Annotated in this window: 108 protein-coding genes, 1 other RNA gene and 1 riboswitch (2 of these 110 cut by a window edge); of the genes, 57 read left to right on the top strand and 52 right to left on the bottom strand. The window is 59.8% G+C overall.

Features of this window, described 5'->3' with window-relative positions:
- The 7 genes from AU182_RS14405 to AU182_RS14375 all read left to right on the top strand — a co-directional run.
- Positions 1-1,880, top strand: the 3' portion of a protein-coding gene (locus AU182_RS14405) for a marine proteobacterial sortase target protein (protein ID WP_082859456.1). 496 nt of this gene lie to the left of the window's left edge; the window shows 1,880 of its 2,376 coding nt (coding positions 497-2,376); its start codon lies off the left edge, out of view; its stop codon occupies positions 1,878-1,880.
- Positions 1,877-2,479: a class GN sortase gene (locus tag AU182_RS14400; RefSeq protein WP_082859455.1), complete on the top strand. Its 603-nt coding sequence runs from the start codon at positions 1,877-1,879 to the stop codon at positions 2,477-2,479. Before AU182_RS14405 ends, AU182_RS14400 begins: the two co-directional genes overlap by 4 nt.
- Positions 2,480-3,105: 626 nt before the next feature.
- Positions 3,106-5,775, top strand: coding sequence for a pyruvate dehydrogenase (acetyl-transferring), homodimeric type (gene aceE / locus AU182_RS14395; protein ID WP_066966671.1), 2,670 nt, complete (start codon positions 3,106-3,108; stop codon positions 5,773-5,775).
- Positions 5,776-5,805: 30 nt separating this feature from the next.
- Positions 5,806-7,452, top strand: a complete 1,647-nt coding sequence (aceF, locus tag AU182_RS14390) for a dihydrolipoyllysine-residue acetyltransferase (protein WP_066966667.1) — start codon at positions 5,806-5,808, stop codon at positions 7,450-7,452.
- 310 nt (positions 7,453-7,762) lie between these two features.
- Positions 7,763-8,032, top strand: a complete 270-nt coding sequence (locus AU182_RS14385) for a hypothetical protein (protein ID WP_153039237.1) — start codon at positions 7,763-7,765, stop codon at positions 8,030-8,032.
- 48 nt (positions 8,033-8,080) lie between these two features.
- The gene (locus tag AU182_RS14380) at positions 8,081-8,341 is read left to right on the top strand and encodes a hypothetical protein (protein WP_066966665.1); all 261 of its coding nucleotides are present in this window, start codon (positions 8,081-8,083) and stop codon (positions 8,339-8,341) included.
- Positions 8,342-8,395: 54 nt separating this feature from the next.
- Positions 8,396-8,803: a hypothetical protein gene (locus AU182_RS14375; RefSeq protein WP_066966664.1), complete on the top strand. Its 408-nt coding sequence runs from the start codon at positions 8,396-8,398 to the stop codon at positions 8,801-8,803.
- Between the two features lie 22 nt (positions 8,804-8,825).
- On the opposite strand, the gene AU182_RS14370 is transcribed toward AU182_RS14375, so the two are convergent.
- From AU182_RS14370 to AU182_RS14345, 6 genes are all read right to left on the bottom strand, one after another.
- Entirely contained in the window at positions 8,826-10,157 is a 1,332-nt protein-coding gene (locus tag AU182_RS14370; RefSeq protein ID WP_066966660.1) for a PAS domain-containing sensor histidine kinase, read from the bottom strand.
- The gene (locus AU182_RS14365) at positions 10,157-11,503 is read right to left on the bottom strand and encodes a sigma-54 dependent transcriptional regulator (protein WP_066966657.1); all 1,347 of its coding nucleotides are present in this window, start codon (positions 11,501-11,503) and stop codon (positions 10,157-10,159) included. The genes AU182_RS14370 and AU182_RS14365 overlap by 1 nt, the downstream gene beginning before the upstream one ends.
- Positions 11,504-11,576: 73 nt before the next feature.
- Positions 11,577-12,788 (bottom strand): ABC transporter permease, encoded by a 1,212-nt coding sequence (locus AU182_RS14360; RefSeq protein ID WP_066966654.1) that lies wholly within the window; start codon positions 12,786-12,788, stop codon positions 11,577-11,579.
- 27 nt (positions 12,789-12,815) lie between these two features.
- Complete coding sequence (locus tag AU182_RS14355; protein ID WP_066966651.1) at positions 12,816-14,129, bottom strand: ABC transporter permease; 1,314 nt, start codon at positions 14,127-14,129, stop codon at positions 12,816-12,818.
- Positions 14,130-14,140: 11 nt separating this feature from the next.
- Positions 14,141-14,842: an ABC transporter ATP-binding protein gene (locus AU182_RS14350; RefSeq protein WP_066966649.1), complete on the bottom strand. Its 702-nt coding sequence runs from the start codon at positions 14,840-14,842 to the stop codon at positions 14,141-14,143.
- A 195-nt stretch (positions 14,843-15,037) separates the two neighbouring features.
- A complete protein-coding gene (locus AU182_RS14345; RefSeq protein WP_066966645.1) occupies positions 15,038-16,315 on the bottom strand; it encodes an efflux RND transporter periplasmic adaptor subunit in 1,278 nt (425 codons plus the stop codon).
- 541 nt (positions 16,316-16,856) lie between these two features.
- Here AU182_RS14345 and AU182_RS14335 point away from each other — a divergent pair.
- Positions 16,857-18,365, top strand: coding sequence for a SulP family inorganic anion transporter (locus AU182_RS14335; protein WP_066966640.1), 1,509 nt, complete (start codon positions 16,857-16,859; stop codon positions 18,363-18,365).
- Between the two features lie 292 nt (positions 18,366-18,657).
- On the top strand, positions 18,658-19,515 hold the full coding sequence (locus AU182_RS14330; protein ID WP_066966636.1) for a universal stress protein: 858 nt from the start codon (positions 18,658-18,660) through the stop codon (positions 19,513-19,515).
- Positions 19,516-19,728: 213 nt separating this feature from the next.
- On the opposite strand, the gene AU182_RS14325 is transcribed toward AU182_RS14330, so the two are convergent.
- The gene (locus tag AU182_RS14325) at positions 19,729-20,754 is read right to left on the bottom strand and encodes an NADP-dependent oxidoreductase (RefSeq protein ID WP_066966633.1); all 1,026 of its coding nucleotides are present in this window, start codon (positions 20,752-20,754) and stop codon (positions 19,729-19,731) included.
- Positions 20,755-20,875: 121 nt separating this feature from the next.
- On the opposite strand from AU182_RS14325, the gene AU182_RS14320 reads away from it, so the two are divergent.
- Positions 20,876-21,769, top strand: a complete 894-nt coding sequence (locus AU182_RS14320) for a LysR family transcriptional regulator (protein WP_066966630.1) — start codon at positions 20,876-20,878, stop codon at positions 21,767-21,769.
- Between the two features lie 59 nt (positions 21,770-21,828).
- Here the strand turns inward: AU182_RS14320 and AU182_RS14315 are convergent, their stop codons facing one another.
- Positions 21,829-22,242, bottom strand: a complete 414-nt coding sequence (locus AU182_RS14315) for an acyl-CoA thioesterase (protein ID WP_066966628.1) — start codon at positions 22,240-22,242, stop codon at positions 21,829-21,831.
- A 526-nt stretch (positions 22,243-22,768) separates the two neighbouring features.
- On the opposite strand from AU182_RS14315, the gene fabV reads away from it, so the two are divergent.
- The 9 genes from fabV (at position 22,769) to zntB (ending at position 31,691) form a co-directional block, all read left to right on the top strand.
- Positions 22,769-23,947 carry an enoyl-ACP reductase FabV gene (fabV, locus tag AU182_RS14305; RefSeq protein WP_066966623.1) on the top strand — a complete coding sequence of 393 codons (1,179 nt, stop codon included), beginning with the start codon at positions 22,769-22,771 and terminating at the stop codon, positions 23,945-23,947.
- Between the two features lie 129 nt (positions 23,948-24,076).
- Entirely contained in the window at positions 24,077-25,120 is a 1,044-nt protein-coding gene (locus tag AU182_RS14300; protein WP_066966620.1) for an NADP(H)-dependent aldo-keto reductase, read from the top strand.
- A 159-nt stretch (positions 25,121-25,279) separates the two neighbouring features.
- Positions 25,280-25,510: a DUF2789 domain-containing protein gene (locus tag AU182_RS14295; RefSeq protein WP_066966618.1), complete on the top strand. Its 231-nt coding sequence runs from the start codon at positions 25,280-25,282 to the stop codon at positions 25,508-25,510.
- A gap of 177 nt (positions 25,511-25,687) precedes the next feature.
- Positions 25,688-26,656 (top strand): LpxL/LpxP family Kdo(2)-lipid IV(A) lauroyl/palmitoleoyl acyltransferase, encoded by a 969-nt coding sequence (gene lpxL / locus AU182_RS14290; RefSeq protein WP_066966615.1) that lies wholly within the window; start codon positions 25,688-25,690, stop codon positions 26,654-26,656.
- Positions 26,657-26,793: 137 nt separating this feature from the next.
- Positions 26,794-27,669, top strand: a complete 876-nt coding sequence (gene dapA / locus AU182_RS14285; protein ID WP_066966612.1) for a 4-hydroxy-tetrahydrodipicolinate synthase — start codon at positions 26,794-26,796, stop codon at positions 27,667-27,669.
- Positions 27,670-27,782: 113 nt separating this feature from the next.
- Positions 27,783-28,958, top strand: coding sequence for an outer membrane protein assembly factor BamC (gene bamC, locus AU182_RS14280; protein ID WP_066966609.1), 1,176 nt, complete (start codon positions 27,783-27,785; stop codon positions 28,956-28,958).
- A gap of 14 nt (positions 28,959-28,972) precedes the next feature.
- The gene (locus tag AU182_RS14275; RefSeq protein ID WP_066966606.1) at positions 28,973-29,746 is read left to right on the top strand and encodes an MBL fold metallo-hydrolase; all 774 of its coding nucleotides are present in this window, start codon (positions 28,973-28,975) and stop codon (positions 29,744-29,746) included.
- Between the two features lie 72 nt (positions 29,747-29,818).
- Positions 29,819-30,694 (top strand): D-hexose-6-phosphate mutarotase, encoded by an 876-nt coding sequence (locus AU182_RS14270; protein ID WP_066966603.1) that lies wholly within the window; start codon positions 29,819-29,821, stop codon positions 30,692-30,694.
- A gap of 4 nt (positions 30,695-30,698) precedes the next feature.
- A complete protein-coding gene (gene zntB / locus AU182_RS14265; protein WP_227718280.1) occupies positions 30,699-31,691 on the top strand; it encodes a zinc transporter ZntB in 993 nt (330 codons plus the stop codon).
- 45 nt (positions 31,692-31,736) lie between these two features.
- Here the strand turns inward: zntB and AU182_RS14260 are convergent, their stop codons facing one another.
- From AU182_RS14260 to dksA, 10 genes are all read right to left on the bottom strand, one after another.
- Positions 31,737-32,564, bottom strand: coding sequence for a thioesterase family protein (locus AU182_RS14260; RefSeq protein ID WP_066966598.1), 828 nt, complete (start codon positions 32,562-32,564; stop codon positions 31,737-31,739).
- A 57-nt stretch (positions 32,565-32,621) separates the two neighbouring features.
- Positions 32,622-33,437, bottom strand: a complete 816-nt coding sequence (panB, locus tag AU182_RS14255) for a 3-methyl-2-oxobutanoate hydroxymethyltransferase (protein WP_066966595.1) — start codon at positions 33,435-33,437, stop codon at positions 32,622-32,624.
- 64 nt (positions 33,438-33,501) lie between these two features.
- Entirely contained in the window at positions 33,502-34,164 is a 663-nt protein-coding gene (locus AU182_RS14250; protein WP_066968196.1) for a deoxynucleoside kinase, read from the bottom strand.
- A 91-nt stretch (positions 34,165-34,255) separates the two neighbouring features.
- On the bottom strand, positions 34,256-34,729 hold the full coding sequence (gene folK, locus AU182_RS14245; protein ID WP_227718319.1) for a 2-amino-4-hydroxy-6-hydroxymethyldihydropteridine diphosphokinase: 474 nt from the start codon (positions 34,727-34,729) through the stop codon (positions 34,256-34,258).
- A gap of 16 nt (positions 34,730-34,745) precedes the next feature.
- Entirely contained in the window at positions 34,746-36,206 is a 1,461-nt protein-coding gene (gene pcnB, locus AU182_RS14240; protein ID WP_066966588.1) for a polynucleotide adenylyltransferase PcnB, read from the bottom strand.
- 1,014 nt (positions 36,207-37,220) lie between these two features.
- A complete protein-coding gene (locus AU182_RS14235; protein ID WP_066966584.1) occupies positions 37,221-38,618 on the bottom strand; it encodes a sigma-54 dependent transcriptional regulator in 1,398 nt (465 codons plus the stop codon).
- Positions 38,619-38,746: 128 nt separating this feature from the next.
- Complete coding sequence (locus AU182_RS14230; protein WP_066966579.1) at positions 38,747-41,743, bottom strand: ATP-binding protein; 2,997 nt, start codon at positions 41,741-41,743, stop codon at positions 38,747-38,749.
- Positions 41,733-41,909, bottom strand: coding sequence for a hypothetical protein (locus AU182_RS16685; RefSeq protein WP_193754353.1), 177 nt, complete (start codon positions 41,907-41,909; stop codon positions 41,733-41,735). The genes AU182_RS14230 and AU182_RS16685 overlap by 11 nt, the downstream gene beginning before the upstream one ends.
- A 105-nt stretch (positions 41,910-42,014) precedes the next feature.
- Positions 42,015-42,872 carry a tRNA glutamyl-Q(34) synthetase GluQRS gene (gene gluQRS, locus AU182_RS14225; protein WP_066966575.1) on the bottom strand — a complete coding sequence of 286 codons (858 nt, stop codon included), beginning with the start codon at positions 42,870-42,872 and terminating at the stop codon, positions 42,015-42,017.
- A 79-nt stretch (positions 42,873-42,951) separates the two neighbouring features.
- Complete coding sequence (gene dksA, locus AU182_RS14220) at positions 42,952-43,389, bottom strand: RNA polymerase-binding protein DksA (RefSeq protein WP_066966573.1); 438 nt, start codon at positions 43,387-43,389, stop codon at positions 42,952-42,954.
- Between the two features lie 294 nt (positions 43,390-43,683).
- On the opposite strand from dksA, the gene sfsA reads away from it, so the two are divergent.
- Positions 43,684-44,394, top strand: a complete 711-nt coding sequence (gene sfsA, locus AU182_RS14215) for a DNA/RNA nuclease SfsA (protein ID WP_066966569.1) — start codon at positions 43,684-43,686, stop codon at positions 44,392-44,394.
- Between the two features lie 34 nt (positions 44,395-44,428).
- Here sfsA and AU182_RS14210 read toward each other — a convergent pair whose 3' ends face one another.
- The 4 genes from AU182_RS14210 to AU182_RS14195 form a co-directional block, all read right to left on the bottom strand.
- Positions 44,429-44,773, bottom strand: a complete 345-nt coding sequence (locus tag AU182_RS14210; RefSeq protein WP_066966566.1) for a Rieske (2Fe-2S) protein — start codon at positions 44,771-44,773, stop codon at positions 44,429-44,431.
- 148 nt (positions 44,774-44,921) lie between these two features.
- Entirely contained in the window at positions 44,922-45,983 is a 1,062-nt protein-coding gene (locus AU182_RS14205) for a S1C family serine protease (RefSeq protein WP_066966563.1), read from the bottom strand.
- Between the two features lie 69 nt (positions 45,984-46,052).
- Positions 46,053-46,940 (bottom strand): protease HtpX, encoded by an 888-nt coding sequence (htpX, locus tag AU182_RS14200; protein WP_066966560.1) that lies wholly within the window; start codon positions 46,938-46,940, stop codon positions 46,053-46,055.
- Between the two features lie 185 nt (positions 46,941-47,125).
- Positions 47,126-47,410 carry a TfoX/Sxy family protein gene (locus AU182_RS14195; protein ID WP_066966556.1) on the bottom strand — a complete coding sequence of 95 codons (285 nt, stop codon included), beginning with the start codon at positions 47,408-47,410 and terminating at the stop codon, positions 47,126-47,128.
- 304 nt (positions 47,411-47,714) lie between these two features.
- On the opposite strand from AU182_RS14195, the gene AU182_RS14190 reads away from it, so the two are divergent.
- The 3 genes from AU182_RS14190 to AU182_RS14180 all read left to right on the top strand — a co-directional run bounded on the left by AU182_RS14190 (position 47,715) and on the right by AU182_RS14180 (position 49,985).
- Positions 47,715-48,443: a M15 family metallopeptidase gene (locus AU182_RS14190; RefSeq protein WP_066966553.1), complete on the top strand. Its 729-nt coding sequence runs from the start codon at positions 47,715-47,717 to the stop codon at positions 48,441-48,443.
- A gap of 109 nt (positions 48,444-48,552) precedes the next feature.
- The gene (gene cysE, locus AU182_RS14185; protein ID WP_066968194.1) at positions 48,553-49,311 is read left to right on the top strand and encodes a serine O-acetyltransferase; all 759 of its coding nucleotides are present in this window, start codon (positions 48,553-48,555) and stop codon (positions 49,309-49,311) included.
- A gap of 83 nt (positions 49,312-49,394) precedes the next feature.
- Positions 49,395-49,985: a hypothetical protein gene (locus AU182_RS14180; protein ID WP_066966551.1), complete on the top strand. Its 591-nt coding sequence runs from the start codon at positions 49,395-49,397 to the stop codon at positions 49,983-49,985.
- Here AU182_RS14180 and AU182_RS14175 read toward each other — a convergent pair.
- Together AU182_RS14175 and ppa are read right to left on the bottom strand one after the other, a co-directional pair.
- Positions 49,974-50,588, bottom strand: a complete 615-nt coding sequence (locus AU182_RS14175) for a DNA-3-methyladenine glycosylase I (protein ID WP_066966548.1) — start codon at positions 50,586-50,588, stop codon at positions 49,974-49,976. The genes AU182_RS14180 and AU182_RS14175 overlap by 12 nt on opposite strands.
- Positions 50,589-50,701: 113 nt before the next feature.
- Positions 50,702-51,238 (bottom strand): inorganic diphosphatase, encoded by a 537-nt coding sequence (gene ppa / locus AU182_RS14170; protein WP_066966546.1) that lies wholly within the window; start codon positions 51,236-51,238, stop codon positions 50,702-50,704.
- A 211-nt stretch (positions 51,239-51,449) separates the two neighbouring features.
- Here ppa and AU182_RS14165 point away from each other — a divergent pair, with 211 nt between their 5' ends.
- From AU182_RS14165 to AU182_RS14150, 4 genes are all read left to right on the top strand, one after another.
- Complete coding sequence (locus AU182_RS14165; protein WP_227718279.1) at positions 51,450-52,916, top strand: glutamine synthetase family protein; 1,467 nt, start codon at positions 51,450-51,452, stop codon at positions 52,914-52,916.
- Positions 52,917-52,990: 74 nt separating this feature from the next.
- A complete protein-coding gene (locus tag AU182_RS14160; protein ID WP_066966543.1) occupies positions 52,991-54,388 on the top strand; it encodes an aldehyde dehydrogenase family protein in 1,398 nt (465 codons plus the stop codon).
- Positions 54,389-54,450: 62 nt separating this feature from the next.
- Entirely contained in the window at positions 54,451-54,831 is a 381-nt protein-coding gene (locus AU182_RS14155) for a hypothetical protein (protein ID WP_153039236.1), read from the top strand.
- A 45-nt stretch (positions 54,832-54,876) separates the two neighbouring features.
- A complete protein-coding gene (locus AU182_RS14150) occupies positions 54,877-56,043 on the top strand; it encodes an iron-containing alcohol dehydrogenase (RefSeq protein ID WP_066966537.1) in 1,167 nt (388 codons plus the stop codon).
- Here AU182_RS14150 and AU182_RS14145 read toward each other — a convergent pair.
- From AU182_RS14145 to AU182_RS14130, 4 genes are all read right to left on the bottom strand, one after another.
- Positions 56,032-56,925 (bottom strand): choline kinase family protein, encoded by an 894-nt coding sequence (locus tag AU182_RS14145; RefSeq protein ID WP_066966534.1) that lies wholly within the window; start codon positions 56,923-56,925, stop codon positions 56,032-56,034. The two genes, AU182_RS14150 and AU182_RS14145, sit on opposite strands and share 12 nt — an antisense overlap.
- On the bottom strand, positions 56,922-57,560 hold the full coding sequence (gene pnuC, locus AU182_RS14140; RefSeq protein ID WP_066966531.1) for a nicotinamide riboside transporter PnuC: 639 nt from the start codon (positions 57,558-57,560) through the stop codon (positions 56,922-56,924). The genes AU182_RS14145 and pnuC overlap by 4 nt, the downstream gene beginning before the upstream one ends.
- A 3-nt stretch (positions 57,561-57,563) precedes the next feature.
- Entirely contained in the window at positions 57,564-57,824 is a 261-nt protein-coding gene (locus tag AU182_RS14135; protein ID WP_066966529.1) for a YkoF family thiamine/hydroxymethylpyrimidine-binding protein, read from the bottom strand.
- An 83-nt stretch (positions 57,825-57,907) separates the two neighbouring features.
- The gene (locus AU182_RS14130) at positions 57,908-60,052 is read right to left on the bottom strand and encodes a TonB-dependent receptor (RefSeq protein ID WP_066966526.1); all 2,145 of its coding nucleotides are present in this window, start codon (positions 60,050-60,052) and stop codon (positions 57,908-57,910) included.
- Between the two features lie 60 nt (positions 60,053-60,112).
- Positions 60,113-60,229: riboswitch (TPP riboswitch) on the bottom strand.
- 223 nt (positions 60,230-60,452) lie between these two features.
- Between AU182_RS14130 and AU182_RS14125 the strand changes: the two genes are divergently transcribed.
- Positions 60,453-61,841, top strand: coding sequence for a glutamine synthetase family protein (locus AU182_RS14125; protein ID WP_066966522.1), 1,389 nt, complete (start codon positions 60,453-60,455; stop codon positions 61,839-61,841).
- A gap of 4 nt (positions 61,842-61,845) precedes the next feature.
- Here AU182_RS14125 and AU182_RS14120 read toward each other — a convergent pair whose 3' ends face one another.
- Both AU182_RS14120 and AU182_RS14115 read right to left on the bottom strand, forming a co-directional pair.
- A complete protein-coding gene (locus tag AU182_RS14120; RefSeq protein WP_193754352.1) occupies positions 61,846-63,924 on the bottom strand; it encodes an acyltransferase family protein in 2,079 nt (692 codons plus the stop codon).
- A 257-nt stretch (positions 63,925-64,181) separates the two neighbouring features.
- Positions 64,182-65,450, bottom strand: a complete 1,269-nt coding sequence (locus AU182_RS14115) for a 6-phosphofructokinase (protein ID WP_066966520.1) — start codon at positions 65,448-65,450, stop codon at positions 64,182-64,184.
- A 368-nt stretch (positions 65,451-65,818) separates the two neighbouring features.
- Here AU182_RS14115 and mpl point away from each other — a divergent pair, with 368 nt between their 5' ends.
- The 5 genes from mpl (at position 65,819) to AU182_RS14090 (ending at position 71,594) form a co-directional block, all read left to right on the top strand.
- On the top strand, positions 65,819-67,201 hold the full coding sequence (gene mpl, locus AU182_RS14110) for a UDP-N-acetylmuramate:L-alanyl-gamma-D-glutamyl-meso-diaminopimelate ligase (RefSeq protein ID WP_066968185.1): 1,383 nt from the start codon (positions 65,819-65,821) through the stop codon (positions 67,199-67,201).
- 31 nt (positions 67,202-67,232) lie between these two features.
- On the top strand, positions 67,233-67,853 hold the full coding sequence (locus AU182_RS14105; RefSeq protein WP_066966517.1) for a flavin prenyltransferase UbiX: 621 nt from the start codon (positions 67,233-67,235) through the stop codon (positions 67,851-67,853).
- 12 nt (positions 67,854-67,865) lie between these two features.
- Positions 67,866-68,144 (top strand): SelT/SelW/SelH family protein, encoded by a 279-nt coding sequence (locus AU182_RS14100; RefSeq protein WP_066966514.1) that lies wholly within the window; start codon positions 67,866-67,868, stop codon positions 68,142-68,144.
- Between the two features lie 62 nt (positions 68,145-68,206).
- On the top strand, positions 68,207-70,831 hold the full coding sequence (locus AU182_RS14095; RefSeq protein WP_066966513.1) for an RND family transporter: 2,625 nt from the start codon (positions 68,207-68,209) through the stop codon (positions 70,829-70,831).
- 124 nt (positions 70,832-70,955) lie between these two features.
- Entirely contained in the window at positions 70,956-71,594 is a 639-nt protein-coding gene (locus AU182_RS14090; protein WP_227718278.1) for an alpha/beta fold hydrolase, read from the top strand.
- Between the two features lie 9 nt (positions 71,595-71,603).
- On the opposite strand, the gene yjgA is transcribed toward AU182_RS14090, so the two are convergent.
- The 12 genes from yjgA to AU182_RS14030 all read right to left on the bottom strand — a co-directional run bounded on the left by yjgA (position 71,604) and on the right by AU182_RS14030 (position 81,156).
- Positions 71,604-72,134 carry a ribosome biogenesis factor YjgA gene (yjgA, locus tag AU182_RS14085; RefSeq protein WP_066966510.1) on the bottom strand — a complete coding sequence of 177 codons (531 nt, stop codon included), beginning with the start codon at positions 72,132-72,134 and terminating at the stop codon, positions 71,604-71,606.
- Between the two features lie 52 nt (positions 72,135-72,186).
- Positions 72,187-73,530 (bottom strand): magnesium transporter, encoded by a 1,344-nt coding sequence (gene mgtE, locus AU182_RS14080; RefSeq protein ID WP_369802086.1) that lies wholly within the window; start codon positions 73,528-73,530, stop codon positions 72,187-72,189.
- Between the two features lie 99 nt (positions 73,531-73,629).
- Positions 73,630-73,899 (bottom strand): HPr family phosphocarrier protein, encoded by a 270-nt coding sequence (locus AU182_RS14075; protein ID WP_066966504.1) that lies wholly within the window; start codon positions 73,897-73,899, stop codon positions 73,630-73,632.
- A 32-nt stretch (positions 73,900-73,931) separates the two neighbouring features.
- Positions 73,932-74,792: an RNase adapter RapZ gene (gene rapZ / locus AU182_RS14070; RefSeq protein ID WP_066966501.1), complete on the bottom strand. Its 861-nt coding sequence runs from the start codon at positions 74,790-74,792 to the stop codon at positions 73,932-73,934.
- A 97-nt stretch (positions 74,793-74,889) separates the two neighbouring features.
- A complete protein-coding gene (gene ptsN / locus AU182_RS14065) occupies positions 74,890-75,351 on the bottom strand; it encodes a PTS IIA-like nitrogen regulatory protein PtsN (RefSeq protein WP_066966498.1) in 462 nt (153 codons plus the stop codon).
- A gap of 54 nt (positions 75,352-75,405) precedes the next feature.
- Positions 75,406-75,699 carry a ribosome hibernation-promoting factor, HPF/YfiA family gene (hpf, locus tag AU182_RS14060; RefSeq protein ID WP_066966495.1) on the bottom strand — a complete coding sequence of 98 codons (294 nt, stop codon included), beginning with the start codon at positions 75,697-75,699 and terminating at the stop codon, positions 75,406-75,408.
- A gap of 169 nt (positions 75,700-75,868) precedes the next feature.
- Complete coding sequence (locus tag AU182_RS14055) at positions 75,869-77,344, bottom strand: RNA polymerase factor sigma-54 (protein WP_066966492.1); 1,476 nt, start codon at positions 77,342-77,344, stop codon at positions 75,869-75,871.
- Positions 77,345-77,577: 233 nt separating this feature from the next.
- Entirely contained in the window at positions 77,578-78,303 is a 726-nt protein-coding gene (lptB, locus tag AU182_RS14050; protein WP_066966489.1) for an LPS export ABC transporter ATP-binding protein, read from the bottom strand.
- Positions 78,304-78,387: 84 nt separating this feature from the next.
- Complete coding sequence (gene lptA, locus AU182_RS14045; protein ID WP_066966486.1) at positions 78,388-78,933, bottom strand: lipopolysaccharide transport periplasmic protein LptA; 546 nt, start codon at positions 78,931-78,933, stop codon at positions 78,388-78,390.
- Positions 78,920-79,483, bottom strand: coding sequence for an LPS export ABC transporter periplasmic protein LptC (gene lptC / locus AU182_RS14040; RefSeq protein ID WP_066966483.1), 564 nt, complete (start codon positions 79,481-79,483; stop codon positions 78,920-78,922). The genes lptA and lptC overlap by 14 nt, the downstream gene beginning before the upstream one ends.
- Positions 79,484-79,572: 89 nt before the next feature.
- On the bottom strand, positions 79,573-80,136 hold the full coding sequence (locus tag AU182_RS14035; protein ID WP_066966480.1) for an HAD family hydrolase: 564 nt from the start codon (positions 80,134-80,136) through the stop codon (positions 79,573-79,575).
- Positions 80,137-80,184: 48 nt separating this feature from the next.
- Positions 80,185-81,156 carry a KpsF/GutQ family sugar-phosphate isomerase gene (locus AU182_RS14030; protein WP_066966477.1) on the bottom strand — a complete coding sequence of 324 codons (972 nt, stop codon included), beginning with the start codon at positions 81,154-81,156 and terminating at the stop codon, positions 80,185-80,187.
- 502 nt (positions 81,157-81,658) lie between these two features.
- Between AU182_RS14030 and AU182_RS14025 the strand changes: the two genes are divergently transcribed.
- From AU182_RS14025 to hisD, 5 genes are all read left to right on the top strand, one after another.
- Positions 81,659-82,312 carry a phospholipid-binding protein MlaC gene (locus tag AU182_RS14025; RefSeq protein WP_227718277.1) on the top strand — a complete coding sequence of 218 codons (654 nt, stop codon included), beginning with the start codon at positions 81,659-81,661 and terminating at the stop codon, positions 82,310-82,312.
- Between the two features lie 104 nt (positions 82,313-82,416).
- Positions 82,417-82,650 carry a BolA family protein gene (locus AU182_RS14020; RefSeq protein WP_066966474.1) on the top strand — a complete coding sequence of 78 codons (234 nt, stop codon included), beginning with the start codon at positions 82,417-82,419 and terminating at the stop codon, positions 82,648-82,650.
- 101 nt (positions 82,651-82,751) lie between these two features.
- Complete coding sequence (murA, locus tag AU182_RS14015) at positions 82,752-84,014, top strand: UDP-N-acetylglucosamine 1-carboxyvinyltransferase (RefSeq protein ID WP_066966470.1); 1,263 nt, start codon at positions 82,752-82,754, stop codon at positions 84,012-84,014.
- 166 nt (positions 84,015-84,180) lie between these two features.
- Positions 84,181-84,819, top strand: a complete 639-nt coding sequence (gene hisG / locus AU182_RS14010) for an ATP phosphoribosyltransferase (protein ID WP_066966467.1) — start codon at positions 84,181-84,183, stop codon at positions 84,817-84,819.
- An 88-nt stretch (positions 84,820-84,907) separates the two neighbouring features.
- Positions 84,908-86,224: a histidinol dehydrogenase gene (gene hisD / locus AU182_RS14005; protein WP_066966464.1), complete on the top strand. Its 1,317-nt coding sequence runs from the start codon at positions 84,908-84,910 to the stop codon at positions 86,222-86,224.
- A gap of 62 nt (positions 86,225-86,286) precedes the next feature.
- Here hisD and AU182_RS14000 read toward each other — a convergent pair whose 3' ends face one another.
- Positions 86,287-86,778 (bottom strand): nuclear transport factor 2 family protein, encoded by a 492-nt coding sequence (locus AU182_RS14000; RefSeq protein WP_066966461.1) that lies wholly within the window; start codon positions 86,776-86,778, stop codon positions 86,287-86,289.
- 25 nt (positions 86,779-86,803) lie between these two features.
- Entirely contained in the window at positions 86,804-87,952 is a 1,149-nt protein-coding gene (locus AU182_RS13995) for a S1C family serine protease (protein WP_066966459.1), read from the bottom strand.
- A gap of 170 nt (positions 87,953-88,122) precedes the next feature.
- Between AU182_RS13995 and sat the strand changes: the two genes are divergently transcribed.
- Positions 88,123-89,313: a sulfate adenylyltransferase gene (sat, locus tag AU182_RS13990; RefSeq protein WP_193754351.1), complete on the top strand. Its 1,191-nt coding sequence runs from the start codon at positions 88,123-88,125 to the stop codon at positions 89,311-89,313.
- A 72-nt stretch (positions 89,314-89,385) separates the two neighbouring features.
- On the opposite strand, the gene AU182_RS13985 is transcribed toward sat, so the two are convergent.
- The gene (locus AU182_RS13985) at positions 89,386-89,862 is read right to left on the bottom strand and encodes a YhcB family protein (protein ID WP_066966456.1); all 477 of its coding nucleotides are present in this window, start codon (positions 89,860-89,862) and stop codon (positions 89,386-89,388) included.
- A 293-nt stretch (positions 89,863-90,155) separates the two neighbouring features.
- Between AU182_RS13985 and zapE the strand changes: the two genes are divergently transcribed.
- From zapE to AU182_RS13945, 8 genes are all read left to right on the top strand, one after another.
- Positions 90,156-91,259: a cell division protein ZapE gene (zapE, locus tag AU182_RS13980; RefSeq protein WP_369802085.1), complete on the top strand. Its 1,104-nt coding sequence runs from the start codon at positions 90,156-90,158 to the stop codon at positions 91,257-91,259.
- 136 nt (positions 91,260-91,395) lie between these two features.
- Positions 91,396-91,824, top strand: coding sequence for a 50S ribosomal protein L13 (gene rplM, locus AU182_RS13975; protein ID WP_010132512.1), 429 nt, complete (start codon positions 91,396-91,398; stop codon positions 91,822-91,824).
- 13 nt (positions 91,825-91,837) lie between these two features.
- Positions 91,838-92,230, top strand: coding sequence for a 30S ribosomal protein S9 (gene rpsI / locus AU182_RS13970; protein WP_010132513.1), 393 nt, complete (start codon positions 91,838-91,840; stop codon positions 92,228-92,230).
- A 509-nt stretch (positions 92,231-92,739) separates the two neighbouring features.
- Positions 92,740-93,339: a ubiquinol-cytochrome c reductase iron-sulfur subunit gene (petA, locus tag AU182_RS13965; RefSeq protein ID WP_066966450.1), complete on the top strand. Its 600-nt coding sequence runs from the start codon at positions 92,740-92,742 to the stop codon at positions 93,337-93,339.
- Positions 93,336-95,537, top strand: a complete 2,202-nt coding sequence (locus AU182_RS13960) for a ubiquinol-cytochrome c reductase (protein WP_066966447.1) — start codon at positions 93,336-93,338, stop codon at positions 95,535-95,537. The genes petA and AU182_RS13960 overlap by 4 nt, the downstream gene beginning before the upstream one ends.
- Positions 95,538-95,662: 125 nt before the next feature.
- Positions 95,663-96,292, top strand: a complete 630-nt coding sequence (locus AU182_RS13955) for a glutathione S-transferase N-terminal domain-containing protein (protein WP_066966445.1) — start codon at positions 95,663-95,665, stop codon at positions 96,290-96,292.
- Between the two features lie 23 nt (positions 96,293-96,315).
- On the top strand, positions 96,316-96,708 hold the full coding sequence (locus AU182_RS13950) for a ClpXP protease specificity-enhancing factor (RefSeq protein WP_066966442.1): 393 nt from the start codon (positions 96,316-96,318) through the stop codon (positions 96,706-96,708).
- Positions 96,709-96,902: 194 nt separating this feature from the next.
- Positions 96,903-97,520 (top strand): Yip1 family protein, encoded by a 618-nt coding sequence (locus AU182_RS13945; protein ID WP_066966438.1) that lies wholly within the window; start codon positions 96,903-96,905, stop codon positions 97,518-97,520.
- Between the two features lie 72 nt (positions 97,521-97,592).
- On the opposite strand, the gene AU182_RS13940 is transcribed toward AU182_RS13945, so the two are convergent.
- Positions 97,593-99,599 (bottom strand): M48 family metallopeptidase, encoded by a 2,007-nt coding sequence (locus AU182_RS13940; protein ID WP_066966435.1) that lies wholly within the window; start codon positions 99,597-99,599, stop codon positions 97,593-97,595.
- Between the two features lie 9 nt (positions 99,600-99,608).
- Entirely contained in the window at positions 99,609-100,205 is a 597-nt protein-coding gene (locus AU182_RS13935; protein ID WP_066966432.1) for a LemA family protein, read from the bottom strand.
- 214 nt (positions 100,206-100,419) lie between these two features.
- On the opposite strand from AU182_RS13935, the gene AU182_RS13930 reads away from it, so the two are divergent.
- Positions 100,420-101,610 carry an acetyl-CoA C-acyltransferase gene (locus tag AU182_RS13930; protein WP_082859449.1) on the top strand — a complete coding sequence of 397 codons (1,191 nt, stop codon included), beginning with the start codon at positions 100,420-100,422 and terminating at the stop codon, positions 101,608-101,610.
- 72 nt (positions 101,611-101,682) lie between these two features.
- On the opposite strand, the gene AU182_RS13925 is transcribed toward AU182_RS13930, so the two are convergent.
- The 4 genes from AU182_RS13925 to AU182_RS13910 all read right to left on the bottom strand — a co-directional run bounded on the left by AU182_RS13925 (position 101,683) and on the right by AU182_RS13910 (position 105,263).
- The gene (locus AU182_RS13925) at positions 101,683-102,282 is read right to left on the bottom strand and encodes a BON domain-containing protein (protein ID WP_082859448.1); all 600 of its coding nucleotides are present in this window, start codon (positions 102,280-102,282) and stop codon (positions 101,683-101,685) included.
- Positions 102,283-102,285: 3 nt separating this feature from the next.
- Positions 102,286-102,879, bottom strand: coding sequence for an SIS domain-containing protein (locus AU182_RS13920; RefSeq protein WP_066966427.1), 594 nt, complete (start codon positions 102,877-102,879; stop codon positions 102,286-102,288).
- A 28-nt stretch (positions 102,880-102,907) separates the two neighbouring features.
- Positions 102,908-103,267, bottom strand: coding sequence for a YraN family protein (locus AU182_RS13915; RefSeq protein WP_066966425.1), 360 nt, complete (start codon positions 103,265-103,267; stop codon positions 102,908-102,910).
- 85 nt (positions 103,268-103,352) lie between these two features.
- Positions 103,353-105,263, bottom strand: a complete 1,911-nt coding sequence (locus AU182_RS13910) for a penicillin-binding protein activator (RefSeq protein ID WP_066968170.1) — start codon at positions 105,261-105,263, stop codon at positions 103,353-103,355.
- A gap of 35 nt (positions 105,264-105,298) precedes the next feature.
- Here AU182_RS13910 and rsmI point away from each other — a divergent pair, with 35 nt between their 5' ends.
- Both rsmI and rnpB read left to right on the top strand, forming a co-directional pair.
- Entirely contained in the window at positions 105,299-106,141 is an 843-nt protein-coding gene (rsmI, locus tag AU182_RS13905; RefSeq protein ID WP_066966422.1) for a 16S rRNA (cytidine(1402)-2'-O)-methyltransferase, read from the top strand.
- A 56-nt stretch (positions 106,142-106,197) separates the two neighbouring features.
- Positions 106,198-106,575: RNase P RNA component class A (gene rnpB, locus AU182_RS13900), an RNA gene on the top strand.
- A 122-nt stretch (positions 106,576-106,697) separates the two neighbouring features.
- Here rnpB and AU182_RS13895 read toward each other — a convergent pair.
- A complete protein-coding gene (locus tag AU182_RS13895) occupies positions 106,698-107,375 on the bottom strand; it encodes a phosphoadenosine phosphosulfate reductase family protein (protein ID WP_066966420.1) in 678 nt (225 codons plus the stop codon).
- 566 nt (positions 107,376-107,941) lie between these two features.
- Here AU182_RS13895 and mraZ point away from each other — a divergent pair.
- From mraZ to mraY, 7 genes are all read left to right on the top strand, one after another.
- Complete coding sequence (gene mraZ / locus AU182_RS13890) at positions 107,942-108,385, top strand: division/cell wall cluster transcriptional repressor MraZ (protein WP_066966417.1); 444 nt, start codon at positions 107,942-107,944, stop codon at positions 108,383-108,385.
- Between the two features lie 53 nt (positions 108,386-108,438).
- Entirely contained in the window at positions 108,439-109,365 is a 927-nt protein-coding gene (gene rsmH, locus AU182_RS13885) for a 16S rRNA (cytosine(1402)-N(4))-methyltransferase RsmH (RefSeq protein ID WP_066966415.1), read from the top strand.
- Between the two features lie 19 nt (positions 109,366-109,384).
- Complete coding sequence (gene ftsL / locus AU182_RS13880) at positions 109,385-109,663, top strand: cell division protein FtsL (RefSeq protein WP_082859523.1); 279 nt, start codon at positions 109,385-109,387, stop codon at positions 109,661-109,663.
- Between the two features lie 98 nt (positions 109,664-109,761).
- Entirely contained in the window at positions 109,762-111,525 is a 1,764-nt protein-coding gene (locus AU182_RS13875) for a penicillin-binding protein 2 (protein ID WP_066966408.1), read from the top strand.
- Entirely contained in the window at positions 111,522-113,060 is a 1,539-nt protein-coding gene (locus AU182_RS13870) for a UDP-N-acetylmuramoyl-L-alanyl-D-glutamate--2,6-diaminopimelate ligase (RefSeq protein ID WP_227718275.1), read from the top strand. Before AU182_RS13875 ends, AU182_RS13870 begins: the two co-directional genes overlap by 4 nt.
- Positions 113,057-114,427: a UDP-N-acetylmuramoyl-tripeptide--D-alanyl-D-alanine ligase gene (gene murF, locus AU182_RS13865; RefSeq protein ID WP_066966402.1), complete on the top strand. Its 1,371-nt coding sequence runs from the start codon at positions 113,057-113,059 to the stop codon at positions 114,425-114,427. The genes AU182_RS13870 and murF overlap by 4 nt, the downstream gene beginning before the upstream one ends.
- An 11-nt stretch (positions 114,428-114,438) precedes the next feature.
- Positions 114,439-115,343: the 5' portion of a phospho-N-acetylmuramoyl-pentapeptide-transferase gene (mraY, locus tag AU182_RS13860; RefSeq protein ID WP_066966399.1), read on the top strand. The gene runs 181 nt beyond the window's last position; only the first 905 of its 1,086 coding nucleotides appear in the window; it begins with the start codon at positions 114,439-114,441; its stop codon lies off the right edge, out of view.

Genomic DNA, 115,343 nt, shown 5'->3' with positions numbered 1-115,343 from the left:
AAGCGCGCGAGGCAGGCCAGCGTGCGGCGTTGCTGGAACAGCAGCGCCCGAATCTGTTTACCAGTCGCGTCGCCAATATTGCGCCGGGAGAAACTGTCTCGGTGGAAGTGCACTATTTACAGAACCTGCGCTTTGACAGTGGCCAGTTCAGCCTGCGCCTGCCCAGTACCCTCACACCGCGCTTTATGCCCGGGTCGCCGGCGGCCTCGGTGCAAGCGGTTTCGTTAAACGCCCACGGCTGGTCGCTGCCCACGGATCAGGTGCCGGATGCGGATCAGATCTCGCCGGTGATGATGCCCGCGGCAGCGCTGGCCAGCCTTGGCAACAGTCATCAGATGAAAATCCGCATCGACCTGGGTATGGGGTTGCCGCTGGCAGATATTTACAGCCCGTACCACGAGGTGAGCTTGCGCCGTGAGGAAAATCAGCGCTATCGGGTCAGCCTGAAGCAGGGTGCGGTGCCGATGGATCGGGATTTTGTTCTTTTCTGGCGACCGCAATCCTCGGCAATGCCGTCCGCCGCCCTGTTTGCCGAGCAGTCGGCGATAGCGGCAGAACCGTCTGCGCAGTACCTGCAGCTTTTACTGTTGCCACCGCAGGAAGCACTTGCTGCGCGCAAGCTGCCCCGCGAGGTGGTGTACGTGGTGGACACGTCCGGATCCATGGGCGGCAACTCCATTCGCCAGGCCAAGGAAAGTCTGCTGCTGGCCCTGTCTCGCCTGACCGCCGCGGACCGTTTCAATATCATCGAGTTCAACAGCAGTCACCAGAATCTATTCCCGCGCCCCCTCGCGGCCACCCCCGCAAATATCCAGCACGCCCGTCACTGGGTTGAGGCGTTGCAGGCGACGGGCGGTACCCATATGGCCCCGGCACTGAGCGAGGCGTTGTCGCAGCAGCTCGACCCGCAGGCTGGCGAGCTGGTGCGGCAGGTGGTGTTTATTACCGATGGCGCGGTGGGTAACGAGGCGGCCCTGTTTGAGATTATCCGGCAGCGGCTTGGGGAAGCCCGACTGTTTACCGTAGGCATCGGTTCTGCCCCCAACAGTTTTTTTATGCGCAAGGCCGCACAGTATGGCCGCGGCAGCTTTGTGCACATCGGTGAACTTGCGCAAGTGCAGTCGAAAATGGGCGCGCTGTTTGAAAAACTGGAAAGCCCGCTGGTGACCGACCTGCAGGTGCAGTGGCCCGCCGGCGTCAAGGTGGCGGTCTATCCGCAGCGATTGCCCGACCTCTACCGCGGTGAGCCGGTGCGACTGGTTGCCCGGGTCGAGGGTAACGCACTGGGTAACGATGCCAGCGGTGAAGTGGTGGTGAGCGGGCGCCTTGCCGGCAAGCGCTTCTCGCGCACGCTCTCCCTCAGTCAGTTGACCGTGGAGGCTTCCGGCAAGGGCATCGGTAGCTTGTGGGCGCGGGAAAAGATTGCGGCGCTGCGCGATGCACAGCGCGAGCGCGGCCCGCTGAATGATCCCGAGGCAGTGGATCCGCTGCGCGAACAGATCCTCGGCCTGGCACTGGGCTATCAACTGACCAGTCCTTACACCAGCTTCGTTGCGGTCGAAGAAACACCGGTGCGTCCGCTTTCCGATTCCCTGCGCTCGAGCCCGGTGCCCAATGCCGTTGCCCACGGCCAGATACTGCAATCGTTTACTTACCCCGCGACCGCAACCGGCGTATATGGGCAAATGATGCTCGCCGCGGTGTTGCTGGCACTGGGTGGTTTGCTGCGCACACTGCGGCGGGGGCCACAGGTGGCCGGGCAGGTACTGGGCCACTGGCGGCCGTTGCGCAGGGCGAGTGCTGCGGTGGAGCGCAGGGTACGTCGCTGGCTGCGCAAGGTAATCCCCGATTTGCGTCGTGGCAAACGGGGGATGTCATGAGGCGCCCGCAAACGCTTACTCCCTATGCGTCTGTGTTGTGTCTCGCCCTTGGCCTGTGGCAGCTTGGGGGTGGGTTCTGGATACTGTTGAAGGCGGAGGCGGCGCAATACCTGATCAGCGATGCCTGGCAGCGCCAGCTCGCCGATGGCGAGATACAAAAGCCGTGGCCCTGGGCGGATACCTGGCCGGTGGCACAGTTGCAGCTGGGGGTGGAAAAGCCACTGGCAGTGTTGCAGGGCACCAGCGGTCAGGCGCTGGCCTTTGGTCCCGGCTTGCTCAACGGTTCCGGTGAGCCCGGCAACCTGGCTGAACCGCGCACCACCGTGATTGCCGGGCACCGGGATACCCATTTCCGCAATCTGGCAGCGCTGAAACCAGGTGCCCTGATTCAGTTGCAGGACAGGGCAGGGCGCTGGCACGGCTTTCGGGTGCGTGGCGCGAGGGTGGTCGACAGCGAAACGGAGGCACTGCCGGTGGTCGACACCCCTGGGTTACTACTGGTCACCTGCTATCCGTTCGATGCGGTCGGCGCGGGTGGGCCCCTGCGATACCTTGTTTATGCCGACTATCTGCGTCCGGAATCTACGGTGCAGCTGTGATGGGGCCGAGCCTTTGGACGCCGGCGGTGCCGCGGCCGGTTTTCGGCCTGGCACGGCCGTACTGTCCTGGTGCTCCGATAACCGCGGAACGGCTTCTGACCGTGACCAGAATTGCCAATCTGGACTCCATTTTGTAATAAAAAATAGCGCTTTGACCGCTATTTGTTTCGGCAAATACGTCAAATGGCAAATAATTGTTTTACAAATTGGTTTTATTTGTTACTAATCGTCCTGTCTGGAAAAACGTTTGTAGTAATACTACAATCGCCCCCGCTTAAGTACACGCAGCCGGTTAATTGAGGGCATCCCTGTGCGCCGCAAGGTGCTCGCTCTACAGTTGACGGGCCGAGAATTCAACGCCGAATTCAAAGTCGAGCCGGTATTAACGAGCCTCCGAGCAGGTTCGGATGGCCGGCGGTATTCAGGTCGCGCAGTCCCTCCCGTTTCTGCATTGCTGCTGAAACGTTGATCAATGTTCGTTGCTTTTCCGCCATTTCAGGCGGTGATCTGGCGAACCTGGTTGCAGGACCCGGGGGAAATCCCGGCGTTTTGGGGTACTGTTGCGCAGCAAAATTCTGACCATAAAAACACCGACTCGACGTCGTATATTCGCCGAGGAGCATTTGATGCACGAAGAAACCGACATTCAGGAAACGCAGGAATGGCTGGACGCGCTGCAGGCGGTTATCCGTCATAGCGGCAAGGAACGCGCTGCGTTCCTGATCAAGCAGCTGTCTGACCGCGCCACTAACACCGGCGTACAGCTGCCGGCTGCCATCACCACCCCTTACCGCAACACCATTCCGCCGGACGCGGAAAAGCGTATGCCGGGTGACCTGTTCATGGAGCGTCGAATCCGCTCCCTGATCCGCTGGAACGCACTGGCCATGGTGGTTCGTGCCAACTCCAACAGCGACAGCCTCGGCGGCCATATCGCCAGCTTCTCATCCGCTGCGACCCTGTACGACGTTGCCTTCAACTATTTCTTCCGCGGTAACGAAGGCGAAGAGCGCGGCGACCTGATTTTCTTCCAGGGCCACAGCGCGCCGGGCATCTACGCCCGCTCCTACCTGGAAGGCCGTTTCGACGAAGAGCAACTGGACAACTTCCGTCGCGAAGTCAACGGCAAGGGTCTTTCCTCTTACCCGCACCCCTGGTTGATGCCGGACTACTGGCAGTTCCCCACCGTTTCCATGGGCCTGGGCCCGATCCAGGCGATCTACCAGGCGCACATCATGCGCTACCTGTCTGCCCGCGACCTGTCGCCGCGCGGCGACCGCAAGGTGTGGGCATTCCTCGGTGACGGTGAGTGTGACGAGCCGGAATCCCTGGGCGCCATCGCCCTGGCGGGCCGCGAGAAGCTGGAAAACCTGGTATTCGTGGTCAACTGTAACCTGCAGCGCCTGGACGGCCCGGTGCGCGGCAACGGCAAGATCGTGCAGGAGCTGGAAGGCGTATTCCGCGGTGCCGGCTGGAACGTGATCAAGGTCCTGTGGGGCCGCCTGTGGGATCCGCTGTTCGAGAAAGACGAAAAAGGTCTGCTGCAGAAAGTCATGGACGAGACCGTCGATGGCGAGATGCAGAACTTCAAGGCCAACGGCGGCGCCTACACCCGCGAGCACTTCTTCGGTAAATATCCGGAGCTCGAGGAGATGGTCAAGGACTTCTCCGACGAAGAGATCATGAAGCTCAACCGCGGCGGCCACGACCCGTACAAGGTGTACGCGGCCTACGCCGAAGCCATGGCGAGCAAGGGCAAGCCTACCGTGATCCTGGCGCAGACCGTGAAAGGTTACGGCCTGGGTGCTGCCGGTGAAGCGGCCATGGACACCCACAACGTGAAGAAGATGGACACCGAGGCGCTGAAGCGCTTCCGCGACCGCTTCGCGATCCCGATTACCGACAAGGAAATCGAAGAAGTTCCTTACTACCGCCCGTCTCCGGACAGCCCGGAAATGAAGTACATGGCGGAGCGCCGCAAGGCACTGGGTGGCCCGGTACCGTCCCGCACCACCGAAGTGGCCAAGCTGGAAATTCCCGAGCTGGATGCCTTCAGTGCCCTGACCAAAGGCTCCGGTGACCGCGAAATTTCCACCACCATGGCGTTCGTGCGCGCACTGTCTGTGCTGGTGAAAGACAAGAAGATGGGCAAGAACGTGGCGCCCATCGTGCCGGACGAAGCCCGTACCTTCGGTATGGAAGGCCTGTTCCGTCAGCTGGGTATCTACTCCTCCCAGGGCCAGAAATACACCCCGGTCGACCACGGCCAGATCATGTATTACAAGGAAGACAAGAAAGGCCAGGTGCTGGAAGAGGGTATTAACGAAGCCGGCGCCATGTCCGCATGGATGGCCCTGGCGACCGCCTACAGCAACCACGGCGTGCCGATGGTGCCTTTCTACATCTATTACTCCATGTTCGGCTTCCAGCGCATTGGCGACCTGGCCTGGGCGGCAGGCGACATGCAGGCGCGCGGCTTCCTGATCGGTGCCACCGCTGGCCGTACCACCCTGAACGGTGAAGGCCTGCAACACCAGGACGGCCACAGCCACGTGCTGTCTGCCACCATTCCGAACTGTAAGAGCTACGACCCGGCCTACGGCTACGACCTGGCTGTGATCATGCGCCAGGGTCTCAAGGAAATGTACGAAGAACAGCAGAACCTGTTCTACTACATCACCATCGAGAACGAAAACTACCTGCAGCCGGAAATGCCGCAGGGCGTTGAAGAAGGCATCATCCGCGGTATCTACAAGCTGGAAAACGATTGTCGCAAGCCGGGCAAAGGCAAGGCGGCGAAGAAGCATGTACAGCTGATTGGCGCTGGCTCCATCCTGCGCGAAGTGCTGGCGGCAGCGGACATTCTTGCCGACCAGTTCGGCGTCACATCTGACGTGTGGAACCTGACCTCCGCCACCGAAGCGGCCCGTGAAGGCCAGGACGTGGCGCGCTGGAACATGCTGCACCCCACCGAAGCACCGCGCAAATCCTGGATTGGCGAGCAGTTCGAAGGTAACGAGACCCCCGTGGTGATCTCCACCGATTACATCCGCTCCTACGTTGAGCCGCTGCGCGAGTTTATCGACGGTGACGTGATTGCGCTGGGCACCGACGGCTTCGGCCGTTCCGACAGCCGCGAACAGCTGCGTCGCTTCTTCGAAGTGAACCGCAACTACGTGACCATTGCCGCGCTGAAAGGCCTGGCTGACCAGGGTGTGATCGAGGCGAGCGAAGTGGCCGATGCCATCAAGAAGCTGAACGTTGACCCGGAAAAAGTAAATCCGCGTCTGGTCTAAACCCGCTGACAAGGAATAAGGCAAAAAATTATGGCAAAACAAGTCATTAAAGTGCCTGATCTCGGCGGCGCCGATCAGGTAGATGTCATTGAAATCGCCGTTGCCGTGGGCGACACGGTGGCGGAAGAGGATGCGCTGATTGTGGTGGAGGGCGACAAGGCCTCCATGGACGTGCCCGCACCGTTTGCCGGCAAGATCCTGAGCCTCTCCGTCAAGGAAGGTGACAAGGTCTCCGAAGGCGACGTGATCGGTGAAATGGAAACCGACGCGGCGGGCGATGACGCTGATAGCGACGCGGCGGAAGCGCCCGCGCCCGCTCCGGCGGCAGAACCGGCACCCGCTGCCGCAGAAGCGCCGGCTCCGGCCGCAGCGGCAGGCGAAGAGAAGGAAGAAGAAATCAAGGTTCCCGACCTCGGCGGTGCCGATGCGGTGGACGTGATTGAAATCTCCGTCTCTGCTGGCGACAGCGTGGAAGAGGGCGACGCCCTGATCGTGGTGGAAGGCGACAAGGCGTCCATGGACGTGCCGTCTTCCGCAACCGGTACCATCGTGTCCATTTCTGTGAAGGAAGGCGACAAGGTGTCCACCGGTGACGTGATCGGCGTGATCAAGACAACTTCTGGCGGTGCTGCGGCTCCTGCACCGGCGCCTGCGGCAGAAGCATCCGCGCCCGCTCCGGCGGCAGCGCCGGTCAGTGAGGCCGAAGCGCCTCAGGAAGCACCGAAGCGCGATCCACACGTGGAGCGCGATCACACGCCGTCCGCCGAAGTTTACGCCGGCCCCGCGGTGCGCAAGCTGGCGCGGGAACTGGGTGTGACCCTGAACAAGGTCAAGCCCTCCGGCCCCCGCGGTCGTGTGACCAAGGATGACCTGCATGCCTATATCAAGGAGCAGGTGAAGAAAGCCGAGAGCGGCGCCGCCAGTGGCGTCGGTGGCAGTATTGGCATCGCGCCGATGCCGGAAATCGACTTCAGCCAGTTTGGCCCGGTCACCACCGAACCCATGAGCAAGATCCACAAGCTCACCGCGGCCAACATGTCCCGCAACTGGCTGAACGTGCCCCACGTGACCCAGTTCGACGACGCCGACATCACCGAGCTGGAAGATTTCCGCAAGGCGATGAAAGCGGAAGCCGAGAAGCGTGGCGTGAAGCTGACGCCGGTGCCATTCCTGCTGAAAGCAGCAGCGGCTGCCCTGCGCGAAGTGCCGAGCTTCAACGTATCCCTGCACAACGATGGCGAGCACATTGTTAAAAAGGATTACGTACACATCGGTATGGCGGTGGATACACCCAAGGGCCTGATGGTTCCGGTAATCCGCGACGTGGACAAGAAAGGCCTGTACGAACTGGCCGAAGAAGCGACCGCCATGGCCATCGCGGCCCGCGACGGCAAGCTGAAGCCCCGCGATATGCAGGGCGCCTGCTTCACCATCTCCAGCCTCGGCGCCATCGGCGGTACCGGTTTTACCCCGATCGTCAATGCGCCGGAAGTGGGCATCCTCGGTGTGTCCAAGCTGGCGATTCGCCCGGAGTGGAACGGCAAGGAATTTGTACCGCGCAAGATGCTGCCGCTGGCACTGTCTTACGATCACCGCGCCGTGAACGGTGGCGATGCCGGACGTTTCCTGACCTACCTGGCTGGCGTGCTGGCCGAAGTGCGCAAGCTGCTGCTGTAATCGTCGGATTCACAGCGACGAGCGAAGAAACGCCAAGGGCCTTGCCCCTTGGCGTTTTTTTTATGTCTGCTTTTTGCGTCAGAAAGTCTCGATGGGGTCGCATTTTTCGGGCAAAAAGAGCGCCCGCAGCCACTGCCTGTCGTCAAACTACCGGCAGCGTTGAATCTCGCGCATTTAATTCTGGTTAAATCATGATCAACGTCGTCGAACACTTCCTGCGCGCTAAACTGAAAATAGTAAAGAGTGGAAATCGGGAGATGGGATTTCCCGGTTGTGGTCGGCAGTGATCAAGTTGCGAGGTAGTTGAGCCATGAACCGCACAGGGATAGCAGCGGTGGCGATGTTCGCCACACTATGTTTGCAGGGTTGTATCTTCGTACCCTACGAAAACGAAAACAGTTACGATCCATTCTTTTTTAATCCCGATGACCAGTCCCAGAGTGCGGACTTCGTCGAGGTGGGCCACTATTTGCCCAACGCGGCGGCGCCCCCGGCCGCCAGCCGGCAGTGCTCAACGGATGTGGAAGGCAGCCAGGTGGGATCCGCCTGCTGGTTTTTCCCGATCATGCGGGTGTACTGAGCGGCGCCAAGCTGGTTTTTACCCGGTAGCAATTGTTAAGGAGGTCACATGCGCAAGCGCGTAACGATGTTTTCTGTGATGGCGGCAGCAGCACTGTTGTCGGCCTGTGGTACCAGTAGCGTGCGCGATCAGGTGGTCTACCCTAACAGTGCGCCCATCCCCCGGGCTCCGGTGCATGCGGAGCAAAAAACCAATTACGATGGTTGCCCGGGCGATGCGGAAGAACTGGCGCCGGGCTCAATCTGTCCGGCCACCGCACAGTGCTACGAAATCTCCGGCGGTCGCCGCTGTATCGTTTACGAAAAGTAAGCCCGGCAGTTTGGGCGCGGCGGCAATCACCGTCGGCATCACAGAGGAAGTGATATGAAGCTGCGCCTGTTTAGCGTGTTTGTGATTTCTATTGCCGCAGGGTTTGCCACGGGTTGCGCCCATACGGGCGACAGCCTGGAAAATGCCGCCAGCCTGGATGGCTTCTGGTGTGATCTTACCGGCACCCCGGCGACCTATTATCAGCGGCCGCTGCCCGCCAACCTGATGCCTGCCTACCCCCGCGAGTGTTTTGCGGGCGACAGGCAGGTGCCGACGGCCAACGCCTGTCTGGTGGACGATGCGGTGTGCTATCAGCTGGATAGTGGCCCCTGGTGCACGGCCGGGCGCGCGCCCCAGTGCCCGGCGGGTGCGGCGCCCATCACCATGGATGCGCCCTGCCCGGAAGGCGGCAAGTGCTGGATGTACAGCGAGGGGCTGCGTTGCCACACGGCGGGCGCCTAAACTCGCCGCGCGACGCTTTTCTTCAAGGTTTTTCAGGCCAGGGTAGCCACAGGTTGACCTGAAGGCCGCCCTCACTGCGGTTGTGCAGCCGGATCTGCCCGCCATGAGCATCGGCAATTTCCCGGCACAGAGCCAGCCCCAGGCCGACGCCCTGGGGCTTGGTGGAATAGAACGGCAGCAGCGCCTGCTGCAACACCTTGTCGTTCATACCACTGCCGCGGTCAGCGACGGTGAGCAGCTGGCCGTGGGCGTCGGTTTCAATTTTCAAGGTAATCTCCCCTTCCGCACTATCGGACTCGCTGGCATTTTTCAGCAGGTTTAACAGCGCCTGCTCGATTTGCGCCGGGTCGAAGTAACCCGGGCGCAGGGGGAGTTCACCCTCCAGCCGGAAGGGGTGCAGTGGCTGCAGCTGCTTGACCAGGGTGGACCACTCTACCTGCTCGCAGGCCGGCGGCGGCAGTTTGGCGAAGCGTGCATAGCCCTGGGTAAATTCGGTTAGGTGGCGACAGCGATCGGCAATCACATCGAACACACCGGCCAGTTGCTGCGAGTCGATTTTTTCCGATAACAGCTTGCCGCTGTGGGCCATGGAGGAGATGGGGGCCAGGGAGTTGTTCAGCTCGTGGCTGATCAGGCGAATCACCTTTTTCCACACCTGAACTTCCGCGCGCGTCAGTTCCCGGGTCATTTCCCGCAGCAGGATCAAGCGGTGCTTCTGCGAGTTGAGCACAAAGGTGCTGTTGCTGATGTGCAGGGTCTGGCTGACGTCGCCGTCCAGATAGCTGGTGAGCCCGTTCTGTTTTTGCTCAATGGCCTGCGCCAGTTCCGGAGGACAGCGGGGAAGAATCGTTTCCAGCCGATGCCCTTGCAGGGGCTTGCCCTGGTGCAGCAGGTGGCGCGCGCTAGTGTTGGCGTAAATGATGTGTTCGCTGTGATCGATCAGCAGCAGAGCCAGCGGCGAACTCTGGATGACTGTATCCAGCAGCAGTTCCCGCTGGTGAATGTGGGCGCGCTCACGTCGCAGTATCTCTCCCACCTCGTTGTAAAGTTCCGCTAGCTGGCCCAGCTGGTCGTTGCGGTTCAGTGCCAGGGAGATGGAAAAGTCACCGTCGCGAAAATTCAGCAGGCCGCCCTCAAGGGTTTCCAGTGCGCGGTTCAGATTGCGGGTGAACGGGCGCAACAGCAAAAACGACAGCACCAGCGCCAGCAGCAGCCCGGCACTCCACGCCAGTGCAGGGCCGGCGCCGAAGTGCAGCAGGCCGAAGGGGATACTGATGCCCAGGGTCACGGCGAGTATCACCACACCAAACAGTTTGCCCTCCAGGGAGGTTTTCGGGGTCGGGCTACGGGGCATCAGTAGGGAATTCCGTATTTATCCAGGCGGCGGTACAGTGCCTGGCGACTCAGACCCAGCTCACGTGCGGCCTGGGCAATGATGCCGTTGCAGTTGGCCAGTGTCTGCTCCAGCAGTTCCCGGCTGGGTTCAAAGTTGTGGTCCGGGACCTTCAGTTGTGCCTCTTCCGGCAGTGCCAGCGTCGACTCCTCGATGGTATCTCCGCGGGTGAGGACGGCGGCACGCTGCATGACATTCTGTAATTCGCGCACGTTGCCGGGCCAGCTGTAGCGCATCAGGCGTTGCTGCGCCTGCGGCGCGAGGTGTTTGCCGGTTGCCGCGAGGAAGCTGCGGGCCAGGGGCAGAATATCTTCCGGCCGTTCGCTCAATGCCGGCAGCTTCAGCTCTATCACGTTCAACCGGTAGAACAGGTCCTGCCGAAAACGGCCGTCACTGATCATTTGCTGCAGGTTGCTATTGGTCGCACTGATGACCCGCACGCATGCCTTACGGGTCTGGCTGCTACCGAGACGCTGGAATTCACCGGTTTGCAGAACACGCAGTAATTTCACCTGACCACTGGCCGAGAGTTCGCCGATTTCGTCGAGAAACAGGGTGCCACCATCGGCGGCTTCGAATCTTCCCTGGCGGACCTTGTTGCCGGACCCGGTATAGGCGCCGGCTTCCGCACCGAATAATTCCGCTTCCATCAACTCTTCTGGCAGGGCGCCTACATTGACCTTGATGTAGGGGCCTTCGCTGACACTGGAGTTGGCCTGCACGATGTCCGCAATTTTTTCCTTGCCCGCGCCATTGGGGCCAGTGATCAATACCGGCACGTCGGAGTGGGCCACCTGGGTGGCCATTTCCAGCAGGGTTTGCACGCTGTGGCTGCGGTAGACAATCTCCTGTAAATCAAACTGTTGGTGCAGTTTTTCCCGCGCCTGTTGTGCGCGGCTCTGGGACTGGCGCTGCTGCTGTTGCAGGTCGTGCAGCTCCATCAGGTTCTTGATGGTGGCAATCAGCTTGTTATCGTCCCAGGGTTTGCCCACGTAGTCCGCGGCCCCGGCCTTGACCAGCTCGACGGCCATTTCCAATTGGGTCCAGGCGGTAAGCAGTATCACGGGAATGTCGGGCTGCAGCTCGCGCAGGGCAAAAAACAGCGCGCGACCTTCTTCACCGGAGGTGGTGTCGGCGGTGAAGTTCATATCCTGAATGACAAGACTGATATCCGGGTTTTCCCGCAACAGTTGTAATCCCGCCTGGGGGGTGATGGCGGAAAGGGTCTGGATATCGTGAAGGGACAACAACAGGGAGAGCGCAGAGATGATGCTGGTGTTGTCGTCTATGACAAGGACTTTATCCATACTATTTTTCTTGGCTGCACGATGAAAACGGGCGCATGCGCCCGCTTCGGTAGTGGAACAAGTGTACCCTGCTTTACACGCTGCGTGTGGCCGTTGCCGGCGAGATGTTGGCGGCGCGCAGGGCAGGCACCAGGGTTGCCGTCAGGCTTACGACCAGCAGTGCCAGCGCGCAGCCGAGGGTGATCGCTACCGGCAGTGCCGGTTGCTCGAACTCTCGCACCAGCACGCCATTGAATATCTGTGCGGCAGCGATGCCCAGAGCGATCCCGGTGGCGGCGATCATCAGGTTTTCCAGCAGGAAATAGCGGCTGATGGCGGTGCGGGTGGCCCCCAGTGCACGGCGCACGCCAATCTGCTTCTGGCGCTGGGTAATCCAGAATACGGTGAGGCCAACAATACCGAGGGCAACGATAAAGGTCAGCAGGATGATCACGCCGCTCAAGACCTTGATCATCGTATTGTCACCCGCGTAATACTGGGCTTTTTCAGCTTCCAGGGTATTCGAATTGATGACCCGGTTGCCGTCCCGCTCCGCGAGCTTTTCTTCCACCAGTTTCAACACCTGATCGCGCTGTCCGGGTTCGGCGCGCACAATGTAATTGAACCAGCGGTCGGAGATTGCCGGATAGAAGGCACCGCGGCCGGCCAGGGAGGAATTGGGCCAGGGCCCCAGGTTGCGCTCCACAATGCCAACAATTTCAATCGGGTGATCGTCGCCGCCGAGGAAAAACGACTTGCCCAGTACGTTGCCATTACTTTCGGGAAACACGTCATCGGCAAATTTCTGGGTGACCACTGCCACGTTGGGACGCTCGCTACTGCTGGGGCTGATCTGCATGATTTCTTCCGGATAGAAATCGCGACCGGCAATCAGGTTCATCCCCAGTGCATCGACAAAATGCTCATCGACGGTGTAATAGTTGGCGCTCACCCCGCCGGTTTCCTTGTTCGGCTCGGTGTAGAAGCCGCTGGCGGAGCCGCTGCCAGAAAGCGGCACATGGTTACTGATAGTGGCACTGGCTACACCGGGCAGCGAGCGGATCATATCGAGATCCTGGCGGAAGGCATCGTACATGTCGTAGTCCTTCGCAATCGCCATAAAGCGGAAGGTGACGATCTCGTTCTCGGCAACACCGGTATCTCGGGAGATGCGCTCACTGCGCTCGTTGATGACCACCAGTGCATTGCTGACAATAGCGAGCGTCAGGCCCAGTTGCAGGGCAATCAGCAGCGCCGAGACTTTGTGGCGCCAAAGCGCGGATAAAATGGGTCGCAGTTCCAACATGGTAATTTCCTTTCTGTTTGCGCCGCGTTACTGGGTCTTGAGGTAGATGGACGGGTTGGTTCGGCTGATACGCCACGCGGGGTAGAAACCGGCGAGCAGGCTGGCCAGAACCGCGAGGCCGATGGCCGCCAGCATCATGGTCCAGTCCATCGACGCAATCCGATCCATGTAGCCCATCTGTAGCTGCCGAATCAGTGCCAGGCCGCCGAGCGTCAGCACAATGCCCACAAGTCCGCCCAGCAGGCCCACGCAGCCGCTTTCTACCAAGTGCTGGCTAAATACCGCATTGCGACTGGCACCGAGCGCGCGGCGCACTCCTGCCTCGGGGGCCTTGCGCAGGAATTTTGCCAACAGCAGGGCAACGGCATTGACCAGGCAGACCAGCAGGAAGGCCAGAGACAGCCAGCTGAGCATACGGTCATCGCCCCCGACCACTTCATTCAGTACCAGCCACTCCGAAGGTTTGCTCAGGCCGAACTTCAGTGGGCGCGGGAAGCGGCCCTGTTCCTTTTGTTGACGGATATAGCCGGTGAGGAATTCCCGGTAGGCTTCGACCTGTTGCGGGGTGTCCAGCTGCACCCAGTACTGCAGCCACACCATGTCGCTGTTGAGGCGGTCTTCGTAATTGTTGATCTCCTCGGATTTCCAGCCATTGGTGTTGCCCCAAGGGTAGATTTCAAATGCGCGGTGCAGGCCGAAGGGCAGGAATGCTTCTGCGGATTCATTAAAGTGGCCATTATTCAGGTCGTGCACCTTGGGGCTGGGCTGCCAGTGCTCGGTAACGCCCACCACCGTAAACGGCGCACCGTTGAAGTTTACCGTGCGGCCAACACTGTTCTCGCCACCGAACAGCTTGTCGTTGGTCTCTTTGGACAATACCAGCTGCTGTATGGGGGTCTGGTCTGCCTCCTGTGTCCAGGTTCCGCCGTACAGGAACTGGATATCGAAGAGGGCGAAAAAATCGCGGCTGGTTACGCGGGCGTCTGCATTGAACGGGCGCACATCGGAGTTTTCCAAGGAGATAGGGCCGCCCCAGCGGTGCATGGCCACATGATGTGTCGGAATGTCCGAGCGCAAAATATTGACCGCGTCCTGGTAAGTAAGCTGCCAGGGCATTTCGCTGGCATTATCTGCCGCACGGTGGGGATTCCATCCATCCAGCTGAACCGCATACAGCACGTCGTCCTTGGTCGAAAGTGCGTTGCGCGACATCATGTAGTTGAGTGTCAGGGTGGTCATGGCGGCGGCAACGCCCACGGCGATGGCCGCGACCATCAGTGCGCTGAGCACTGGAGTGCGCCGCAGGCTGCGAAGTGCGAGGGAAACATAGTATCCAAACATGTCGGCTCTCCTCAGGCGATGGCCACTTGTTCATGCTGCGCGGTCTGGCGCAGGTCGGAAACCTGGCCGTCGACAATCTGGATGTTGCGGTGTGCGCGGCGCGCCAGGTCCGGGTCGTGGGTGACCATAATGATGGTGGTGCCCCATTCGTTGATGAATTCCAGCAGCTCCATCACCTGGCGGGCCATCAGCGAGTCGAGGTTACCGGTGGGCTCATCCGCGAGCAGGAAGCGCGGTTCGCCGGCCAGTGCACGAGCGATGGCAACACGCTGCTGCTGACCACCGGACAGCTGAGCAGGCAGGTGTTTGGCGCGGGCGGCGAGGCCGACCTGCTCCAGGGATTTTTCGATACGGCGACGGCGTTCTTTGGCGTTGAACCCGCGGTATCGCAGCGGCACATCGATGTTGTCGAACAGGTTGAGGTCGGGAATCAGGTTGAACCCCTGAAAAATAAATCCGATTTTCTCATTGCGCAGGTGTGAACGGTCGCGGTCGGAAAGTCCACCCACTTCCTGTCCGTCCAACAGGTACTCGCCGCCGGTGGGTGTTTCCAGCAGGCCGGCGATATTCAGAAAGGTGGTTTTTCCGGAGCCACTGGGGCCGGTGACCGAAACAAATTCGCCTTCCTTGACCTCCAGGCTGAAATCCCTGAGTGCATGGGTTTCGATGGCGTCGGTGCGGTAGCTTTTGCGGATGTTGTGCATTTTCAGCATGGTAGATTTCCTTGTCTTCGCAGTTTTTGTCTGTTGGTAGTTCTAAGTCTTGTGGCGGTGCTGATGCCGATCGTTGTTTGCGAGACACGCCGTTAACCCATCCCTGGGGGCTCGGCTGCGGCCGTCGTGGCCGCAGACGGTCTCGCATACAACGATCGGCATCAGCACCTTCGCATTAAATTTCCGGATATTGGATTAGTCTCTCAGCGCAACGACCTGGGCATTTTCCAGTGCGTCCGCAGAGGAAGTGATGATCTGGTCGCCTTCCTGCAGGCCGGAAATAATTTCCACCTGGTTCAGTCCCAGTGCGCCAATAGTGATCGGCACTTTTACCGCCTGTTGCTGGTCGTTTAGCTTCCACGCAAAGCGGCCCCCGGTCTGATCCAGGAACGCGCCGCGCTTCACCAGAATCACGTCGTTGCGACTCTCCAGCAGAACGCGTGCGGTCATGCGCAAATTCTGGCGCAGGTTTTCAGGCTGCTGCAGGAAGCGCACACGGGCCACAACCTGGCCGTCGATGACCTCTGGAGCAATTGCGGTGATTTCGCCGGGCAGTTGCGTGCCGCCCATATTGATTACTACCTCCATGGCGAGCCCCAGGTCGTCGGCGTAGTTTTCCGGCACCGCGGCTTCCAGTTCAAAACTGGTGAGGTCGACCACCGTAAGCAGCGGCGCATTGGCGGCGACGGCTGAGCGCTGGGTGGCGGCGAGGCTGCCAATGGTGCCGTTGACGGGGGAGACGATTTGCAATTCGTTGACCTTGCGTTGCAGCTCTTCAACCTGAAGTTGCTGCTGGTCCACCTGCAGCTGCAGGGTCTGGGTCTCAAAGGTGAGGGCTTCGTTTTCCAGTTGGGAGTTCTGTACCGCCTGTTTGTACTCGAGTCTGGCACGGGCGAGGTCGTCGCTGGCTTTTTCGAAATCCAGCTGAGAGATGATCTGTTTTTCCATCGACAGCTCGGCACGCTTCAGTTCGCGCTCGGCGGCGGCCAGGTCGACTTTCGCCAGATCGGCTTTCTGGGTGTTCTCCAGGCGCTGGCGTTTGGCTTGGATCTTCTGCCGGGCCAGCTCCACGGCGAGCTTGCTGTACAGGGCGCTTTCCTGGGCGAGCTGATTCTGCAGCTGCGGGCTGTCCACTTCCGCCAGCAGCTGGCCTTTCTCCACAGCATCGCCGGCCTTTACCGCAAACTTGACGATGCCCTGGGCGGGACTGAACAGGGTAGGGCTGTTGGCGGCCACCACCTTGCCCTGAACCACCAGGTCGCGAATCAGATCCCCGCGCTCCACCGCCGCGATATTGACCCGCGCCAGTGACACGCTGGCATCCACCGCACTGGTGCTCTGCCAGCTCATCAGCCCCCACACCACAAACGCGGCCGCGCCAATACCGAGCCCGGTGCGCTTCAGCAGCCGCGGGTTTTTCCACGGGCTCTGTGGGGTGAGTTGGACGTCCTGCCCGGAGGTATCTCTGATCATGTTGTTCCCAAGTTCTTAGAATCTGTTCTTCTGCCACTTTGATGCGCGTCTTCCCGCGTCCGGATGCAAAGCGGAATTTGTAGATGCAGCGGCCTTATCGCAATTGCCGTGCCAAGGCGGTTTTTCGTCTTAAGTATTTGATATATATAAAAAATAAATTTTCAGAAAGTTTTTGGATGGCGGGTGAGGTGTCCGCAAAAAGTGTCCGGACAGGCTGTGTCCGTGGGGCCGGACAGGAGTGGGAAAGCGCGACATCGGCCGGAAAAGTGCAGGCGTTTGATGAGAAGATCCCGCTGTCGGGTACAGCTTTGCAAGACCTTCCGCGAGAGGGACCTCGCGGAAGAGCCCCCATGGATGGGTTCACGGCGTGTCTTGCAAAGCTGTACCCGGCAGCGGGATCGCCACAAAACCAGACCAAAGCACTGAGCGTTCTTTAGCCACAACCCCCAAGATGCTAGAATCCGCGCCCCTATTTACGGCCCCACAAAAGAGGGCTCGAAAAAGACCCTCAAGACAGAATCCCAGACAGGCTCACCTGATTATGCAGTTCTCCAACACCCTGTTGTCGTCCACCAGAAACGACTGGTTCGGCAATATCCGCCGCGACGTGCTCGCTGGCCTCGTCGTGGCCCTGGCCCTGATCCCCGAGGCCATCGCCTTCTCCATCATCGCCGGTGTCGACCCGCGTGTGGGCCTGTACGCCTCCTTCTGTATTGCCGTGGTGATCGCCTTCGTCGGTGGCCGCCCGGGCATGATCTCTGCCGCCACCGGCGCCATGGCCCTGCTGATGGTCACCCTGGTGAAAGAGCACGGCCTGCAATACCTGCTGGCCGCCACGTTACTCACCGGTGTGCTGCAGATCATCGCCGGCTATCTCAAGCTCGGCAGCCTGATGAGCTTTGTGTCGAGGGCCGTGGTCACGGGATTTGTGAATGCGCTGGCCATCCTCATTTTTATGGCGCAGCTGCCTGAGCTCACCGATGTTACCTGGCACGTGTACGCGATGACCGCCGCCGGCCTCGGTATCATCTACCTGTTCCCCTACGTGCCGGTGGTGGGCAAGGTTCTGCCGTCGCCGCTGGTGTGCATCCTGGTGTTGACCGCCGTAGCCCTGGTAATGGGTCTGGATATTCGCACCGTGGGCGACATGGGCGAGCTGCCGGACACCCTGCCGATCTTCCTGTGGCCGGATGTGCCGCTCAACTTTGAGACCCTGAAAATCATCTTCCCGTACTCCGCCGGTCTCGCTGTGGTGGGCCTGCTGGAATCCCTGATGACCGCCACCATCGTGGACGATCTGACCGATACCAACAGTGACAAGAACCGCGAATGCAAGGGCCAGGGTATTGCCAATATCGGCGCGGGCATGCTCGGCGGTATGGCGGGTTGCGCGATGATCGGCCAGTCGGTGATCAACGTGAAATCCGGTGGTCGCGGCCGTCTGTCCACGCTGGTGGCGGGTGTGGGCCTGCTGACCCTGGTGGTATTCCTGAGCGACTGGGTGGCGGTGATCCCCATGGCGGCGCTGGTGGCGGTGATGATCATGGTGTCTATCGGTACCTTCGACTGGGGCTCGATCCGCAACCTGAACAAGTTGCCGATGTCGACCAATCTGGTGATGCTGTCCACGGTGATTGTGGTAGTGTTTACCCACAATCTGGCATTTGGCGTGTTTGTGGGGGTGCTGCTGGCGTCGCTGTTCTTCGCCAACAAGGTGAGCCACTTTATGTATGTGAGATCGGAGCTGGATGAGGAGACGAATTGCCGGACCTACAAGGTGGTGGGGCAGGTGTTCTTCAATTCGGCGGACAAGTTTGTGGCAGCCTTTGATTTTAAAGAGGCGCTGGACAAGGTGGTGATTGACCTGAGCCGCGCCCACTTCTGGGATGTATCGGCGGTGTACTCGCTGGACAAGGCGGTGGTGAAGTTCCGCCGCGAGGGCGCCGAGGTTGTGCTGATTGGCCTGAACGAAGCCAGCTCGACCATCGTTGACCGCTTTGGGGTGCACGATAAGCCGGAAGAAATTGAGAAGGTGTTGGGGGGGCACTAAGCCCGGAGCTTCGCATCGGGAGCTCTGTTTTGGCGCCGGTGGCGCCGAAACACTAGGTGGAAGTTTTTGAAAGCGCACAAGTACATCCCTGGCAGAAAATTGCATCCATGCATTTTCTGCACTTCCGCCATCCATGGCGGTCGTATGGGATTCCGGCGGCGACGTCCATGTCGCCGACGGTTTCAAAAACTTCCACCCAGCATTTCGGCTTCTCCCTTGTCCCTTCACTCCGTAAGCGAGGACCGCACTTCGTAGTTTATTAAGTTGGATAGCGACAGAGAGAAAATAATAAATGACCGAACAAAAAGATCCGCTGGTACTCTCCTGCATCGATGGCTCCCGCTTCAGTGGTGCTGTCTGTGATTATTCCGCCTGGATCGCCAGTCGCGCTTCTGCCCCCATCAAGCTGCTGCACAATATCGAACGGGTCACCACGCCCGCGGTCGCCGATCTCTCTGGCAGTATCGGCCTTGGTAGCCAGGAAGAATTGCTGGAGGAGCTCACCAGTCTTGAGCAGCAGCGTTCCAGGCTGCTGCTGGAGCAGGGCAGGCAGATGCTGGAGGGCGCGCGGGAGCGTGCGCTGAAGGCGGGGGCGGAGCGGGTGGTTACCTGCCAGCGGCACGGTTCGCTGGTGGAGTCTCTGGTGGAGCTGGAGGATCACATTCGGGTGCTGGTGCTCGGTATCCGTGGTGAAGAGCATGAGGCTTCCAACAAGGGGCTGGGGGCGCAGCTGGAGTCGGTGGTGCGTTCGCTGCACAAGCCGATTCTGGTGGTGAACCGCGAGTTCAAGGCGCCGCGCTCAATCATGCTGGCGTACGACGGCAGTGAGTCGGCGCGCAAGGCCCTGGAGATGGTGGCCAGCAGTCCGGTATTTAAAGATGTTGAGTGCCACCTGGTGTACGTGGGGGATGGCGCTGAGTCTGTTCTGGCTGAGGGCGCCGAGGTGCTGAGTCATGGCGGGGTAGCGGTGGTTAGCGCCAATCTGCAGGGCAAGACGGTGGAATCCTTGATTGCCTATCAGCAGGAGCACGATATCGACCTCACCGTGATGGGCGCTTTCAGCCACAGTAAGTTGCGCGACCTGCTGTTGGGCAGCGTGACCGCCAAAATGCTGCTGGGTACCAATCAGCCATTGTTGCTGCTGCGCTGAGCACTTCCTGCCTACGGTATCGAAGAAGCCTGTGACGGTCCCTTGCAATTGAGGGGCGTCACAGGCTTTTTGTTTGCCTGCTTAAGCCGATTGCGTGGAAGAAGGCCACACTGCTCTGATCGGCGGAAAGGTAACTTCACTGGCAGGGTGATCACGGGGAAAGGAAGGCAATGAGTGAGTTGAAGTCCTTTAGTATTGCGTCTTCTTGGTTTGTTATTTGATTTTTACGATCATTTTGCCGGTATTGTGGCCGTGGAATAAACCATTGAGTGCTGTTGGCAACTGCTCGAATCCCTCAACTACTGTTTCCCGAAACTGAATCTCTCCTTTGCTGACCCAGGGCGCTACAACTGCCAACATTTCGTCCATACGGTGATTGAAGTCCCGTGCCAAAATGCCTTGTATTTGCGCGCGCTGATAAAGCATGTGATGGAGGAAGCGCGGACCACTGGCTACCTCATCCAGGTTGCCGCTGTACTGGCTGATCTGGCCGCAGATCACAATGCGCGCACGGCGGTTGATATTGGGGATCACCGCATCGGTAATGATGCCGCCCACATTATCGAAGTAGATGTCCGCGCGTATCCCCTCGGACTGAAAGTACTCGTCGAGCGCACGCGCGTCTGCAAAATGACGGTAGTTGATCGCTTGATCTGCACCCAGCTCGTCCGTCAGCCAGGCACATTTCTCGTCGCTACCGGCAAATGCGATTACGCGGCAGCCGGCTTTTTTTCCGAATTGCACGACCAGCGACCCTACGGCACCGGCGGCGCCGGACACCGACAGCGTTTCTCCCGGGCGCGGACGCCCGGCATCCATGAGACCGAACCAGGCTGTGCGGCCGGGCATACCCAGCACGCCGAGAGCGGTGGTTACCGGTGCCCGATCCGGGTCCAGCCTTGCGGCCTGAGAGCCGTGCACACGGGAGTAACGCTCCCAGCCCGTGTAGGCACTTACCCAGTCTCCCTCCGCCAACGTACTGTCACGGCTAGCCAGCACTCGGCCCACTACAGCGCCACGTTGCACGGTGTTCAGAGGGTGTGGTTCCTCCCAGTTGGGCCGTGCAGCCTGCTGAATGCGCATATAAGGGTCGACGCTAATGTAGTGGTTTTCTATCAATACCTCGCCACTGCCAAGTTCGGTATCCAATGGTGTGCGGTCCAGTCGGTAGTGGCTGGTATCAACTTCGGCAGTGGGGCGGGTGGTGTAGATCCAGCGCTGATTGGTCAGGGTGTTCATGAAATGGATTCTCGGGGTTGGAGCTTGTTACGGCGACAGTCTAGTCGTACATTAGTAACGAATCGATTCGTTTTGGCAGTTTATTAATTCCGTAATGGAAATAGCAGGTGAAAGAAGCGCTGTGGAAACAGAAGACCTGGAGAAGTTTCTCGTTATTGCCGCCACTCAGAATCTGCAAAGGGCCGCTGACCGGCTAGATGCCACCCCTGGGGGGCTGAGCAAGGTTCTGAGCCGACTGGAGCGGAGCCTGGATTGTCGTCTGTTTGACCGGGTCGGTAAAAAGATCTCGATCAATGACAGCGGTCGGCGACTGCAGCAACGGGCGGCAGAGATTGTGGCCTTGGCAAGGGCGACGCGGGCGGAATTTGGCAGCGTGGCTCAAGGACCGGAGTGCCGTGTCGCTGCGCCCGCCATGTTGCAGCTGCGGTGGGCGGGGCGTATGCAGCGACAACTGGCTGAGCAGTTGGGGCAGTCGTGCTTGTCTATGACCTCCGCATACGAATCGGTGGCGCTCAAGATGCTCGTCCGGGGTGAGGTGGATTGCGCTTTGGTGACGGATGCTGTTAGCAGCCAGATCGGTGCGGGGTTCAGCTCGCGTAATATCGGCACCATCACCATGGCCGTAGCAGCGTCGTCCGCACACCCGTTGGTAGTGGGACAGGCGGATCCAATGCATCGTCCGGTTTCAGTAACGACGCAGACATTACGAGCATACGCTTTTGCTGCTCCCCGTATATCTCCTTTTGGCGGCGATGAGCAGGGTATAGGCAGTGACGGTTGGCGCGAAGACAAGCTGCCGCGCAGGGTGTCCGTGGTGGTGAACGATTACGGGGCGCTGTGTAACCTGGTGCGAGAGGCGCAGGTGTTGGCCTACCTTCCCCTGGACCTGATCAATGAAATCGGTGCTGTGCGGATTGATGTGGTGGACTGCCCCTATGAATGCCAGCGGGATTTACTGGCAGTGTGGCGGGGCAGCAGGCACGGATGGCTGGACCAGTTGATGGAGTCTCTTTAATGTTGGTGAGTAATCCACAACTGGCCACATAAGATTACCTATTAGGCACAGCCTCTATTTTAGCTGGCGAGCTTGCGTGCCTCGCTGGTCGAGTTTGCTGCTTCTGCCAGGGTCATTCCCGCCTTCTTGTGTGGTGTCGGTTTGCCTTCGGCATCCAGTGCGACAAACACAATCCGCTCTACCCGCACAATCAGCTCACGGGTCTGTTTGTTGCGCATTTCGCAGTGCACGGTGAGCGAGGTGCGGCCAATGTCCGTCACCTCGAAGCCGAATTCCACAACGTCCCCGCAAACCGCGGAGCTGACAAAATCAATTTCGGACATCAGCTTGGTCACGATATTGGCGGTGCCCATCTGGCACCCGGCGAAGATGGCCGCCTCCTCATCCATCCACGCCAGTGCCTGGCCGCCGAACAGACGTTGGGCCGGATTCAGGTCGCCGGGTTTTACGAAATGACGTGAGTAGTACTTCATCGGAAATTACCTCGCTGCTTTTCCTTAAAAAATAAAAGGGCCCCGCGTTCCATCGCGCTGCCAAAGGAGGTTTTGCATTTAGTGTGCCAATGCATTGCGGGCCTTATACGGCGCGGTGCGGGCGTCTCGGTCGGGGGAAATAAGTGACTCCGCATGCTTGTCTTAGTCAAATGTGTTCAAAAAATGTGCGTTGCGCACAGGAAGAGGGCGTAAGAAAAGCGGCCTCTTTGGCTAAACTGGCCGCCACCCCCGAAGTTCTGGCCACCAAACTCCCCAACCGTGACCTGTCACTCTGGGCGTTGCCCGTAAACGCCATTAGAATGGGCGCCTTTATGGCCGGCCAGTCGGCCCTGGGACCTCTGAAAACCTACTGCGCGTGCGCCTGGCGGCGTCCAGCGGTGCTCGCAATCCTCACGTACTGAAGTACGCTCCGGTTGCTCTGCTCCGGTGGCCACCAACAGCCCCCCGCTCGCTACGGTTTTCAGCGGCCCCATCAATTCGGAATCACCAACGGAGAGAGCCCGGCATGATCATCAAGCCGAAAGTACGCGGATTCATCTGCACCAACGCCCACCCGCAGGGCTGTGCCGCCAACGTGCGCGAACAGATCGAATACATCAAGTCCCAGCCAGCCATTGGCGACGGCCCGAAAAACGTCCTCGTGGTCGGCGCCTCCACCGGTTATGGCCTCGCCTCCCGTATCACCGCTGCGTTTGGTTGTGGTGCTAACACACTGGGTGTCTTCTTCGAGAAGCCGCCCACGGAAAAGCGCACCGCCTCTGCTGGTTACTACAATTCCGCGGCGTTTGAGAAAGAAGCGCACAAAGCCGGCCTGTACGCGAAAAGCATCAACGGCGATGCCTTCTCCAATGAGATCAAGGCTCAGGCCATTGACCTGATCAAGCAGGATCTCGGCAAGGTCGACCTGGTTATCTACAGCCTTGCCTCTCCCCGTCGCACCGACCCGGAAACCGGCGAGCTGTACAGCTCCGTGCTGAAGCCTATTGGCAAGTCCTATACCGCCAAGAACCTCAACACCGACAAGCTGGAAATTTCCGATATCAGTGTCGACCCGGCGAACGAGGAAGAAATCGCCGCCACCGTCAAGGTGATGGGTGGCGAAGACTGGGAACTGTGGATGAAGGCACTGGGCGAGGCCGGTGTGCTGGCGGACGACTGCAAAACCGTGGCCTACACCTACATCGGCGAAAAACTCACCTGGCCGATCTACGGCCACGCCACTATCGGTAAAGCGAAAGAAGACCTGGATCGCGCGGCCAAGGCCATCAGCGACAGCGGCAGTGCCAGCGCCAACGTCGCCGTGCTGAAAGCCCTGGTTACCCAGTCCAGCTCGGCCATCCCGGTGATGCCGCTGTATATCTCCATTGTCTACAAGGTGATGAAGGAAGAGGGGACCCACGAAGGCTGTATCGAGCAGCTGTACCGCCTCTACACCGAAGGGCTGTACACCGATAGCCCGCGCCTGGACGACACCAACCGCTTCCGTATGGACGAGAAGGAACTGCACCCGGAAACCCAGGCCAAGATTGAAAAGCTGTGGCCGGAAGTGACCGAGGAAAACCTGTTCGAGCTGACCGATTACAAAGGCTACAGCGACGACTTCCTCAAGCTGTTTGGCTTTGGCGTAAAGGGTGTCGACTACGAGGCTGACACCAGCCCGCTGGTGGAAGCCGACTTCAAGTAAGCCGCTTGCATCGACGCTGCCCTGAAAACGCCGGCCTCACTCGCCGGCGTTTTTTGTTGTAGGCTGCGGCGTTTTCACCGCGACGATTACTCAACCTAAATTGTCACCGAACACCAACAGGAGAGCGCCATGGAACAGCGTCAGCTCGGGAAAACCGATATTCAAGTGAGTAAAATCTGCCTGGGCACCATGACCTTTGGCGAGCAGAATACCGAGCAGCAGGCGTTCGAGCAGCTGGACTATGCGGTAGCACAGGGCGTCAATTTTATTGACTGTGCGGAAATGTATCCGGTGCCGCCGAGGCCCGAAACCTATGGTCGCACCGAGGAGATTATCGGTAACTGGCTGCAGCAGCGCGGCAAGCGCGCGGACGTCATTCTGGCGAGCAAGGTCACCGGACGCGGCGCCGCCAACTCCGGGGTGGGGCATGTTCGCGGCGGCCCACGTCTCAATCGTGCACAGATCCTGCAAGCTTGTGACGACTCGCTGACGCGCCTGAAAACCGATTACATCGACCTGTATCAGGTACACTGGCCCGAGCGGCAGGCCAACTTCTTTGGCAAGCTGAGCTACCAGCACGGCGACGATGACGGCGTGGACATCAGTGAAACCCTGTCCGCCCTGCAAGAGCTGGTGGATGCGGGCAAGGTGCGCCACATCGGCCTTTCCAACGAGACTCCCTGGGGCATGCATCGCTACCTGCGTCTTGCGGCCCACGGTAACAAGCCGCGCGTGGCGTCGATCCAGAACCCCTACAGCCTGCTGAACCGCACCTTCGAAGTAGGGCTGGCGGAAATGGCGATTCGCGAGCAATGCGGATTGCTTGCCTACTCCCCGCTGGGGTTTGGCACCCTGAGCGGCAAATACCTGCACGGTGCCCGGCCGGAGGGCGCTCGCCTCACCCTGTTCGAGCGCTTCCAGCGCTACACCGGTGAGCGCGCGATCTCGGCGACGGAGCAGTATGTGCATCTGGCGCGCGAATTTGGCCTGGACCCGGCGCAGATGGCGCTGGCCTTCGTCACCCAGCAACCCTTCGTCACATCCAACATTATCGGTGCCACCACACAGGATCAGTTGCAGAGCAATATTGCCAGTGCGGAACTGGTGTTGAGCGCCGAGCAACTGGAGGCGATTGATGCCATTCACCAGCAGAATCCCAGCCCGGCCCCTTGAAATCGGCCGTCGGTGACGGCAGTCCTGTGGTAGTCGGCCCCTTGGCGAGCGAGACCCGCCTATCCTGCGGCGGTACCTAAAATCACGGGTAGCTATACTCACAGGTAGGATTCCGCGCCCAGGGGGGCCGGATGAGGCAACGTAAGAACGGGAGGTTGCATGGAAACCGGTCACCACACCCTGAACGACCTGTTTGCCCAGCTTGGCCTGGGCTCTGATGACGCCGCGATCGAAGACTTCCTGGGCCGGCACCATCTCGCTGGGGAAGAGAAACTGGCCAGGGCGGAGTTCTGGAGTGACAGCCAGCGCAAATTCCTGCACGACGCGATCGTGGAAGACTCCGATTGGTGTGAGGTCGTGGACGAGCTGGACGCCCTGTTGCGACATTGAGTTGCGGCGCTGACGGCGGTCCGGGCATGCGGCGGTCGCGGAGACTGTACGGTCGCCGGTTGAATCCGTGATCACGGTAGTACCCTCTGGAGGATGGGCGCGGCTATAATGCGCCGTTTTCTTCCGGTCGCCCCGGCGTCCGGTTGTCCATTCCCTTTTCGCCGCTGTCCGCTATCTATGGAAAAACCGCATTTTCGTGTCGCCCTGTTACATCCGCGTTACTGGCTGACCTGGTCGCTGTTCGGGCTCTGGTACCTGGTGGCGCAGCTGCCCTACCGCTGGCAAATGGCTCTGGGCCGGGGGCTGGGTAAAGTGATGCTGCGGTTCGCCAAAAGCCGCCGGTTCATCGCCGAGCGCAATCTGGCGCTGTGTTTCCCCGAGCTTCCCCCGCGCAAGCGCGAGCAACTGTTGCGTCGCAATTTTGCCTCCCACGGTATCGCCCTGATGGAAGCCGGCATGGCGTGGTTCCGTTCCAGCCACTGGCTGCGCAAGCGCTTTACCATCGAGGGACTGGAGTACCTGCAGGCGCCCTACGAGCGCGGCCAGGGTGTGGTGATGATGGCGATGCACTTCACCACCCTGGAGATTGGTGCCGCCTTTATGTCGATGAGTCACCCGGTGGATGGTATGTACCGGCCGCACAAAAACCCGGTGTACGACTACATGCAGCGCAAGGGGCGTGAGCGGCACGGGGAGAATTCCAATGTGTTGCAGCGCAAGGATGTGCGGGGAATGCTGCGCGCGCTGCAAAATGGGCGCGCGGTGTGGTACGCCCCCGATCAGGATTACGGCATCAAGCAGGGCGTATTTGCCCCTCTGTTTGGCGTGCCGGCCGCCACCGTCACCGGCACCTCGCGCTTTGCGCGGGTGGGCCGTGCACAGGTGGTGCCCTACACGGTCACCCGCCTCGAAGAGAAAGGCCTGTACCACGTGAAGGTGTTTCCGCCGCTCGCGGAAATTCCCTCCGGAGACGAACAGAAAGACGCGGTACTGGTGAATCAGTTTGTCGAGGCGCGTATGCGCGAGAACCCGTCCCAATATATGTGGGTGCACCGCCGCTTCAAGACCCGCCCGGAGGGGGAAGAACCCTTCTACCCGGCGCGCAAGCGGCGGCGTAAAAAGCGCAAGCCCCTCGCTTCGCGTTGATCAATAAATAGCCCGTTGGGCGCGCTCCGGTCGGATGACTTTTTTGCGCTGGCATCCAACTGGCACGCTCAGTAACATACCGCATTCATTTTTTGGCGGCACAGGCCGGCACCAGCCCGGCTGGAGAAGGAGTTGCAATGATTTCCGGCAGTATGGTGGCACTCGCCACACCGATGTATGCAGATGGCAGTCTCGATTGGGACAAGCTGCATGAGCTGGTGGAGTGGCACATCGAGCAGGGCACCCGTGCGCTGGTGGCCGTGGGTACCACCGGTGAGTCGGCGACCCTCGACGTGCATGAGCACCTTGAAGTGATCCGCCGCGTGGTCGACCAGGTGGCCGGGCGCATTCCGGTGATTGCCGGCACCGGTGCCAATTCCACCACCGAGGCGATCGAGCTCACCGCCACGGCGGCCAAGTGTGGGGCCGATGCCTGTCTGCTGGTGACTCCCTATTACAACAAGCCTACCCAGGAAGGGCTGTACCAGCACTTCAAAACGGTGGCCAAGACCGTCGATATCCCGCAGATCCTCTACAATGTGCCCGGGCGTACCGCGGTGGACATGCTGCCGGAAACCGTGCAGCGGTTGTCCGAGGTGAGTAACATCGTCGGGATCAAGGAAGCGACCGGGGACCTGGAGCGCGCGCGTCAGGTGATTGAGCGGGTGCCGGAAGACTTCGCCCTCTACTCCGGCGACGACGCCACGGCAGTGGAGTTGATGCTCCTCGGCGGCCACGGGAATATCAGCGTCACCGCGAATGTCGCCCCGGCGGCGGTGGCCCAGATGTGTGAGGCTGCACTGGCCGGCGATGCGGATACGGCCCGCGCCATCAATCAGCGCATCGAAATATTGCACAAAACGCTGTTTGTGGAGTCCAACCCCATACCGGTGAAGTGGGCACTGAAAGAAATGGGTCGCATCGAAGACGGTATTCGTCTGCCGCTCACCAGCCTGTCACCGGAGTTTCATGCGGTAGTGCGCGACGCCCTGCGCAGTGCGGGCGTGCTCTGACAGCTGATAGATTCTGTCGGCTTCTGTGGGTATTTCCGCGGAAGCCACCCCGGCGTTGCCTGAAGCCGCGACCGGATAATTGCGACCAGGACTGATTCGACAAGGTACCAATAATGACAAAACTTACCGCCGGAGCCCTGCTGTGCGCTGCGGTTACCACCCTGAGTGGCTGTGGCATCTTTGGCAAGGACGGTTATTTCCGCGACCGCGGTGACGACTACCAGCTGGCGGACAGCCTGCCGCCACTGCAGATGCCCGAAGGTGTTTCTTCCAAGAATCAGGAAGAACTTTATGAAATACCGCAGATCAGCGGCGAGGTGGAGCGCGGTGATTTTGTCGTGCCGCGCCCGCAGGCGCTGTCGGTCAATGTGGGCCTCGACCGGGTGAAAATCCAGAAGCTGGGTAGCCGCCGCTGGGTCCTGGTGAACCAGCCGCCGGATGAGGTGTGGCCGCAGCTGCATTACTTCCTGCGCACCACGGGTTTGCAGCTGGCCATGTCGGATGCCGGCGCTGGCACGATGGAAACCACCTGGCTCACGTTTGGCGATAACCCGGACACCAAAGATAAATACCGCCTGCAGGTGGAGTCCGGCGTGCAGCCGGATACCACCGAGATTCATGTACGCCACCTGTCTGCGCCACTGGAAACACCGGCGGGCGGAGCGGTGAACTGGCCCGCCCAATCCTCCAGCCCGGAGCGGGAAGGGTGGATGATCGACGAGATGTCCAGCGCCCTCGCCGCCGATGCGACCGGCGCTGCGGCCTCCCTGGTGGCGCAGGCCATTGGCGGTGGCAAGGTCAAGGTGCAGGTGATGGAGCCTGCGGGTAAGGAGCCCTACATCGCTCTGGGCCTGGCAATGAACCGCGCCTGGGCCACCGTGAGCCATGCGCTCAACACCGGAGCCTATCGCCTGCACAAAGAAGATTCGGATATCGGTATTTTCTATGTGACCTACGATTCGGAGCGCGAGCTGTCGGAGGATGATGAGGGCTGGTTCTCCCGCTGGGGCTCTGGCAGCAAAGAAGACAAGCTGGCCAAATCCGCAGAGGCCTACAGCCTGCAGCAGGTGCTGGCGAATATCGATATGACGTCTTCTGTTCAGCCTGCGCTGTTTGCGGGTATGCAGGGGTTGGGCGGTGCTGCCGACAGCAATATCCCCGGTTACCTGGTGGTACTGCGCGGCGTGGACGATGCGATTGAAGTGCGAATTCGCAGTACCCGCGGCCAGCCGCTGTCGCGGGCCAAAACCTCTGAACTGTTGATGGCCATTCGCCAGAACCTGATCTGACCTCGGGCGCAGTCATGGCGATCAGATTTGCCTCCCTGGGTAGTGGCAGTAAGGGCAATGGCACTCTGGTCGCCTCCGGCGACCACTGCCTGCTGGTGGACTGCGGATTTACCATCAAGGAAACCGAGCGGCGCCTGGCGCGGCTCGGTGTCTCTCCGGCAGACCTCACTGCCATTCTCGTCACCCACGAACACAGCGACCATATGGGCGGTGTGGGTCCTTTTGCGCGCAAGCACCGGATCCCGGTCTATCTGACCCCGGGCACCTTGCGTGCGCGTGACATTGGTGCGTTGCCGGCGGTCCATCTGATCGAAGGTCATCAGCCGTTCGTGGTGGGTGACATACAGGTGACACCGGTGGCGGTGCCACACGATGCGCGTGAAGCGGCACAATTCGTCTTCCGCAGCCGCGGCAGCAGCCTGGGCCTGCTGACAGACCTGGGGACCATTACGCCCCATGTGGAAGCCCACTATGGCGACTGCGACGCACTGGTACTGGAAGCGAATCACGACCCACAGATGCTGGCGCAGGGACCTTACCCGCCCTCGCTGAAACGGCGGGTGGGCGGTGCCTATGGTCACCTGAGCAATCAACAGGCCGCGGGATTCCTGCAGCGGGTGGGCAGCGATCATCTGCAGCACCTGGTTGTCGCACATATCAGTGAAAAAAATAATAGCCTGGAGCTGGCGCGAGCCGCCCTTGCGGATGCCGCCGAGCGCGCGGCCAACTGTATTTTCGCCTGTCAGCAGGAAGGGTTTGACTGGCTGCAGATTGAAAAGGCAGAGTAACGTCTGATCCGGGCTGGCGGCGTCCGCTTTCGGCCCCTTACAACTCACATCCGGGAAACGGAGTTTCTATTCGTGGCAGCGCACGATCATCTGGCCTCGTATATCACACGCACCGACAGCGGTGCTCTCTACGACAAACCGGGCCTTGACCTGTTAGTGGTGCAGACCGGGCTTTGCCGGGCGGTGATTGCGCTGCAAGGTGCCCAGGTACTGGAATTTACTGCGCAAGGGCGCGCGCCGTTGTTGTGGCTGAGCCCTGCCGCAGTGTTCGAGGCAGGCACTCCGGTGCGCGGCGGTGTGCCGCTGTGCCTTCCCTGGTTTGGCGAGAACACGCGCGACCCCGCCAAACCCAAGCACGGCCTGGTGCGCAATCAGCGGTGGGAGCTGGTCGGCACTGAAGAACAGGCAGACGGCAGCGTGGCACTGGCATTTCGTTTTCAGCATCCGGGCGATGCACTGTTCGCTGGCAGCTTCGAGTGTGTGCTGCGCGTGGGGCTGGGTACTTCGCTGACGTTCGACCTGGCCTTGACCAACACGGCCGAGGTTGCCACGGAATACAGCTGGGCGCTGCATAGCTACTTCGCGGTGGCGGATGTCGCCGATGTCGAGGTCGAAGGGTTATCCGGAGTAAGTTACCGGGATAAAACCCGGGGCTTTGCGCGCGATGTGCTCGACGGCATGCAAGTGTTTGCCGGCGAGGTGGACCGGGTATTTGAACAGGCACCCGCGCAGCAAACCATTCATACCCCCAACCCGATTACCACCCGCAGTGCGGGCTGCCATACGGTGATCACCTGGAATCCAGGTGCCGAACTCGCCGCGACGATCGGCGATATCGGAGCGCATTTTTCTGGCTTTGTGTGTGTCGAGCACGGCAATGCGTTTGCCGATAGCTGGCAGTTGGCAGCCGGTGAATCGGCCCGTGCCAGCCTGACTCTGAGCCGCTGACCCCATGTCTGATGATGGAAATGTGCCCATGCAATCCGGATTGATTCACGCTTACCTGATGGATGGGCAGGGCCGCGGAACACGTCTCAGCTGGCCCGAGGTGGAGGCCTGGATGCCCGAGCAGGGCAAGTTGTGGCTGCATTTTGACTATACCGACCCGCAGGCGCGGGCGTGGATCAGCGGACCGGCAGGGCTCGATACCCTGGTCTCTGATGCACTGTTGACGGAAGAAACGCGACCGCGCACCAGCGGTATCGGGGGTGGGCTGCTGATCGCCCTGCGCGGTGTCAACCTCAACCCCGAATCGCAGCCGGAGGACATGGTCTCGATCCGCCTGTGGGCGGAAGAGCACCGGGTCATCAGTACCCGCAAGCGTCAGCTGCTGTCGATCAGTGATCTGTGCCAGCAGCTGGAAAGTGGCCGCGGGCCTCGCACCTGTGCGGCTCTGGTGGTGGAGCTTGCCGATCTGCTGGTGTGGCGGATGAGCGACACGGTGGATATGTTTGAAGACGCCATCGATGAACTGGAAGACCGGGTTGTTACCGGTGCCAGTGGCGGTTTGCGACTGGATCTTGCGATGCTGCGCAAACAGACGATTACCCTGCGGCGCTACCTTTCCCCGCAGCGGGAAGCGCTGGCGCGGTTGATGGTGGAGAAACTGGACTGGATCGAAGAAGCTGATCGGCTGCAGTTGCGCGAGGTGAGTGACCGCTTGCTGCGTCACATTGAGGATATCGATGCGGTGCGCGAGCGCGCAGCAGTGACGCAGGAAGAGTTGATGAGCCGCATTTCAGAGCAGCTCAACAGCCGCATGTACGTGCTGTCGATCATTGCCGCGATTTTTCTGCCCCTCGGATTCCTCACCGGGTTACTGGGCATCAACGTAGGCGGTATTCCGGGGTCGGAAAATCCCCGGGCGTTTACGGTCTTCAGTGTGTTATTGGTGGTTACCGTCGCCATCCAGCTGGTGGTGTTTCGCTGGAAAAAGTGGCTCTGAAAAGTGGCTCTGAACTGCGCGGGGGTTGTCGGCGCGATCTCATTTTCAGCCGAACACCGTGACCGTCTGGCGCGACAGCGCGATCAGCTGCCCCCGGTTATCCCACAAGCGCGCGCGAATTACCGCGTAGCCATCCTCTGACTGTTCCACTTCCGCCAGGTACTGCCACCAGTCGTCACTGTGGGCACTGGCGTTCGCTTTGGCGCGATGGGCTGCCGGAGTCATTTCCAGGGTCCAGGTGAGGGAGCTGGCCGCCGCGAGTGTGTCCAGTTGCGCGAGCACCGCTGGTGGCCAGGCGTCAATGAGGGCCAGCAGGTGGGCAGTGGTGATCGGGCCCGCCGGTGTCTTGAAGCGGATCCAGCCACCCACGCGGGTCTCGTCGCTACCGGTGAAAGGCAGGGCACCACAGGCCAGGCGGTAGTCGAAGTGCTGCGCAAACTCCGGCACCAGGCCCTCGATGTAGGGCAGGGCTTCACATTGCTCCGGGGCGTCAAAACCAGGTGCGGGCTCGGGCGTGACAGCAATGGCGGATTCGCGAGGCTTGCCAAAGCTGGCCAGTGCCGCGGTGACTACCTGGGTACCCTGGGAAGCCTGCGCCTCGATCTGAACCGCGGAGCGGCCTGCACGCAGCACCTGCGCTCGGGTGTTCAGTTCACCGGCTTGCGCGGGTGCGATAAAGGAAATGGTCAGTGAGCGCAGTGGCGTCTCCGCAATACTGCCCTGTGTGGCACTTTCAAGCTTGGCCTCTATGGGCTGGTACAGCAGGGCTGCAGCGAGCCCGCCAAAGGTGGCGCGCCCCTGGGCCCAGCCACCGGGAATGACGCAGGTACTGCCCGTGTCACGGGCGCTGTCGAGAATGGCTTTGAATTCCATCCGATACCTCTACTACTAACTGCTTTTCTACTGCCTGCTTTTATGGCGATTGCGCGATCAGCTGAAGCTGTGCGCCGCATCGGGGAAAGAGCCGTTCTTCACGTCTTCCGCATACTTGCGCAGTGCGCCGGGGATATCGCCCGCTTCCACCAGAAAGTTCTTGGAAAACTTGGGCGGTGTTTCCGTGAGACCGAGAATGTCATTGATGACCAGCACCTGCGCATCGGTGTGCGGGCCGGCGCCAATGCCGATGGTGGGCATGGAGACCGTATCGGTGATGCGTTTGCCCAGCTCTGATGGCACACATTCCAATACCAGCAGGTCGGCTCCGGCCTGGTCGAGTTGTACCGCGTCGTCGAGAATTTCCCCGGCGCGATCATCGTCCCGCCCCTGTACCCGGAAGCCACCGAGTTTGTGCACCGACTGGGGTGTCAGGCCGAGGTGGGCGCACACTGGAATGCCGCGCTCGGTGAGCATTTTCACAGTGGGAGCAAGCCAGGCCCCGCCCTCGATTTTCACCATGTGCGCGCCCGCCTGCATGATGCGGGTCGCGTTGGTGAGTGCCTGCTCCGGTGTGGCGTAGGTCATAAACGGCAGGTCCCCCATGATCAGGGACTTCTTGTTGCCTCGCGCGACCGCCTCCACGTGATAGATCATCTGCTCCATGGTCACCGGAATTGTGCTGTCGTAGCCCAGTACCGTCATGCCCAGTGAGTCGCCAATCAGTACGCTCTCCACACCGGTTTTCTGTGCCATGGCGGCCATGGGAGCATCGTAGAGCGCAACGCAGATAAATTTTTCTCCATCCGCTTTCATCTTGCGCAGTGTTTGCACGGTCACTGGCTTGGTCAGTTCACTGGGGGCGTAGGGCATGGTGGTGGCTCATGTGGTGGGCTTGCGGCCCGGTAATACGTGGGGCAGTAGTTCCTGAATCGGGTTACTTGCCGGGGTTGTAGTAGTGGCGACCGCTGGAAACATTCAGCAGGTACTCCACCAGCTGCAGGTAATCTTCCTGCTGATCGACAATATCGATTTCCGCGCAGTTCACGATTAATAGCGGCGCCTGATCGTAGTAATGGAAAAAGTGGGTGTAGGCCTCGTTGAGGGTGGCCAGATACTCGTTGCTGATGTTGCGTTCGGCGGCGATACCCCGCTTGTGGATACGCTCCTGCAGGACGTCGAGCGGTGCCTGCAGGTAAATCACCAGGTCGGGCTTGGGGGCTTCCAGGGTCAGGTGCTGGTACACCTGCTGGTACAGCGCCAGCTCATCACTGTCGAGGGTGACCTCGGCGAACAGGTAGTCTTTCTCGATCAGGAAGTCGGCCACCCGTACCGGCTTGAACATATCGTCCTGGCGCAGGGCCTGGATCTGCTGTGAGCGCTGCAGCAGGAAGTGCAGTTGGGTGGGCAGGGCGGCGCTCTTGGGATCGCGATAGAAGCGCTCGAGAAACGGGTTTTCCTCGGGGAGTTCCAGCAGCGTATCGTAGTTGAAGGTTGCCGCGAGCTTCTTCGCCAGGGTGGTCTTGCCCACGCCGATATTGCCTTCCACAGCAATAAAACGCGGCAGGGTCTTGCCCTCCAGGTCGAGTTCCTGAGCCAGGTTTTCGGCGCTGTAGTCTGCGCCTTGAGCGGTGTCAGAAGTGGGAAGTCTTGTCACCGGGGTGCACCTTCTCTTGCTGTTTAGTCCCTGATTACAATCGGTGTAACCGGTTGGGCGGGCACTGGTTCTGTAACGCCTGCAGCGGTGTACCACCGGGCAGGATCAGCGCCGGCGCCAGCTCCGCCAGTGGCTCCAATACAAAATTACGCTCAGCCATGCGTGGGTGCGGCACCTGCAGGCGCACCGTATCGATCTGTTGATCGCCATACAGCAGAATATCCAGATCCAGCGTACGTGCGCCCCAGCGCAGGGTGCGCTCGCGGCCATGAGTGTTCTCGATCGCCTGCAGGGCGTCCAGCAGGGCCTCGGCCGGCAGGTCGGTGTCCAGTTCAGCCACTGCATTGACATAATCCGGTTGCTCGCCGGGACCGATGGGGGCGCTGGCGTAAAACGCCGAGCTCGCGCATAGCGTTGTTTGCGGAATGTCTTGCATTTGCTCAAGGGCACGGCGCAGTTGTGCGGCCGGGTCGTCCAGGTTGCTGCCGAGGCCAATATAACAGCGAATCACTTGGGAATTCCGCTCAATTTGATGGGTGTTCCGCGCCGTTGTCCGGGCGCTTGCCGCGGTTTCGGTTGCGCCCGCCACGGCTGCGGCGACCGCGACTTTTACTGCCGCGCGGAGCGCTGCGGGCGGCGTCGCGGACCATTTGCTGGCGCTGTTCTTCATCCGCTGCCTGGAAATCGGTCCACCACTGGCCGAGGCCGGCCGGGATCTCACCGCTGTCTTCACGCAGTAGCAGGAAGTCATAGGCCGCGCGGAAGCGGGGCATTTCCATCAGGCGGAAAGCGCGTTCACCACCGCGGCGTGACAGGCGCGACTGCATATCCCAGATCTCCCGCATCGGTAGGGAGAAGCGCTTGGGTATAGCCGTGTGCACCAGCTGGTTGCTGGTAATTTTCTGTGCCGCCTGTGCCAGTGCCGGCACCGGTGGTATCCCCTTCTCGATCAGGAATTTCTGCTCGGAATTGACCGCAGGCCACAGCAGCGCGGCGTAGAGGAATGCCGGAGTTACGCGCTGGTCGTTACGGATACGATCGTCGGTATTGCGCAGCGCCTGGCGGGTAAGCGCCAGCGCTTCCGGCGTATCCAGCTGCAGGGCATTATCCGGGAACAGGTGCGGCCACAGCCCGTGTTCGCACAACAGTTCAAAGGTGCGTTCGCCGTCGCCGCTCATGAGCAGTTTGAGGATCTCATCAAACAGGCGTGCGGGCGCGATATTGCGCAGCAGTGGCGCAAGCTCCGCGAGCGGTGCGGCGGTGGCGGGCTCGATGTCGAAGTCCAGCTTGGCGGCAAAGCGCACCGCGCGCAGCATCCGCACCGGGTCTTCCTTATAGCGGGTAGCCGGGTCGCCAATCATGCGGATGAGGCGTTGCTCGATATCGCGGATACCACCGGTGTAATCGTGAATTTCGAAACCGTTGATGGTGTAGTAGAGCGCGTTGACGGTGAAGTCCCGGCGTACTGCGTCACTTTCCAGGTCACCGTAGACATTGTCCCGCAGCAGCATGCCGTGCTCCGACTGCTGCGCCTCGTGCGCCTCGCCGTCGCTGTGGTGGCCACGGAATGTGGTGACTTCAATGACTTCACGGCCGATGCGGGCGTGCAGGATGCGGAAGCGGCGGCCGACGATACGCGCACCGCGGAACAGTTGCTTTGCCTGCTCCGGAGTGGCATCTGTAGCCACATCAAAATCCTTGGGGTGTCCGCCCAGCAGCAGGTCGCGCACACCGCCACCGACGATGTACGCCTCGAACCCGGCCTCCTGTAGACGCTTCATCACGGTCAGTGCCGCGCGACTGACATCGCGGCGGGAAAGGCAGTGATCACTGCGCGGCACAATTACGCGGGAGGTCTTGGGGGCGCGGGGTTTTTTCGGGGTGGACTGGCGGCCTTTGCCGGGACGGGAGTCGGCGTTTGAGCCTTTTCCATCTTTGGGCTTGCTGTGCCAGCGCTTGATACTGCTGATCAGGGAATTGAACATACGGCTTACTGTGTTATCCGCTGCCGGTCAGTTGAAGGGCAGCTGTGGTATTCCGGGCCTGTATCTCGGGATGGCGCCGGGGCATGGCTCCGGGCATCTTACCAATTGGGCCTGCTAGGGCCTGGTTCCGGACGATTGTGAGGCGGATTCTAACACACACAGCGAAACGCACAGCAGCCGGGCCCGCTCCTTGCGGGGACCAGCGAATTGTGTGCATTCATTGAAAAGAAAGAAAAGAAGGGAATTATTCTTATTCGGTATGAAGGCAGCGGCTTCCTTGCGCTATCAATTTGCTTTTCAGCAAACCCTCTCCCAGGCACAATCAGTCAGTTTGTCACGTGCTTGTCGTTATTTTTGTTGTCTTCTACAAGTTATTGTTCTTGTTATTACTCTTTATTCTTATTGTTTATTTTTATTATTGTAGTTATTGCTTTTAGTTATTTTTATTGTTGTTCTGAGCCTTATTATTTTTATTGCTCAAGGTTTGCTCCGGCATCGATCACTTTGCTTTTATTATCGATCTGCCCGTTCTCTTATTGTTATTGCGTTTCGCCCGCTTATTGTCAGTTGTTATTAGGGCTTAAACAGTCATTTATTTTTATTCTTGGCTGTTATTGTTGTTTGACCTATACAAAGCAGATAGCGTGCCAACTTTAGTAAATCCTTATAAATCAATAACTTAACATTTCTTGGAACTTTTTTACGCCGCGTAAACACAGATTTACGTTACACATCGTGCGGTGGTTGTTACTCCGGTGGGAGTGGGGGTAACACTTTCACTTGTTACCAATTTGCGCCACGCCGACGGTATCGGCCGAGCCGCATTGCGCCTCTCCGGTTTGCGCTTAACTGATTGATTTTAAAGCGTTTTCTTTTGGCTGCTGGTGCGGGATGGCGCGCTGTGTTGCGCGCGGCGGGGCGGCACCGGCGATCCGGCGGGCACAAAAAAGCCCCGGTCAGCAGGCTGTCCCGGGGCTTTTGCGGTGTGTCTGGGGCCTTACAGCGGCCGATGACTCAGGCTTCGGCGACGCGTTTGGCTTTCTTGCGCGGAATGCCAAGCTTCTGGCGCCGCTCCCACAGGCATTTGCGGCTCACACCCAGCTTTTTGGCCAACTCGGTCTCGCTCATGGTCTCCTGGTGTTCCAGCACGAACCGGGCAAAATAGTCTTCCAGAGACAGGTCTTCCCGGGGGTCGGCGTGCAGGCTGTTGGTCCGGGGGCGACGTTCCGGGTCGGCGTCCTCGATCGGAACCAGGTCCAGATCAATATCCAGGGTGCGGTGGTCAATTTCACTGGCGTCTTCGGTGAGGATGACGGCGCGTTGGATCGCATTTTCCAGTTCGCGCACATTGCCCGGCCAGGTATAGGTGGTCACCGCCTGAATGGCCTCCGGCGACAGCTTCAGGGTCGGGCGATTGATCTTGGCGCAGAACTTCTCGAGCAGGCTTTCGGCAATGGCGAGTACATCTTTGCCGCGCTCACGCAGTGGCGGCAGCGTCATCTGGACCACATTGATACGGTAGTAGAGGTCTTCCCGGAACTTGCGTTCCGAGGCCAGCTGCCGGAGGTTTCTGTGGGTGGCCGCCACCAGTCGCACGTTGACCTTGCGGGACTCGATGGCGCCAATGGGGCGTACTTCACCCTCCTGCAGTACCCGCAACAGGCGCGCCTGGGCTTCCAGGGGCAGTTCACCGATTTCATCCAGGAACAGGGTGCCGCCATCGGCAGCGGCGATCAGTCCCTCGCGCGCGGTCTGGGCGCCGGTAAAGGCGCCTTTTTCGTGGCCAAACAGTTCCGCCTCGATCAGGGTTTCCGGAATGGCCGCGCAGTTGACGGAAATCAGGGGCTTACCGTTGCGCTTGCTCTCTTCGTGAATTGCACGTGCAACCAGTTCTTTACCGGTGCCGGTTTCCCCGTGCACCAGTACCGTGGCGTCGGTTGGGGCGACCTTGTGGATGCGCGCGTAAAGATCGCGCATCACCGGACTGTCGCCGATCATGCCGGTAATCGCGCGGCCCTCGGCCTTGCTGTCGGCTGCGGCGGCACCGGCGGCGCGATGCTGTTCCGCCTTGCCGATGACCCGGCGTACGGTAGCGAGCATTTCGTCGTGGTCGAAGGGTTTGGCGATGTAGTCCGCGGCGCCCATGCGCATGGAGTCGACGGCAGAGCGCAGGCTGGCGTAGCTGGTCATGATCAGTACCGGCACATCCCCCGCCAGTTTCAGCAGGTCCGTACCGGGGGCGCCTGGCAGGCGCAGGTCGGAGATGATCAGATCCATGTCCGTGATGCGAAACTTGGTAGTCGCTTCACGCACAGAGCCGGCCTCACTGATCTTGTAACGGTGCCTCTCCAGCAGCTTGCGCAATGCAGTGCGGATGATGGCTTCATCTTCTACGATCAGGATGTGGCTCATGTGTTACGCCTGGTTACAAATTGTTCAGGGGGAGCTAAGTTTTACCTGTTGGGCGTTTCGATGCAACCCAAACAGCCATTGCTGTTCAAAAAATATTCGATTTTTGCCATTTGCACGTAACAGTTGGGTCACTTTTGCGGTGGATTTGCCCCGGCTTCCAGGGGGAGCTGCACGATAAAACGTGCGCCGCGGCCGGTATCCGGGTGGGCGGGGCTGACCAGCTCCAGTTGCCCGCCATGCTCTTCCACAATGCTGTATACCATGGCCAGCCCAAGGCCTGTGCCTTCGCCGGGTTCTTTGGTGGTGAAGAAGGGTTCCAGGATCCGCTCGCGGTGGGCGGCGGAGATGCCCGGGCCATTGTCGGTTACCGCGATGCAGGCGAGACCGTCGCGCACGTACCCTTCAACCTCGATATGCCCGCCGTCGGGGCTGGCATCGCGGGCGTTGCTGAGCAGGTTGATAAACACCTGAATCAGCCGCTGATTGTCACCCAGTGCGTAGAGGTCACCGGGTACCAGATTGGAAAAGGTCACCCGGGTCTTGTCGAGCTGCAGTGACAGCAGCTGCACCGCCTCTTCCACGCACGCGTGCAGGTCCACCGGAGCCTTCTCGCTCTCCTGGCTGCCACTGTGGGAAAAGCTCACCAGGGAGTGGACGATGCGACTGATGCGCTGGGTCTGGCTGAGGATCTGGTCGGCGGTTTCCAGCACCTCGGGGTTGTCCGAGTCGAACTGAAGATTCTGCGCGAGGCACGCGATACCGGTGACCGGGTTGCCCACTTCGTGCGCTACCCCGGCCGCCAGGCGGCCTACAGAGGCGAGGCGCTCGCTGTGCATCAGCTCCTGTTCCAGCACCTGGGTTTCGGTGATGTCTTCCACCAACAGCATCTGGCCATCCCCACGGGTGTCCTTGCCGCTGTCCTTGTATTCGCGGCCGTATTTGCCTGTGCGCTGCTTGAGGCGGGTCTTGTGCAGGTTGAGCCAGTGGCTGGTGCCGTCCATCTCCACCTGCTGCTTGAAGCGGCTGCCATCGGCGGATTCTGCGAATTCGGTCAGCAGGGTGCGCCAGGGCTCCGGCAGGTATTCCAGCTTGGAGCCAATCACCTCGCTGGCACCGACCCCGGTCAGGTCGGCCATGGCGTAGTTCCACAGCAGAATCTCGCCGTCGCGGCCCAGGGAGCAGGCGGCCATCGGCAGCTCTTCCAGCATCTGGCGGTGGTAGAGGCGCAAGTTGTTCAGTTCCGCGGCGAGGCCGGTGAGCTGGTTTTTGTAGCGGCTCAGACGGGTTTCAATCAAGTTGATGTCTTTGTTGGCGGGCTGGTCGCTGGTCACAAACGGCAGGTGGCGGTCCACGATCTGGCCGGCGAGTACCCGCCCCAGCAGGCCGGACAGGTTGGCCTCCAGCTTGTCGCGCAACTGCCGCAGGGCGTAGGGGCGGCGCTCATCTTCCGGCAGGTTGAGCTGTCGCAGGGCACGGCTCACTTCCTGGCTGGCGGTGGCGGCACCGAGGCTCTCAGACAAGCGCAGTCGGAAATCGGTGGCCGACTGTACATCGAGCTCCAGGCGCAGCGCCTGGCTGATCGAGTCGTCACTGCACAGGTCCGCGGCGTAGCGTTCAAGGCTGCTGGCGCGGGTAAAGATCGACAGTCCCACAAATAGCAGCACATTGACCGACAGCGACAGCGTGGTGATCTGCGGCCAGATCTCCATGCCCAGCGGGATCCGGTACTCACCGACCGCAAGGCCACTGTTACCCACCATGGCGGGGAGCAGTAGCCCTGCCGCCCACACGAACATCCCGGCGAGCAGGCCGCCAATAAACCCGCGGCGGTTGCCCTGGGGCCAGTGAATCACGGCGAATATGCCGGGTAGAAACTGCAGCGAGGCAATGAACGCGATGATCGCCAGGTCGGAAAGGGACAGTCGATTGTTGAGCAGCAGGTAGAACCCGAAGCCCGCCAGAAACAGCGCCGCCACCAGCGCCCGACGCAGCCACAGTAGCTGCCGGTACATATTGTCTTCGGACTGCCAGCGGGTACCGGGTAGCAGCCAGTGGTTCATCACCATGGTGGAGAGTGCCAGGGTGATCATGATCAGCGCGCCGGTGGCGGCAGACAGGCCGCCGATAAACGCGAGAATGGTGAGCAGGGCGGACCCGCTGGCGCGCGGCACCGCCAGTGTAAAGTACTGTGCCGGTTCCGTGACATCCAGGGCAAAACCCGCCCACATGATGGGGAAAATGGGTAACGCCATCAGCAGTAAAAACAGCGGGAATCCCCAGCTGGCAGTGCGCAGCGCGTGGGCGGCAGGGCGCTCGGCAATACTCAGGTAAAAAATGTGCGGCATGGCCACCGCGGTGGCAATGAAGACCAGTAGCAGAGTGTGGGATGAACCCTGTTTGATCGGGGAATACAGCAGTTGCTGCATGTCGCTGTTTTGCACCAGCCATTGGTCGAGGCCGCCCAGCCCGCCAAATACGCCGTATACGGCATAGAGCCCGACTGCCAGCAGTGCCACCAGTTTTACCAGCGACTCCAGGGCCATGGCACTGGCGAGGCCGGCCCGCCTTTTGCGAGAGGCGCCATAAGTACTGGTGAACAGCGCCAGCAGAACACAGTAAAGAAACGCGATGAGGTTTTTACTGGTAACCCCGCTGTCCGGCAGTGCCAGCGCGGCAGCATCGTCGCGGGAAAGCAGGGCCAGGGTTTCTGCCACGGCCTGAATCTGCAGCGCAATCAGCGGCAGCAGCCCGAGCAGCATAAACAGGGTGGCGAGGGTGCCGGCCTCGCGGCTGTGGTAGCGGAACACGAGCAGGTCGGCGGGGGAAGTCAGCTGGTAGCGCTGCGCCAGCCGCGCGAGCGGTTCCAACGCCACCGGCGCAAACAGAAACATGGCGCCGGTGCCCAGATAGTAAGCGAGCACCCCGTAACCATGCTGCCACGCCAGGTCGACGATACCGTAATAGGTCCAGGCACTGAGAGAAACCCCCAGGGACAAAACGTAAACGAAGGGATGCCGCACCCAGTTACTGGGCAGCCACCCCTTGGACGTGGCGAAGGCGACGAAGAACAGGGCAAAGATATACGCAACGCCAATCAGCGCAATGTTGACGATCTCAAAGGTCATCGGGTTTGCGCCTCCGCTGAATAACGATCGCCAGCAGGATGAGCACGAACCATAAAATGAACGGGCGATACCAGGCGCCGGTTGGATTGATCATCCAGGTGAATACGGTGGGGCTGAACACGTAGCCCACCAGTGCCAGCAGAATTAACAGGGTGCGGTTGCTCATCAAAGACCTGTCGGTGCGTCCTGCGGCGGGAGGGTGCGGCGGAACGGGAAAAGTTGGCGCAAAATGGTAATGCGCGTATGGGGGGAAGTTCAACCGTCGCGGCGGTTACGGTGCGAGCAGCCGGTTGCGGGTGTCCACTTGCGGCCGCTGCCAGCGCGCGCAGGCCCAGGCCAAAATCTGCCGTGGCGCCTGTTCCGCCAGCTCAGCTGGGAGATGAAAACCCAGAAACTGCAGTGCTTGGCAGAGATTGCGCGCCGCACGGGTGTCGTCAAGCGCGGTGGCATGGTTCTGCTTGCTGAGCTTCTGGCCGCCCTCATTCATGACCAGTGGCAGGTGGCCGAATTGCGGCGGTTCTGCACCCAGGGCGCGAAACAGCTGCAGCTGGACACCGGTGCAGTCCAGCAGGTCGGCACCCCGTACCACGCAGGACACCTGCTGGGCGATATCGTCGACTACCACCGCCAGTTGATAGGCGTAGAGCCCATCCTTGCGCTTGAGTATCGGGTCTTCGGCGATGGATTGGGCTTGCTGCCCCTGCCAGATATCCACAAACGTCTCGGTGGCGCCGGCGCAGTGAAAACGCAGGGCGTGCTCACCCAGGTTACCCACGCAGTTTTCCCGCCGGTGGCCGCCGGCCTTGCGTACTTGCTCGCGGGTACAGGAGCAGGGATACACCCGGTTATCCTGCCGCAGCTGTTCCAGTGCTTCCTGGTAGCGGGCGTGTCTGCGGCTCTGCCATTGCACCGGCGCGTGCGCATGTAGGCCGTGGGCATCGAGGGATTTCAGGATGCGCGCGGCGGCATCGGGCATTTCCCGGGGCGGGTCCAGGTCTTCCATACGCACCAGCCAATGCCCTCCGTGGGCAACGGCATCCAGATAGCTGCCCAGCGCACACACCAGTGAGCCGAAGTGAAGCGGGCCTGTGGGGGAGGGGGCGAAGCGGCCGGTGTAGTGTTCGGGCATGCCGTAAACCGGGGCAGGGAAGGCGGAAAAGATGGGGGTGGAATGCCGGGCGGCTCAGGCGCCGCCCGTGCAGCGAGCATCAGCCGGAGATCTGCTTTTCCTTGATTTCCGCCAGGGTCTTGCAGTCCACGCACAGGGTGGCGGTGGGCCGGGCTTCCAGGCGGCGAATGCCGATTTCTACGCCACAGGCTTCACAGAAGCCATAATCGTCCTGGTCAATCAGCTCGATGGTGGCATCGATCTTTTTGATCAGCTTGCGCTCACGATCGCGGGTGCGCAGTTCCAGACTGAACTCTTCTTCCTGGCTGGCGCGATCCGCCGGGTCCGGGAAGTTTGCCGCTTCATCTTTCATGTGAGATACGGTGCGATCCACCTCTGCCATCAGTTCAGCCTTCCATGCCAGCAGCAGCTTGCGGAAGTGCTCCTGCTGGTTCTCATTCATGTACTCCTCGCCCTTCTTTTCCTGATAGGGTTCGAAGCCGTGCAGAGAATCGGATTTCGCAACAGTATTGGGCATAGTCATTGCCTCTCTCGTAATACGGGCCCTGATAAATAGGGGCTCTACAACCAAATTCAAGCCTAGCAGGCTGCACAAAGCCTAAGCGGCCGCCGGCTGTATCTTTCAGGCCACTCGCGCGACCGAGGCGAGGAAACTATCAAATCTCTCTGGACCGCGCCACAAAATGTTGCCGGTTAATGACTCTGGCGAGGATCCTCCGTAAATTAATTGGCTCGATGGTGTATTCTGGCGTTCGTTTTTTCGGCAGGACGGCAGCTCATCCTGTCATAACTGACTTTTTTAAGGCCTTGTGTGAAACTTGACCCGCCATTGACCAGAGGGAAGTTACTGCGCCGCTACAAGCGGTTTCTCGCGGATGTGGAAACCAGCTCTGGTGAAATTATAACCATTCACTGCCCCAATACCGGGTCAATGAAAAATTGCTGGCAGGAAAATACCCCCTGCTGGTATTCCGATTCCGGCAACCCCAAACGCAAGTACCGCCACACGCTGGAAATCACCACCACACCGGAGGGCGCTTTGGCGGGGGTTAATACCGGCCGCGCCAATCATCTGGTGGAGGAGGCGATTAATACAGGGGTCGTCAACGAGCTGCAGGGCTACTCGCAGTTGCGGCGCGAAGTGAAGTACGGCGATGAAAACAGCCGCATTGACCTGTTGCTGAGCGGGGAACATGGCGATTGCTACGTTGAGGTGAAAAACGTGACGCTGGCGGAGGGTGCGCGGGGAATGTTTCCCGATGCGGTCAGTGCCCGCGGGAGCAAGCACTTGCGCGAGTTGCGGACACTGGCGCTGTCGGGCACGCGCGCGGTGCTGTTTTACTGCGTGCAGCACTCGGCCATCGAGACCGTAGAGGCCGCCGCGGAAATTGACCCGGCGTATGCGGCGGCACTGGAAGAGGCGGTGGCGGCGGGTGTGGAAGTGATTGCTTACCGCGCCACACTCGGCCCGGGCGAAATCGCGCTCGCTACGCCGATTCCGTTTCTGGTGCTTGGGCGCTAGGGGTTAGGCGCTAGGGGTTAGGCGTTAGGCCCGCTCAGTCCGCCAGTAATACATAGAGCCCGTCCTGGGCGTATTCCACCGGAACCGGTGTCAGCGCATCACCGGCACAGGGGCCCGCGATGCACTCGCCGGTGGTAATTTCGAACAGCGCACCGTGGGAGGCGCACTGGATCAGCGCTTTTTCCGAGTCCAGAAACTGGTCTGGTTGCCACTCCAGGTTGATTCCCCGGTGCGGGCAAATGTTCTTGTAGGCGAAAACCTCGCCGTCTTTCTTCACCGCAAACACATTGTTCATGCCCGCGCTATTGTCGCCAAGGGAAAAGCCTTTGGAGTCGCCTTCGTTGAGATCTTCGTAGCCGCAGAGAAAGTGTTTTTGCATGAGGGTTCGCAGTCGAGGTCGAGAAATTTTGAGGGGCGAGTGTACAGAATTTGGCAGGAACTGCGAAAGGTCGGGGTGAAGGACTTGCATACAGATGGCACAAGCTCAGGCCCGGTGGCGGCACCGCCACCGGGATCTCATAAATCCATCATGGGGCGGCCAGGGTGAGAGAAGTCTGGTAGGCCTCGCCATCGCGCAGGTAATCCACCTTCACCTTGTCTCCGGGGCGTCGGTTCTCCAGCACATTCATCAGGTCGTCGTAGTTGCTGATGGGCAGGCCATCGATGCCAATGATTACATCCCCCAGCTGCCAGCCGCCGCGGTTGCTGCGGTATACGCCACGCAAACCTGCGCGCTCGGCCGGCAATCCCGGTGCCGTGCGCAGCACCGCAACGCCGGTGACGTCATAGCGAGCTGCCCATTGGTCCGGTGCTGACTCGATGCCCAGGATGGGGCGTACCAGGCGTCCGTGGGCGATCAATTCCGGAACGATCTTCTTCACCGTGTCCACCGGTATGGCGAAGCCAATGCCCACGCTGGCGCCACTGGGGCTGTAGATCGCCGTATTGACGCCGATCAGGCGGCCGCTACTGTCCAGCAGTGGGCCGCCGGAATTACCGGGATTGATGGCCGCATCCGTTTGGATCACGTTGCGAATGGTGCGGTTGCCGGCGGCCTCGATCTCGCGCCCCAGGGCGCTGACCACGCCGGTGGTCAGGGTGGTATCCAGGCCGAACGGATTGCCGATGGCGAGCACTTTGCGTCCCACGGACAGTCCCGCTGACTCGCCGGGAAGCAGTGGCTTGAGCAGGGCTCTGGGCGCCTCGATCTTCAGCACCGCCAAATCTTTTTCCGGTGCAGAACCCACCAGTTCTGCCGGCCATTCGCTGCGATCTTGCAGGGTAATGGTGATCTTGCGCGCTTTTTCGACCACGTGATAGTTGGTCACCACATGGCCGCGATCGTCCCAGATAAATCCGCTACCGGCACCCTTGGGTACCGTGTGCAGGCGCAGGGTCCAGCGGTCTCGTACCACGGTTTCGTTGGTGACATACACCACCGAGGGGCTGGCGAAGTTGAACACCTGCATGGTGTTGACCTCGTCGTCGGTGGCGAACTGGGGAATGCGGGATTCTGCCTGTGCGTTGACTGCCAAGCAGAGGAATAGGACGGTGAGGGCGAGACGGGACAGAGATGGATTCAATCGCATTGGTCGACAGGTTCCTGCGCCTGGGTTTTGCTTCGGACGGGGCCCCACAGGGGCCCCCGTTTTTTGCAATCAGCGTGCGGAATTTTGCAGGGCCAGGATGCGATCCTCAAGGGGGGGGTGGCTGGCGAGCAGGGCGGCCATGCTGTTGCCATAAATACCAAACGCTTTCATGTTGGCAGGCAGTGGTTGCTCGCGGCCGGCTTCCGACTCGGACTTGATGCGCGCCAGTGCGGCCATCATCGCGTTGGGGCTGGCCAGGTGCGCTCCGGCGGCGTCGGCGCGGTACTCGCGGCGGCGACTGAACCAGGCGACGATCATCATCGCAAATACCCCGAAAACCATATCCATGATGATCGACGTGATGTAGTAGCCAATGCCCAGGCCCTGTTCATTGCGCAACAGTACCCGGTCGACAAAGAAGCCGACCAGACGCGCAAAAAACATCACAAAAGTATTTACCACACCCTGGATGAGCGCCAGGGTGACCATGTCGCCGTTGGCCACGTGGCCGATCTCATGGCCGATCACCGCGCGCGCTTCGTCGCGATTGAAGCGCTGCAGCAGGCCTTCACTTACCGCTACCAGTGCATTGTTGCGGTTCCAGCCGGTGGCAAAGGCGTTGGCCTGGGGCATGGGGAAGATACCCACATCCGGCATGCCGATGCCCGCTTTCTGGGACAGCTCGCGCACGGTTTCTACCAGCCAGCGCTCGTCCGGGGTTTGTGGCTGGGTGATGACCTGGGTACGCGTGGACCGGCGCGCAATGGTTTTGGACAGCAGCAGCGAAATCAGCGCGCCGCCAATACCAAATATGGCGCACATCAACAGCAGGCCCGGAAGATTTAAATTGACCCCGTTGGCATCGAGAATGCCCTGGATTCCCAGCAGGTTGAAGATGATGCCGACGAGCACCATCACCGCCAGGTTGGTAAGAAGAAACAGCCCTATTCGCAACATCAGACTTCTCCGGAAGATATTGTGGAAACGATAGAAAAGGTAGTGTGTGGCGCTTTAGGTGGCGCGCACGGAAACGGCATTCAGCAGCACAGGCCACCCGCGTTGGGGGTGGCGTTTGAGGCTAAATAGGGGCTGTGCGCGCCGTTTACAAGTCTGTTCCGGCACAATTTCAGGGGAGTATAGTGTCAGGCGCTGTCTTTGCGGGCGATCAGTTGTTCGGCCTCGGTAACCAGCGAGGCTTTGAGGTCGGGGTCCAGATCATTCCAGTGAACGTCCAGAAGTGCACCCTGCAGGGCGTAGAGAAGCACGCGGGAAACGTTGATGCCGCGTCGCCGAATGCTGGCGAATGCTTCCACGGGGCCTACCCGATGGAGGTCATCCTGCGTGCGGATGCCGATGGAATGAAGGATATTGACGGAGGCGAGTCCCAGGTTTTTCAGCTTCAACAACTCTGATTGACTAGGGTGCATAAATTCATTCCCTGAACTGTTGATACTTCGCGTACGTTGCGGTGACAACCGATCACCGCGGTATTTTGCTGGCTCGATCCTGAGCCAACTGCAACGGTCGTCCAACATAGCACAAAACATACAAAGGCCAAACTGCACCGCCGGCGAGTGGCATATCCAGGGCGCGGTTTGCGGGTTTCGGCAGCACCCGGCACACTTGTACTATTTGGAGATGCCCGCTGCAAAAGCCTAGCCTGTATTATCGGGTTTTGCAGTACTTCATTATTGTGCTCAGTGGTCTCGGCGGGAAACAAGGTCTGCCTTCATGCATCAACTTGTGAAAAATATTTTGTTCGGGCTGACGGATGCGCATGTCATCCTCGAGCCGGTTTCCGGGCAGCTGATGCACCCGGAGGCGCTCACCGCATTTGACCAGTTGCGACGGGACGCCCGGGCGGCAGGATTTGAGCCAAAAGTGGTTTCGGGATTCCGGGATTTCGAGCGTCAGCGCGCCATCTGGAATGCCAAGGCCTGTGGCGCGCGGCCGGTGTTTGACAGTAATGGCGACGTACTGGATGTGGCGCGAATGTCGCCAGAGGAAACAGTATTCGCTATATTGCGCTGGTCGGCGCTGCCCGGTGGCTCCCGCCACCATTGGGGTACTGACTTTGATGTGATTGACGGGGCCGCGGTTGCGAGCGATTACCGGGTGCAGCTGACCCCGGAAGAGGTGGCCGACGAGGGTGTCTTTGGTTCCTTCCACTGCTGGCTCGACGAGCGTATTGCCGCCGGTAAAAGCTACGGCCTGTTTCGCCCCTATGCGGAAGATCGCGGCGGCGTAGCGCCGGAGCGCTGGCACCTGAGTTATGCGCCGCGGGCCAGGGAATTTCAGCAGCTGCACAGTGCCGAGGCACTGCAGGCGCAGCTGCAGCAGTGTCAGGCAGATGGCGACCTGGCCCTGGCGGGCACCGTGTGCGACGTCATGGAAGCCATTTATCCACGCTTTGTAGAAGTGCCGGAATCTGCCTATCCGACTAATATGGATCGCCTCTGAGTCCCCGTCCGAATGCCGTTGACCGGTGGGGCAAACAAGAGTTGGATCAGAGACAGGAAGAGAGACCATCAACCGCACTGAATTGAATCATCGGGATATCTGGTCAGCCATGCGCGCGGAGGCCTCTGCGGCTGCCGCCGGCGAGCCGGTACTGGCCAGCTATTTTCACAATACGGTACTGCGCCATCGCAGCCTCGACCGGGCGCTGGCGTATCAGCTGGCCTCGGTGCTGGATCACGCTGCGCTTACGGCCACGGCGTTGCAGGAGGTCATTGCCGCAGCGCTGGTGGACGACCCCGAAATTTCCCGCTGCATGCAGGCCGACATCTGTGCCTGGTACGACCGCGATCCCGCCTGCGACCAATACCTCACGCCATTCCTTTATTTCAAGGGATTTCATGCGTTGCAATCCCACCGCATTGCCCACTGGCTGTGGCAGAAGGGGCGTCATACGCTGGCGCTGTATTTCCAGAGCCGGGTCTCCGAGCAGTTTGCGGTGGATATCCATCCCGCTGCCCGCTTTGGCTGCGGCATCATGATTGACCACGCCACCGGCCTGGTGGTGGGGGAGACCAGCGTGGTCGAAGACGATGTGTCTATCCTGCATTCCGTCACCCTCGGGGGGAGCGGCAGCGGTGGCGGTGACCGCCACCCGAAAATCGGCCGCGGTGTGATGATTGGCGCCGGCGCCAAGATCCTGGGCCCGGTAACGATTGGTGAGGGGGTGAAAATAGCAGCGGGCAGCCTGGTACTGCGGGATGTGGCTGCGCGCTTGACCGTGGCCGGGGTGCCGGCGCGGGTGGTGGGCGGTAAATGTGAAGGCGCGCCGGCCTACACCATGGACCAGACACTGGATTCTGACGACTGAATTGGTTATCAATAGCGACCACCACTGCGGACAAACCCGAAGAATAACGAGCCGGGACAGCGGCAACACAATCGAGGTGCCCCATGAGCGAACTTACCTATAGCGTGATTTTCCGCGGCGACCTGCAGCCGGGGTATACCGCTGCGGACGTCAAAGCGAACTTTGCCCGGTTGTTCAAGACGGGCCCGGACACGGTGGAAAAACTGTTCAGCGGCCGCCCACTGGCGATCAAGAAAGGCCTGGCCCGGGCGCAGGCGGAGCAGCTGCAGGCGACCCTCACCAAGTTGGGCGCAGTGTCTGCTGTGAAGGCCGAAGAGAAGGCGCAACAGGAGACGGCGACCGATGGCGCGGCGGCCCCCGCCAAGGCGGCACCGCCGAGTGCGTCAGCCAGCCCGGTCGCGGCAGAAGAGTCGGGTCCGCAGGCAACGCAAGTCCAGTCGTCGGAAACCGGTTTGACCCTGGCGCCGATGGAGGGTTACCTGCTGAAGGAGCACGAGCGCAGCAAGGTGGAGCCGGTGCAGGTGCCCGTGAGCCATCTCAGCCTGAAGCCTGCCACGGGCAACCTGGTGGAGCCAAGTGAGCAGCCGTCCCCGCCGCCGGTTCAGGTCCAGGTCCCCAACTGGCAGCTGGGGAGCCATGTTACCGGCAAGGCTTCATTCAAATTACCGGATTGACGGGCGCCTGAATTTCTTTCTGGCCCTGTCGACGGCTTTGCGCGTCACACAGTCTTCCACGTGATCATTGATCAGCCCCATGGCCTGCATAAACGCGTAGACGGTGGTGGGCCCCACGAACTTCCAGCCGCGTTTTTTCAGGTCTTTGGATAGGGCCCTGGAAACATCGGAGGTGGAAACACTTTGCGGCGCGGTGTCCGCGGGTTCCACCGGTTCGAAGCGCCAGAAATAAGCCGCCAGTGAACCTTCTTCCCTGACCATCTCCCGCGCGCGCTGGGCGTTGTTGATTACCGCCTCTATTTTTCCGCGGTGCCGCACAATCCCTGCATCCTGCAGTAACCGCTCCACATCCTTGTCGGAAAATTTCGCCACCTTGTTGAAATCGAACTGCTGGAAGGCCGCGCGAAAGTTTTCCCGCTTGGCCAGAATGGTTCGCCAGCTCAGGCCGGACTGGAAACCTTCCAGACAGATTTTTTCAAACAGCCGTTGGTCGTCGTCCACCGGAAATCCCCATTCGTTATCGTGGTAGGGGAAGAAGTCGTCGGTGGCCGCGCACCAGCCGCAGCGGGGTTTGCCATCGGGCCCTTGGACGGTGTTTGGCATGAATGCTGCTCCGTGTTTCCAGAGAGGAGAGTGGGTGGTGAGGGTATTTAACGGGCACAAAAAAGCCGGCGCAAGGCCGGCTTTCGGAAAGAGCGGGTGATCGCTATCGCAGATCAGCCCTCTTCTTTCAGGTAGCGCTCGCGGGAGGCCATGACTTCGGCGCGCGCGGCTTCAGCGTCGGCCCAGCCGTCTACCTTCACCCATTTGCCGGCTTCCAGCGCCTTGTAGTTTTCGAAGTAGTGCTCGATCTGCTTGATCAGCAGCTCCGGCAGGTCGCCGATTTCGTTCACGTGATCGTACAGCTTGGTCAGCTTGGTGTGCGGTACCGCCAGCAGCTTGGCGTCTACGCCGGATTCGTCGGTCATGTTCAGCACCCCGACTACGCGGGAGCGGATCACGGAGCCAACCATCACCGGGTAAGGGGCTACAACCAGCACGTCCAGGGGGTCACCGTCTTCAGACAGGGTCTGGGGAACGTAGCCGTAGTTGGCCGGGTAGAACATGGGGGTGGCTACGAAACGGTCTACGAATACCGCGTCTGCGTCCTTGTCGACTTCGTACTTGATCGGATCGTGGTTGGCGGGGATCTCGATGATTACGTTGATATCGTTGGGCAGGTCTTTACCTGCGGAAACCTTGTCGAAGCTCATTGCTGGTCCTGACTAATGTGTGATCGGAAAATTTGGAGGCCGGATTATATACCCTGTGCGGTCGCTTACATAGGTGTCAGTGTGACCGTACAAATATTGTTCAAAGCCCCGTGCTGCGGGGCTTGGGCTATCCTTTAGGCAAGATTCTGCCCATCGCATTCCTGCTAACTTAGCCGGCGCTGGTGGTGCGGTAACAATAACGGAGCATCTCATGGACGAGTCCACAGAACTGCCGCCATCCTCGTCGGCACCCCTCAATACCGCAGTATCTTCGCCGTCACCGGCGGCCGCGGGCACGCCCCGGGTACTGAACCCGCGCCAGGTGCGCACGGTGGCGGAGGCCAAACAGATCGTCGAGGCGCGCGGCCTCACCCATGTGAAGGTGGGCCTGTTCGATAACGACGGGGTGATGCGCGGCAAGTACATGAGCCGGGAGAAGTTTTTCTCGGCCCTCGACAAGGGCTTTGCCTTCTGCGATGTGGTGCTGGGCTGGGATATTCAGGACCAGCTCTACGACAACGCCCGCTACACCGGCTGGCATACTGGCTACCCGGATGCGCCGGTGCGGATTCTGCCGCACACCTGCCGCGAGGTGCCCTTTGAAGGTGGCATGTTGCTGTTTCTGGCGGAGTTCGAGGGCGCGGCGGAGGCAGTGTGCCCGCGGGCGCTGTTGCGGCGGGTGATCGAGCGCTGTGACAAGCTCGGCTTTGTCCCCTTTGGTGCGCTGGAGTACGAGTTCTTCGTGTTCGACGAGACCCCGGACAGTGCCCGCGCCAAAGGCTACCGCGACCTGAAGCCGTTCACGCCGGGCTGGTTTGGCTACTCGATGATTCGCAACTCGGTGCATGCGGACCTGTACCACGAGATTCTCGCGCTGGCCGAGCAAATGGATTTTCCCATCGAGGGGCTGCATACAGAGACCGGCCCCGGCGTGCTGGAGGCGGCCATTACGGTGGACACGGCGGAGGCTGCGGGCGATAAAGCGGCCCTGTTCAAGACCTTTATCAAGGTGCTGGCAGAACGACGCGGGTTGATGGCGACCTTTATGGCCAAGTGGTCCAACGATTACCCCGGCCAGAGCGGGCACATTCATCTCTCCCTGCGCAATAAAGACGACAATACCTCCGCATTCTTCGCCGAAGGCGAGCCCCACAGCATGAGTGATACGCAGCGGCATTTTCTCGCCGGGCAGCAGCGCCTGATGCCGGAGCTGCTGTGCATGGTTGCGCCCACCATCAATAGCTACCGCCGCATGATCCCCGGCTTCTGGGCGCCCACTGATGCCACCTGGGGAGTGGAAAACCGTACCGCCGCGTTGCGGGTGATTCCCGGCAGCGATAAATCCCAGCGCCAGGAATATCGTCTCGGCGCCGCCGACGCCAATCCCTACCTGGCACTGGCGGTCGCGCTGGGCTCCGGGCTGTATGGCATCGAGCAGGGCTGGGAGCCGGGTGAAGCGGTAGCGGGCAACGCCTATGAAGCCGAGCACCCGGCGGAACTGTCACTGCCGCGCACCCTGTGGGAGGCGGCGCAGCGTCTGCGGCAGTCGCCGGCGGCCCGTGAGTTGTTTGGCGATAACTTTGTCGAGCACTTTGCCGCCAGTCGCGAGTGGGAGGAGCGCGAGTACCGCAAGCATGTCGGCGAGTGGGAACTGCAGCGCTATTTCGAAATTATTTAACGGGGTGGATAAACCCCACAGGTTTTGCACGCCCATCAGGCGTTGCGTGATTCAGGCAGGAAGCCATTGTTCCCATGCAAAAACTCCAGTGTATCTCGCCGGTCGATAACAGCATTTATGTCGAGCGACCGCTGGCCACAGACTATGAAATCCAGAACGCACTGAACCGTGCCCAGGGCGCGCAACTGGGCTGGCGGCAGGTATCGGTCGCCGAGCGCGCGGCACTGGTGCGCGCGGCGGTGGATCACCTGCTTGCCCTCAAGGCGCCGTTAGCGGAAGAGGTTTGCTGGCAGATGGGCCGCCCGATTGCCTTCGCCGGTGGTGAAATCGAGGGTCTCGCCGAGCGCGCTCTGTACATGGCTGAGCTGGCGGAGTCCGCAGAAAGTCCACTGCGCGACATGCAGCTGCCGGAGAAGAAAGGGTTTCACCGGTTTATTCGCCGCGAGCCACTGGGGGTCTGCTTCGTTATTGCGCCCTGGAATTATCCCTACCTCACCGCGATTAATGCGGTGGTGCCCGCCCTGCTGGCAGGGAACAGCGTCATTCTCAAACACTCCGCACAAACGCCGTTGTGCGCGGAGCGGCTGGTGAATGCCTTTGCTGAGGCCGGTCTTCCACAAGGGGTGTTTCAATACCTGCACCTGGATCATCGGGACGCGGAGCAGATGATCATCAATGGGGGCGTTCAGCACGTTGCCTTCACCGGGTCGGTCGCCGGCGGGGCGGCGGTGGAGGCGGCGGCCGCGGGGCGTTTTCTTTCCGTGGGCCTCGAACTGGGCGGCAAGGATCCGGCGTACGTGCGCGCGGATGCGGATCTCGACAGAGTGGTGGCGTCGGTGGTGGACGGCGCCTACTTCAATTCCGGGCAGTCCTGCTGTGGTATCGAGCGGCTGTATGTCCACCACACCCTGTTTGATGAATTTGTTGAGCGTGCGGCGGCGCTGATCCGCGGCTATCGGCTCGGTCGTCCCGACGATCAGGAAACCACCCTGGGTCCCATGGTGCGTGCCCGCGCGGCGGACTTTGTGCGCGACCAGATCGACGAGGCGGTGGCGCAGGGCGCGCGGACATGGATTGACGATGGCGCGTTCGAACTCGATCAGCGGGGTAGTGCCTACATGGCTCCGCAGTTGCTCACCAACGTCGATCACAGTATGCGCATTATGAGCGAGGAATCCTTTGGCCCCGTGCTAGGGGTGATGTCGGTGGCCGATGATGCGGAGGCGCTGGCGCTGATGAACGACAGCGAATACGGCCTGACCGCAGCCATCTATTCCGCAGACGAGGAGGCCGCACTGGCCCTGGGGGATGAATTGCAGACCGGCACGGTGTTTTTAAATCGCTGCGATTATCTCGACCCGGCTCTGGCCTGGACCGGGGTAAAAAATTCCGGCCGCGGCTGCACCTTGTCTGGTATTGGTTTTGAGTATCTTACCCGCCCCAAATCGTTCCACCTGAAGGATCACCCATGAAATGTTTAAGCGCTTCCTCGGTTTGTCTTGCGTTGCTCCCACTCTCGTCCTTCGCAGACCAGGTGTCTATAAATGATGCTTCATTGGTATTAAGTGATCAGTGGACTCTGGAAAAGCATGAAGATACGGGGGCCGCTTATTTGACCAGAAGCGATCAAAAAGCACAGTTGGTGATGTATGCAAAATACGTTCGTGGCAGTACCCAGAATCTGAGCGTATTTCTGGAAACCTATGAAGAGAGAGGGTTGCCAGTTTCATCCATTCAGATCGGAGATTTTTCCGGTTACTTTATTCCATTCGAGCTTGAAGATGGCTGTCACGCGAATTGGCTTTTGCTGAATGGCGATTATTTTCTGAGCGCGGGTTACAAGAGTGACTGCGATACGGCGGATTATGCGCCCGTCATCGAAATGATTGAATCTGTTCACGTAACACGCCAGTAATCCGCGGAATTGTTCGCACAGCGAAATCTGAAAGAGTCCATATAAATGGGTAACTATTTCACCAACTGGAATTACCCCACCGCCATGCGTGTCGGTCCCGGTCGCATTAGTGAGTTGCCGCACTTGTGCCGGGAGATGGGCATGGCCACGCCTCTGCTGGTTACCGACCCGGGCCTGGCGGCGCTGCCGATGCTTCAGGGCATTGTGGAAAACTGTCTGGTGGCCGGGTTACCGCTGACGGTATTCAGCGAGATCAAGGGGAACCCCACCGGCACCAATGTGAGCGATGGGGTCGCTACCTTCAAGGCGCACGGTTGTGATGGCGTGATCGCACTGGGGGGCGGTTCTGCATTGGATGCGGGAAAGGCCATTGCCTTGATGGTGGGGCAGACACACCCCATCTGGGCATTTGAGGATGTGGGGGACAATTACCTCAAGGTAAATGCCCAGGGGATGGTGCCGGTGATTGCCGTGCCTACCACCGCCGGAACCGGCTCTGAAGTGGGTCGCTCCTCGGTAATTACCGACGAACAGGCCAGACTGAAGAAAATCATTTTCCACCCGCGCATGCTGCCGGCCATCGTGCTGCTCGACCCGGAACTCACCCTCGGGTTGCCGGCCCCGATCACCGCAGCCACTGGCATGGATGCGCTGTCGCATAATCTTGAAGCCTTCTGTGCGAACAATTTCCACCCCATGGCAGAAGCAATCGCGCTGGAGGCCATGCGCCTGATCCACGTGTATCTGCCGCGGGCGGTGGCCGACGGCAACGACCTCGAGGCCCGCATGCAAATGCTGGTGGCCTCCAGCATGGGTGCCACCGCGTTTCAGCGTGGGCTCGGTGCCATGCACGCGCTGGCCCATCCGCTCGGTGCACTGTTTGACAAGCACCACGGGCTGCTCAATGCCATCCTGATGCCCTACGTGCTGGCCGCCAATCGCGTGGCCATCGAAGAACCCATGAGCCGGCTGTCCCGTTACCTGGCACTGCCCAGCGCCGGCTACCAGGGCGTGCTGGACTGGGTTCTATTCCTGCGGCGCGACCTGGGTATTCCCCACAGCCTAGGGGAAATCGGCATCGACGAAGAAGACGCCGATCGGGTCGCGCAAATGGCTGTGCAGGACCCTTCGGCTGCGAGTAATCCGTTGCCATTTTCAGCGGATAAGTATCGGGAAGTGTTTATCGCGGCCTGCCGGGGCTCAATCGAATGACGTGTTTGGGTGAGAAGGTCTGTCGAAACTTGCCTGCAGATTCGATATTTCCTGCTGAACGGCCAGCCTGTGTGTGCGCGAAAAGCCGGGCTGCTCAGATTGCAGCGCATACCAGAGTACTGACAGGTAGCGATAAATTTTCTGCCAGTGGTTCAGCCTGGAAAGTTCCGCGTGGGTTGGCGGGCGCTGCAAATATTCACAGAGTAGTAAGCGCTGACGCGACAGGTTAAGAGCGTAACCTTGCACAATTGTTGCGAGATCGAAAAACGGATCGCCGGTGGCGGCGTACTCCCAGTCAATCGCCTTAATATGTCCGCTATGATCCATAAACAGGTTGGCGGGCAGTAAATCGTTGTGGCAGAGGCACCTGCTGTTGGGCTGCGCGTGGGTTTGCTCGAGCAGTGGTTGCATGCATTGGTGCAGCCTGGAAAGCTCAAGAAAAAAGGCAGAATTTTGGGCGATAGACTGCCAGTACTGGTGGGCCTTGCTGGCGATGTTCAACTGGGTTGGAATCGTCGGTAGCCGGTGAATCTGCCGCAGAAATTGCGCGAGCTCGGCAATGTGTGTGGATTGAGAGAGTTCGAGCTGATTTCCCTCGATAAAACCCGTGACGATGAAGCGATAATCCGCGTCGACGTAGATCAATGGGGCACACAGATTCTGATCACTTGCCAGTCGCAGCGCGTTTGCTTCAGCCGCCCGATTCAGGTCCAGGGCGTCGGAGTTCGCTGCGTTGATACGCAGCACCATTTTTTGTCCGCTGGCGTCAATCAAAAAACTCGTGTTGGTCAGCCCGCCCTCCAGCGCCTTAATACATTGCGCTGGGGTATCGCTCCAGTGGCGCCACTCTGTGGCGAGCAGTCGCTCTGCCTCCGCCCTCATGCGGTAACTGCCTGCTCCTGAGCGTCGTGTTGTTGCTGGTACAGCCGGTACCACTGTATAAAGCCGATAATCACCAGAACCACATACAGCACAAACAGCAGGGCGGTGAGATAGAGTTCGCGGTCAATGTACAGATAGATGGCGGCGCCATCGATGACAATCCAGTAGAGCCAGTTCTCCAGTACCTTGCGGGTCACCATATAGGTGGTAACCACGGCGCCCCAGGTCGTGAATGAATCCAGGTAGGGCAGCACGGCACTGGTGTATTGGTCGAGCAGGTAGCCGAACACCAGGGTAAGCACACCGATGGCGGCGAAGGCGCTCAGGTGCATGGTGGCCGACCAGCGGTGAATATGCAGTGTTTTGCCGTCACTCTTCCGATGTCGCCACTGCCACCAGCCATAGATGGCCATCAGCAGATAAAAAATCTGCAGGGCGGATTCCATCAGCAAACTGACATCCCAGAACAGGAACAGGTAAATTGCGGTGCTGGCGAAGGCGGCGTACCAGCACAGGATGTTTTCCCGCATGGCCAGTAGCAGGTAGGCGAGCGCCAACAGCACCGCCGCCACTTCCCACAGGGTCATGGCCGCGTAGGCGCTGGCGATGGCTTCGTGGATTTCCGGGCTGAGCATGGATCAGAGTCCGATATTCGGGTTCAGGTCGCCGTCGATAAATTTGCACACGAAAATCGCGCGCCCGAACTGCTCCCAGGACTTGCGCATTTCCGCTTTCAGCACATCCATTACCACATCGTAATCACCAAATACCTGGGTGCTCATGGTGTTAGAGATCACCTGTAGTTGCGGCTGTTCGTTCAGCCGCTGGATAAAATCCTTGATGGCCGGAATGTACTCGTCTTTCAGCGGGTACATGCTGATTTCTACGGAGAGTTGCATATCAAGGGACCTGTTTTCGCGAGTGGTATTTATCTGAATCGGGGCGGTGCCGCTACCGGCACCTTCACCGCAAGTTCATTACATCAAAATGTATAGCTGCCGGAGATGCCCGCCGTGCGTGGTTCACCCAGCTGGTAGTAGGCTTCCGGCGCGTAGCCATTGGCCGGGTTGTTGCCAAACTGGTTGCTGAAATAGAAGCCGCGGGTGTACACCAACTCATCGGTGAGGTTTCTGCCCCACAGGGAGACATGCCAGCGGTCCTCGCGGTAGGTCAGCTTCGCATTGACCAGCTCGTAGGCGGTGGACTTCTCGTTGTGGCTGTTGGAAAAATAGAAGTCGTCCTTGCCCTCCAGTTCCACGCGCGCCGTGAGGTTGCTGCTCAGCGCGTATTCCGCACCGGTAAAGAACTGGTAATTCGGCGCGTGGGCCAGGTCGCGGCCGTCGAGGTTTACCGGCGGAAGCGCTTCACCGGTGGAGTCATCCCGTGCATCCACATGTGCGGCGGTAACGAAATCATCGAACTCGGCGTTCAGCCAGCCGAAGGTGGCGAATAGCTGCAGGGCTTCGGATGCCTGGAACTGGAACTCGGCTTCGATACCGCTGCTGTATCCACCCGCGGCGTTGGTCAGGTAGTCGTCGAAGGAGAAATCGTCCGGGTTGAAGATGGACTGTTTGGCCTGGACGTCGCTGCGGTCCTGATAAAAGGCCGCCAGCTGCGCCTGCAATCGGTTTTCCAGCCAGTCGCCTTTTATGCCCAGCTCGTAGTTCAGCATGCTTTCGGTGTCGAACAGGTAGGTATCTTCCCCGATGGCAGGGTTGTTCGCGGACGCCGAGATAATCCGTCCGTTCACACCACCCGCCTTGTAGCCGCGCGACAGGGTGCCGTAGAGCATGGTGCTGTCGGTCGCGCTGAATTGCAGGGTGATATTGCCACCCCACAGGCTTTCGTCGTTGCGATTGGCCACCTGCAGATTGTCACTGTAGTCCGCGCGGCGCTGCTCCAGGCGCAGGCCGGTAATCAGTTCAACGCGCGCGCCCAGGGCGGTATTCAACTGCCCGTAAAGCGCGGCATTGTCGGTGTCGAACTGACTGGTGAAACTGGCGTTGCGTTCGAGCCCTTCTTCTTCGGTGCGTAAATATACCCCGGCCACCCAGTCGGTGCTGCCACCGAACAGGCGGCTCTCGTCGGTGGAGACCAGGCGCACGTCGGCACTCAGGTTGTCGCGCTCGCGCTGGTAGTTATCGGTGGAGCTGTATTCCCAGGGGTGGAAGCCCACGTAGGTCCAGTCTTCGTCGTAGCCGTATTCGGTGTCGGAACTGGCGGCGCTCAGTACAGACTTGACGGTGAACAGCGGGCTGCCACTCCAGGTTGTGCTGACCGCGCCGGCGAGGGTTTGCTGGCGGTCCCAGCCGGGCTGGTCGGAGAGGGTATTGCGGGAGTTGTCGAAACTAAAGGCGTCGTAGCCGTTGTCCGCATCCAGGTAAAGCAGGGTGAAATCCAGCTGCAGGTCATCGCTGGCCTGATAGCGCAACTTGCCGCGCGCCACGGTCTCGTCGATGTTGTTGGTGTCTTTGCGGTTCAGGTAACGGTTGTGCACGTAGCCGTCAGACTGCTGGTTCTGGACCGCGAAGCGGTAGCCCAGCTGCTCGGACAGCGGGCCGCTGGTGACGGCGGACAGGGTGTGGGAGCCGTAGCGGGCGGCTTCTGCGGAGACTTTTGTATAGTTCTCGGCGGTCGGCGCGTGACTGGTCATGCTGACCAGACCGGCCAGGGCGTTCGCACCGTATACCGTGCCCTGGGGGCCGCGCAGGATTTCTACCTGCTGCATGTCGAGGGTGCTGGCGGCGAGGCCCAGGCCGGTAAAGTCGATACCGTCGACGATCAGGCCCACGGAGGGATTGACCGGGTCGATAAACTGGCTGCGCTCACCAATACCGCGAATCTGCACAAAGCGGCCCCGGGAGGCACCGCTGGAGAAGTTCACGTTCGGGGCCAGGTTCAGCAGTTGCTCCAGGTTGGTGGCGCCGCGGGTTTCGATGGCGCTGGCATCCAGCACGCTGACACTGGTGGGAGTATCGAACTGGCCGGCCGCGCGCAGCTGGCCGGTAACTACCACCTCCTCGAGGGCGGTTTCGGCCAGAGTGGCACTGCTGGTCATTGCGACGGCAAGGCCGATCGCCCGGGCAAGCGGTTGGATATTGGATTTGCTGCGGTTATCGATATTCATGGCTCTCTCAGTGATGTCAGTGATGTCGGTGAGAGACCCGGTGCGCGACGTGAAGAGGAGAGCTGGAGGACTACCTATTCCTACGCCGGTATTAGCCGGATCAGGTTCAAGGGTTTGCGGGGCCGGGTCGTTTGGAACCGGCAGCATCTCAGGCATTTGCCACCCCTTAGGTTTTACCGGCGCGATGCTATCAGATATACGTTGGCACAGGAACTGCGGCGGGGCCGCGCGGGTTATCTGGCTGGTGGGCAGAGCCGATTCGTTGTGATGGTTGCAGCGGGCATGACGGTACTGGCTGTGCCAGGTCTTTATCACACAACGGTTTTTTTTAGCTGGCTGGATTTGCTAGGCGGCAGATTCCTTTACACTGCGGACTCTTATCCAATGTACTGGAGCCTGTATGAGTCAGCCCGATGCAAATTCCTGGCTGGAAACCCTGCCCGAAGCCTTCCTCGCGTACCTGAACGGGCGCCGTCTGGACGAGGTGGAGTGCATAGTCCCGGATCTGAACGGTATGTCCCGCGGCAAAGCGATGCCGCTGAACAAGTTCTCGCCGGATGCACCGATTTTCCTGCCCATCTCCATTTTCTACCAGACCATTACCGGTCAGGACGTGGAGATGGCGATTGAAAACCAGTGGGCGGAAAGTGATATGGCGCTGGTCGCGGACATGTCCACCGCCATGGCGGTGCCCTGGGCGAAGACCCCGGCGCTGCAGATCATTCACGACCTGCAGGATCTCGACGGCAACCCCATTCCCTGCGCGCCGCGCAATGTGCTGAAGCGGGTAATTGGCATGTATCGGGAGCGCGGCTGGCAGCCGATTGTGGCTCCGGAACTGGAGTTTTACCTGACCCGTCCGAACGTGGACCCCAATGAGCCGATCCAGCCGCCGGTGGGACGCAACGGCCGTTCGGGTACATCGCTGCAGTCGTACTCCATGACCGCGATCGACGAGTACGGCCCGGTGATCGACACCATTTACGAATTTGCCGAGGCCGCCGGCCTGCATATCGATTCGGTGATTCAGGAAGATGGTGCCGGGCAGGTGGAGTTCAACCTGACCCACGGCGACCCGCTGCTGCTGGCGGACCAGGTGTTTTACTTCAAGCGCATCATCCGCGAGGCGGCACTAAAAAACGGCATGTTCGCCACCTTTATGGCCAAGCCTATGCGCGACCAGCCCGGTAGCGCCATGCATATTCACCAGAGCGTGGTGGATATCGAGACCGGCAAAAACGTGTTCTCCGCGGACGACGGCAGTGCTTCGGACCTGTTCCGCTATTTTATCGGCGGCACCCAGAAGCATATGCGGGAAGTGATGCCGTTTATCGCCCCGAATGTGAACTCCTATCGACGTTTTGAATCCGAGGCGAACTCCAGTGCGCCCACCAATATCGGCTGGGGCTACGACAACCGTGCCACCGGGCTGCGTGTCCCCAATTCCGGCGCTCAGGATCGCCGTCTGGAAAACCGGGTGGTGGGGGTGGATTCCAACCCGTATCTGGCGATTGCCGCCAGTCTGGTATGTGGCTATCTCGGCATGATCAACGGTGTCGAGCCCAGTGCCCCGGCCGCGTCGGAACTCAATGAGGAGCAGGAAGATAATTTCTATATTCCGCTGACCTTCGACGAGGCGCTGCGGATCTTTGACGATGCGGACGAGTTGCGTCAGGCCCTGGGTGAAGAATTCTGCCAGCTGTATGCGGCAGTGAAGTACGAGGAAATGCGCCTGTTCCATCGGGAGATTTCCCCCTGGGAGCGCCAGCACCTGTTGTTGAATGTGTAGAGGCTCAGCCCTGCGGAGGGCTGAGCCTGTCCCGCTCTGACAGAAGCACGCGCCCCAGTTCTTTGATCGGCGGTGCCCGCTCGGCTAATGCTGGCAGCAGCTGGCGGGCCGCAAATACCGTCAGGTGGTCGTCGTCCCGGTAAAGGAGTTTGCCGTCGATGGCGATTTGACAGTTGTCGTCGCACATCATTTCTCGCGGGTTCAGTGTATAGACGCCATGGCGTTCAGCTACCAGGTCGATCACCTTGTCGGCCTGCCGGTGCCGTTTTTCCACACGGCTGACTGGGGGTCCTGCGCCGAGAGCGCTTCCGCCAAAGGCCGCTCTGGCCAGAGCGGCCGGAACGGAGTGGTCAATTTCAGGGACGCCCTTGATCAGCACCACCTGCCGTCCGGTGGCGCGAATGGCTGCGACCGTGCGGTCGAGTGCATCAGCAACCATTGCTGCTCTGCGGGTTTCCGTTGCCTGCGTGGCCCAGCTGGGGATGGGGCTAGTCCGGGTCGCAACAGGCTCCAGCAGCATGTCGTCACCGCCCTCGGGGCGGGTTCCTTCGCTCGCCATTGCCCAGCGCGCGGCCAGCACAACGACGGGGAGGTCTTCCCTTGTCTGCAACAGCGACAGCGCCTGATCATTGAATTGGTCACAGCTGTGCGAGCGGGACTTGTCCGGTCGGTACAGCCCGAGTAACGGTGGGCAGCCGGATTTGAGCGCCGCCATGCCGATGGATTTCTTTTCTGTGTGCAGCCGGTCAAAGCCCGGGAGCCAGGCCGCAGCATGAGAATCTCCCCACAAGAAAACGCCGTTTTTTTGTGAGCGATCGAGGGGATCCTGGCCGATCGAGCACAGATTTGCCGCGGGAGATTTCTCCATGCAGCGCTCCTGACGGTCGATTCCGCTGAACGCCTGCTGGTAGGTGGCAAGATAAGGATCTGGCAAACGGAGTGGAAAGCCGTCGTACGTCTTGATGGTCGCGCCGATGCCAACGAGCAACAGGGACGAGGCCAAGGAGAACCTTACCAGCTGGGGGCGGGGTACCTTGGCTGCCCGGCCACCGCGAAATGGCTGTTCGATATATTTCCAGCTGGCCCAGGCAATAAGCAGGGAAAGCGCCACCGCAAACAGCGCAACAGTTGTCGGGAGGTGGGCGCTGCCTTGCAGCAGACGCAGGCCCACCAGCACCGGCCAGTGCCACAGGTACAGCGAGTAGGAAATCAGTCCGATACCGACGAGCAGGCGGTTGCCGAGCACTCGGGAAACCCGGTTGCCCGGGGCTTCACCGGCCCATATCAGGGCCACAGCACCCAGTACGGGCAATAGCGCTGCCGTTCCGGGGAAGGGGGTTTGTGAGTCGTACAGGAACACGCCGCTGGTGATCATCAGCAGCCCGGCGAGGGCAATAAACTCGGCCGTACTGCGCTGCTGCAACTTCGGCAGGGCGCCCATGGCAAGCAGGGCGCCGGCACCCAGTTCCCACATCCGTGCAGGCGTTAGGAAGTAGGCCGCTGTGGGCGCGGTCCGGGTTTGCCACACGGCGAAAAGTAGTGAAGCCACGGTCGCGATGGCGACCCCAGTGAGCATGCGGGCTCGAGGCCCGCGGGCCAACAGGCACAGCAGCAGAGGAAAGCCCAGGTAGAACTGCTCCTCAACCGACAGGGACCAGGTGTGCAACAGCGGCTCCCACTCCGCGGCCGTGCCAAAGTAGTCCTCGGTGCTGCGCAAAAACCAGACGTTGGAAAGAAACAGCACGGCCGCGATCAGCGAGCGGCCCAAAGCACCAAAGGCATCTGGTGGCATCAGCAGCCAGCCGGCGACCACGCAGGCCAGCATCATCGCAAACAGTGCGGGCAGGATCCGGCGGGCGCGGCGTTCGTAGAAGCTCGCCAGGGAGAATTCACCGCTGGTGACTTCCCGGATCAGGATACTGGTGATCAGAAATCCGGATATGACGAAAAATACATCGACGCCGATAAAGCCGCCGGAAAAGCCCGGGAGGCCCGCATGGCCAAGTACTACCGGCAATACTGCCAGAGCCCGCAGGCCGTCGATATCCGGGCGGTAACCATTGATTTGCTTGTTGCCAGCCAATTGAATAATGTCCCGCAAATTCACTTCATTCAGGGTAAAACGGTGCGTCTCTGGCGCCCTTTCGGCACAGACGCGGAGGCGCGCAATTCTACCACCTTGCGGTATGGAAATACGTGCGCCGGGTGACGGGAGTGTGAACCTGTGCAGCTCGCCAGGGGGGGGAGGAAGAGGGGTAGGAAGTGGACGAGGAGAAGGAGAAGGAGAGGGAGGAGAAGGCGCCCTGGGCCTGATGGCGGCCCGGGGCGGGAAGTCACACCTTATACGGCGAAGCTGTCACTCAGTTTCTTCTCCACCAGCGCTTTCTTCAGGCGTGCGTACTGCGGAATGCCGTTTTTGTAGGGCGGGTAGTCTTCCCCCTGAATGAGGGGTTCGAGATAGTTGCGTCCGGCCTCGGTGATGCCAAAGCCGTCCTCGGAAATAAATTCCTTGGGCATGAACTTCTCGACATTCGCCACTTCGGCCAGGGGTGCCTCGCCAATGGTCCAGCTGTAATCTGCGGTGGTGGTGCCATTGCGTTCGATGGTGGGCATGATGGCATTTTTGCCGGCAACCGCCGCTTCCACCGCGGCCTTGCCCACGGCGTAGGCTTGCTCCACGTCGGTGGCAGACGCAATGTGGCGTGCTGCCCGCTGCAGGTAGTCGGCCAGGGCCCAGTGGTATTTGAAGCCCAGCTCGTCCTTCACCATTTTCGCCAGGGTGGGCGCGACACCGCCCAGCTGTTTGTGGCCAAAAGCATCCACACTGCCGGCGTCGGCGAGGAAGGTGCCATCGGCGTACTGGGCGCCCTCAGAGGCGACGATCACGCAGTAGCCCTTGTCGGCAACAGTCTGCTGTACCTTGGCCAGGAACTTTTCTTTGTCGAAGGCCACTTCCGGCAGCAGGATGATGTGCGGGGCATCGCCTTCCTGTTCCTGGGCCAGGGCGCCGGCGGCGGCAATCCAGCCCGCGTGGCGACCCATGACTTCCACGATGAATACCTTGGTCGAGGTGGCGCACATAGAGGCCACGTCGAGGGCGGCTTCCTTGGTGGAAACGGCCACATACTTGGCCACGGAGCCAAAGCCCGGGCTGTTGTCGGTAAACGGCAGGTCGTTGTCCACCGTCTTCGGGATATGAATGGCCTGGATCGGGTAGCCCATCTTTTCCGACAGCTGGGAGATCTTGAGGCAGGTGTCGGCGGAGTCGCCGCCACCGTTATAGAAGAAGTAGCCGATATCGTGGGCCTTGAACACCTCGATCAGGCGCTCGTATTCGGCGCGGTTCTGCTCCAGGCACTTCAGTTTGTAGCGGCAGGAGCCAAAGGCACCGGATGGGGTGTGGCGCAGGGCAGCGATGGTCTCGGTGGATTCCTGGCTGACATCGATCAGCTCTTCCTTGAGGGCACCCACAATACCGTTGAGGCCGGCGTACACCTTGCCAATCTTGTCGCCGTGCTGGCGGGCAGTCTCGATGACTCCGCAGGCGGAGGCGTTGATAACGGCGGTAACGCCGCCGGATTGCGCGTAAAAGGCATTCTTCTTCGACATGTCTATCCTATGGCTTCTCGTCTAAAGTCACCCTCGGCGTGGGGGTGGTGCAGGCGGGTGGCTCTTGACGGCTACCTCACGCGGCGCGAAGTCTAATGTATTCCCATGGCAATTGCATGGAATTGCGGGCCTTCGACACGTACTGCGGCGAAGTGCCGTGATAAGCTTGCGCGGCGTCGGTATTTCAGGCGCTGCGGGCGATCCCGGCCATTGACAGGGAAGCAAGCAAAAAGCGCGCCGAGCCACAGGGATTGTCGAAAATTTGCCCGCCGTTGGAGAATGATTGCGTGAACAGCCGGTCCACTGAGAGGCCGGTGCGGGTGGTGGTAATCGCACGTATTGGTAGTGAACAGAGTGAACAAATTGGCATGCATATTCATATTCTAGGCATCTGCGGCACTTTCATGGGTAGCCTGGCGCAGCTGGCGGTGGCCGAGGGCCACAAGGTCACGGGCTCCGATGCCAATGTGTATCCGCCCATGAGTACCCAGCTGGAGCGTGCCGGGATCGCCCTGACCGAAGGCTACGATCCCGCACAGCTGGATCCGGCGCCCGACCTGGTGATTATTGGCAACGCCCTGTCGCGGGGAAATCCCGCGGTAGAGGCGGTACTGGAGAAGGGGCTGGCCTATACCTCCGGTGCGCAGTGGTTGTGCGATCATTTCCTGGGTGGGCGCTGGGTACTCGCGGTAGCCGGCACCCACGGCAAGACCACCACCGCCAGCATGCTGGCCTGGGTACTGGACTATGCGGGCATGGACCCGGGGTTCCTGATTGGCGGGGTGCCGCAAAACTTTGATGTGTCGGCGCGCTTGGGCAGCACGCCTTTTTTTGTGGTCGAAGCCGACGAGTACGACACCGCCTTTTTTGACAAGCGCTCCAAGTTTGTCCATTACCGCCCGCGCACGCTGGTGATCAACAATCTGGAGTTTGATCACGCGGACATTTTTGAAGACCTGGCCGCGATCCAGAAACAGTTCCATCACCTGGTGCGCACGGTGCCCGGCAGCGGCCTGGTGATCGCCGCTCAGGAAGATGCCGTGACCCAGGTGCTGGAACAGGGTTGCTGGAGCGAAGTGCAGCGCTTTGACGTGGCACAGGGCGAGCGCCCGTGTATGGGAGACTGGTGCGCGGTGAATGTGGCCGCGGACGGCAGTCGCTTCGATGTGCAGCTGCAGGGCAGCACCGTGGGCACCGTGGAGTGGGATCAGACCGGGTTGCACAGCGTCAAGAACGGCCTTGCGGTGATGGCGGCCGCCCGTCACGTCGGGGTCGAGCCGGCGGTGGCCGCCGAAGCATTGGGCAAGTTTGGCGGTGTGAAGCGGCGCATGGAGTGCCTGGGAGAAGTTCAGGGCATACGGCTCTACGATGACTTTGCCCACCACCCCACCGCCATTGAAACCACACTTAACGGACTGCGCGCCAAGGTCGGTGGCGATCGAGTCATCGCATTGATTGAACCGCGATCCAATACCATGCGTATGGGGCACCACCAGAATCAGTTGGCGCGCGCCTGCGCGGGGGCGGATCTCGTGCTCTGGTACCAGCCAGAGGGTATGGACTGGTCACTGGACGAAGTGGTCCACCATTCCACGGTGCCGGCGAAGGTTCTCCACAGTATCGACGCTGCGGTAGAATCCGTGCTCGACCTGTCAGGCCCCGGTAGTCACGTGATCGTGATGAGTAACGGTGGCTTTGGTGGTGTGCACCAGCGGCTGCTGCAGGCGCTGCAACAGAAATACGACAACTAACCCCACGTTCGGGCGGACACGGAATCTTTTTTTGGCTGAGCCGATTTTTCCCAAGACAGTAACCCTGGCGATCACCGGTGCCTCCGGCGCCCAGTACGGACTGCGCCTGTTGCAGTGCCTGCTGGCGTCGCGCGTGCGGGTATGGCTGCTTCTTTCCGATGCCGCACGTATTGTGATTGACACGGAAACCAGTGTGTCCCTGCCGGAAGACGAAGCCGATACGGCGCGTTTTCTGGGTGAGTTGTACGGCGCCCAGCCGGGGCAGTTGACCTTGTTCGGCAAGCGCGACTGGTTCTCGCCCGTGGCATCTGGCACCGGTGCCGCCAGCAGTCTGGTGATCTGCCCGGCGAGCGGCGGCACCCTGTCGGCGATTGCCTGCGGTGCTTCCAACAACCTGGTTGAGCGTGCGGCGGATGTCGCGCTGAAAGAGCGCCGACAATTGATCCTGGTGCCGCGCGAGGCGCCGTATTCGGAAATTCACCTGGAGAATATGCTGAAGCTCACCCGCATGGGCGCGGTGATCCTGCCGGCGAGCCCGGGCTTTTACCAGAAGCCTCAGTCGGTGGAAGACCTGGTAGATTTTGTGGTGGCCCGCATCCTGAGCCAGCTGGGCGTTGAGCAATCATTGCTGCCAGCCTGGGGGAGCAGCTGAGTGCAACCCGTGATGCAAAAGACGGTCACCATTCATTACTGCGTGCAGTGCAACTGGATGTTGCGCGCGACCTGGATGGCGCAGGAGCTGCTGTACACCTTTGCCGAAGACCTGGAACAGGTGGTGCTGAAGCCCGGTAGTGGCGGTGTCTTTGAAATCCATGTGGGCGACCAGCTGATCTGGGAGCGCAAGCGGGATGGTGGCTTTCCCGGGCCAAAAGCGTTGAAGCAAAAAGTGCGTGACGTACTTTTTCCCGAGCGTGATCTGGGCCATGTGGATAAGTCATCGTGATTTCCCAGAACAAACTTGCACCGTCTCTGGTGCGCATTTTCTAAAACAAAAGCGAATTAATTATGCTGTTGGGCTTGAAGACCTGGTACGAAAAACTGGTTCTCGGACACCCGAAAATCATACTGGCGCTGGTGGCATTGCTCACCCTGGCGGCTGCTGCCGGCCTGCCGCGCTTTAAGCTGGATGCTTCGGCAGATTCACTGACCCTGGAAACCGACGATTCGCTGGATTTTTTCCGCGAAATATCCGAGCGCTACAACTCCGGGGATTTCCTCGTGGTGACCTATCGCTATAAAGGGGGCGACCTGTTCAGTGACGAGTCACTGGCGACCATGCGGCGCTTGCAGGACGAGCTGGCCATGGTGGAGGGCGTTGCCAGTGTGCAGTCGGTGCTGAACGTGCCGCTGCTGTACAGCCCGAAGCTGTCGATTACCGAAGTGGCCGATGGGATTCGCACTCTGTCCTCACCGGAAGTGGACCGGGAGCTGGCGCGCCAGGAATTTCTCGAAAGCCCTATTTATAAAGACCTGATTATGAGCGCCGATGGCGAGACCACCGCCATGATGCTCAACCTGACGCTGGACCAGAAAGGGCTGGACCTGGTGCGTGAGCGGGATGCCCTGCGACGCCAGCGCAACGAATCTGGTCTGGACGCCGCGCAGGCACAGCGCCTGGAAGCAGTGTCGGCGGAGTATTTGCAACACCGCACCGCGCAGGAAGATGCGGCGCGTGATCGGGTGCAGGAGGTGCGCGAAATTCTCACCCAGTATGAGGGCAGCGCCGAGCTGTTTCTCGGCGGCCTCACCATGATTACCTCGGATATGATCGCGTTTATCCAGAGCGACCTGATGGTATTTGGTGCGGGCATCCTGATCTTTATCGTGGTGACGCTGCTGCTGATTTTCCGGCAGGCCCGCTGGGTACTGTTGCCCCTGACTACCTGTGTGACCACTGCCGTTATTATGCTCGGCCTGCTGTCCTGGCTCGACTGGCGCCTGACGGTGATCTCCGCCAACTTCGTGGCCCTGCTGCTGATCATTACCCTGGCGATCACCATCCATCTGGCGGTGCGCTACCGGGAGTATTTTGCCGAGCATCCGGAGTGGGATCGTTTCCAGCTAGCCTCTGCCACCGTGGCGTTTATGGCAAAGCCCTGCCTGTATACCGGGCTCACGACCATGGTGGCATTTATCTCCCTGGTGGTCAGTGGTATCCGCCCGGTCATCGACTTCGGCTGGATGATGACCATGGGCGTGACCGTGGCACTGGTGCTTTCATTCCTGATCATTCCCGCGAGCCTGATGTTGTTGCGCAAGCGTGATGCGGGCCAGGGTGCGGATAATTCGCATGCCTTTACCCAGGTGTTTTCCCGTTTCGCTGAACATCATAAAGGTGTGGTGCTTGGGGTGGCGGTGGTGGCGGCCATTATCAGTGCGGTGGGTATCTCACGCCTCAAAGTGGAAAACCGCTTTATCGATTACTTCGACGACTCCACAGAGATCCATCAGGGTATGCTGGTGATCGACCAGCGCCTCGGCGGAACCATCAACCTGGACGTGGTGTTGAACAAACCGGAGGAGGCCGCGCCGGCGTTCGAGGGCGAGGAGGATCCCTTTGCAGCGGAGTTCTCCAGTGAGGATGACGCGGCAGAGGCAGAGGCAGAGGCTGAGGCGGATCCATTTGCCGCGGAGGATCCGTTTGCCGCAGACGACCCCTTTGCCGCGAGCGGCAGTGAAAGCCAGGACCCTGACGCCTACTGGTTTACTGTGGCGGGCCTGAACCAGATTGAGCAGTTGCACGACTTCCTCGAAGCCCAGCCGGAAATCGGCAAGGTCCAGTCACTGGCCACCCTGTACAAAGTGGCGCAGGACCTGAATGACGGCGGTCTCAATGACTTCGAGCTGGCCATTGCCCGCCAGAGCCTGCCGGAGGAAATCAACCAGGTGCTGGTAAACCCCTATTGGTCCCCGCAGGCACAGCAGGCCAGAATCACCATGCGTGTGATGGAAACCGATCCTAACTTGCGCCGGGATGAATTGATTCGCCGTATTTATGCCTACGCGGAAAATGAAATGGGCATCGCGCCGGAAAACATCCGCCAGACCGGCATGCTGGTGCTGTACAACAACATGCTGCAAAGCCTGTTTAAGTCGCAGATCCTGACGCTGGGCGCGGTGTTCGCGGGTATTTTGCTGATGTTCCTGGTGCTGTTCCGCTCGCTGTCGCTGGCGGTGATTGCCCTGGTGCCCAACATGCTGGCAGCCTGTGTGGTGCTCGGCGGGATGGGCCTGGCGAATATCCCGCTGGATATGATGACCATTACCATTGCTGCGATTACCGTGGGCATCGGCGTAGACCACGCGATCCATTATCTTTACCGGTTCCGCGCGGAATTTGCCAAAGACGGTGACTATATTGCGACCATGCACCGCAGCCACGCCACCATCGGTCGCGCGATGTTTTACACCGCCATTACCATCATCGCCGGCTTCTCGATTCTGGCGCTGTCAAAGTTTGTGCCGTCCATCTACTTTGGTTTACTGACGGCGCTGGCCATGTCGGCGGCCCTGCTGGGGTCCCTGACGCTGCTGCCGTTGTTGCTGGTACTGATCAAGCCGCTACCCAAGCCTGCGGAGGGCAACGGGCCGGGAAAGCCCGCAGCGGCCGTTGAGGCCTGTGCCGGCTGAGCGGGCCGATCCGACGCCACTCGATGACGGTTGATTGATTATTCGGGCCCGGGGGTTCTACCTCCGGGCCCGATTTCGTTTTCGCGCAGCACTATTGCCTTCTAACCTTAATGGGTGGAGAAGGATGATTCGTGACTGGGTGGATCTTGCGGAAATGATGAAGAGCCGTATTGCGATACTGATTCCCGGGATTTTCGACCGGGGCAGGTCGATGCAAAGGATGCAGGGCGCGTTGGAGCGGTCAGGTTTTGTCGCGCGCACCATCCGGTTACAGACCAATAGTGGCTGGTATGGGATGGAGCCGATGGCGGCACAGTTGCGCGACCTGGTGGAGGCAATGACCCGCGAGGATGAGAGCTGCGCACTGGTAGGCTTCAGCATGGGGGGAATTGTGGCGCGCTACTATCTGCAGAGACTGGGCGGCGCAGAAAAGGTGCACAAGTTCATCGCTCTCTCCAGTCCCCACTTCGGCAGTCTGTGGGCGCACCTGTTGCCCTACAAAGGCGGACGGCAACTGCGCATCGGCAGTGAATTCCTGAGCAATCTGAACCGGGATGCCGCAGTGTTGGAAGGCGCTGCGCCCGTATCCATCTGGACGCCGTACGACGCCACCATTGTGCCCCGCACCAGCTCGCGCCTGCCGATCGGGAATACCTATCAGGTCCCGGTCAGCCTTCACCGGTGGGTGCCCCAGAACCCGAAAGTGATCGACATTGTCCGCACCGAACTCACCGGCGCACTGGAGGACCCTGGCGGGCGCTGACCCGACGGATCAGCTTTCCTGCATGAAGAAGTCCCGCAGATAGCGAAACAGCTTGCGCTGGTTGGTCGGCGCTTTTTTGTTCGCGATTTCTTTGTTGGCTTCGCGAATCAGGGCGCGCACCTGCTGGTGATCGGCACCGGGATGGGCGTCGAAAAACGCACTCTGCGCCTCTTTCCCCTGTTCCAGTAACCGTTCCCGCCATTCTTCCGCCATGCGGTCAAAACGCAGGTGCAGGTGGTCCTGTTCCCGGTGCTTCTCCAGTACCGCCTGGATCGCCTCGACATCGGCCTTGCGCATGAGTTTGCCGATGTACTGCAACTGGCGGCGGCGCGCTTCCCGGGACTTGATCCGGTGCATGGTGTCGATGGCCTCGCTCAGCACCGCATCCATGGGGACCTCGGCCAGCTTCGCCGGGTTCAGCTCGGTCAGCTGCTTGCCGAGTGCCTGCAGCTCGTGCATTTCCTGCTTGACCTGGGTTTTGCTTTTGAAATTCTCGTCCTCAAATTCGTCAAAAGCGCCGGGATCATCTGAATTGTGCATGGTATATCTCTGAAACAGTACTGGGGTAAACGGAACCTGAATAGGCTGCGCGTCAAATAAAAAACCAGGTCGCGAGGCCGAGGAAAGACATAAAGCCCACCACATCGGTGACCGTGGTCAGGGCCACGCCGCCGGCCAGGGCGGGGTCGATGCGCAGGGCACGCAGGGCCACCGGTAGGATAGTACCGGCGAAGGCCGCGGTGACCAGGTTGATGACCATGGCCGCTATGATAATCAGGGCAATGCGGGTATCGCCAAACCAGAGCGCGGCGATACCGCCCATCACCGCGGCCCAAAGAATCGCATTCAGCGCGCCACTGGCCAGCTCACGGGACAGGAGCCAGCTCAGGTTACTGCGCCCGACCTGGCCAAGGGCCATGCCGCGAATGATGACCGTGAGGGTCTGGCTGCCGGCGACACCGCCCATACTGGCGACAATCGGCATCAGTACGGCGAGGGCCACCACCTTGTCGATGGTGTCCTGAAACAGGTTGATGACCCAGGAAGCGAGCAGGGCGGTGAGCAGGTTGATGCCGAGCCAGATTGCGCGACGGGGCGCGGTGCGTTTTACCGGTGCGAAGGTGTCCTCTTCCTCGTCGAGGCCCGCCAGGCTCATCAGCGAGTGGTCGGCGTCCTCCCGGATCACATCGACCACGTCGTCGATGGTGATCCGCCCCAGCAGGCGATTTTCCTCGTCCACCACCGGCGCGGTAATCCAGTCGTATTTGGTAAACAGGCGAGCCACTTCGTCGTCCGGCATATCGGCGGGAATGGGGTCCACGTCGGTGATCATGATTTCACGTACGGTGACGGAGGGATCTGTGGTCAGTAGTTTGGTCAGTGGCAGCAGGCCGATAAAGCGGTCTTTGCGGTTGACCACAAACAGGTTGTCGGTGGATTCGGGCAGCTGCTCGTGGCGGCGCAGGTAGCGCAGCACCACATCGAGGTGCAGGTTGGGGCGCACGGAGACAATTTCCGTGTCCATCAGGCCGCCGGCGGTTTCCTCGTCGTAAGCGAGGACGTCTTCCACCCGCTGGCGGTCGTGCTCGCTCATGGCAGAGAGTACTTCCGCCATCACCCGTTCGGGTAATTGCTGGAGGATGTCTGCCACATCGTCCGCATCTAGGCCCTCCATCACGGCCACCATTTCCTCGGTGTCCATGGTCGAGAGAATCTGGCTCTGTACCTCGTCCGGCAGCTCCTGCAGTACCTCGCCCTCGACCTCGCGGTCGATCAGTTTCCACAGTACCTGGCGGATGCGCGGCGGCGAGCTCTCGAGCAGCTGGGCGATGCTTTGCGGGGAGAGTGAGGACAGCATGCGCTGCACTTCCCGCCCGGTGCCACTGTCCAGCGCCGCATACAGCGCACCGAGCTGGTTCTGAGCGCGGAATGAGATGTCGGCGTTGGAGGGCTTGGGCACGTAAACACCTGCTTGTTGGGGGGTACTGCGAGGGCCGGCATTATAAGGGTAGAAAGGGGGGCGGCAGGCGCCTTTTTATTCGCCCTCACCAAAGCGGTCGTTAATCAGCAGGCAGATGGCCTCGTGCGCCGCATCTTCATCGCGGCCGCAGATTTCCAGTTCCAGCTCCACGCCTTTGCCCGCGGCAAGCAGCATGAGTGCCATCACGCTTTTGCCGTCCACGGCCTTGCCCTGGCAGTGCACTTTCACTTCAGAGGAAAAGCGCGCGCTGGTCTGGGCAAACTTGCTCGCGGCGCGCGCGTGTAGCCCCAGTTTATTGATAATGGTGATGCGGCTTTTTTGCATGGTGGGTATCTATCGTATGCTCCGGCCCGGGCTCATTTTTGCTGTTCGCGGTGTCGAACCTGGATATTCTCGAAAATCCCGGCAAAGGCTTTGGCCAGCTGCTCCACCATGTACACCGAGCGGTGGCGGCCGCCAGTGCAACCGATTGATACCGAGGTATAGCTGCGGTTGCTTTGCTGATAACTGGGTAGCCAGCGTTCCAGGAACTGGGTGATGTCTCGCTGCATATCCCTGGTCTCCTGGTGAGACTGCAGGAATTCGGCCACTTCCGGGTCCATGCCGGTTTTGTTGCGCAGTTCCGGTATCCAGTAGGGGTTGGGCAGGCAGCGCAGGTCAAACACCAGGTCTGCATCGACGGGCACACCGTGCTTGAAACCAAAGGACTGGAACAGGATGGCCATGCCGGGCGAGTCTTTGCCCACGACCCGGGATTTCATCTGGTCGCGCAGCTGGTGCAGGCTGAGGCTGCTGGTATCAATGACCAGGTCGGCCATGGACGCGAGCGGTGCCAGCAGCTCCTTCTCGCGATTGAGCGCTTCAAGCAGGTGGGTGTGGCTGTCGCTCAGGGGGTGTTTGCGGCGGGTCTCGCTGAATCGTTGCACCAGTACCGGCGAGCGCGCATCCAGGTAGATGACGTCGCAATCGATGCCGCTGTCGCGCAGGTCGTTGATGACCTTGGGAGCCTGACGCACATCGTGCCACAGGTTGCGGGCGTCGATGCCAAGCGCCAGCTGGGTGTTTTCTTGGGAGGGTTGCTCGGCGACTCGGCGGATGAGTTCGGGCAGCAGGCTGGCCGGGAGGTTGTCGATGCAATTGAAGCCAACATCTTCCAGCAGTTGCAGCGCGGAGCTCTTTCCGGAGCCCGAGCGGCCGCTGATTATGACCAGTCGCATAGAACACGCACTCCTTGCTGAATCCGGCGCAGTATGCGGCCAGAGTGGCTAACTTGAGCGGCACCGGCAACGGGCTGTCGCCGGCATTCGCGGCCTATTATGCCGCGGCAGCGCTGTTGATGGCCAGTGCGTATAGTTCGTCGCTGGTGGTGGCCGCGCGCAGCTTTTCACGTACGCGGCTGTCGCTGAACAGGGCAGCAATTTCGGCGAGGGTGTCCAGGTGCTCCTGGTCCGAGTCTTCGGGTACCAACAGGGCAAACAGCAAGTCCACCGGTTGGCGGTCGATGGCATCGAAGTCCACCGCCGGGGATGTGGTGCAGAGTACGCCGATCGGGCCCGCACAACCGGGCAGGCGACAGTGAGGAATGGCGACACCCTCGCCGATACCGGTAGAGCCGAGGCGCTCCCGGGCGACCAGCTGGTTGAAGATCGTGTCAGAGTCCAGATCGGGATGTTGCTCTGAAATCGCCTGGGCGATGTTGAGTAACAGCTTTTTTTTGCTGCTCCCCGCCAGATGGCAAAGGCTCAGGCGGGGAGAGAGTAATGCTTCCAATGTCATAACGTACTGATGATCTAGCGGTGCAGGCCAGCCGGTAACCTGGTTGTGTTACGACTAGCGGTGACTGCGCAACTTCTCTTTGTGTTTCAGCAGTTGCCGGTCGAGTTTGTCAGTCAGCGAATCGATCGCTGCGTACATGTCCTCAGATTCCGAATCGGCAAAAATATCCTTGTTGCCGTTCACGTGAACCCGTGCCTCGGCTTTCTGGATCAGTTTGTCGACGGAAAGGATGACCTGAGTATTGGTAATCAGGTCATTGTGGCGGGAGAGCTTGTCCAGTTTGGTCTGGCAGTAATCGCGAATGGCCGGAGTAACGTCTACATGGTGGCCACTGATATTGATCTGCATGGATTTCTCCTCATCGGGTGCAACACAAATCTGGCTGGACCCCCGCACAGGGCGGCAACCCTACTAGGAAGTGCGCCAGAATGGAAGGATACACTCAATGTATAGCCATTGGTTGTACAGAAAGTGTGCAGGCGACGAAGGAAATTCCCGCAATCAGTGACTGCTGCAGTTAAACCAGTCGCTTTCTCTCGCTGGACGAGGGAATACCCATGGATTCTCGGTACTTGGCGACCGTGCGCCGCGCGACTTTAATACCCTGGGAGTCCAGTTCCTGGGTGATTTTGTTGTCTGACAGCGGTTTGCGTGGCTGTTCGGCATCAATCAGCTTACGGATCAGGGCGCGGATGGCGGTGGATGAGGCATCCTCCCCGGAGTCGGTGCTCACATGGCTGGAGAAGAAGTATTTCAGCTCGAAGACGCCGCGGGGCGTGAGCATGTACTTCTGGGTGGTTACCCGGGAAATGGTCGACTCGTGCATGCCGATGGTCTCGGCAATGTTCGCCAGTACCATGGGTTTCATACCCTCCGGCCCCAGCTCAAAGAAGCCCTGCTGTTTTTCCACAATGCAGCTGGCTACCTTGAGCAGTGTCTCGTGGCGGCTTTGCAGGCTTTTCAGGAACCAGCGTGCTTCCTGGAGGTTGTCGCGCAGGTAATTGTTGTCACTGGAATTGTCGGCGCGTTTGATCAGTGAGGCATAGGTGTCATTGATACGCAGCTTGGGGGTGGTTTCCGGGTTGAGCTCGACCACCCAGCGATTGTGCTTGCGGCTGACGATCACATCGGGCACCACATACTGGGGTTCTTCACCGCCGAAGGCTTCCCCTGGATACGGGGTGAGGGTCTGGATCAGTCGCATGACCTCGCCTAGCTGTGACTCGTTGAGCCGCGTGCGGCGGGTCAGCTGGCGGAAGTCCCGCTTGCCCAGCAGGTCGAGGTGCTGGCTCACTACCAGCAGGGCCTCGGTGATCCACGGTGTCTCCTCCGGCAACTGGCGCAATTGCAATAGCAGGCTCTCGCGCAGGTCGCGGGCGCCACAGCCCGCGGGTTCCAGCTGCTGAATGGTTTTCAGTACGGTCAGCACCTCGTCGGCCTCCACCTCGAAGGTTGCGGCCACCTCGTCGAGGTCCGCGTCGAGGAAACCGTTGGGGGCAATGGCGTCGATCAGGGTTTCGCCGATCAGCTTGTCGATATCCGTCAGCGGGGTCAGGTTTAACTGCCAAAGCAGGTGGTCCTGCAGGCTTTCGGAGGCCGCGTTGCGCTGTTCCAGCGCGTACTCATCGCCATCGCCACCGCTGTAGCTACCGCCGGTGTAAATGTCGTCCCAGCGGGTATCGACTGGCAGGTCGTCCGGGATTTCGCTGTTCCAGTCACCCTCGGCCGTAGACTCGCTTTGCGTCTCTCGGGCAGCTTCCTGCGCACGGGTTTCCGGCTCTTTGGTTTCGGATTGCGCGGGGGTGTTCTGGTCCTGATGGGATTCGCCGGCGTGTTCGTCGAAGTCGGATTCCAGCAGGGGGTTGCTGTCTAGGGCGGACTGGATTTCCTGTTGCAGATCCAGCGTCGACAATTGCAGCAGGCGGATCGCCTGTTGCAATTGCGGTGTCATTGTCAGCTGTGTGCCGAGTTTTAACTGGAGTGACTGCTTCATATGGGGGTTTGCCGGCAGAAAATTCTGGCGTTGGCCCGCCGCAGCAGATTTGATGCTTGATACGGCGGCGTAAAGCTCATTTCCTGCAGACTACCTTGCGGCAAATCGGAACACAAGAGGCAGCTTAAGCAATAAGCATGCCGAAAATTTTTGTGGATCCGGTCACAAGGTTGCTGTGTGTGATAGCGGCCTACAGAATGGGGCGCGGGGCAGATGAACCCCTAGCAAACCGCTTAAATGGTGAATTCGTGTCCCAGATAGACATCTTTCACCTGTTTGTTTTCTGCCACGTCTCTTGGGTCACCGTGGGCGATGATATGCCCCTCGCTGACGATAAATGCGGTCTCGCAGATATCCAGGGTTTCGCGCACATTGTGGTCGGTAATCAGTACGCCGATACCGCGGTCCCGCAGATGGCGGATAATTTGCTTGATATCGTTGACCGAGATGGGGTCGACACCGGCAAAGGGTTCATCCAGCAGGACAAAGGCGGGGTTGGTCGCCAGGGCCCGCGCAATTTCAACGCGACGGCGCTCGCCGCCGGACAGCGCCATCCCCAGGCTGTCGCGGATGTGGGTGATGTGGAATTCCTCCAGCAGGGCCTCAAGTTGCGCCATACGCTGGCTACGGTTGAGGTCCTTGCGGGTTTCGAGAATGGCGAGAATGTTGTCCGCCACGGTCAGGCGGCGGAATACCGATGCTTCCTGAGGCAGGTAGCCAATGCCCTTGCGGGCGCGGCCGTGCATGGAAAGACCGGTGATATCTTCGTCGTCGATCATGACCTGGCCGGCATCCGCCTGGACCAGGCCGGCGATCATGTAGAAACACGTGGTCTTGCCGGCACCATTGGGGCCCAGCAGGCCCACCACCTGCCCGCTGGATACGCTCACGGACACATCCTGAACGACTTTGCGTTTTTTGTACTGCTTGGCGAGATGTAACGCTTTGAGCGTCGGCATGGCGAATTCCGGTATCTAGTGCAGTGGCAATGGCCACATCTGTCTGGTGAGTTCTGCAGGCGCTGGCCCCATGGGGCGGATGGCCTACTGGCCGTCTTCGACCGGTTTGGGGGCGGGCTGCGCTTCGGGCTTCCAGATCATTTCCACGCGCTTCTTCTCCGATTGGCCCTGGGCCTGCATCTGCTCGCTATTGAGGTCGTAATCGATGCGCTCGGCGGAGAGGGTGTTGCCGTCCCGGTCGACGAAGGCTTCACCGGTCAGCTGCAGGGCATCGGTGCTCACCAGAAATTCAATTCGCCGGGCGCGCGCCTTGACCGGGCTGGTGCTTTCTTCCACTTGCTGCTGGAAATGGGCAGGGGTGCCGACGGCGACCACCTTGCGGATTTCGCCGCTGGCATTGCCGTGTACCTCGACCCGGTCTGCGCGGATCTGTAGGGAGCCCTGAGTAATGACCACATTGCCGCTATAGACCGAGAGGTTTTTGCTGCGGTTGGCCTCCAGGTTGTCGGCGGATACTTTCACAGGCTGCTGGCGATCATTGGGTAGAGCCTGCGCCTGCAGGCTGGCCAGCGCGACCACCGCCGCCAACGTGGTTGCGAGCAGTGTGCGGGCGGTATTAGCGGACTTCATAGCGGCTTTCCACATCGGACAGAATTTCCACCTTGTCTTGTTTTAGATCGGCGCGGAGGCCCTTGCCGGTTGTGAGGTTGGGGCCGTCGGTAATGGTAACAACTTTGTCAGTCTCGGCGAATTCTTCGCGAGGCCTGATTTCGATTTTCGGTGTCCGCAGGGTAATACCTGGCCCCGGCAGCTCCTTGATGGAGACATCCCCCTTCAGTACGACCCTTTGCCCATTGTTGTAGGCGACACCAGAGCGCGATTCCGTGCGCCAGCGGGAGTCTTCACCCTGGTAAAACATCATGCGCGGCTCAGTGAGATCTGCCCGGTCGCGTCGGGCAAACTGGAAAAAAGTGACGCGCTCGGCATCGACTTCATAAGCGAGGTTGCCGTTCACATCGTAGTGACGCGTGCGGGCGCCCCGGATGATAAGGTCCGCGGCCCTGTTGTGTTCCTGCTGGGTGGGGCGCTTGCCCATCAGCTGTTCCGGCGGGCTCTCGGCGAACCAGAGCCCCAGGGAAATCAGCATCACCACAATCACCAGTGGTAGCCAGGTGCGCATGTATCGAGTGTTTCCTGTTAGCCTGCCAGCCCGTCAAACGGGGCCTGACAGTTAGTCTGTGTTGGTGCGGTCAGGTTCCGGCCCGACAATTATTTTTCAGCCTGCGCCAGATAGGGTGCCAGTGCGGCTTCAAAGGTGCCCTGCGCCTGCATGATGCGGTCGCAGACTTCCCGGACTGCGCCAAGCCCGCCTTTGTGCTCGGTGGTGAACAGTGCGCGCTCAATTACCGGTGGTGCCGCGTCGGGGACGGCAATTGGGCAGCCGACGCGGGTCATCAGTTGCAGGTCCGGGTAGTCATCGCCCACGTAGGCAATGTTTTCCAGTGCGTAGGGCTCGTTGGCAAATAACTCCTGAAAGGCGCTGTATTTGTCTTCACGCCCCTGAATCAGCCGGGTGATACCCAGGTCGTGCGCACGTTTTTCAACCAGCGAGCTGCGTCGACCGGTAATAATGGCGACGGCCACACCCGATTGCTGCAGCATCTTGATGCCGTGCCCATCCAGGGTGTGGAAGGTCTTCAGTTCGTTGCCGTGATTATCAAAGTACAGCCGTCCGTCGGTCAGTACGCCGTCCACGTCGAGAATCAGGTGGCGGACCCGGCTCAGTCTATCCTGGATTTCCTGGTCGCTGGGCGCGTTATTGGTGTGGCTCACGGGGCTTTTCCTTTATTCCTTTTCCTGTATCCAGAGTGTCGCGGTCTGTCAGATCACACCCGCGCGCAGTATGTCGTGCATGTGCAGCAGGCCGATCGGGTGGTGTTCGGCGTCCTCCACCACCAGCGCGGTGATCTTGTTGTCTTCCATGATCCGCAATGCTTCCGCGGCGAGCGTGTGCGCGCCGACGGTCTTGGGGCGACGGCTCATGACCTGGGCCATGGTGGCGCTGTCCAGCTCGAATTTCTGGTCGATGACGCGACGTAAATCGCCGTCGGTAAACACGCCGAGCAGCTGGCCAGCGCCATCGACCACTGTCGTCATGCCGAATCCTTTACTGGTCATTTCCAGCAGGGCGGTGGCCAGAGGTGTATCGGGGGCCACTTGAGGCAGTTCGTCGCCGGCGTGCATCACGTCCTCCACCTTGAGCAGCAGCTGGCGGCCGAGCGCGCCGCCGGGGTGGGAGAAGGCAAAGTCTTCGGCAGTGAACCCGCGGGCCTCGAGCAGCGCCACGGCGAGGGCGTCGCCCATTACCAGGGTGACGGTGGTAGACGACGTAGGGGCCAGATTCAGTGGGCAGGCCTCCGTGTCGACCGCAATATCCAGGTTCACGTCGGCGGACTGGGCAAGCGGGGAGTCCGGCTTGCCGGTCATGCTAATCAGGGGGATGCCCAGGCGCTTGAGTAGCGGAAGCAGGGTGAGAACCTCGGCAGAGGAGCCCGAATTGGAAATGGCAACGACCAGGTCCTGTCGGGTGATCATGCCCAGGTCCCCGTGGCTAGCTTCGCCCGGGTGCACAAAGAAGCTCGGTGTGCCGGTGCTAGCGAGGGTGGCGGCAATTTTGCGCCCGATATGACCAGATTTCCCCATGCCAGAAACAATCACGCGACCCTTGCACTCCAGGATCAAATCGCAGGCCCGCTTGAAATCGGCGCCGATGCGCGACTCAAGGGCGGCTACGGCCGCGGTCTCCATGGCAATGGTGCGGCGCCCGGCCTGTATGATCAGATCTTTTCCCATGATAACTCTCGCTGGATGATCCAGGGCGGCGCCGTGTGGGGCGGCTGGCCGCGATACTTCGGTTGATTCTAGAAAATGGTGGACGGGGCGGCCGCCGTAGGGCGCTGCCGGGCATACCGGTGCTTCCTTTTATAGTAGTGGCCCGGATGCGGTTAACGCTTCCGCTGTGCCGGCTACTGACGTGCTAACCTTTTAGAGAAGGTCACAGCCAGTGTGGATCTGGGCGCCTGCGAGCCTGCCACTGTGCAGGCAGATGGCCCCGCGAAAGTGATCCAGTGCCGCTTGTCCAAAGCGCGGCCATGGTATAGTTTGCCGCCGCTATTGTCAGCTACCCAGACAAACTAGGGACGAGGTGGGAGGGCTGTGACGAGTTTCGGGTACGCCGGATGGCTTGCCCGGGCTGTGCAACCTCTGTAACCGCCAATCAATTTTCGGCATGACTGTGACACTTTTTGCTGTCGCGAGCATCCAAAGGGACGAATTTGCCAATGGGAGATATTCTGTGAGCGCACTCATTACTACCCGGATCCACACCGCCAGCACGCTGCTGGGGAAAGTCCGGGCGCTGGTTTCTGTATTTCTGTTGTGCTGCGTGGCGCCATTCGCCACGGCATCGGAAAACCCCTACACCCTGATTGAGGGGGTTTCAAGCGAGCTGCTCGGGGTTATTCGCAGCGAGGGTGGTAATGTCAGTGCCAACCCCCAGCGTTACTATTCCGCAGTGGACCGCGTGCTCGCACCGGTCGTGGATTTCGACTTTATTGCCCGGGGCGTTATGGGTAGCCACGCGAAAAAGGCAACTCCTGCCCAGCGCGCCAAGTTTGCCAGCACCTTCCGCCGTGATCTGGTAGCTACCTTCGCCCGCGGTGTGGCCTCTTTCGGCAACATGGACGTGAAGGTGTTGAATCCCGGCTCTGCCCCCAGCGGCAATCGTGTCAACGTGCTGCAGGAAGTGCGTAGTAAAGAGGGGGTGACCAAGGTTTCCTACACGCTGGTGCGCAACCGAAGCGGTCAGTGGAAGTTGATTAATGTGATTCTGAATGGAGTCAACCTGGGCAAGACGTTCCGGGGCCAATTCTCGCAGGCCATGCAGGCAAATGGCGGCGATATCGACAAGGTGATTGCGGGCTGGTCTGCGGCAGACCAGGTCGGCTGAATTTCGCGTACTGGGTGCACGCCGGCGCTGCTGCGGGTTGCGGCTGCGTCGGGTGCTGTATTCCAGTACACTTGCGCGCTTTTAACACGACTGTAATCCCCGCTATGCAACCAGATCAAATCAAAGCCCTGATTGAAGGGCAAATTCCCGGAAGCCAGGTTGAGGCCGCCTTTGAAGGTAGTCACCTGCAATTGACCGTTATCAGCGACGCATTCAGCGGCCTGAGCCGTTTGAAAAAACAGCAGCTGGTGTACGGTGCGCTGTCCGACAAGATCGCCGACGGCACCCTGCACGCCGTGCAGATGAAAACCCTGACGCCGGAAGAAGCCGGCCAGTAAATTTTACCCGCGCCAGCCTAAGGTGGTGCGCGGGTTTTCGCTGACCTTGGGAAACCAAACCAGGAAACCGCAAAGGGAAGCCAGAGTGGAAGCCATATCGAATGGATAAACTGATTATCGAAGGGGGTAGCCCCATCTCCGGAACCTTGAAAATTTCCGGGGCCAAGAATTCCGCGTTGCCGATCCTGGCGGCAACGCTGTTGGCCGATGGGCCCGTGCAGATTCACAATCTGCCGCACCTCAACGATATCACCACCATGATTACCCTGCTGCGGTGTATGGGGGCGGACGTCACCATCGATGAGCGGCTGGGTGTGGAGATTGATCCGCGCTCGGTCAATGAGCTGACCGCGCCCTACGAGCTGGTGAAAACCATGCGCGCCTCCATTCTGGTGCTGGGTCCGCTGTTGGCCCGTCACGGGGTGGCCAATGTGTCGTTTCCCGGTGGCTGCGCCATTGGCAGCCGCCCGGTGGACATCCACCTCAAGGGGCTTGAGGCCATGGGGGCGGAAATTACCATCGATGAGGGTTTTATCCGCGCGCGCAGCAATGGGCGCCTTAAGGGTGCCAACATCGTGATGGAAAAAGTGACCGTCGGCGGTACCGAAAACCTGCTGATGGCCGCTGCGCTGGCAGAAGGTACCTCCGTGCTGCACAACGCTGCGCGGGAGCCGGAGATTGTCGATCTGGCGGAATTTCTGATAGCGATGGGCGCACAGATTGAGGGTGCGGGTACGGATACGATCCGCGTGCACGGTGTGCCGCGCCTGAATCCCTGCTCCTATACCGTGATGCCGGACCGGATTGAAACCGGAACCTTCCTGGCGGCTGCCGCAGCCGCGCGCGGCAAGGTACGCTTGACGCATACCCGCGCCGATATTCTCGACGCGGTGCTGGTGAAGTTCGAAGAAGCGGGTGCGCATATCAGTATCGGTAACGACTGGATTGAGCTGGATATGAAGGGGAATCGCCCAAAGGCGGTCAGCTTCCGCACCGCGCCTTACCCCGCCTTCCCTACCGATATGCAGTCCCAGTTCACCGCCATGAACGCGGTGGCCGAAGGGCGCGGCACGGTGGTGGAAACTATTTTTGAAAACCGGCTGATCCAGGTGCATGAGCTGAATCGTATGGGAGCGAATATCGTTCTCGAGGGCAATACCGCAATCGTGACCGGTGTGGAAAAACTGAAAGGCGCACCGGTAATGGCGTCCGACCTTCGCGCCTCCGCGAGTCTCGTGATCGCGGGTATGGTGGCCGAGGGGACGACGATCGTCGATCGTATTTACCATATCGACCGCGGTTACGAGTGCATCGAAGAGAAACTCCAGCAGTTGGGTGCCAATATTCGTCGCGTTCCAGGCTGAGTCCAGCGGGAGGGTGGGGTGCCTGGCTAGACGTTTCCCATCTAGATGTATTCTAGTTTTGTATTGGCGCGGACTATTATGAGCGGATAAGCTCGCACACGCTCAGGAAAACCGTCGTTACCTTCAGCCCGGATGTTTCCGGGCTCTCCAGATAATCATAATCGTTATGCAGATCACTATTGCCCTCACCAAGGGGCGTATTCTCAAGGAAACGCTGCCACTACTGGCTGCCGCTGGCCTCGAGCCGCTGGAAGATATCGCCAAGAGTCGCAAGCTGATCTTCGCTACCAACCAGGAAAACGTTCGCCTGCTGATCCTGCGCGGGTCCGATGTCCCCACTTATGTACAGCATGGGGCGGCGGACATGGGTGTGGCGGGCAAGGACAACCTGCTTGAGCATGACAATAGCAACCTTTACGAGCCCCTGGATTTGAATATTGCCCGCTGTCGACTGATGACCGCGGGTATCAAGGGTGCCCCGTTGCCCAGTGGCCGTATCAAGGTGGCGACCAAGTTTGTGCAGTCGGCGAAGCGCTACTATGCGGCGCAGGGGCGTCAGGCGGACATCATTAAGCTGTACGGAGCGATGGAGCTGGCACCGCTCATGGATCTTGCGGATGAAATTGTGGATATCGTGGATACCGGCAATACCCTGAAGGCCAATGGCCTGGAGGCACGAGACCACATTGCGGACATCAGTAGTCGGCTGATCGTCAACAAGGCCTCCATGAAAATGAAGTACAGCGCCATCAATGCGCTGGTGGAGCAGTTGGCAAAAGCCGTAAAAGCGTCCAAGGCCGATTGAACGGCAGCGCGTAGACACATTCCACCGAACATTTCATCGATATTACTCATCAGCTACCGGAATACTGAACTTCCATTGATCAAACACTATGCGTGAATTCTCTATTCGCCGGCTGGATGCCGGCAGCCCGGACTTTTCCAGCGATCTGGACCGCCTGCTGGCGTGGGAATCGGTTGCAGACCAGCAGGTGGAGACGGCAGTGTCCGACATTCTCCAGCAGGTAAAAAGCCGGGGTGATGCAGCAGTCATCGAATTTACCAATCGCTTTGATCGCCGCAACCTGCAAAGTGCAGGAGAGTTCTGCCTGGGTGCAGATGCTCTGCAGCTGGCCTTGCAGCGAATTCCGGCAGAAAGCCGCGAGGCGCTGGAGTTGGCGGCCAAGCGGGTGCGGGAGTATCACCAGCACCAGCTGCAGTCCTCCTGGGAATACCAGGAGGCGGACGGCACGGTACTGGGGCAGCAGATTACCGCCATGGAGCGGGTGGGTATCTATGTCCCCGGCGGCAAGGCGAGCTATCCCTCATCGGTGCTGATGAATGCCATCCCCGCGCGGGTTGCCGGGGTGGAAGAGGTGCTGATGGTTGTGCCCGCACCGGACAATCAACTCAGTGACCTGGTGCTGGCTGCGGCCGCCATTGCGGGAGTGGATAAGGTTTTCACCATCGGTGGCGCCCAGGCTGTGGCGGCGTTGGCGTACGGCACTGAGACGATCGCGCGGGTCGATAAAATCGTGGGCCCGGGGAATATTTTTGTGGCTTCTGCCAAGCGCGCGGTGTTTGGCCAGGTGGCCATCGATATGATAGCCGGGCCCTCGGAGATTCTGGTGATCTGCGACGGCAAGACCGATCCGGACTGGATTGCCATGGACCTGCTTTCCCAGGCGGAGCACGACGAGCAGGCGCAGTCGATCCTGCTGAGCCCGGATGCTGATTTTCTGGATGCGGTGGAAAAATCTCTGCAAAAGCTGCTCGCGGATTTACCCCGGGAAGCCATTGCCAGTCGTTCCATCGCCGATCGCGGTGCCTTGATTCTGGTGCGGGATATTGCCCAGGCTATCGAGGTGTCCAACCGGATTGCCCCCGAGCACCTGGAGGTGTCTGTGGATGATCCGAAACAATATCTGCCGCAGATTCGCCATGCCGGTGCGATTTTCCTCGGCCGCTATACCGCCGAGGCGCTCGGCGATTACTGTGCCGGCCCCAACCATGTGTTGCCCACCAGTGGCACGGCCAGGTTTTCCTCGCCACTGGGTGTTTACGACTTCCAGAAACGCAGCTCGATCATCTTCTGCTCGCCGCAAGGGGCGGATACATTGGGCCGAGTGGCTGCCACGCTGGCCAAAGGGGAGGGGCTCGATGCGCACGCCCGCTCCGCGGAATACCGGGTGCCTGACATCGCGGATTGATTAGCACCGCGGATTGATTTGCACGGTGGATCGATTGGCGCGGACCGGGTTGCAGGGATTGATTATTGGTTGGCGGATTTTTCCGGTGGGATTTTTGTGGCCTGCCAGGCCAGCGCCCGCCATTCACCATCGCGCTTAACGAAAGTACCGGTGTTGAAAAATTCCATCTTTTTCGCCTGCTTGTCGCTGCTGGACGCAGGTTCCGCAATCAGCCGAAAGGCGATGATCGCGGTATTGTCGAGTAGGCGAATATCCGTGTCTTCCGCGCGGTAGCGCATCGGAGCGGAAGCCTCGACCTCTTCATTCCTGCTGTTCTTTTCTTCTTCTTCGGCCTTTTGCATGCCGTCGATAATCACTGCTTTTCCAAAGCGTTGGCCCGAAGAGCTGGTATAGATCAGATCGTCGGCCCAGAAGCGCTGGTGCACCTGGATATCGTCAGCGGCCCCGGCGAGAAACTGGTTGAGCAGATCGTTCAGTGCTTCGCGATCATCGGCGAACACGCTACCGCTGAATAGTGTGAGCAGTAGAGTCAATCGGATTGTCTTGAGTGGCATTGTTGCGAGCTCCTTTTACTTGGGGTCAGCCCTCGCCTTGTGTTTGGCGTTCCTCGCTCTGAGGTCTTTCTGATACCGCTGCGCGTGTGGTGAGGGGCTTTCCGTCGCGAATATAGGTGATGGTTACCACTTCGCCAGGGCGTAGGGTGGCCATAGCCGCGTTGCCATGTTTGCCATCGTTGATGGGGGTGGCATTGATATGAGTGATCACGTCACCGGGCTTCAGGCCCGCCTGATGTGCGGGCCCTTCCTTGTAGATGGCTGTGACGATCACCCCGTTGGTGGTTGCCAGGTTGAAGGACCGCGCCAGCAGTGGATTGAGGTTTTGCGCTTCGATTCCCAGCCAGCCGGGCACCACGCGCCCGAACTCGATAAGGTCCTGCATGACTTTGAGGGCGATATTTGCCGGAATCGCAAAGCTGATGCTGGGGACGGTTTGATTCAATACCGACGTGGTATTGATACCGAGTAACCGTCCGCGGGAATCGACAAGGGCGCCGCCGGAGTTGCCGGGGTTGATCGCCGCATCGGTCTGCAGAAAGTTCTGCAGATAGCCGCCAACACCCGTGTTCTCCACGTCTCGGCCTGTCGCACTGATAATGCCCTGGGTTACCGTTTGCCCAACCCCGAATGGGTTGCCAATGGCGAGCACTACATCGCCCACCTGTGCCCTGTCTGGATCGCCCACCTCGATGGCTTTCAGGTTGGGGAGGTCAATCTTTAGAACCGCCAGATCGAAATCTGCGTCTGAGCCCACCAGGGTCGCCCGGGCCTCGCGGCCGTCAGCCAGCACCACGGCAATCTGTTCTGCACCGGAAATAACATGGAAGTTGGTCAGTACATACCCCGCCTCATTAACAATGACCCCGGAACCGAGATTTTGTTGCATGCGCTCCCGCTGTAGCGGGGTCATCTTGTTCAGGTAGTAAGGGAAAAGGGGGTGGTTGGCCAGTGGGTGGTTGCGCAGGGCTCTTTTGCTAAACACGTTGACCACCGCAGGAGCCGCCAGATTAACCGCGCTGGAATAGGTTTCTGGGCCTGAGGCAAAGGGGGGTGGAGCGCTGTCGCTGGGCTTATCGCGCAAATGCGGAAAAATGAAAAGCAGCGCCGCCGCCATCGCCAGGCCGATCACGGCGGGAATGGCCCAGTCTTGCAGAAATCGTTGTAATGACACCTGAGGCTCCTTGGTTTGGGGCCATTATACGTCTTTCGGTTCTTGTGTCCTCACCAGAAGATCTAACCGCGGTCGCGACTGGTCCTTGGTGTGGCGCGGGTTATGCGTATAATGTGCGGCTCAAAATTTTCGCCAGAATCCTCATCTACAGATATAACGCAGGAGTGTCTATGTCCCTGGTTCGCCCACACGGCAGTGTCGAGCTGCAGCCCCGCTTTGTTTACGACAGTGAGCGCCATCACCAGCTCGCCCACGAAGCGGAATCCCTGCCATCTATCGTGGTGAGCTCTGCGGCGGCGGCCAATGCGGTGATGCTGGGCGCTGGTTACTTCAACCCGCTGCACGGCTATATGAACCTCGCCGACACCCTGAGTGTTGCCGAAACCCTGCGCACTGTGGACGGTCTGTTCTGGCCGGTGCCTGTGGTCAATATGGTGGAGGACACTTCCGCTATTTCCGGTGCCAAGCGTATCGCCCTGCGCGACCCCAATGTCGAGGGCAATCCGGTGCTTGCCATCATGGATGTGGATGCCATCGAAACAGTGTCGGATGAGCAGGTCAATACCATTGCCGAGCATGTATTCGGCACCCTGGATGACAAGCACCCGGGCGTCGCTACCTTTAAAGGGGCTGGTCGTCAGCTGATCTCCGGCTCCATCGAAGTGCTGAACTTCAGCTATTTCCAGGCGGATTTCCCGGATACCTTCCGCACGGCGGTAGAGATCCGCAACGAGTTTGTTGAGCATGGGTGGAGCAAGGTGGTCGCCTTCCAGACCCGTAACCCCATGCACCGCGCCCACGAGGAACTGTGCAAAATGGCCCTGGAGGCGGTAGGCGCCGACGGTGTGCTGATTCACATGCTGCTGGGCCAGTTGAAGCCCGGTGATATTCCGGCCCATGTGCGCGATGCCGCAATCCGCAAGATGGTTGAGGATTACTTCCCCAAGAATACCGTGATGGTCACCGGCTATGGTTTCGACATGCTGTACGCGGGTCCGCGGGAAGCGGTGCTGCACGCGGTGTTCCGTCAGAACTGTGGCTGTAGTCACCTGATTGTCGGTCGCGATCACGCGGGTGTGGGTGATTACTATGGTGCGTTCGATGCCCAGACCATCTTTGATGAGAAGGTGCCTGAGGGCGCGCTGGAAATTGAGATTTTCCGCGCTGACCACACCGCCTATTCAAAGAAACTGAACAAGGTGGTGATGATGCGGGATGTGCCGGATCACACCAAAGAGGATTTCATCCTGCTGTCCGGTACCAAAGTCCGTGAAATGCTGGGTAACGGTATCGCGCCGCCTCCGGAGTTCTCTCGCCCGGAAGTCGCTCAGATCCTGATGGACTACTACCAGAGCCTGTAAGGTCTGGCGGAATCCAAGGCACAAAAAAGGCGGGAGATTCCCGCCTTTTTTGTGCCTTGGATTTACCTGCGATCAGCGATTGACCGCTTCTTCGGAGTTGGGTGTGGCCGCCGGGGCCGGTGCCTGCGCTTCCTTTTCGAGGCCGAACTCTTCGGAGAGTGTGCCGGTAGCGCCAGGCGCCTTGGGTGCCCAGTCGCGAGGAGGGAGGACGCTCAGGTTCTCGTCATTGTCGCTTAGCTGTCCACTGCCGGCCTCCAGCATCTGGCGCCCGATATCCTGGCTGGACAGGCGCATGGCGCTGTTGGCCAGATATTCGTGAACCTCTCTGTAGCTCTGGGTCAGGTTGTGAACCAGTTGCGAGGTTTGGTCAAAGTGCTCGTTTACCTGCAGCTGGAAGTCTTCCAGTCGGGTGTTGGCCTCTTTCAGGCGAAGCTCCAATTCCTGGGTGCGGTCGATGTTCTGGCGGCCGCGGGTAGCGAAGAAAGCCAGAAGGGCTCCCAGGGCGAGGCCGACCACGCCGACCAGAATCAATACCGAAGTTGAGTGCACGTTACATCCTCCTCAAGATAAATAGTGGCACCAGTCATCCCTGACGGTGGCCTTATTATACGCAATTACGACCGTCGCGCCCTGCTGAGGTTTGTGTCAATACGTGATGGATTTGGTAAAGTGCGCGCCAAACGCCGTGTGCCGGGGCTTTTCTGTGGCTCGGGGTGGTGTGCAGTCGGTCGCTTCCCCGGCAGAGTACCTGTTGTTCTGTCTGTCATGGCTGATGGTTTTAAAAATTTACGAACGGTTTTGAATAGATGGTCACGGAATCCTCCTCGTCCGATCCCATGCGCCTGACGCCCATGGAGCGCTACCAGCGAGACCTGCAGCGTCCCGATTTTGTCGAGGATCCAGCACAGCGGGCCGCCGTGGAAAAGTTGCAGGACCTGTACGAGCGGTTGCGCGCAGCGGACGCGGGCGGGGGCAGGGTGGTGCGCCGCCTGAAAGCGCTCTGGCAGAAGCAACGGGAGCCGGTGAAGGGCCTCTATTTCTGGGGGGGCGTCGGCCGCGGCAAGACGTATCTGATGGATGCGTTTTTCGAGTCGCTGCCGTTTGAGGAGAAGCAGCGTACGCACTTCCACCGTTTTATGCGCGATGTACACCGGCAGTTGAAAGCGTTATCTGGAGAGAAAAACCCGCTGGATAAAGTGGCGGAACGTATTGCCGGCAGGGCGCGTGTACTGTGCTTTGATGAGTTTTTTGTGTCTGATATCACCGATGCGATGATTCTGGCGAATCTGCTGGACGCCCTGTTCGCGCGGGGCGTTACCCTGGTGGCGACCTCCAACATCATACCGGAGGGCTTATATAAGGATGGGCTTCAGCGCGCGCGATTTTTGCCGGCCATTGACCTACTGCTCGAGCACACCGAAGTCGTCAATGTGGATAACGGGGTGGATTACCGGTTGCGCGCGCTGGAAATGGCCGAGCTGTATCACAGCCCGCTGGATGACCAGGCCGATAAAAGCCTGCATCGCTCCTTTGCCAGCCTGATGGTGGAGGGATCTGAAGTGCGCGAGTCGGTTACTCTGGATATTGAGGGGCGCCCGATCGTGGCCAGCCGCCTGGCGGACGACGTAGCCTGGTTCGAATTTGCCGAGCTGTGTGATGGTCCGCGCTCGCAGAATGACTATATCGAGCTGGCGCGGGAGTTTCATACTGTATTGCTTGCCAGTGTGCCGCAAATGGACGGGCGTATGGAAAGCCAGGCGCGGCGCTTTATCAATCTGGTCGATGAGTTTTATGACCGCAGCGTCAAGCTGGTGGTGTCCGCCGCGGAGCCGATCGAGTCTCTGTACAGTGGTCGCCAGTTGCGCTTTGAGTTCGATCGAACCATGAGTCGCCTGCAGGAGATGCAGTCGCGGGAGTATCTGGCCCGACCCCATCGACCGGAATAGGGCGTCGCGGGAATGGCTCCGGTTGGTCACATATCGCCCAATTTTGAGCTTGAAAAGCCCGTGGTGCTTATGTAGTATTCGCGCTCTTTTCGTGGGACGGCTCCATTCCCGGGGCCATATACAGGTGTTTTATAACATGAAGACTTACAGTGCCAAGCCGGAAGCGGTCACTCGCGACTGGTACATTGTTGACGCTGCGGACAAGACTCTCGGCCGTATTTCCGCCGAGATTGCTCACCGCCTGCGTGGCAAGCACAAGCCTGAATACACGCCCCACGTGGACACCGGTGATTACATCGTAGTAATTAACGCCGAGAAGGTTCGCGTGACCGGCAACAAGGCCAAAGACAAGATTTACCACAGCCACTCCGGCTACCCTGGTGGTCTTAAATCCATCAGCTTTGAGAAGCTGATCGACAAGGCGCCTGAGCGTACTATCCAAAGTGCGGTAAAAGGCATGCTTCCTAAAGGTCCTCTGGGCCGCGCCATGTTCAAGAAATTGAAGGTGTATAAAGGTAGCGAACATCCTCATGCGGCACAGCAGCCGATTGAACTGTCGATCTAAACGGAACATTCTCATGGCAACTACTCAATACTACGGTACCGGCCGTCGCAAGACCTCTACCGCTCGCGTATTCATCGCGCAGGGTGAAGGTAAAATCAGCGTAAACGGTCGCACTCTGGACGAATATTTTGGCCGCGAAGTGGCGCGCATGATCGTGCGTCAGCCGCTGGAAATGGTCGACATGGTTGAAAAATTTGACATCAACGTCACTGTGAAGGGCGGCGGTTCCTTTGGCCAGGCGGGCGCTATTCGCCACGGCCTGACTCGCGCTCTGATGCAATACGACGAGTCTCTGCGTCAGCCGCTGCGTGCAGCTGGCTACGTGACTCGCGATGCGCGTGCCGTTGAGCGTAAGAAAGTCGGTCTGCGCAAAGCGCGTAAGAAGCCGCAATTCTCCAAGCGTTAAGCGAGAATTTCTGGATTTTTTGCCCGGCAATTGCCGGGCTTTTTTTTGCCTGCAGTGCCTTCCCCGCGCAAGGCTGCAGATCAGGGTTGGTTATTATTTCGCCGGTTGGCGGCAGGGCCACTGGTGTTCCCCGCCGGTTTCACCTTGTATCAATTTGGCATTTTCTTTAACATTGCGCGGATTTCTAGCCGCTTGCACTTGGGGTTTGGCTACTTTGTTCTATGGTCAAGCGAGCGGGCCAGTTGTAGGGGAGTTTCTCGAGTAAGTCTTGGCGTTCGCAGTGGTGCTTTGTGCGCCACTGTATGGATGCTCTGTTCTATCTGGTCTCGAACATCAGCTCGAACCTTTAGGATGACATCCTTGCTGCCGTGTATGCCTGATTTGATTCAGCGCACAAGGCAGCGTTGCTAATTTACCGCGGAGAGCTTCCAGAATTTTGGGTTTGGGCCAGTCAGCCTTGGACTTGTCGTGCGATAAGTTACGGGGCGCTGTGATGGGAGATCTACGTCATGAGTGATGACGGTGTAAATGTGGGGCGTCGTCGATTCCTGACCGCGGCCACCTCCGTTGTGGGTGGTGCCGGTGCGGTTGGGGTCGCAGTACCTTTTGTCGCTTCATGGAATCCGAGTGCCAAGGCCAAGGCGGCCGGTGCGCCAGTGAAATACAATATCGGCAAGCTGGAACCGGGCCAAATGGTCACGGTAGAGTGGCGTGGCAAGCCGGTTTATGTGGTACGCCGTACCCAGGAGGCGCTGGATAACCTCCCGAAAGTGGCTCAATTCCTGCGCGACCCTGAGTCCGCAGAGTCCAAACAGCCTGCCTATGTCAATCCGGAAAACCGTGCGATCAAGGCCCAGACACTGGTTCTGGTTGGCCTTTGCACCCACCTGGGTTGTGCACCAATGTATCGCCCGGAAGTTGGTACGGCCGACCTCGGCGGCGACGAGTGGATGGGTGGCTTCTTCTGCGCCTGTCACGGCTCCAAGTATGACCTGGCCGGGCGTGTCTATACCGGCGTGCCCGCACCGCTGAATATGGAAGTACCTCCTTACTCCTATGAGGGTGATGATGTAATCGTGATTGGTGTGGATCAGGAGGGCAGCGCATGAACTGGTTAACTGCACTGGGTGATTGGGTTGATCAGCGACTGCCGATCTACCGCGCGTGGGATACCCACATGGGCAAGTACTACGCGCCCAAAAACTTCAACCTGTGGTACTTCTTCGGCGTTCTGTCCATGCTGGTTCTGGTGAACCAGCTGCTGACCGGTATCTGGCTGGTCATGAGCTATACTCCCACCGCCGAGGGCGCATTCGCGTCTGTCGAATACATCATGCGCGATGTAGAGATGGGGTGGATTATTCGCTATCTGCACTCTACCGGTGCCTCTGCATTCTTCGTGGTGGTGTACCTGCACATGTTCCGCGGCCTGATGTACGGCTCGTACAAGCCGCCGCGGGAGCTGGTGTGGATATTCGGTATGTGCATTTACCTGGTGCTGATGGCCGAGGCCTTTATGGGCTACGTGCTGCCCTGGGGCCAGATGTCCTACTGGGGTGCCCAGGTGATCGTATCCCTGTTCGGTGCAGTCCCGGGCATCGGTGAGGACCTGGTGCAATGGATTCGCGGTGACTACCTGATCTCCGGAATTACCCTGACGCGCTTCTTCTCACTGCATGTGATCGCGCTGCCGCTGGTGCTGGTCCTGTTGGTTGTCCTACACATTCTTGCGCTGCATGAAGTGGGTTCCAACAACCCCGATGGCATTGATATCAAGAAAAACAAGGACGAAAACGGCGTACCGCTGGATGGCGTTGCTTTCCACCCGTACTACACCGTGCACGACCTGGTTGGTATCGCAGTGTTCCTGTTCGCGTTCTGTGTGGTGGTGTTCTTCTTCCCGGAAATGGGTGGATTCTTCCTGGAATACGCCAACTTTGAAGAGGCGAACCCGCTGAAGACCCCGGAGCATATTGCGCCGGTCTGGTATTTCACCCCGTTCTACGCGGTGCTGCGTGCGGTCACCATTGATATTGGCCCGCTGACGGCGAAGTTCCTTGGCCTGGTGGCCATGGGTGCGGCGATTGCGATCCTGTTTGTGCTGCCCTGGCTCGACAAGAGCCCGGTACGGTCCATCCGTTACAAGGGTATTTTGCCCAAGGTGCTGCTGCTGGTATTCGCTGCGGTGTTCATCATCCTGGGTTATCTCGGTGTGAAGTCCCCGACCCCCGGACGTAACTTCCTGGCGCAGGTCGCGACCCTGTTCTACTTCGCGTTCTTCGTCACCATGCCGATCTGGACGAATCCGACCACACGTAAAAGCCTTGCCTCCTGGATTGTGAGCGGCATTTTCGGAGTGCTGTTCCTGTGGATGGCGGTGGTTAACTGGAAGGCGAGCCTGTTCGTCTGTGCCATGTCTCTGGCATTCGCGGCCTTCTTTGCACTGCTGCCGTGGCTGACCGACCGAGACGTGGTCCACCCGGAACCTGCGCGTGTTACCAGCCCGTCCGGTAGCAAGACATTCATCGTGCTGTTTGGTGGAGTCATCGCCGTACTGCTGCTGACCTTTATCCCGATCAAGGCGGTGGGAGCCGAGAGCTCTGTTGAGCTGGACTACATCAATGTAGACCTCAACGACAAGCCTTCGCTGCAGCGCGGTGCCAAGTACTTTGTGAACTACTGCATGGGCTGCCACAGTGCCAACTTCTCCCGCTGGGAGCGGGTGGCCACCGATCTGGATATCCCGACGGAGTTGATGGTCCAGAATCTGGTACTCGGAGACAGCAAGATTGGCGATCTGATGCAGATTTCCATGAAGCCTGAAGATTCCAAGACCTGGTTTGGTACAACCCCACCGGATTTGACCCTGGTTGCGCGCGCTCGCTCTCCGGAATGGCTATACACTTATCTGCGTAGTTTTTACAAAGATGACAGCCGTCCGCTTGGTGTGAACAACAAGGTGTTCCCCAACGTGGGTATGCCGCACGTTCTGATGGAGCTTCAGGGGCTGCCAGAGTGCGCGCCGGGCCCCAAGCGGGATCACGGCAAGGTGGTTCGCGACGAGCTGGGCAACCCCATCATGGATGCGGACTGCGGCAGCCTGCAAGTGGGTGCTGTGAAAGGCTCTATGGATGACGTGCAGTACGATCAGGCCGTTTACGACCTGGTGAACTTCATGGAGTACATCGCCGAGCCCATGGCGGAAACCCGCAAGCGCATCGGTTTTTACGTGCTGGCATTCATCCTGGTGTTCTTCATCTTCGCGTGGCTTCTGAATCGCGAATATTGGAAAGACGTACACCACTAAACGCCAGGCAGGCAGATTTTCCCGGGTGGTGGGCCGCCGGTATTCCGGTTGTGGCCCAACCGCCCGGTTTCCGTTTTGAACCGGTGCCGGACTTTGTCTGGCCAGTAGACTGAGGTAGTTTCACAATGGGTGTGCCGACCAACAAGCGCTCCTCCATGACCTTCTTTTCTGATGGTCGTTGTCATTTCAGCCACAGGGTACGTATTGTCCTGGCGGAAAAAGGCGTCTCCGTAGACATCATTGATGTTGACCCGGATGACAAGCCGTCCGAACTGGCGGATATGAATCCCTATAACTCCCTGCCAACCCTGGTTGACCGTGAGCTGGTGCTGTTCGAAACCAAGGTGATGATGGAGTACCTGGACGAACGTTTCCCGCATCCGCCGTTACTGCCGGTCTATCCGGTGGCCCGCGCCCAGAGCCGTCAGATCATGTATCGGATCGAGCGCGACTGGTGCCCGCTGGTCGACAAGATTCTCGCTGGTGGCAAAGACGTGGCGGCAGCTCGCAAGGAGCTCCGCGACAGCCTGGTGGGTATCGCCCCGATGTTCACCGACCTGCCGTACTTCTTCAATGAAGAGTTCTCACTGGTGGACTGCTGCATGGCACCGTTGCTGTGGCGTCTTGACCAGCTGGAAATCGCGCTGCCCAAGACCAAGCAGGCCAAGCCGCTGTTGGATTATATGGACCGCCTGTTTGCCCGCGAGGCATTCCAGCAGAGCCTGACCGAGTTCGAGCGCGAAATGCGCTCATGAGGTGCTGATTGAACAAGCCGCCGATGACCTCAAACCGCCCGTATTTGTTGCGGGCGTTTTACGAATGGATCACTGACAACAAGTGCACCCCATATCTGTTGGTAGACACGCACCTGAATGGCGTTCTGGTCCCTCAGCAGCATGTAAATGAGGACGGTCAGATTGTGCTGAACGTCTCGGAGACCGCTGTGATGGGTCTGACCATGGACAACTATGCCATTCGCTTTAACGCGCGTTTTGGTGGTGTGCCCACAGATATTCAGGTACCGGTTGGCGCTGTGGTTGGCATCTACGCGCGCGAAAATGGCCAGGGTATGGTGTTCGAGCCGGAAGAAACCCCGGAGCCGCCAGAGCCAACGCCTCCCACAACGCTCAAGAAGCCGTCCAAAAAGCCGTCCCTGCGGGTGGTCAAATAGTCGGTATCGCTTTCGGCAATGTCTGAACCCCGGTTTTTCCGGGGTTTTTCTTATGTCTTTTCCCTGCGCGCAGGCGCTATATGCCGGCAGATTGTCCGCTGGCGTAAAAAATGACGCCGTATTCCTGTTATTGATTGGTGAATTGCCGCCGCCCTTCCGATACTGCATGCATGCGGTGCACAGGAGGGACACTAATGAAATTACTCAGTCATACCATTGGCATATTCACCAACCCGGACAAAGAGTGGCAGGCAATCCGGTCTGACAAGCACTCGTTTGTGCAGGTTTTCTTGAGCCACGTACCCATTCTGGCCCTGATTCCGGTGGTTTCGGCGTATATCGGCGTGACCCAGGTGGGGTTTACCGTTGGTGACAATGTACAGAAGCTGACACCGGGCAGCGCACTTACACTCTGTGTGCTTACCTACTTTGCCATGTTGTTTGGGGTTTATATATTTGGCGAATTTATCAACTGGATGGCAAAGAGCTTTAAAGTTGAAGGTGACGAGGCGATGCGGCACTACGAGGGGACTGCGCTGGCCGTATTTGTCACCACGCCCATTTTTCTTGCCGGTTTTATCGGTCTCTATCCAAACCTGTGGCTGAATGCCGCTGTTACCCTCCTGGCGACCGCGTATTCCATTTACCTCATTTACGAGGGTATTCCCATCCTGATGAATATCGACAAGGAGCGCGCGTTTGTGTACGCGTCGTCGGTGGTCACGGTGGGATTGGTGTTGCTGGTGTCGGTCCGCATAGGAACGGTGATCCTCTGGAGCATGGGAATTGGCCCGGTATACCAGCACGGCTAATTGGAATTGGGTAAAGCGCTTGAGGCACGCTTTCGCGTGAAGACGTCCGGGCGCTGAGCGCCCGGCTCAGGGTCAGCTGGTGTGGGTTGAAAGGCGCCCCACGCTTGCCGTGTCAGCAGGGGTGATCCCCGGTACAGGGGGCATCGGGCAGTCCAGGCAGTCGGCGATCGCCCGGAGTAGTTCGATCTCGCGCCCGGCAATGATGCCATCATGGGCCAGTGTGGTGGCCAGGGCTTTCAACAGTAATGGCTTCTGCAAGGGGGCCGTGTCACTGGCGATCGCAATCGCCTTATCCAGTCGTTGCAGGGTGATGTCTGAACCTGCCGGTAGCGGGACAGGGGTGACGCCCAGTGCGCGCGCTCCGGCCTCAAAGGCACGTTTTGCCACCAAATACTCTGTGTTGTCCGCATGTGCCATGGCCGCCAGTAAAAACTGCTGGGCATCGGTGACGCTTCCCGATCTATTTTTGCGAGTATCGATCTTACGATGACGATCTGGATTGGACTCCAGAGCGTGCATCAGTACCCGATACAGTGCCCACTCCCGCACTTCTACCTTGCCATCGGCACGTAGCAGCTTGATGACGTTGCGCTTAAAGATCTGGTATTGCTGGGGAGCGAGTGCCTTGAGTGCAGGAATACTCAGGTCCACCAGTGGCAGTCGGCACTCTTCCGGCATTTCCGCCAGCGCCGGTTGCAGTTGGGCGAACTCCCGCAGCACGGCGGGGTGCGCGGAGCGTGTCAGTATGTCGAGCTGCAGTGCCTGTTGCTCAGGCGACATGATTAGCCCGTAAATCAATGCTCTGGCCGCGAAGGGATCGTGTGCGGCCGCCTTCAGGCTCGCGGGCGCTCTCGACAGCAGGTTGCGGCCCAGCTCCAGCTGAGTGGCGGAGGGCGCCGCGATATTATTGTCGACGGTATCCATCACCTGATCCAGCTGGGCTTGATAGGTGTTGCTGGCGTGCCGGTCAGCACCCTCTGGGATGGCCACTGCCTGATCCAACATTGATACCGGGACATCACCAGCGATCCCTGCGTGCCCCGCCTCAGATGGCGGATGAGACACCGGGGATGGCGATGTGCCGAAGCCTCTCCACTGCGGATCCAGGCGTGTAATGCGCGCAGCGAGGGGAGGGTGTGTGGCAAACAGCCCCAGCAGTGAATGCTTGAGGCTGCTGGCAAAATACATGTGGCTGAACTCACTGGCGTTGGCCGCCTGCAGGTTGGAGCCTGCTGCGTGTCCGCCGATCTTTTTCAGTGCGCCGGCAATCCCCCGGTTGCTGCGCGTGAACTGTACCGCGGAAGCATCCGCCAGATATTCGCGCTGACGGCTCACGGCCGACTTGATCAGGTTGCCAAAAAACGTCCCGGTATAACCGATGATCAGCAGCCCCGCACCAATGCCGAACAATGCCGCGCGACCTCGGCTGTCGCGCCCACCGAAGTGGCCACCGCGGACCAGCATTCCTCCCAAGAGGCCGATAATCAGGATGCCGTGCAGCAGGCCAACGATACGAATATTGAGACGCATGTCGCCATTGAAAATATGGCTGAACTCGTGTGCCACGACCCCTTGCAGCTCGTCTCGGCTAAGTTGTTCGATACAACCCCGGGTTAGCCCGATCACCGCGTCCGTGGACTTGTAGCCGGCGGCAAAGGCATTGATGGCCGCGTCCTCGATGACGTACACGTCGGGCACCGGGGTGCCCGAAGCAAGCGCCATTTCCTCCACCACGTTCAGTGCGCGTTGCTCGGCGAGGGTCTTTGGCGCGATGTTGATTTTCTTGCCCCCCAGTGATTCGGCGATGGCGCGCCCGCCCGCGGCGAGTTGACGTAAGCGAAAGTAGCTTGCTATCGCGATAATCGCTGCGATGGTTGCGGCAATACCTGCGATCGTATCCCAGCCAAGTTCTGCGATCATCTGCACCAGTGAGGTGGAGCCCTGGCCGCGAGAGTAGTGGGTCAGCAATGCGATAAACAGGGTGGTTATCGCGATCAGCCCGAATACCGCCAGTGAAAAGAGGGCCACCAGCAGGGTGGAGTTACGGCGGGCCTTATCCTGATAGTCAAAAAAATTCATGGCGGTGCGTCAGAACTGGACCTTGGGAGCGGCCTGGAAGGCCTCGGAATCAGCGAACTCCAGTAACTTGCCGTTTTCCCGGTGACCGAAGAAACCGGCAAAAAATACCGGTGGGAAGCTCTGGCGGAAGGTGTTGTAGGCGGTGACACCGTCGTTAAATGCCTGGCGGGCGAATGACACCTTGTTTTCCGTAGTGGTCAACTCTTCCATCACCTGCTGCACGGTCTGGTTTGCCTTCAGGTCCGGGTAGGCCTCCATCACCACATTCAGGCGCCCCAGCGCGCTGGAAAGGATACCTTCGGCATTACCGAGGTCGGCCATGGCGGCTGCTGAGCCCGGGTTATTGGCCGCGGCCTTGAGGCCGGCGAGGGCGGAGTTTCGCGCGCTGATGACGGCTTCCAGTGTTTCCCGCTCATGTTTCAGGTAGGCCTTGGCAGACTCCACCAGGTTGGGGATCAGGTCGTAGCGGCGCTTGAGTTGCACTTCAATCTGCGCAAAGGCATTTTCGTAGCGGTTCTTGAGGGAAACCAGCTTGTTGTAAATGCTGATTATGTAAAAGCCCAGTGCGGCCAGCACTACCAGCCAGACGATGGTTGCAGCTTCCATTGATACTCTTCTCTTCCTGTTGTGAACGGTCAGTGTTATTGGGTCGTATCGGTTTATCCCACGATTGCGCCAGATACTACCATGGACACTACAACGAAAGGCGGATAGCCGGGGCACCGGCGTGATAGGGTATACTCTGCCGCGAAATTACGCCGCGCCGCAATACTGGTCATCTTTTTGTGGCGGTTGCCGTTAAAACTGGAGTCATAACAGCATGAGTGAGCAAATTACAGACCCCGTAGTCATTGTTGGAATATCCCGCACGCCCATGGGCGCGATGCAGGGCGCGCTGTCCGGCCTGAGTGCCCCCGAGCTTGGCGCCGTCGCGATTCGCGGCGCGCTTGCCGACGCCGGTGTAGCGGCCACCGACGTCGATGAGGTTCTGATGGGTTGCGTGTTGCCTGCAGGTTTGGGTCAGGCGCCCGCGCGGCAGGCATCACTGGGCGCCGGCATTCCGGAGGCGACGCCTACCACAACCGTGAACAAGGTGTGTGGCTCGGGCATGAAGACGGTGATGGTGGCACGCAACGCGCTGCTGGCCGGCGATGCCAAGGTCGTGGTGGCGGGTGGTATGGAGAGCATGAGCAATGCACCCTACCTGCTACCCAAATCCCGCGGTGGCATGCGCCTCGGTCACGGTGAGGTGCTGGATCACATGTTCACCGACGGCCTCGAAAATGCGTATGACGGTCAGTTGATGGGCAAGTTTGCCGAGTGCACCGCAGACAAGTACGACTTTTCCCGGGAAGAGCAGGACGCGTTTGCACTGGAATCACTGGCGCGCGCCAGCGGGGCGATTGAAGCCGGTGCCTTTAAGCGGGAAATTACCCCGGTGACCATCCGCGGCCGCAAAGGAGATGTGGAAGTGTCGGTGGACGAGGGGCCTGGCAATGCGCGCCCGGATAAGATCCCCCAGCTGCGCCCGGCCTTCCGCAAGGACGGGACCGTCACCGCAGCCAATGCCAGTTCTATCTCCGATGGTGCGGCCGCTCTGGTGCTGATGCGGGAAAGCGAAGCAAAAGCGCGCGGTGCCAAAATCCTCGCGGTATTGAAAGGACAGAGCCAGTTCGCGCACGCGCCGGAGTGGTTTACCACGGCACCGGTGTCCGCCATGGCCAATCTGATGGAGCAAGTGGGCTGGAGTGCAGGTGAAGTCGATCTGTTTGAGATCAACGAAGCCTTTGCGGTCGTCACCATGGCGGCCATGAAAGAGTTGGACCTGCCCCGTGACAAAGTCAATGTGAACGGTGGTGCCTGCGCCCTGGGGCATCCCCTGGGTGCCAGCGGTGCGCGCGTCATCGTGACCCTGCTCGCAGCGCTGGAAAATCGCGATCTCAAGAAAGGGGTGGCGAGCCTGTGTATCGGTGGCGGTGAGGCGACCGCGGTTGCGCTAGAGCGCCCCTGATGGGCTTTTGTCCGGCATAAAAAAACGGAGGCTTCGGCCTCCGTTTTTTTATGGGTCAATTTCAGCAGGGCGTCAGTCGATGTATTCCACCGCCTTGACCACTTTCTGTACGCCGCCCACGGTGCGTGTTTTTTCCGCAGCGTTTTCCGCTTCCTGACGGGTCAGCAGGCCCATTAGATAGACGACACCGTTTTCGGTAACCACCTTAATGCGGCCGCTGTCGATTTCCTTGTCGGCGAGCAGGGCGCTTTTTACTTTGGTGGTCAGCCAGGTGTCGCTGGTGCGGGCCAGCATGGAAGTGGTCCCTCGCACCTGAATCTCATTGTAAACCTGGCGAATGGAGTGTACTTGTTGTGCAGTGGCGCCAGCCAGGTTGCGCAGTTCGTTGCTGGGGACCTGCCCGGTGAGCAGGACAACCCCATTGAAGCTGACCACATCGATATTGGCCGCCTTCAACTGCGGGTGGGCCTTGCCAATATTCACCTTGGTGATGGTTTCCAGCTGCTGGTCATCGATGTAGGTGCCGAAGCTGCGCTCGCCGGGATCTGGCTGAATGGGGCCGTCGTGGGTTGCGTCCAGAACGGTGGCGCAGCCACCCAGAATGGAAAATGCGCAGGCCGCAATGGCCAGCTTGACCGGTTTCATAAGGGATTTACCTGTAATCAGTTGCATGGATCATTCCTCGTATCCGCCAAACAGGCTGCTGTCGATCAGGTCGCACAGGCAGAACAGGGTTAGCAGGTGGACCTGATGCACTTCGGACGCCACCTGCGAAGGCACGCGGAGTTCGATATCGTGAACATCAAGTAGCGCGGTACAGTCACTGTCACTTTCGCCACCGGTGAGCGCGAGTACGCCCATCTCCCGGTCGTGTGCCGCACGTATTGCCTGGACCAGATTGGAGTCGCTGCCGTCGGTACTGATGAGAACCAGCAGATCACCCGGTTGGCCCAGCGCCCGGATCTGGCGCGCGTAGGACTCGGCGCGACCGTGATTGCGTGCCACGGTACCCGTGGTGATCGCGTCGCCATTGAGGGCGAGTGCGGGCAGGCCGGGTCGCTCCCGCTCAAAGCCACCCATTAATTGCGCTGAAAAACTTTGCGATAGAGCACCGCTCAGGCCGTTGCCGCAGATCAGGAGTTTATTTTCAGCCAGCAGAGTGTGCACGATCATCTCGCTGGCTTCGGCAATCAACGGGGCCAAAAGTTCACCAGCATTCATGGTTGCTTCAATGCTGTGGTGAAACAGGGTTACTACGCGCTGTTCCATTTATTCTGAGGTTTCCATCGGTGTGAGCCTATTGCCCGAAGGCGTTTATTATCCAGTCGATATGCAGCGAAGCGCCACCACTGTCCTGTTCAATGGTGATGACATCGAAGCGGCAGGGGCAGTCCAGCTTTCGGTATTGCAGGTAGCCGTTGGCGGTGGCCAGCAGCTTGCGCTGTTTGCGGAAGTCTACCGAAACACCGGCGCCACCAAAACTGCGGCTGCGCCGGTAGCGTACTTCCACAAACACCAGGGTATTGCCGTTGCGGGCGATCAGGTCAATTTCGCCGAAGCGGCCGCGGAAGTTCCGCTCCACAATCCGCAGCCCGGCGTCCTTGAGGTGCCGCTCGGCAACCGCTTCCATCTGCTTGCCAATGCTGGTTGTATCCATACTCGGGGTATCCCTACCGGGGTTGTGTCCGTGACCCTCTCATCCGTGAGAGAGTGGCCAGGTGGGCGAGCGAGGTGCTGGTTATTCAGCGATGGTCCACACGGACGCTGTCATCGGTCGAAACGTTGCCGCTCTCGCTGGTGGTGATTGGCACCGGGGCGCCCTTGTCGATTTTCGCCCAGATCTGCTCGCGCACGATACGGCCATCGGCCGTCAGGCTCAGGGCTCCCGTCAGGCCATACACCTGCTGCTCCGGAAACTGGCGCAGTATGGGCAGGCGCGGGTACAGGCGGAAGGCGTCGGCGCCCAGCGCGTAGAGGCGGGCAAATGCGGGTGCGGGGGCCGCCTGTCGTTCGATATTCTGCTTGGTCTCGTTGTCGTCTTCAAACAGCCAGGGCAAGGCGGTAAAGCGCACACCGTTGATGTCCCGGTCGCGCTGACGGTTCACCGTGCCCGCAAAAATCTGTGAAGTAGAGAAAACCGGCAGCTCGCCCGCGTAGAAGAATGACAGCATGGGTTTGATCTGGCGCGCCTGCTGCGGTTGGGCCAGAACAAACAGCATGTCCACGTCGCCGCGGCGGCGCGGGGTGAACTTCAGTGGCGAAGCCAGTTTACGGCGCAGCTCCTGTTCGCGATTCTTACTCTCGGGGATCAGCAGGGCATCACTGACCAGCTGTGAAAAATTGGAGTTGTCGCGATAGTTGCGGCTCTCGGTAACGCTGCCTCCGAGGAGGTTCCATTCCTCGGTAAAGGCCGCCAGTCCGCGCTGCCCCCAGCTGGATTCCGGCGCCAGAATCATTGCCTGGCGATGTCCCAGGCGGTAAGCCTGTCGCGCGACTTGGCGGGCTTCGTCTTCAATGGCGAGGCCGAACTGCACCAGGTCGTGCGTCAGCCGGCCCTGGTCCCCGTAATTGAGGGCGAGGGTCGGAACAGGCAGCATTTCTGTGGCGAGCAGGTTTGCGACCTTACTTTTGTCCAGCGGGCCTACGATGGCCTGCGCGCCGTTATTGACGGCGGTCTGGTAGATCTCTTCAAAAGGCTGGTCCTGGCCGGTGTCATACACCTGCACCTGAGGGGTGGGCGCACCGGCGTCCAGAGCGCTGTAGTAGGCGGCCATAAAGCCATCCCGAATGGCCCGGCCGGCGCTGCCGAGGGGGCCCGACAGGGGCAGCAGCAGGGCTACGTTCTGCGCGCGCTGTGAAGCCAGTTGCTCCAGCAGTTGCAGGGCCTGTGGCGGGTGAGAAACTGCGGTGTGATTCGGCCACTGCTGGCGCCAGCGATTCAGGGCGCTCAGCTGGGTGCTGATGTCCGCCTGGGTATCGCGGCCGAGTAGTGCGAGCTCGTACCAGGCGCGCATTTTCGGGTCCAGACTCTCCTCGGCGCGCAGCCGGAGCTCTTTTGAGGGGAGCTGGGTCAAAAGTTGCCAGAGCCCGTTGTTATTGGCGGCAATGGCGTCGTCTTCCCGCGCCAGTGGCGCAATACGCTGACGTTCTGCGATGCCACTGTCGATATCGCCCATCAGATTCCACAGGTCCGCGCGCAGGTTGCGCAGCGGCAGGGCGGTATCGGCCGGGATCTGGAACCAGGCCTGCTCCAGGCGCGGGGCGCTCACCAGATCCAGGGCGGTGAAAAATTCATCGTCTGCGGCCAGGGCGCTGCCGTACACCTGGGCGTACTTGGCGTACTCGGTGTCGGTCAATTGTTCCGCATCAATGGTGCTCGCGGCTTGCCGGAGCGTCGCGTTATCGCCCAGAGTGTATAGAATGGCGGCCGCTTGCAGTTGCGCGCGGTCTTTTTCGGGCGATGCAAGCTGGCGCGCCTCGTTCAGCAGGCGCACAGCGCTCTGGCGGCTGGCCGTGGCGGCATCGCCGGGTGTTGCCGGTATCTGGGCGCCGGGCTGGCTGCTGGGGGTCTGGCAGCCGGCCAGAGCCAGGGCCAGCGTGGCAGCGGCCAGGCCATTGAAAATGAAAGGAATTCGCCGGTACAGGGCGGACATATTCTTCTCCCACAAAACTTATTCTGGAGTGAACTATGGGGCTGGATACAGCGGTGCTCTATATCGTCGCGACGCCCATTGGCAATTTGGCGGATATGGTACCGCGAGCGGTGGAAGTTCTACAATCCGCGGATCTGGTGGCGGCGGAAGACACCCGTCACAGTCAGCGACTTTTTTCCCACTTTTCCATCGAAACACCGCTGGTGGCCTACCACGACCACTCGGATGACCATCGAACCACAAAAATTCTGCAGCGCCTGGAGCAGGGGCAGACGGTGGCCTTGATCTCCGATGCCGGTACCCCGCTGATTTCTGACCCCGGATACCGGCTGGTGCGCGAAGCGCGCGAGCGGGGCTTCAACGTGGTTCCCATTCCGGGGCCCTGTGCGTTTGTGGCGGCACTGTCCGCGGCTGGTCTGCCCAGTGACCGTTTTACCTTCGAGGGTTTCCTGCCTGCCAAGGCACTGGCCCGTGAGAAGGCGTTGCGCGCGTTAGAAAACGAGACGCGCACCATGGTTTTCTATGAGGCACCTCACCGTGTGCTGGACACTCTCGATGCCATGCGGCAGGTGTTCGGAAATGCCCGTGAGGCGGTGATCGCACGGGAGCTGACCAAGGCGTTCGAGACGATTCACCTGCTGCCGCTGGCAGAGCTGGTGGAGTGGGTACGCGCCGACCGCAATCAGCAGCGCGGTGAAATCGCCCTGCTGGTGCGCGGCGCCGAGGAGGGGCCGTCCGCGGAGCTGGATGCTGAGGCCGAACGGGTGATGACATTATTGCTGGCCGAACTTCCCCCCAAGCGCGCCGCGGCGGTGGCGGCGGAGATTACCGGCGTGAACAAGAAGCTGCTCTACAACTGGTCCCTCGCGCAAAAATAGCGGGCAAATGCCACGAACGAGTTGCATTCCCGTGGGGGCGTCATTACTCTTCGCGCCGAGCCAGCCAGGCAATCGCTGTTTCACTGCTTTCGGGTGGTGAGGTGGAGGAAAGTCCGGGCTCCATAGGGTGGAACGCCAGGTAACGCCTGGGGGGCGCGAGCCTACGGAAAGTGCAGCAGAGAGTAGACCGCCGATGGCCTGTTCGCAGGCACAGGTAAGGGTGAAAGGGTGCGGTAAGAGCGCACCGCGCGACTGGTAACAGTTCGCGGCACGGTAAACCCCGTTCGGAGCAAGACCAAATAGGCCCCCGATAGCGCAAGCTAATAGGTGTGACCCGCACTGGGGGCGGGTAGGTCGCTTGAGGTGTCTGGTGACAGGCATCCCAGATGAATGATTGTCCTCGACAGAACCCGGCTTATCGGCTGGCTCAACAAATTCCCTGTGCTCGACCGTTGCGGTGCCAAAGCGCGCCGCAGGTCGAAAGCCATCCCTGGCAGTACGTCCGTGTAACTTCCTTAAAACTCCCAATTCGGTTGTGCAGACCGATTTTGCCGCGTTATTTCTGCAGCAGCAGCCCGCACTCGCGGTGTTCCTCGCCCTTGGTGGGGTCGAAGTACACATCGTTGTCCGGCAGGTCGTGCTCGTAGACATACTCTTCCACGTCAATCTCTCGCAGGTGGAACATCGGCGCCACACGAATAGTGCCGTGATTACCCTTGGTGAAGATGTCGAGCCCCTTGCGGTGGGCATTCTGGTCGTGGCGGATGCCATTCAGCCACACGTCGGGCTTCAATTCCTGCATCGCGCGATTGAAGGGCTCCAGCTTGACGGTGCGGGAGAAGAAATCGTGCTCCGGCGTGTCCAGCGGGGGGATGCCGCCGTGCACCGCATTGAAATGCGCCGCAGACATCTTGGGGGAGTAGGTGTGCAGGTTGAGGTCCAGTAGCTGGATGACCTTCTCGATATGGCGATAGGTTTCCGGTGTGTTGTAGCCGTGGTCGACCCAGATAACGGGGATGTCGGGTTTGGCGCGGGTGACCAGGTGCAGGAACGCGATAGCCAGCGGGCGAAAGTTGGTGAACACCACCGGGTTTTCTGCCTCGGCGATAGTGAACTTCATGATTTCACTGGGCTTGCAGCCTTTGAAGCGCTGGTTGAGCGCCGCGAGGTCCGCATTGTGGTGGAAGGTTGGGGAGGACGCGGTTTGTTCGCTGAGTCCTGCTGAAACGCCCATGGTCGTGAATTCCTGATGAATACTGGATGATGCAACGCTACAGTGACTTTAGTGGGGTTAAAAATAATAAAAGCTGATCTTTATATGCTTTCGGGTTCTATGCTGCCCCGCTGGCGTGGAAGTCCCGGCTGGGCCTGTAGGCCTGCGCGCACTTTCCTGGCGTGTTTTTCTTCTCGGCTAAAGGCTTCAGGTTAGCGCCCGCTAACAATGGGGCTTCCTCTTTGCCCTCAGTGGGCTCCCTTCAAAACTTAAAGTAACTTGTGAGCTTGCAAAAGTAAGTGCTTGCTTTGTTGAATAATTGCTCGCCTTCAGCTCTGCCTGATATGTGAACACTTCGCCTGCAGCCCGCGAAAATACTGGGCCTTTTCTATGCGGATACCTTCTATTTCCTTGACTTTGTGGTGGTCAGATTTATAGTGTCGTAGGTGGAGAAAAGTGGAATTTTGTGGGTCTTGGTGGGATGAATGTGGTTGTAAGTGGTTAATCACGCCCCGCAGAGAGAAAACGCGCAATATTTCGCCGATCACAATGAAAACGCAGCCAGGAACGATCGCGGAAACTGATCCATGTATCTGGGAAGCCACGCAATCAATATGGACGCCAAAGGGCGTCTCGCCATTCCGGCGCGGGTCAGGGACTCGCTGCTGGAGGATTGCGCTGGTCGTCTGGTTGTGACGGCGCATACGGAAGAACGCTGCTTACTCGTCTATCCTGAGGCGCAGTGGCGTGAAATTCTTCCTAAGATTGAGGCGCTATCCAGCTTTAACAAAGTGGCGCGCCGGGCTCAGCGCCTGCTGATCGGTTATGCCTGCGAGTTGCAGGTGGATGCCAATGGCCGCGTACTGATACCACCGACCCTGCGTGAGTACGCGGGGTTAGAGAAGAAATTGATGCTCGTCGGTCAGGGCAAGAAGCTCGAGCTGTGGAGCGAAGACCGTTGGATGAGCTGGCTCGACGACAGTGAAGGTGATGGTGAGATGCCAGAGGAAATGGCCTCGCTGTCTCTGTAAGGCGTCGTCGGCTAGCAGTTTGAAACAAAATTTGGCAAACGCAGGAGAGATGGGTGTCCCAGGATCTGCATCGCAGTGTGTTGTTACGCGAAGCTGTGGACGCCCTGGTGGTGGATCCCGACGGCTTTTATATCGATGGAACCTTCGGGCGTGGCGGGCACAGTGCCTTGGTGCTCGAACGGCTGGGGCCGGCGGGGCGCCTTCTGGCGGTCGACAAGGATCCGCAGGCCATTGAGTTTGCCCGTGAGCGATTCGCCGGTGAGTCCCGTTTTGATATCTGGCACGGCTCTTTTGCCGACATGGACCAGGCCGCGGCGGACCACATGGGGCAGGTCAGCGGGATTTTGCTGGACCTGGGCGTGTCGTCACCGCAGCTGGACCAGGCGGAGCGCGGCTTCAGCTTTATGCAGGATGGGCCGCTGGACATGCGAATGGACACCAGTCGGGGGATCAGCGCCGCGGAGTGGGTGAATACCGAGTCTGAGGCAGAGTTGGCGCGGGTGTTCAAGGAGTACGGGGAGGAGCGCTTTGCGCGCCGTATGGCCGGGGCGATTGTGCGCCGGCGGGCGGAAAAGCCATTTGCACGCACGCTGGATCTCGCCGAAGTGGTCAAGGCGGCAAACCCGGCGTGGGAAAAGGGCAAGCACCCATCGACGCGGGTGTTTCAGGCCATCCGGATACATGTCAATGGCGAACTGGATGACCTTCACGGTGCCCTGAAGAAGTCGCTCGCGCTGCTCAAGCCAGGCGGAAGACTGGTGGTTATCAGCTTCCACTCGCTGGAAGACCGCATCGTAAAGCGGTTTATTCGCGAGCAGGAAAAGGGGCCGCAATTGCCCCGTGGGCTGCCGGTTATGGATAGCCAGATCCACAGGACACTGCGTTCGGTGGGGAAGGCGGTCAAAGCCGAGTCGCAGGAAGTGGGGGAGAACGTGCGTTCGCGCAGTGCGGTGATGCGTATCGCCGAGCGGCTGGGCTGAGCATTTTGTGGTGAGTGACGTGCGCATAAATAAATGGGTGCTGGCAGCACTTTGGTTGTTGGTGATGGTGTCGTCACTGGGTGTCGTAAGCACCACCCAGCAGAGCAGGGCACTGACCGCAAAGCTGGAGCAGGCGCAAAGGGTGCGCGATGAGCTGCGTTACGAACAGGAGCGATTGCTGCTGGAGCGCGGAGCCTGGTCGGCCTACAGCCGGATCGAGCAAGTGGCGCGAGAAGAATTGAATATGCGAGCGCCAGCGCCCAACGAGAGGGTTTTGGTGACCTCCGGTCGCCAGTAACGGGCAGTGTGGGGGCGGCGTTGAGTAGAGCCGCTTTCGTGTGTGGAAAAACGGCAAATTATAAAGAGTGCGCGAACAGCGCAGGGAAATGATCCGTCATGGGTGCAGTGAAAAAACAGCCACAACAGCCGGGAATTGCCCGCTGGCGCTTTGCGCTGGTGGCCGGTTTGCTGTGTCTGCTGGCTGTTGCCCTGGTTGTGCACCTCGCCGGTTTGCAGGTGCTCCCGGAACAAGATAAGGGCTACCGCTTCCTGCAGGACCAGGGGCGTGCGCGCACCATTCGCACCGAGGAAATTGCCGCTTACCGGGGCTCGATACTCGACCGCAACGGTGAATTGCTGGCGGTAAGCACCCCGGTTCAGACGATCTGGGCCAACCCACAATTATTGAAAGAGGCGAGTGCGGAAGAGCTGCGCGCCCTGGCGGCAGCCCTGGGTGCTCCCGCCGCGCGTCTGGCCAAGCGTCTTGAGAAGTACCGCAACAAAGGCTTCATGTATCTGCGCCGGCACATGATGCCGGAACAGGCCAACGCGGTGTTGGCGCTGGATATCGCCGGGGTCTACAGCAAAAAAGAATACCGCCGCTTTTACCCCGCCGGTGAGGTCACGGCGCAGCTACTGGGCTTTACTAATATTGACGACCTCGGTCAGGAGGGGCTGGAGCTCGCCTATGAGCAGTCCCTGGCTGGCGAAGCGGGTAAGCGCCAGGTGGTGAAAGATTTGAAGGGGCGCACCGTGCAGGATCTTGCGGTCAAGCAGGAAGCCCGCCCGGGGCGCGACCTTCAGCTCACGATCGATATGCGGCTGCAGTACCTGGCGTACCGGGAGCTCAAAAAAGCGGTGTCGGAAAACGGCGCCGCTTCCGGCTTTATGGTGATTCTGGATACTCGGAGTGGGGATGTGTTGGCCATGGCCAACCAGCCGTCCTTCAATCCGAACAACCGCCAGGGTGTAAAGGCGGCGGCGATGCGCAATCGCGCACTTATCGACCAGTTTGAGCCCGGTTCCACCATCAAGCCGTTGACCGCATTGGCGGCGCTGGAGACCGGACGCTATCAGTCGCATACCCGTATTGATACCAGCCCCGGGTATATCCGCCTACCGGGCAAGACTCTGCTGGATCCGGTGAATTTTGGCGAGATTGATCTGACAAAAGTCATCACCAAGTCCAGCCAGGTGGGCATCACCAAGGTGGCGATGGACCTGGAGCCGGAGTCCCTGCGCGGACTCTTCTACCGGATGGGGCTCGGCGAGGCGGTAGGCAGCGGGTTTCCCGGGGAGGCGCCGGGAATCTTGCCGACTCGGGATCGATGGCATCCCATAGAATTGGCGAATTTTGCCTTCGGGTATGGGTTAACGGTGAACGCCGTACAGCTTGCCCAAGCCTACAGTGTGGTCGCTAACGCCGGGCTCAAGCGCCCGGTTTCGCTGATTTTGGCCCAGGGTAAAACGGCGCCTGCGGACGGTGAGCGCGTTGTTGATGCTGCGCTGGCACGGGAAGTGACCGCCATGCTGGAGACCGTAATTGGTCCTGAGGGCACCGGTAAACGCGCGGCAGTGGACGGTTACCGGGTGGCGGGCAAGACGGGTACCGTGCACAAGGTCGGTAGCGAGGGTTATGTAGACAATCGATATCGCTCGGTGTTTGCCGGATTCGTGCCTGCAGACAATCCACGCCTGGCCGCGGTGGTGGTGATTGATGATCCGAGCCATGCCAAATATTACGGCGGTGAAGTCGCCGCGCCGGTTTTCGGCAAAGTTATGACCGGTGCTATGCGCCTGCTGCAGGTGCCGCCGGAGAAGATCGCCCCTGCGGAGCAGCAGTTGGCGACACAGCTGGACGAGAGAGGTACAACATCGTGACCCAGCCTAACGAACAACAGAATCGCAAAGCATCCCTGAATGATCTCGTGCCGGGATACGCGGGTATTCCGGATGTTGCGGTAACGGGTGTAGCCCTGGATAGTCGCCAGGTGAAGCCCGGGGATGTGTTTATGGCCCTGCGCGGCACCGTGGTGGACGGCCGAGAGTTTATCGATGCCGCTATCGACAATGGTGCTGCGGCAGTACTCGCCGACGGTGATGTACTGGGCGCTCGCGAACACAACGGCGTTCAGGTCGTTACCGTACCGGGGCTTGCGGCGCGTGTGGGTGAAATCGCGGCGCGTTTTTACGGGCATCCCTCAGAGTCCATGTACCTGGTGGGAGTGACCGGCACCAATGGTAAGTCCACTTGTGCCTACCTGACTTCGCAGCTGCTCGCGAAGCATTTTGGCTGTGCGGCCGTGATGGGCACCATTGGCAACGGCGTGTGGAAGAGCGGTGAGATTACCCTGCAGGAAACCGGCCTGACGACGCCAGATCCTGTGCGTCTGCAAGCGGATTATGCTGCTTTTGTTCAGGATGGCGCGCGCGCCGCGGCGATGGAAGTATCGTCTCATTCGCTCGCTCAGGGGCGGGTACACGGCCTGGTTTTCGACACCGCGGTGTTCACCAACCTGACCCGGGACCATCTGGATTATCACGGCAACATGGCCGCCTATGGTGCGGCGAAAGAGAAGCTGTTTGGCCTGCCAAAACTCAAGCGTGGCGTGATCAATATCGATGACCCGTTTGGCGCACAGATGGTGGAGCGCTGCAAATTGCGCGGGTTAAAGGTTATTACCTATGGCCTGCAGTCAGGCGATCTGCAGGTGCGCGATCTCAAGCGCCTTGACGACGGATTTTCCGTGCGTCTGATTACTCCCTGGGGTGAAGGCGAGCTGCACGCTCCGCTGATCGGCGACTTCAATATTCACAACACCTTGGCGGTAGTGGCTGCTGCCGCGTCTGCGGGTATGTCGCTCGACAGTATTCTCACGGAATTCCCGAATATCCAGCCGGTTCCGGGTCGCATGGAACGGGTGTCTGGCGCTGATGCGGATGAAGTTAACGTGCTGGTGGATTACGCGCACACCCCGGATGCATTGCGAGCCGCTCTGGAGGCAGCGCGCCCCTATTGCCGGAACAAACTGTGGTGCGTGTTTGGTTGTGGCGGTGATCGCGATAATGGCAAGCGCGCGCCGATGGGACGAATCGCCGCAGAACTCGCGGACTACACGGTAGTGACCAGTGATAATCCTCGTGGTGAAGACCCGCGGGCCATCGTCGATGAAATCCTTGCGGGCATTGACGGCGGCACCGACAGCGATCGCTGTACGGTAAAGGTCGATCGCGCCGAAGCTATCCGTTACGCCATTCATACGGCCGCCCCTGGCGATACTATTTTGATTGCCGGCAAAGGACATGAAGACTACCAGTTGATCGCGGGTGAAAAACTGCATTTCTGTGATCGCGAGCAGGCGTCCATGGCGATGGCGGATCGTAAAGACCAGACACTGGAGGGTAGCCGCGGATGATTGCCCCCCTGTCCTTGCAGCAGTTGCAGCAGCGCTTCGGTGGAGAGTTGCTGAACGGGTCCATCGAATTTAGCGCGGTGTGCACCGATACGCGCAAGCTCGACAATGAAGCGCTGTTCGTCGCTCTGCGTGGGGAAAATTTCGACGCGCACGACTTCCTCGATCAACTGGAAGGGCGCGTGCGTGGCGTCGTCACCGAACAGCCGATTGAAGGCTCAGAGCTACCCCAGTGGGTGGTCGCTGACACCACCATAGCACTCGGTCAGATTGGCCTGCTGTGCCGTGAACAATTCGACGGGCCGGTGATCGGGATAACCGGATCCTGCGGCAAAACGACCGTCAAGGAAATGCTGTCGGCCATTTTTGGCCAGCGCCACAAGGTGTGCGTGACCCAGGGCAACCTGAATAATCATTTTGGCGTTCCCATGACGCTCTTCTCGCTGGAGCCTAGGCACCAGGTGATGATCGTGGAGATGGGCGCGAGTGGACCTGATGAAATCGGCTATTTGTGCAGCATTGCCAAACCGCAAATCACCGCGGTGAACAATGTCATGCCGGCACATGTGGAAGGCTTCGGCTCGATCGATGGCATCGCCACCGCCAAAGGGCAGATATACACCAGCCTGCAAACCGGCGGTGTTGCGGTGGTCAACGCCGACGACAATTACGCAGACTACTGGCGCGGCAGAATGCCCGAGGGCGTGCGCACCCTGGAGGTCGGTTTCGGCCATCAGTGGGCGGTGCACCCGGACAACATCGTGTTGAGCGCACTGGGTTGCCCGGCATTTGACCTGGTGATTGAAGGCGTGTCGCACCCGGTGAAGCTGCAGCTGCTGGGCGAGCATAACGTGCATAACGCACTGGTGGCTGCCGGCTGCGCCTATGCCGCAGGTATCCCGGTGGCGGAAATCGCCGAGGGACTTAGCCTTGCGGGCAGTGTCGGCGGACGCATGCAGTCCTTCAGGGGAAAGTCCGGTGCTGCCGTAATCGATGACAGCTACAACGCAAATCCCGGATCCGTCAGTGCGGCGATTGAACTGCTGGCGCAACGCGACGGCAAGAAGATTCTGGTGCTGGGGGATATGGCGGAGCTGGGGCCGGATGCCGACAGGTCGCACCGGGAAATGGGGCGCCTGGCGTTGGAGCGCGGAATCGATCAGCTGTTTACCCTCGGTACATTGAGTGCGGCAGCGAGTATCGAGTTCGCTTCCGGCCATCAACACAGCCCGAGAAATTTTTCCGAGCGCGAGGCCCTGGTTCAGGCGCTGGTGCCGGAGTTGGATGAAGGCACCACGGTGCTGGTGAAAGGTTCCCGCAGCGCGCGTATGGAACTGGTCGTACAAGCGCTTACCGACGGGAATGAATAAAGGTTTTAACGATGCTGCTATGGCTAGCTGAATATTTACAACAGTATGTAAAAGGCTTTTCGGTCTTCAACTACCTGACGGTGCGCGCCATTCTCGGCGCGCTTACCGCGTTGGGGATTTCGTTGCTGGTGGGACCCCGCATGATTACCTGGCTGAACCGTCTGCAGGTGGGCCAGGCGGTGCGCGATGACGGTCCGCAGTCGCACCTGAGCAAGTCCGGGACCCCAACCATGGGCGGCACCCTGATTCTGGCCGCCATTTTTTCCGGTGCGTTGTTGTGGTCGGATCTCAGTAATCGCCTGGTATGGGTGACGCTCCTGGTGACGTTCGTGTTTGGTGCGGTTGGGTTTGTCGATGACTACAAGAAAGTCGTCGAGAAGAATTCTCGTGGACTGATCGCGCGGTGGAAGTATTTCTGGCAATCGGTAGCGGGTCTGGGCGCGGCGATTTACCTGTATATGAGTGCGACCTCACCGGCGGAGACGCAATTGTTTGTGCCGTTTTTCAAGGACGTTGCGATCAACCTGGGCCCGGTGGGCTTTATTGTGCTGACCTATTTCGTGGTGGTTGGCTCGAGTAATGCGGTCAACCTGACCGATGGCCTGGATGGTCTCGCGATCATGCCCTCGGTGATGGTGGGCGGCGCACTGGGCGTTATCGCCTATCTGGTCGGCCACGTGGAGTTTGCCACCTACCTGCATATCCCGTCGATTTCGGGCGCCGGCGAGCTGGCGGTGTTCTGTGCGGCGCTGGGCGGGGCAGGGCTTGGCTTCCTCTGGTTCAACACCTACCCGGCGCAGGTTTTTATGGGTGACGTGGGCGCACTCGCGCTGGGTGCGGCACTGGGAATCATCGCGGTGATTACCCGCCACGAGATTGTGCTGTTCATTATGGGTGGCGTATTCGTGATGGAAAC

The organism is Microbulbifer sp. Q7 (assembly GCF_001639145.1).
Taxonomy (GTDB): domain Bacteria; phylum Pseudomonadota; class Gammaproteobacteria; order Pseudomonadales; family Cellvibrionaceae; genus Microbulbifer.
The sequence above is the reverse complement of the archived record's forward strand: the minus strand, read 5'-3'. Positions and strand labels throughout refer to the sequence as shown.

Coding starts and splice junctions, on each gene's coding strand:
- AU182_RS14400 (WP_082859455.1), top strand. CDS start 1,877: ATGAGGCGCCCGCAAACGCTTACTCCCTATGCGTCTGTGTTGTGTCTC.
- aceE (WP_066966671.1), top strand. CDS start 3,106: ATGCACGAAGAAACCGACATTCAGGAAACGCAGGAATGGCTGGACGCG.
- aceF (WP_066966667.1), top strand. CDS start 5,806: ATGGCAAAACAAGTCATTAAAGTGCCTGATCTCGGCGGCGCCGATCAG.
- AU182_RS14385 (WP_153039237.1), top strand. CDS start 7,763: ATGAACCGCACAGGGATAGCAGCGGTGGCGATGTTCGCCACACTATGT.
- AU182_RS14380 (WP_066966665.1), top strand. CDS start 8,081: ATGCGCAAGCGCGTAACGATGTTTTCTGTGATGGCGGCAGCAGCACTG.
- AU182_RS14375 (WP_066966664.1), top strand. CDS start 8,396: ATGAAGCTGCGCCTGTTTAGCGTGTTTGTGATTTCTATTGCCGCAGGG.
- AU182_RS14370 (WP_066966660.1), bottom strand. CDS start 10,157: ATGCCCCGTAGCCCGACCCCGAAAACCTCCCTGGAGGGCAAACTGTTT.
- AU182_RS14365 (WP_066966657.1), bottom strand. CDS start 11,503: ATGGATAAAGTCCTTGTCATAGACGACAACACCAGCATCATCTCTGCG.
- AU182_RS14360 (WP_066966654.1), bottom strand. CDS start 12,788: ATGTTGGAACTGCGACCCATTTTATCCGCGCTTTGGCGCCACAAAGTC.
- AU182_RS14355 (WP_066966651.1), bottom strand. CDS start 14,129: ATGTTTGGATACTATGTTTCCCTCGCACTTCGCAGCCTGCGGCGCACT.
- AU182_RS14350 (WP_066966649.1), bottom strand. CDS start 14,842: ATGCTGAAAATGCACAACATCCGCAAAAGCTACCGCACCGACGCCATC.
- AU182_RS14345 (WP_066966645.1), bottom strand. CDS start 16,315: ATGATCAGAGATACCTCCGGGCAGGACGTCCAACTCACCCCACAGAGC.
- AU182_RS14335 (WP_066966640.1), top strand. CDS start 16,857: ATGCAGTTCTCCAACACCCTGTTGTCGTCCACCAGAAACGACTGGTTC.
- AU182_RS14330 (WP_066966636.1), top strand. CDS start 18,658: ATGACCGAACAAAAAGATCCGCTGGTACTCTCCTGCATCGATGGCTCC.
- AU182_RS14325 (WP_066966633.1), bottom strand. CDS start 20,754: ATGAACACCCTGACCAATCAGCGCTGGATCTACACCACCCGCCCCACT.
- AU182_RS14315 (WP_066966628.1), bottom strand. CDS start 22,242: ATGAAGTACTACTCACGTCATTTCGTAAAACCCGGCGACCTGAATCCG.
- fabV (WP_066966623.1), top strand. CDS start 22,769: ATGATCATCAAGCCGAAAGTACGCGGATTCATCTGCACCAACGCCCAC.
- AU182_RS14300 (WP_066966620.1), top strand. CDS start 24,077: ATGGAACAGCGTCAGCTCGGGAAAACCGATATTCAAGTGAGTAAAATC.
- AU182_RS14295 (WP_066966618.1), top strand. CDS start 25,280: ATGGAAACCGGTCACCACACCCTGAACGACCTGTTTGCCCAGCTTGGC.
- lpxL (WP_066966615.1), top strand. CDS start 25,688: ATGGAAAAACCGCATTTTCGTGTCGCCCTGTTACATCCGCGTTACTGG.
- dapA (WP_066966612.1), top strand. CDS start 26,794: ATGATTTCCGGCAGTATGGTGGCACTCGCCACACCGATGTATGCAGAT.
- bamC (WP_066966609.1), top strand. CDS start 27,783: ATGACAAAACTTACCGCCGGAGCCCTGCTGTGCGCTGCGGTTACCACC.
- AU182_RS14275 (WP_066966606.1), top strand. CDS start 28,973: ATGGCGATCAGATTTGCCTCCCTGGGTAGTGGCAGTAAGGGCAATGGC.
- zntB (WP_227718280.1), top strand. CDS start 30,699: ATGTCTGATGATGGAAATGTGCCCATGCAATCCGGATTGATTCACGCT.
- AU182_RS14260 (WP_066966598.1), bottom strand. CDS start 32,564: ATGGAATTCAAAGCCATTCTCGACAGCGCCCGTGACACGGGCAGTACC.
- panB (WP_066966595.1), bottom strand. CDS start 33,437: ATGCCCTACGCCCCCAGTGAACTGACCAAGCCAGTGACCGTGCAAACA.
- pcnB (WP_066966588.1), bottom strand. CDS start 36,206: ATGTTCAATTCCCTGATCAGCAGTATCAAGCGCTGGCACAGCAAGCCC.
- AU182_RS14235 (WP_066966584.1), bottom strand. CDS start 38,618: ATGAGCCACATCCTGATCGTAGAAGATGAAGCCATCATCCGCACTGCA.
- AU182_RS14230 (WP_066966579.1), bottom strand. CDS start 41,743: ATGACCTTTGAGATCGTCAACATTGCGCTGATTGGCGTTGCGTATATC.
- AU182_RS16685 (WP_193754353.1), bottom strand. CDS start 41,909: ATGAGCAACCGCACCCTGTTAATTCTGCTGGCACTGGTGGGCTACGTG.
- gluQRS (WP_066966575.1), bottom strand. CDS start 42,872: ATGCCCGAACACTACACCGGCCGCTTCGCCCCCTCCCCCACAGGCCCG.
- dksA (WP_066966573.1), bottom strand. CDS start 43,389: ATGCCCAATACTGTTGCGAAATCCGATTCTCTGCACGGCTTCGAACCC.
- AU182_RS14210 (WP_066966566.1), bottom strand. CDS start 44,773: ATGCAAAAACACTTTCTCTGCGGCTACGAAGATCTCAACGAAGGCGAC.
- AU182_RS14205 (WP_066966563.1), bottom strand. CDS start 45,983: ATGCGATTGAATCCATCTCTGTCCCGTCTCGCCCTCACCGTCCTATTC.
- htpX (WP_066966560.1), bottom strand. CDS start 46,940: ATGTTGCGAATAGGGCTGTTTCTTCTTACCAACCTGGCGGTGATGGTG.
- AU182_RS14195 (WP_066966556.1), bottom strand. CDS start 47,410: ATGCACCCTAGTCAATCAGAGTTGTTGAAGCTGAAAAACCTGGGACTC.
- AU182_RS14190 (WP_066966553.1), top strand. CDS start 47,715: ATGCATCAACTTGTGAAAAATATTTTGTTCGGGCTGACGGATGCGCAT.
- cysE (WP_066968194.1), top strand. CDS start 48,553: ATGCGCGCGGAGGCCTCTGCGGCTGCCGCCGGCGAGCCGGTACTGGCC.
- AU182_RS14180 (WP_066966551.1), top strand. CDS start 49,395: ATGAGCGAACTTACCTATAGCGTGATTTTCCGCGGCGACCTGCAGCCG.
- AU182_RS14175 (WP_066966548.1), bottom strand. CDS start 50,588: ATGCCAAACACCGTCCAAGGGCCCGATGGCAAACCCCGCTGCGGCTGG.
- ppa (WP_066966546.1), bottom strand. CDS start 51,238: ATGAGCTTCGACAAGGTTTCCGCAGGTAAAGACCTGCCCAACGATATC.
- AU182_RS14165 (WP_227718279.1), top strand. CDS start 51,450: ATGGACGAGTCCACAGAACTGCCGCCATCCTCGTCGGCACCCCTCAAT.
- AU182_RS14160 (WP_066966543.1), top strand. CDS start 52,991: ATGCAAAAACTCCAGTGTATCTCGCCGGTCGATAACAGCATTTATGTC.
- AU182_RS14150 (WP_066966537.1), top strand. CDS start 54,877: ATGGGTAACTATTTCACCAACTGGAATTACCCCACCGCCATGCGTGTC.
- AU182_RS14145 (WP_066966534.1), bottom strand. CDS start 56,925: ATGAGGGCGGAGGCAGAGCGACTGCTCGCCACAGAGTGGCGCCACTGG.
- pnuC (WP_066966531.1), bottom strand. CDS start 57,560: ATGCTCAGCCCGGAAATCCACGAAGCCATCGCCAGCGCCTACGCGGCC.
- AU182_RS14135 (WP_066966529.1), bottom strand. CDS start 57,824: ATGCAACTCTCCGTAGAAATCAGCATGTACCCGCTGAAAGACGAGTAC.
- AU182_RS14130 (WP_066966526.1), bottom strand. CDS start 60,052: ATGAATATCGATAACCGCAGCAAATCCAATATCCAACCGCTTGCCCGG.
- AU182_RS14125 (WP_066966522.1), top strand. CDS start 60,453: ATGAGTCAGCCCGATGCAAATTCCTGGCTGGAAACCCTGCCCGAAGCC.
- AU182_RS14115 (WP_066966520.1), bottom strand. CDS start 65,450: ATGTCGAAGAAGAATGCCTTTTACGCGCAATCCGGCGGCGTTACCGCC.
- mpl (WP_066968185.1), top strand. CDS start 65,819: ATGCATATTCATATTCTAGGCATCTGCGGCACTTTCATGGGTAGCCTG.
- AU182_RS14100 (WP_066966514.1), top strand. CDS start 67,866: ATGCAAAAGACGGTCACCATTCATTACTGCGTGCAGTGCAACTGGATG.
- AU182_RS14095 (WP_066966513.1), top strand. CDS start 68,207: ATGCTGTTGGGCTTGAAGACCTGGTACGAAAAACTGGTTCTCGGACAC.
- AU182_RS14090 (WP_227718278.1), top strand. CDS start 70,956: ATGATTCGTGACTGGGTGGATCTTGCGGAAATGATGAAGAGCCGTATT.
- yjgA (WP_066966510.1), bottom strand. CDS start 72,134: ATGCACAATTCAGATGATCCCGGCGCTTTTGACGAATTTGAGGACGAG.
- AU182_RS14075 (WP_066966504.1), bottom strand. CDS start 73,899: ATGCAAAAAAGCCGCATCACCATTATCAATAAACTGGGGCTACACGCG.
- rapZ (WP_066966501.1), bottom strand. CDS start 74,792: ATGCGACTGGTCATAATCAGCGGCCGCTCGGGCTCCGGAAAGAGCTCC.
- ptsN (WP_066966498.1), bottom strand. CDS start 75,351: ATGACATTGGAAGCATTACTCTCTCCCCGCCTGAGCCTTTGCCATCTG.
- hpf (WP_066966495.1), bottom strand. CDS start 75,699: ATGCAGATCAATATCAGTGGCCACCATGTAGACGTTACTCCGGCCATT.
- AU182_RS14055 (WP_066966492.1), bottom strand. CDS start 77,344: ATGAAGCAGTCACTCCAGTTAAAACTCGGCACACAGCTGACAATGACA.
- lptB (WP_066966489.1), bottom strand. CDS start 78,303: ATGCCGACGCTCAAAGCGTTACATCTCGCCAAGCAGTACAAAAAACGC.
- lptA (WP_066966486.1), bottom strand. CDS start 78,933: ATGAAGTCCGCTAATACCGCCCGCACACTGCTCGCAACCACGTTGGCG.
- lptC (WP_066966483.1), bottom strand. CDS start 79,483: ATGCGCACCTGGCTACCACTGGTGATTGTGGTGATGCTGATTTCCCTG.
- AU182_RS14030 (WP_066966477.1), bottom strand. CDS start 81,156: ATGGGAAAAGATCTGATCATACAGGCCGGGCGCCGCACCATTGCCATG.
- AU182_RS14020 (WP_066966474.1), top strand. CDS start 82,417: ATGCAACCAGATCAAATCAAAGCCCTGATTGAAGGGCAAATTCCCGGA.
- murA (WP_066966470.1), top strand. CDS start 82,752: ATGGATAAACTGATTATCGAAGGGGGTAGCCCCATCTCCGGAACCTTG.
- hisG (WP_066966467.1), top strand. CDS start 84,181: ATGCAGATCACTATTGCCCTCACCAAGGGGCGTATTCTCAAGGAAACG.
- hisD (WP_066966464.1), top strand. CDS start 84,908: ATGCGTGAATTCTCTATTCGCCGGCTGGATGCCGGCAGCCCGGACTTT.
- AU182_RS14000 (WP_066966461.1), bottom strand. CDS start 86,778: ATGCCACTCAAGACAATCCGATTGACTCTACTGCTCACACTATTCAGC.
- sat (WP_193754351.1), top strand. CDS start 88,123: ATGTCCCTGGTTCGCCCACACGGCAGTGTCGAGCTGCAGCCCCGCTTT.
- rplM (WP_010132512.1), top strand. CDS start 91,396: ATGAAGACTTACAGTGCCAAGCCGGAAGCGGTCACTCGCGACTGGTAC.
- rpsI (WP_010132513.1), top strand. CDS start 91,838: ATGGCAACTACTCAATACTACGGTACCGGCCGTCGCAAGACCTCTACC.
- petA (WP_066966450.1), top strand. CDS start 92,740: ATGAGTGATGACGGTGTAAATGTGGGGCGTCGTCGATTCCTGACCGCG.
- AU182_RS13960 (WP_066966447.1), top strand. CDS start 93,336: ATGAACTGGTTAACTGCACTGGGTGATTGGGTTGATCAGCGACTGCCG.
- AU182_RS13955 (WP_066966445.1), top strand. CDS start 95,663: ATGGGTGTGCCGACCAACAAGCGCTCCTCCATGACCTTCTTTTCTGAT.
- AU182_RS13950 (WP_066966442.1), top strand. CDS start 96,316: ATGACCTCAAACCGCCCGTATTTGTTGCGGGCGTTTTACGAATGGATC.
- AU182_RS13945 (WP_066966438.1), top strand. CDS start 96,903: ATGAAATTACTCAGTCATACCATTGGCATATTCACCAACCCGGACAAA.
- AU182_RS13940 (WP_066966435.1), bottom strand. CDS start 99,599: ATGAATTTTTTTGACTATCAGGATAAGGCCCGCCGTAACTCCACCCTG.
- AU182_RS13935 (WP_066966432.1), bottom strand. CDS start 100,205: ATGGAAGCTGCAACCATCGTCTGGCTGGTAGTGCTGGCCGCACTGGGC.
- AU182_RS13930 (WP_082859449.1), top strand. CDS start 100,420: ATGAGTGAGCAAATTACAGACCCCGTAGTCATTGTTGGAATATCCCGC.
- AU182_RS13925 (WP_082859448.1), bottom strand. CDS start 102,282: ATGCAACTGATTACAGGTAAATCCCTTATGAAACCGGTCAAGCTGGCC.
- AU182_RS13920 (WP_066966427.1), bottom strand. CDS start 102,879: ATGGAACAGCGCGTAGTAACCCTGTTTCACCACAGCATTGAAGCAACC.
- AU182_RS13915 (WP_066966425.1), bottom strand. CDS start 103,267: ATGGATACAACCAGCATTGGCAAGCAGATGGAAGCGGTTGCCGAGCGG.
- AU182_RS13910 (WP_066968170.1), bottom strand. CDS start 105,263: ATGTCCGCCCTGTACCGGCGAATTCCTTTCATTTTCAATGGCCTGGCC.
- rsmI (WP_066966422.1), top strand. CDS start 105,299: ATGGGGCTGGATACAGCGGTGCTCTATATCGTCGCGACGCCCATTGGC.
- AU182_RS13895 (WP_066966420.1), bottom strand. CDS start 107,375: ATGGGCGTTTCAGCAGGACTCAGCGAACAAACCGCGTCCTCCCCAACC.
- mraZ (WP_066966417.1), top strand. CDS start 107,942: ATGTATCTGGGAAGCCACGCAATCAATATGGACGCCAAAGGGCGTCTC.
- AU182_RS13875 (WP_066966408.1), top strand. CDS start 109,762: ATGGGTGCAGTGAAAAAACAGCCACAACAGCCGGGAATTGCCCGCTGG.
- murF (WP_066966402.1), top strand. CDS start 113,057: ATGATTGCCCCCCTGTCCTTGCAGCAGTTGCAGCAGCGCTTCGGTGGA.